Below are 115343 nucleotides of genomic sequence, written 5' to 3'. Positions count from 1 at the left end.
TCCGCCCGAGACTCTATGAACCCGAGCCCGATAAGATGACGGCTCCTCTTGGGGATCTCTTCTCCGCTACTGAGATCAATTTCATTGCTGGTACAGTAGAAAAGATCGACGTTGCTGGTAGCCAAGTTGCGATCATAGATGGCAACGGTCGAAGTGTCCTACAATCCTATGACAGACTCGTGCTTGCTGCTGGCAGTCGCGGTTTTCAGCCACCAATCCCCGGGCTTGAGGAATACGGCTTTGCCTCCAACCATCTTGAAGAAGCTGTAATACTGGATCAGCATCTGCACAGGCTTGCTGATCATCCGGCAAGCCCCGCACGAGACACAATTGTGGTAGGCGGAGCGGGTTTCACAGGATTGGAAGTCGCTACCGAACTCGAAACGCGGCTGCGTGGTATTCTGGGTTCGAAGGCTCGTCCGCGCATCATCATTGTGGACAGGAATCCGCATGTCGCTCCGGCAATGGGAGAAAATCCACGTCCATATATTGAGCAGCGTCTCAAAGAACTTGGTATAGAGACCCGATTAAACACGGGAATTGCAAAACTCGACGAGAATTCAGTAACGCTTGATAACGGAGAACGGATCGAGACGGCGACAGTTATCTGGTCGGGAGGCATGCGCGCCTCTCCCCTCACAAGTCAGCTCGACGCAGAAAGAGACCAGCTCGGACGTATCATAGTGGAACCGGACCTTCGCGTACCTGGTCACGCTCAGATTTTCGCGACTGGAGATACCGCAAAAGCGGCAACGGACAATGAGGGAAATTTCTCGCTGATGTCCTGTCAGCATGCACGACGACTTGGCGCATTTGCAGGCCATAATGCAGCCGCAGAACTTTTAGGCGAGCCGACCTTGGCGTATAATCAGCCCGCATATGTTGTTTGCCTTGATCTCGGCGCTGACGCTGCAATTTTTACACGCGGATGGTCTGGCAAAGTCGAAATCACCGGCACTGACGCGAAGAAGGTGAAACAAGAGATTAATACGGTCTGGATTTATCCACCAGCTCCGGACCGGACCACAGCATATGAGAATGTTCATATAGCACGGACCGTCGATTTCTAGTCCTTTCAATCAACTTGGTCAGTTATAAACTCAAACTTATATGAAACTGGTCGTGCGTGAGAAACGCACGACCAGCCTGAGACTTATTCAACCGCTTGGGGAAACTCTGCTTCATAGTCGGCGCATCCGGTTTCTTTGCCGGTTTCGTCGTCCATGGTTTCAGCTGTAGCTTCCTCCGCGATCCGAAGGGGGACAGGGAGCCATCCGCTAACGGAAGCAAGGCGCTCTGCGATCAAGACCGCTTCGCCTTTTAGCGGCTCGGACAGCAAGTTCCGTTTGGGAGCAAAGCCATAGCGCTTCATTAACGCCACGAGCAGTCGCTTTGCTGCCCCTTTATCACGCCGCTTCTGCAAGATTTCTTCTAGAACGGTGTCGTTTTGATCCACCACACGCCAGAGCCAGAATTTCTCTCCAGCGATTTTGACGACCACTTTGTCCAAATACCAAATATCGCCGGGGCGCGCCTGACACCGCCACACGTTGCGTGCGATCTGAGGTCCGAACTTGGCGATCCAGCGACGAACTGTCTCGCATGACACGTCGGTTGCACGCCCAACCAGCATTTCCTCAATTTCACGCAGACTAAGGTTGAACCGCAGATAAAACCACACCGCATGAGCAACAATCTGCGGCGGCAAACGGGGACCCTTAAAGCTTATATCTGATGACTGCATCGCCAAAATTTACGCCCAACCCGTCAGGCAGGCAACTGCAGCCCAGTTAACGTGACAACACAGATTTGCGCAGCATAACCTTATTTGTTGCAAAACGGGATCGCAAAGGCGTTTTCCGCTTTACTTTTTTGGCTATCCAGAATCGGCTTTTTAGGTGCGGGCGGGAGGGGAGCACGAGGGGAGGGGCCGAAGGGGCTCCCTTCGACCGGGCCCTGATTTAAGGGACCGGCTTTCGGAATTATTCGCGAAAGGTGTGGGAAAATGGTCTTCGCGAAAGCACCTATTTCGGCCTGATCATAAACGCTGGCAATGTCGCCTCAGCGGGAAGATCGGTGTCAATCGGAACGGAATATTCACCCCCTTTACTTGTCCAATATTGACCCCCCGATTACGGATTAGCACTTGGCCTGCCCGACGCTGGCCGGGGTTGCAAAGGGTAGGCCAAGTGCGGGTGATTAGCTGTTTCGGCTTTAGCTTTGAGAGCGGTTTTTAAAGCGCCATGAATCGTTGCCTGTCTCTACGATTTCGCAATGGTGCGTCAGGCGATCTAAAAGTGCAGTTGTCATTTTGCATCGCCAAAGACGGTCGGCCACTCGCCGAACGCCAGATTGGTCGTAACGATAATCGAGGTTCGCTCGTAGAGCTTGCTTATAAGATGGAACAGCAACTGCCCGCCTGCCTGAGCGAATGGCAAGTACCCCAGCTCGTCGAGAATAACAAAGTCGAGACGGTTGAGATATTCTGCGGTCCTGCCTTGCTTCCCGTTGCGTGTTTCAGTTTCAAGTCGATTGACCAGATCAACCACATTGAAGAAACGGCCACGTGTGCCATTGCGAATGAGTGCGCGCGCAATGGCAATAGCCAGATGGCTTTTTCCTGTTCCCGTGCCACCAACCAGAACGACATTTCTTTGATCGCTAACAAAAATGCCTGTGGCCAACTCGCGAACCAAACCTTCGTTGATTGGGGTGCCGGTAAAGTCGAAGTCCTCAATGTCCTTAGCAAGAGGTAATTTGGCTATGCTGAGCTGGTATCGAATGGAACGTGCTTGCTTTTCTGCAATTTCCGACTGCAACAACTCACCCACAATACGTGGCGGTTCGTGCTGCCGTTTTATTCCATTCCCATCACCTCATCATAAGCGCTGCGCATACCATAGAGCTTCAGCGTTCCCATGAGTTCAAGTACCTGCGTGCGTTCCATCAGCTTGCCCTCCTAAGACTGTCATAGCGTGAACAGTCGGCGATTGGTTCATGCATCAATCGAAGTGCGTCGGGGAGTTGGAGTGTGGGAGTTGGAGCCGGGTCTCGACTGCGTGCGAGAATGTTGATGATAACTGCCGCAGAATACACGTTATGATCAAGCGCTTCCTGACATGCAGCATCGACATTAGCCAATCCGTCGGAAGGTACGCATGCGAGGATGGTGACCATCTGCCGATCACCATCGTGAGCGCTCTGCAAACGTTTGCGGATTTTCTCCATTGCGGCTGGCAAAACCCAATCGCGGAAAGGTGCGCCATTGCGTAGAGCGCCAGGTTTTCGAGCAAGAACAGGCACATAATGCCATGGGTCGTAGATCGTTTCACCTCGATGAAAGCTACGCGTATGCTCTGCGACCTTCACACCATCCTGCCGTATGACGATCCGATCTGCATAGGCATGAACTTCTACAGGACGACCAACTGCAGTTGAAAGAACCGAGTATTTATTGTTGTCAAAACGGACGGTGCAGGTTTTTGATATCGACGCTGGAACACAGTGAAAGCCGTCGAAGGGGCCAATATATGGTACAAGACTTTTGCGTTCTTCCTCAAATACCTGCCAGATCATGCGCTGGGTTTGTTCAGGATGGCGGTGTGCTTTTGCATAAGCGATACATTTATCGAGGAGCCAGACATTGAGTTCCTCCAAACTTTTGACCCGTAAACGCGGTGTAAAGCGCTCTCGAACCAAGCCAACCTGGTTCTCAACCTGTCCCTTCTCCCAACCTGATGCCGGAGTACAGGCAACAGGCTGAATAAGGTAATGACTGCACATTTGCTGGAACCGACGATTATACTGCCGCTCTTTCCCAACAAAAATGGCATCAACAGCCGTTTTCATATTGTCGTATATACCGCGCGTACAAGCGCCACGGAAAACACAAAAGCCTTATCATGTGCATCGAACACCATTTCCTGGCTTTCGCGCATGTAAGCCCGCGCAAACATCATCCGGCTATGACACAATCGAACGTGCGCAACCTTGATTGTCGTCGTCACACCATTGAGCCGAATAATCTCATGGCTCCAATCGAACTGATAAGCTTCGCCTGGCGCGTAATAGAGCGGAACGTAGGCGTCACTCGCCACTAATCCGCGCTTCTTAGACCAGGATTTGGCATAGCGGCGGACGGTGTCATAGCTGCCTTCATAGCCCAGCGACCGAACTTCTTCATAAATGCGGATAAGCGTCAACCGCTCACGAGATGCCTTACCTTCGTTGGAAACAAGAAAACGTTCAACGTCTCCTTTCCAAGGCTCCATCCTCGGAAAGGGCTGATGTTCACGTTTGTAACAAAACTCCGTCGCATCAGATCGCAGTATTTTGCGAACCGTATTACGAGAAACATGAAGCTCTCTGGTGATCTTCTTTACCGACCAGCCTTGAACATGGAAGGCGCGCCGGACACGAGCAATCGTATCCACTCTTTTCAACTCCCTACTCCATCCGCTGACTAAAGTCAGATCCTCGGATGAAATCTAGCGGGGGTCAAAATTGAATAAGTATTCGCCCGCTAGTGGGGTCAATATTCCACGCCGAAACACAGATTACGCAAAAGCGATTGCATGATCGCGCCTGAAAGCGCGAGGCCTGCACCGCAAAATGCTGCTACCAATGCACGGCTCAGACGGTAATCCCAGATCACCGTCTCATGAATGCGATTAATCTCGACAGAACTCCATCCCAGGCGATTGGTTATCGCTGCAAAGGTTGTCGATAAAGGGATCGGCAAGTCGCCAATACCGACGCTGATACCCACCACGAATCCGATTGCGATAAGCGACGCCAGCAGCATTATGCTGAAAGCACCCCAGTGCCTTAAAGACTGGCCAGAAACACTCACTTGAGAATACCGAGCGCTTTTAACTGTTCGGCGAGCTGCTCTGCACCGTAAATCGTACGGATGGTCGGGTTCATGGCTTGACCATCCATGACGGCGATGGCCTTGTTCTTGACCGCTGGCATCTGGCTCACCGCAGGGTCTGTATTAAGAAACTGAATCTTGGCTTCAGGCTTGTCGAGCTCCCAACGATTACGGTCGAGATTCGCAACAACAATCACATCAGGGTTCGCGGCGATAATGCTTTCCCAACCAAGCGTCGGCCATTCGGCTTCTGCCTTGATAGCATTCTCGCCGCCCAGAACGTCAGCGATGAAGCTCGATGCGCCATTTCCGCCGCCCAAATAAGCGTCTGCGGATGGCGATGGGCTGGAGAACCAGAATAGGTAAGAAAGTTTCTTACCGCTTGCAGGAACGCTTGCGCGCAAAGCTGCCTCGCGTGCCTTGAAATCAGAAATGAGCGCCTGACCACGATCTGAAACATCGAAAATCTGTGAGAGTTCGTCGATTTCCTTATACAGAAGCTCCATGTTCCATAGTTTGTCGCGGCTGCCATACTCATCCTTGACTTGCTCTGTACTCAGACACGTGCTTGGCGAAAGATAGGTTGGAACACCGACCTTATCGAAATCGTCGCGCTTTGCGACCTTGCTATTTGGTCCGATCAGGCTTGGAAGGGCCGCCGCTACAAAATCCGGGTTCTCTGCAAGGATGGATTCAAATGTCGGGAATTCAACAGTCAGAAGTTTCACCTTGGAATTGGCAGCCTCGAGCTGCGGTAAAACCTTGCTTGGCCAGAACGCGGTTCCCGCCATTTTGTCTTCAAGGCCCAGCAGCAACAATATTTCGGCGCTGTTTTGACCAAGGCCGATAGCGCGTTCAGGCGCCTTTTGGAATGTAACTTTCGCTCCGCAATTATCCAGTGTCAGGGGGTACTGCGTGGCAGCTTCCGCTGGGTTGTTTTGAAGAGCGAACAAGGCGACAAAACTCGTAGCGGCCAGAAGGGTTTTCATTGCGGTCACTGATAATATCCCGAATTGCGAGTGGCGGTTTGCCGTTAGCCGTGTGAAACTGGCTTCTCTATAATCCGAATGATAATTTTGAAACAAGAGTTAATTAGTCTTGTTTATCCCTTGATTGACGAAGCAGGGCACCAAGAGACAACAGATTTTGTGCTTGCGGCGAAAGAAGGTCAAAAGGGATGGATAGCGCTCGTACTTTATAAAAACGGGAAGTGTTGTTGCCACCTCGAGAGAAGTTTTTGACTGGCAATGAAACAGACTGTCGAAAAAATGCTTCGCGTTTTCGGCAGGTTGAACTGACCTATTAATCTGTCCGTAGTTACCCAAAACACCCTGGCCAATATTTAACATGACGGTTACTTATGAAGTGAATAAGAAAGAGCACTCATATAACGGATCTCAAATAAGCCGAACTATCGCAAATTTCCATATAACAGTCATCAATCGATGCGAACACCAGTGGTAGGATCAAACAGATGCATCCGTTCGAATGAGATACCCAGTTCGACGACATCGCCCACTGCTAGCGACATCTCGCTGTCAATCACAGCCATCAATTTCTCGGATCCAACCTCAAACCCAACATGGGATTGTGCACCGGTTGGCTCGATCAAACGCACTTTCGCCGGAATGCCGCCATCACGCTTGACTTCCAGATGTTCAGGACGCAGACCTAGCACAACTTTGCCGCTTCTATCAGTGTCGCTGTCGGGCATTTCCAGTTTCGAACCGCTTGCCAGACGAATAGCGGCACCTGATGAACTATGCTCGACCGTCGCTTCAAGAAAGTTCATGGCTGGCGAACCGATGAAGCCCGCGACGAAGATATTGGCGGGTTTTGTGTAAAGTTCCATTGGCGTGCCTTGTTGCTCGATCCGCCCCTTGTTAAGCACCACCACTCTATCGGCCAGTGTCATCGCCTCAATCTGATCATGCGTGACATAGATCGACGTGATTTTTACCTTCTGATGCAGTTCCTTGATCTCTGCTCGCATCAAGACGCGCAATTTAGCATCCAGATTGGAAAGCGGCTCATCAAACAGAAAGACAGAAGGCTTTCGCACAATGGCGCGCCCCATTGCAACGCGCTGGCGCTGGCCTCCCGATAACTGGTGCGGTTTGCGGTCCAATAGGGCCGTCAGATCGAGCATCCGAGCTGCTTCCCCGACCCGATCCCGTATTTCCGCTTTCGAGCGGCCCGCAAGTTGAAGGTTGAACGCAATGTTGTCAAAGACAGACATATGCGGATAAAGCGCATAATTCTGGAAAACCATGGCAACATCGCGCTCACTAGGATTAGCACGGTTCACATTCCTGTCGCCAATATGCAGATCACCGGATGTGATTTGTTCAAGACCGGCGATCATGCGCAGTAAAGTCGACTTACCGCATCCCGAAGGTCCGACAAGCGCAACAAATTCAGCATCCGCAATCGTAAGATCGATGCTTGGAATGACTTCTACATTGCCATAGGATTTTTGAATTGAACGAAGTTCGACCGAGGCCATGAAGTCACCCTTTCTGCCGATTGGCCGGCGAAGACTGCCGATCCGCGACGAGAACTGCAAGATCGGGTCGATCCGTCGTCAACTGACCGATTGGCTTGCTCAACCAATGTTCTAGCTCAGTTTCTGTGTTTGGCACCCAACATCCAAGCCTTGGCGTCCCTACCTCCGCAACACACTGATCCAATATAATCTCCAGCAAGGTCTTCTCGAAGGCCAGCACCGTTGCAACATCGTTGCCGCGCTTGAGCACTTTTTCAAATCCACCGAAAAACTCCGCCGAGCGCCGGTCAATCGACATCAGCAACTGCTGGTCTGGAAATTTCATACGGACATCTTCCAGCACTTCCGGCACGAAGCAGGTGAGGAAGACACGATCCAGCATATTACGCTCTTGAGCAAGCGTGATGATCTTTTCGGGCATACCCGGATAGGGCCTTCCCCGCTCATCGATCTTGATCTCCAGCTCGAGCTCCAGCTTGGTGGGAGCGAAGATATCCAGCACAGCCGCTAGAGTGGGTATGGTTTGACCGCGGCTGTCGTTCAAGAGGACTTTTCCAAGCGCCTCTGCGCTTTGCGCTTGAACCGGTCCTCTGCCATTGGTGGTGCGATCAAGCAATGGGTCATGGATCACAACCGGCACACCATCGGAACTCAAATGTACGTCGAGTTCCACTGCATCGACATCCAAAGCAAGCAGGTTTTGAAAGCCCGCGATACTATTTTCCGCCCACAGATTACGCCCACCGCGATGACCAATGATCTTCACCATTTTTGTATTCTCCAATTGTTCATTATTTGCCACTGTCGACGAGACCCTTCACGAACCATCGCTGCATGATGAGGATCACCAGCACGGGCGGAAGCATGGTCCAAAGCGAGGCGTTCATGAGAAGGTGCCATGTCGGAAGACCATCCGACTGCGGCATGACCTGTTTCAAACCGACAACGGCGGTAGCCATATTGGGGTCTGTCGTCATCAACAACGGCCACAGATACTGGTTCCAGCCCATCAGAAAGAGAATGATCGACAATGCCACGATGTTCGACCGGGAAAGTGGAAGCAGAATGCGGAAGAAGAATTGCATCGGTTTGGCGCCGTCAATCCGCGCTGCTTCGCACAGATCGTCAGGAATTGTCAGAAAGAACTGCCTGAACAAAAATGTCGCCGTTGCTGAAGCGATGATAGGCAGGATAAGTCCAGGATAGGTGTTCACCATGTTCCAGTTCAGCTCGACCGAAATGCCGAGCCAAGCAAAGATGATATTCAGCGGCAGCGCCATATTGGCTGCTGATTCATAGGTTGGGACAATTCGCACCTCAATCGGCAGCATCATCGATATGAATATCAGCCAGAAGGCGGTCATTCGGAACGGAAAGCGGAAATAGGTGACTGCAAAGGCGGCAAGTACCGACAAAGCCAGTTTTCCGACAGTAATTCCGAGCGCGACGATAAACGTGTTCACCAAAAGCTGCCCGAAACTGATCGTTGTCAGAACTTCCAGCGAATTGAACAAAAACTGATCGCCCGGCAGCCAACTCATCGGGACTTTCAACACATCCTGCTGGCTCAACGAACCCGTGACCATCACGAAATAAAGTGGTAGGCAAACCAACACGATCCCGATTATGAGAACGGCATGGCAAACCACATCCAATATCGGTGTGCGTTCGTTCATGATTTACACCGCATAATTGACGCGCCGTTCGACCAGGCGAAACTGCGCGAATGTGAGGGCGAGAGCGAGGATCATCAAAATGACCGACTGCGCAGCAGAAGAGCCCATGTCCAGATTGACGAAGCCATCCTGATAGACCTTATAGACAAGGATCGAAGTCGCCCCTGCCGGTCCGCCTCGTGTGGTCGCATCGATAATCGCAAATGTGTCGAACAAGCCGTAGACGAAGTTGATGACAATCAGGAAGAACAGCGTAGGCGCGATCATCGGCAAGGAAATGCGCTGGAACCGTCGAATGGGTCCCGCGCCATCGATGGCGGCAGATTCCAGGATCGAACGCGGTACGGCCAACAGGGCGGCGACGATAAAAATGTAATTGTAGCAAATGTGTTTCCACGATGCTGCAAGAATGATGAGGATCATCGCATCGGTAGTGTTCTTCGTCGGGTCCCAACCGATACCCAGCATGTGCAGTATTTGCGCGATGGGTCCGACACGGGTGTTGAACAGAAATGCCAGCATTATGCCCGCAACTGCAGGAGCGATAGCATAAGGAAGCAGCAGGATCGTACGATAAGCGCCACGAGCACGAATGACATGGTTGGTCGCGAAAGCAAACAGCAACGCAACCGAAAGCGTGATTGCATTCTGCGCCAGCGTGAACCAGAGCGTCATTTTGGCCGACATCCAGTAGGACGGGCTGGCGAGCAATGCCGCAAAGTTCGAGAAACCAACCCATTGCACTGAACCGCCAAACGGATCATTGAGCTGAAACGCCTGGATTAGCGCCCTGAATGACGGAATGAAGAAGAAGAACAGCAAGACGAGCATTTGTGGCGCCAGTAATAGGACTGGCGTTTTCCATTCTCGAAAATGCGCGCGTTTCAGGCCGCTTTCCTGCCGCTCCCCCAAAGAGGAGGGCAGATGGAAAGCTCCTCCATCTTGTGCTTTCATTGCCTTATTTTCCTGCGCTTAGCTTTTCAAAGCGGCGAAGCACTTCATTGCCGCGCATGACAGCGGAATCTAACGCTTCCTGTGCCGGCTTCTGCCCCAATGACGCTGCCATCACTTCTTCCATAATGAAGATATTGGCCTGATTGGAGTTACCGAAGCGAAAGCCCAGAGAATTATCGGAGTTTGGCTTACGCATAAGCTGTTCAATCGCAATGGCGCGGGTGGGATGCTGTTCGAAATAGCCTTCGCTTTTCAGCGCTTCATAGGCCGTCGTCGTAACGGGAACATAGCCGGTGTTTTTGCTCCACCACACCTGAGTTTCCGGCTTTGCTAGAAAATCGAAGAAAGCGGCAGCACCTTTATATTCATCATCAGAATGACCCTTCATTGCCCATAGAGCGCCACCACCGATGACGCTGTTATGTGCTGTTCTGTCCTTTTCATGGGGAAGAAAAGTCGCATTCCACGGGAATTTTGCTGAAGCCTCCACTGCTGCATGAGACGCAGTCGATGCAATAATCGTCGAACAGGTGCCTGAGGTGAACAACTGAACCGGCTGAATTCCCTGACCCGCGATTTCCATGACACCGCTCGAAACAAGGTCATGCATGCGCTTCACTTGACGGGTCAGAGACTTGTTGAAGACAAACTCGGTATCGATGCCGTCGATGCCATTGCGCTTTGTGCCATAGGGGTAGTCGTTCACGGCAGCGTAGTTTTCTAGAAAGCTCCACTCATAGTCACCCGGCAAAACCATGGCACACTTCGAAATGCCCTTGTCATGGATCGCGTGCAACTGTTGTGTCAGCTCATCCCAGTTATCAGCTGGCTTTTCAAAGCCTGTGGCCTTAAAATGATCCTGATTGTACCAGAGGATTGGTGTTGACGAGTTGAATGGCAGAGCCTGCAACTTGCCCTTGTCGCTATAGTAAGCGGCAACCGGTGCAATCACCGTACTCCAGTCGATAGTGTAGCCTTCCTTGGCCATCAGGTCGGCGACGGGTATTACTGCCGATGAATTCAGCATGGTCAAAAATGCGCGCTCATTGGTTTGCACAATGACCGGCGCGCGCTTCGCGCGATAGGCTGCAATCATCGCATTGATAAGCTCTTCGTATTTGCCCTTATTGACCGGGACAATTTCATACTCATCCTGAGAATCATTGAACTTCTTCGAAAGTTCATTCACGCGCTCATTGAGCACGCCTCCCATCGCATGCCAGAATTCGATCTGCGTTTTTGCCTCAGCCGTTATGCTGGACAGCATTGAACAGCCCAACATTAAGGAAGCCACTAAAAGACGCTTCATCGTATCCTCCCATCTCGATCAAGTGCTTTTAGATTGAGCATACGCTCTGATAAGCGTTTGTCCAGCCCATAATTGAAGCGTCAAAATGATTACCCATATGGCCCTTTAATAAGCTTATAATTGCGCTGGGCGCGCAAGGCGATATTGCTCTTCCAAACGCGCCGTGTTTATCATACGCTCACATATCAATCATTTTCTCATGAGTCGCTCGATGGTTATCACCCCAATGAACCCTGCCTCGCTAGCATTCGATCTGGTCATTTTTGACTGTGACGGGGTGCTGGTCGACAGTGAGATCATCAGCTGCGGCGCAGTGGCCGATGTGCTGAGCAGGCACGGCGTACCGACGGACCTCAACTATGCCTTGCGGACTTTCCTGGGACGCCCGGCGTCGGCAGTGACCGATGCCTTCACGGAACAAACAAACAAGCCACTCCCCGACACATTTGTTTCAAGCTGGCGAGAGTATCTTTTTACGCGCTTTGAACAGGAACTGGTTGCCGTTGATGGAATTCGTTCGGCGATTGAAGCTATACCACTGCCCCGCTGCGTCGCCTCATCTAGCGATGAGGAACGACTTCAGATATCATTGGGGCGAACAGGTCTACTGCCACTTTTCGAAGGCAATATCTTCAGTACAACGATGGTTAAACACGGCAAGCCTGCTCCTGACCTCTTTCTTTATGCGGCCAGACAGATGGATGTGTCGGCCCCACGATGCGTCGTTGTCGAAGACAGCCCCAGCGGCGTGAAGGCTGCCAAGGCAGCGGGGATGACGGCTGTCGGATTTACCGGTGGGAGCCACTATTCGGTGCTGGACAATACTGAAACATTGCTTAATGCCGGTGCGGATCACATTTTGAAGCGTGCTGCCGACCTGCCTTCCCTACTGAGAGAAATTTCCGCCGATGGCCGATAACGACAAGCCCAGACTGGACGATGCCGCAAGAGCGGGTTGGCTTTATTATATTGCCGGCAAGACACAGGACGAGATCGCACAGATGCTGGGCGTTTCACGCCCGACGGCACAGAGATTTGTATCGCAATGCCGGTCTGAAGGGCTGATCACGTTTCGGATGAACCATCCAATAGCAAATTGCATGGAACTTGCAGGCAGGATGTCGGAGAAATTCGATCTAGCTTATTGCGACGTTGTTCCCTCGGAAGGGACTTGGCCGGAAGGCTCAATGACCGTCCCCGAAGCCGCTGCCGTTTTCATAGAGCGGCAGTTACGGTCCAGAACTGCCATTGTGATGGCGCTTGGCACCGGCCGCACTATGCGCGCCACGGTCCAGCGCGTTTCTCCACTCAACGGCTCGGTCCATCGACTGGTGTCACTGGTGGGGCATATTGGCATTGACGGATCGGCGAGCCCGTTCGACGCCTTGATCAAGCTTTCGGAAACAGTCAGCGCACAGCATTATCCGCTTCTTTTGCCGCTCTACCTATCTTCGGTGGAAGAAAGGGACGCGTTGCTGGCGATTGAGCCGGTGAGGCGCGTCCATCAACTCGCATCGACTGCCGATCTCTGGGTGACGGGGATCAGCGATCTGGCGGCGGATTCGCCACTTGCAAAGGAAGGGTTTCTGAGCCGCGATGAGCTTTTTGAACTTAACAGGCTCGGAGGCGTTGGCGAAATTTGCGGCTGGGCATTTGATATCGATGGGAAAATCGTCGAAGGTGCCACGAATTTGCGTATCACCAGCGTTGCGCCGCAGATCAATGTGAGCAGACAACGTATTTGCGTGGCTTCAGGTGAAAGGAAAGTGCAACCATTGTTGTCTGCGCTCCGCGGCAACGTAATCAACGGACTCATTACCGATGAAAACACCGCGATGAGTTTGCTGGCCCGATAATCCAACACCTTAATAAAAGCCTCGTTTGCATCGGTTCGACATATTCCTGTCGTCGGCGCTCTCACATTGTTTAGGGTTCTGGCGCGCCGGGACGTGTACGTTAGAGCTGGTTCCAAAAAACGGTTGGTAAGTTCAATCCACGCCATCATCTCTCCATCCAAATGCTCGCCAGCAATATGAACGACGGCTTCCCCCAACTAATCGCTACTATTCTCTGCGGTGCAGGATTGTTTCTATCCATGCCACATTGACGGTCTGCTGCACAGATCATAGAAGGCCTGTCGTAGCAATGCGTAAACAAGCTTGATACGAATTTGACTGGCAATCAAAGCCGCGATTGCCTGCTTAGTACCTTCATGCCGGTCGCTCGGGTGCTGTGGGTGAAAATCCGAAAAGGGGCGTCCAGTAGGGTTGTGTCACTATACAAGTTGGAAGAGATATCGGATTTAGACCTTTCGTTTACTTGACTGAATTAACGGTTAGAGCGGAATTTATTTCCGATGGAGTCAAGGTTGCTACCGAAGTGGGATATGCTGCACGACAATCCCCTGTTGTTATTCAGGGGGTTGTCGGATTTGGCAGATGTTTGGTATTGATTACTTGTAAGCGGAAACCACGATCTCTATCAGCGTATCACCACCCAGATCGGCAACGCCAACAGTTGCACGGGTTGGCAGCAGAGAAGGATCAATCCATTCCTTCCAGACCTTATCCATTTCAGGCTTCTTGTTGAGATCCGTTACGAAGATGGTTGCTGCCAGAAGCTTGGTCTTGTCCGTGCCTGCCTGCGCCAGATAGCTGTCGAGCTTGGCGAGGATTTCGCTAGTCTGACCGGCCATATCCAGGCTTTCGTCATCACAGGTGGTTCCACCGACATAGACAATGCCATTGTGTTCGACGACGCGATGCATAATCGGCGTCTGAATGAAACGCTCAGCCATAGTTTAGTCCTTTCAGATGGTTGGGGAGTTATCCGGTTGTTCGCCGGTGACGGCGAAAACAGCATCGGGGGTTTGAGGCAGTGCTGCGATTTCGCAGAGCGGTACCGGTTTCACCGGAGTGCGCAGACGATAGAAACCGACCGTTTGAGGTGCACGGTTTTGCACCTCGGCCAATATTTCCGTGACGGTGGAACTGCACATGCGACCCTGACAGGGACCCATGCCGCAGCGGAACATGGTTTTAAGCTGGTTGGGGCCGACAATATTGCAGGCCGCCGCGTCGCGGATTGCGCCTGCGGTCACTTCCTCGCAACGGCAGACAATCGTTTCCCGATCCATTGGCGCGCGAAATGCCTGTGCAGGCAGATAAAGCGCATCGATAAAGGCGCGACCGCGTTCGACGCGACGCGCTTGTGTATGCAGCTTAGCGATTTTCGAATTCAACGTTGAGGCCAATGCCGGAAAGATATCCTGACAGGCTGCGAGTGCTGCGATGCGCCCGCTCTGCTCGGCAACCAATGCACCGCCGATGCCGCTGCCGTCACCAGCAATGTAGATGGTCGGAATAGACGAACGCCCGCTGCCGTCGAGTTGCGGTTGAAAGCATTTCTGGCCGTCGTTCCAGACCAGAGCGCAGCCGGAAGCATTGGCGAGATTGTTATTGGGGATCACACCGTGATGCAGGAATACGCTATCGACCGCGAGCCTGTTTGTTTTGCCCTTTGCCGAAAAGCAGATCGCTTCCGCTTCGTCTTTTCCTTCAATGGCGATATCGGTGACACCGGAATAAACTGGTACCGACTTGCGTACCTTTAAGAGAAGCGAAAGCCCCTTCAAGGCATAGGGCGAGAAAAGGAACGAAAACAGGCTTGGCGCGGCTTTCATGTAATTTGCGCTGGGAGTCGTATCGAGCAATGCAGCAACCTTGCCGCCCGCCTGCAACAGCTGCGCGGCGAACATGTAGAGCAGCGGGCCGGTTCCCGCCAGAACCACATTTCCGTTGGGCAGGAGGCCGGAAGCCTTCAACGCAATCTGTGCTGCGCCGATGGTCATAACACCCGGCAATGTCCAGCCCCTGACAGGCATCGGGCGCTCCATCGCACCGGTCGCGAAGATCACGCGGCGCGCTGAAATAATCCCGCTCTTGCCGCTTACCGATACGCGCAGATCAACGCCGTTGTTGTCGCCATCCTGTGGTTCCACACTCCAGACAAGGACCTGCGGCACATAGGTGGCATTGCTGGCGATAAACGCTTTCAGGACATCTTTGCCCCGCCAGTAGTCGGTGCCGAGAAACGGCCTGCGGGCAGTCGTATTGTGTTCGATGCCACGGTAAATCTGGCCGCCGGCGGCAGGGTTCTCATCGAACAGAACCACATTAGCGCCAGCGGCGCTTGCCTCTGCGGCTGCCGACATGCCTGCTGGTCCCGCGCCGATAATGGCGAGGTCATAAAACGCGTTGAGCGCATGAATACTGGAAACTCTCTTGAGCATTGTCGTCATGGTTCCACCCGACGCGCACCGGTCTGGGAAGAAATGATCATTCCATTGGCCACAAGCGTCATGCAAGCCTGGCGGTTCTGAACACCATCAATGGTGACCAGACATTCAAAGCAGATGCCCATCAGGCAATAGGGCGCTCGCGGTTGATCACCAACGACGCTGTTTCTGAGCCGGTTGATACCCTCTCCAAGCAGCGCTGCGGCGACAGTTACATTGGCAGATACCGTCAAGGTACGCGCATCGAATGTGATCGTTACGGTTTCCTCTGGTGTCTCAGTTTTAAGAAACATTTTAGGAGACATGAAACCTCCGGCCGGAGAATGCATCACCAGCAAGTTGTTTGGCATCGGCTGCTATTTCCTGCGCCAGGATCAGGGCATGGTTGGCTGCAAGCGTGACGCCGGAATGGCACATGACGGCGTAAGCCCCCGGGTGGCTTTCGGACTGTTCGTAAATCGGCAGGCCGTCCGGTGTCTTGATCCGAAACCCGGTCCAACTGCGAATGACATTGACCTCGGCCAGATGTGGGAATGTCCGCACTGCTCTGTTGGCCAGAACCGCGTTGATATCCTGATTGGTGGCGATCCGATCCGTGTGAGTTTCCTGACTGTCGCCGATCATAACGCCGCCTTCATCCGCTTGCCGCAGCGTGGCCGCTGTATAGGGGAAGAAGGGCGCGCATTTCTCCGTTACAAGAATTTGGCCTTTGCTACGCACAACTGGCGTAGCAAGACCGACACTCTTGGCAAGCTCTGCATTGCCGTTGCCCGCTGCCAGAATGACGCGCTCGGTGAAGACTTCACCCCATGCGCCACTCAGGAGAAAGCCGCCGTTTTGCGGAGTGATGGACGAGACTTCACAATGCGGTTCATAGGAAGCGCCGAGTTTGATTATGCCTGTATGCAAGGCGCGAAACAGGCGCAGTGAATTCACGTCGCCGTCCATCGGCGAATAGATCGAGCCGATCACATCCCGACCGATGGAGGGGACCATTTTGGCCGTTTCCTGATGGTTGAGCACGACATGTTCGGGGGCGTCATTGCCAAGCTCCCGCGCTACTGTCGCGACGTCTTCGGCAAACATTTGAAGCTCGCGCTTGTCGAGGCAAAAGGTGAAAGCGCCTGTCTGTTTCAACGCGACATCAAGGCCGGCGACATCCCGCAATTCATCTGCGAAAGCGGGCCACAGGCGCGCCGATTGCATTGTCCAACGGGCATAGTGTGGTGCGCCTACGCCTTTGCCCTGTACCCAAATGAGCGCGAAATTGGCACGGGATGCGCGCAGGGACAGATCTTCCCCATCGAGAAGCATTGGACGCAGACCGGATCGGGCGAGACCCCAGGCGATGGCAGAGCCAACCAGTCCCGCTCCGATAATGACTATGTTTTGGTCCGGCAATCTGCGCATTCGTAAATTCAATCTGTTGTCACAGCGTCGTCAGTGGTGGGCCAGACGAGGGGCTGGCCCGATTGTGTTGGTTCAGTTTTGCGGGCTTACGTCCACTTTGAACCACTTCTCGGAAAGCTTTTTCACCGTGCCGTCGGCAATTGCTGCCTGAATGGCTGTATCGAAGCGACTCTTCAGGGCGGTATCTTCCTTGCGCAGACCGACGCCGATCATGCCGAAGACTTTGCCGGAAAACAGCGGCCCGGCCAGCTTCGCGCCCTTCATGTCGTCCTTTTCCAGCGCAGCTGCAAGAACCGTCGCATTGGCGACAACCGCATCCACACGTCCGCTGGTCAGGTCGAAATTGTGCTCTTCGGCGGTCTTGTACTCACGGACATCCGCGCCATCCTTGAAATATTGTTCCATGAAGGCCGAAGCGGTTGTGGAACCCTGAACGCCGACGGTCTTGCCGTTGATTTTCCTGGCGATTGCTTCGAGAGCCGGCTTGGCTGCATCGGAATCGACATTCAGCGGCTTGCCGCCTTCCGGCATATCGGCGAGGTCGCTGTCTTCCATGACTGCGAAGGAATTGATGGCCGCCGCATAAGGCGACGAAAACGCGATCACTTCCTCACGCTTCGGTGTGATGCTCATGCCCGCCATGATGGCGTCATACTTGCCCGCGGTCAGCGATGGAATGATGCCGTCCCAGTTCTGGGCGGTAATTTCGCATTTCGCTTTCAGGCGCTCGCAAAGGTTTTTGGCAAGATCAATCTCGAAGCCTTCCAGCACGCCGTTCGGGCCGGAAAAATTCCACGGCGCATAAGCACCCTCGGTCGCGATGCGCACGATATCTTCGGCCTGCGCGGTCGGTGCGACGGCGAGAACGCCGAGGACGGAAAGGACGAATTTCAGTTTCATATGTTCACCTCTGTTAAAAACCGATCGATCGGTTCATGCGTTTTGTTTGGAAATGAATTGCCGGAACCGTTCGCTTTTGGGGTTGCCAAAAACCTCGTCGGGCGTGCCTTCTTCTTCAATCAGGCCCTGACGCAGAAACACGACACGGCTGGACACATCCCGGGCGAAGCCCATCTCGTGGGTCACAACCAGCATGGTGCGTCCCTCTGCCGCCAGATCGCGCATGACCTTCAGCACCTCTGCCACCAGCTCTGGATCCAGTGCGGAGGTTGGTTCATCAAACAGCATGATCTTCGGACGCATTGCCAACGCGCGGGCAATCGCCGCGCGTTGCTGCTGCCCGCCGGAAAGATGTGCGGGATAGAAGTTGCGCTTATCGGCAATGCCGACACGCTCCAGCAGTGCTTCAGCCTCGGCAATGCTCTCCGATCGGTTTCGCTTCTGTACATGGACAGGCGCTTCGATCAGATTTTCGAGGATAGTCAGGTGCGACCACAGATTGAACGACTGAAATACCATCGTCGCCTGACCGCGCAGCCGCTGAACCTGTTTCACATCGGCTGGACGAGGCGCGCGTCCGGGCTGTTGGTCGAGCTTGTATGCCTCGCCGTGAATAGCTACGCTACCAGCATCCGGTACTTCCAGCATATTGATGCAGCGCAGCAGTGTGGATTTGCCGGAACCTGACGCGCCCAGAATGGAGATGACTTCACCCTGGTGGGCCTGCAATGAAACGGAATGCAGAACCTTGTGCGCGCCATAGCATTTTTCGAGGTTCTTGATCTCGACCGCAGGCGTTTCGAAACTTTGCATTATGAGTTTCCTCCGGCGGCATGCACGATGACAGGCTGACGCTGGGCCGCCGACAGGCGGTATTCCAGCAGTTTGAAGATTCTGGTGACCACGAAATTCAAGAGGAGATAGATCGCGCCCGCGCAGATAAAGACTTCGACAGGGCGGTAGGTGGCAGAAATCAGCTTGGCCGCCAGCCCTGTTACTTCCATCATGGTGATGGTTGATGCCAGCGCCGTGGACTTCACCATCAAGATAACTTCATTCGAATAGGCGGGCAGCATCTGCCGCAGGGCCTGTGGGGCCAGAATACGACGGACGAGGGTGAAGCCGCTCATGCCATAAGCACGCGCTGCTTCGATCTGCCCAGTCGCGACCGACAGAACGCCGCCTCGTATGATTTCGGCGCTATAGGCAGCCGTATTGAGTGCAAGGGCCAAGACCGCGCACCAATAGGGTTCGCGTAGAAACGGCCAGAGAAAGCTCCTGCGCAGTTCGGGAAACTGGCTGAGACCGTAATAGATGATGTAGAGTTGGACCAGCAGCGGGGTGCCGCGCAGCACGAAGATGTAACCTCGCGCAATGAGGTCCAGTATCAGATTACCCGACAGACGCATCGTGGCCAGTATCGTCGCCAGCACGGCGCCACTGATAACTGATAGCGCCATTAGCTGCAGCGTCAGCGGAATACCGCGACAAAGCTCAACGAAACTGTCGAACATGAACGGGAGGTCGAGAAAGTTCATACCGCCCTCCGGATGCCGCGCATGGCGCGTTTTTCGGCCGTCTTGAACAACAGGCCCGATACGAATGTGATGACAAGGTAAAGCAGCCCGGCGGTCAGAAAGAATGTAAACGGTTTGCGGGTCGATCCGGCGCCAATTTGGGCTTGACGCATCAGTTCAACCAGTCCAACGACAGAAATCAGTGCGGATTCCTTCAAGACGAGTTGCCAGACATTGCCGATGCCCGGAATGGCAAAACGTGCTGCCTGCGGAACCATGATACGGCGGAACAGTAGGTGCGTTGGCATGCCATAGGCCTTGGCGGCCTCGATCTCGCCTTTAGGGAGTGCAAGTACGGCACCGCGATAGACTTCGGCTTGATACGCGCCCGAAACCACGCCAATGGCCAGCGCACCGGTTATGAAAATTGGCGCACTTACGAAACCGTGCCCGCCGAACAATGCTCCAATTTGGCTCAACACAGCGCTACTGCCGAAATAGAATAGGTAAATGACGAGAAGATCGGGGATGCCGCGAAGCACCGTCGAATATCCGTCAGCCGCAATTCTCAGAATACGCTGGGATGAAAATGAAGAGGCAGCGGCAACAATGCCAAACACCGCGCCTGCTGCGAAACCGCAGAAAGCTACTGCAAGTGTCATGCCGGTAGCCCGGAGCATATCGTAGCCCCAGCCGTCTTCGGCAAAACCCATCAAATCCAGATATGCGCTGACCGCACCCAACTGCTTTGTTCCCTTTTTTTGTCCGGTGCATCGTCACGCCGGTACGTTTATGGGAGTGGTTTGACAGCGGGACTTAATACAGTCAAATTCGAAATGAAGCCCAGAGCATAACCAAATATTATGGTGAAACATGAACCTGCGTCAGGTCGAAGCGTTCCGCACTGTCATGCTGACGGGTAAAATGACGGCTGCAGCGGAACTGATGGCGATCACCCAACCTGCCGTAAGCCGCCTGATCCGCGACTTTGAAATCGACACGAAACTCAAACTGTTCAACCGGCGTGGGAACCAGTTGACGCCAACGCAGGCGGCCATGACGCTGTTGCAGGAAGTCGAGCGGGCCTATGTCGGGCTCAATCGCATCAGGAGTTTCGCCGATGAGATCAGCCGTCAGAATGCGGGCATGTTGCGTATTGCTGCCATGCCTGCGCTTGCAAATGGGATCATGCCGCGCTTCCTCGCCCGATTTCTCAGGGAGCGTCCCAATATCCACGCTTCTTTGAACGGCATTTCATCCGCTCTGGTTGTGGAGGCCGTCGCATCGGGTCAGGTCGATCTTGGTTTTGCCGACGGTCCGCTCGACAGACCCGGTTTCGATATCGAAACGAGGGCGATACCGGCCGTCGTTGCAGTTCCATTGGGACATCGTCTTGCAGATTATTCGGAAGTTTCCCCGGAGGATCTCGCTAATGAACGCATGATCACGCTGGAGCCGGGTTCGCTGTTTGCCATGCGTGTAGAGGTTGCGCTTGCACGCATCACACGGTCGGCCACCATCGAGACCCGCCTTTCGCACACAGCGCTGACACTCGTCGCTGAAGGTGTCGGCATAACAATCATTGATCCGTCCTCAGCAACGGATTTTCGCGGACGTGGAGTGGCGATCCGACCTTTTACGACCTTTGTCGATGCTGGCTTTCTGGTCATCCGCCGGAGTAACGGTCCTGACAACAGCCTGGCTCAACGTTTTATAGATGAGTTCTGGGCCTATCATGAGACGTTGCTGGCGGATGAATGAGGGGCACGCGCGGCCGCTGTATCAGCGCAGAGGAGGCTTGTACCCTTCCAACAGCGTGCATGCGTTGAATTTGGCAGAACAAACTGAGATTGCGCGGGTGTGCCAGCCGCACGAGACGGCGGGCAAGATCAGGGCGATCAATCGTGGTATTGAAGAAGAACCTCAGCGCCGACACGACACTGTTCATCGTCGGCACCGGGACGACCTCGCTTTGCTGCCATATCTGGAAGCGGCGCAAATCATCCACGGACTTGGTATAGGGAGGCCTCCCGAGAAAACTGGCAAGTCGTGCGATATCGCGCAGATAGTTGCGTTGGGTCTCGTGCCCGAAGTGGCGCAGGTTCATGTCGTCGATCAGGCGTTGACGAAGTGGGCTGATCGCGGGCGAATTCGGTTGGTTGTGCATGGTCAGGCTCCTTGTTGAAAAAGCCCGTCATTTTCTGCTTGCTCCGAGCGGCACTCAATGCAGTGCGCGATGGTCGCTCTGTGCCTTCTACCTCAGTAGCACGCGCCTTCCCGCAAAGCGGGTTCGTTCCGGCCTCGTTCAGGTCATTCAAAAATTAAGTGCGAATGGACGGGGCGTCCAGCCAGATTCGAGGGTGCCGCCCACGCGCGTTTCAGTCGCACTGCCCATGAAAATACTGAGAGGCTAATACTTGAACATCGTGTATCTATGGGAGCTTACGATGCGTAAGGCCATCGTTTTGGGCGGATACGGGCTCATCGGCAGAGCGTGCATGCGGGCTTTGGCGAATGCCGGATTTGAAGTTGTCGGTGTAGGACGGTCAAGTCGTGCGGCGCTTGCCGCTGATGCAAACGCGACATGGTTGATCCGTGATATACCAACCATCTCGGTCGACGAATGGCGAGTGCTGCTGGGCAATGTCGATGTCGTAGTAAACGCTGCCGGAGCACTGCAAGACGGCGCGCGAGACGGTCTCGCAGCCATCCACGTCACGACAGTAGCCCGTCTGGTTGAGGCAACGAAGGACATTCCCTTACGGATTGTCCAGATTTCGGCGGCTGGCGTTGGAGCTGAAGCATCAACGGAGTTCTTTCGGTCAAAAGCGCGCGGCGATGAAATACTGGCGAGGAGCGGACGAGATTGCGTGATCCTGCGTCCAACGCTTGTTTTGTCGCCAGATGCCTATGGCGGCACAGCGCTTTTACGTGGCGTTGCTGGTTTACCGTTAATTTTGCCGCGTGTTTTGCCTCATGCTCAGGTGCAGACTGTTCATATCGATGATGTAACAGAGGCAGTAGTGGCAGCGGCGAGGAGAAAGCTGCCATCCGGGCTTATTGCCGATCTCACCGAGCCCGAGGTTCGAGGCTTTTCCGAAATGGTCGACCACTTCAGGCAATGGCAGGGATTCTCGCCTCCGTGGTTGCGCCCAAAAGTGCCCGCAGTGGTGCTGAAATCAGTGGGTAAGGGCGCTGATCTGCTCGGCTGGCTGGGGGTGGCGCTCACCGATGCGCAGCACTGCGTTACAGGCGCTTGCCGATGGGATACGAGGCGATCCGAGCGCTTGGCTTGAGGCGGGCGGTCAACCTTGTCGTTCGCTAGTTTCGACACTGAGAAGTCTGCCGTCCACGCGACAGGAACGGCTTTTCGCCCGGATGTACTTCATGCTGCCACTGGCCATCGCCACGCTTGCACTGTTTTGGTGCGTGTCGGGCCTATTCGCTTTAATATCTCCGTTGCGTGCTGTGGCAGTTCTCGAAGGACATAACGTCCCGGCATGGGTGGCAAGCATCACAGTGTATGGCGGCGCATTTGCAGATATCGGATTGGGCCTGGGAATCCTTTGGCGTTCGGCAACGCGCATGGCGACAGTCGGAATGATAGTGCTTTCGGCTTGCTATCTCTTCGGTGGTCTGGTGGTTGCGCCAGATCTGTGGCTTGATCCTCTTGGACCGATGGTCAAAGTGGTTCCAGCTATTGTTTTGGCAGCTATCGTTGCGATGATGCTGGAGGCGCGATGACCTATGATATTTTGCGCTTTCTGCATGTGATCGGTGCAACGGTCCTGCTTGGCACCGGCGCGGGTATCGCGTTTTTCATGGTCATCTCCAATCGCTCAGGAGATCCGCGGTTGATTGCCCATGTCGGTGGCATCGTCGTGTTGGCTGATACGGTTTTCACTGCAACCGCCGCCATTGTTCAGCCCATTACCGGCTACTTGCTTGCACGTGAAGCAGGGTGGCCTGTCGTATCCGGTTGGGTTGGACTGTCGTTGGCGCTCTACATCATTGTTGGTGCATTCTGGCTGCCGGTTGTCTGGATGCAGATCCGGTTGCGGAATATGGCGCGTTTGGCTGCTCGCGAGGGAAAAGCACTGCCGGCGGCCTATCATCGTCTCTATCGCTGGTGGTTTGCTTTTGGTTTTCCGGCATTTGCGGCAGTATTGGCCATCATATGGCTGATGTTGACTAAGCCTTCAATTTAAAGATCGGCAATCCCGATTGAAGATGCAACGGGCTCTGCCATCTCGCCAGTCATCAAGGTCTGCGCCAATCCGGAAACCTGTCGCAAGCTTGCAGGAGACATGGACGTCGACGCTGGCAGATTGCCTGCCTACGATCGCGGCAAGGATGTAAGAGTGGCGGCTGAACCTCTCTCAACGCGCCTAATTGTGGATTGAATGTCATGAGACTTGGCACAGGCCATAGAAACATCACACTCAATCTGCATGGTTTGCTACAAAAGCCTGCGGGCTGGACCGACCTGCTGCGCTCTTAGATGCCATCGTGTTCCTGATCGTGGGGCTGTGTTATGAAGACATTCGACGCCATATTCATCGGCGCAGGCCAGGCGGGGCCATTTCTTGCTGCTCGCATGGCAGCTCAGGGTCGCAAGGTCGCACTTATTGAACGAAAATACCTCGGCGGCACTTGCGTCAATGCCGGATGCATGCCGACCAAGACGCTGGTCGCAAGCGCTAGAGCCGCGCATGTCGCCAGCCGAGCAGCGGAATTCGGTGTGACAATCGTCGGGCCCGTCGGCATTGATATGAAAACCGTTCAGGCAAGAGCCGAGAAAGTCATATTGAACGCGCGCAACAATCTCAAAACGTGGTTCGACGGACTCGATAGGTTGACTGTCATACAAGGACAGGCAAGGTTCGAAAACGCAACTACGGTATGCGTCAATGGCGAGAGGATGACAGCGCCCGAGATATTCCTCAATGTCGGAGCACGCCCCGTCATCCCCGATTATCCGGGCATTGATAAAGTGCCCTATCTGACTAGCACGTCGATCATCGAGCTTGATAGGCTACCATATCATCTAGTGGTCATTGGCGGTAGTTATATAGGGCTTGAATTTGCGCAGATGTATCGCCGATTTGGCGCCCAAGTCACCATTATCGAGCGCGGTCCCCGCCTTGCCCCGCGCGAGGATGATGACGTGTCTGAAGCTATCGCAAATGTTCTCCAAAACGAGGGCATCACTGTGTACACGAATACCAACATCGTTTCATTTGCCAACAAAGGGTTGGAAATTGAAGTGACCACGGATCATGACGTGGTTCTTGGCAGTGACGTCCTGATCGCGACTGGAAGAAAGCCCAATACCGATGATCTTGGCCTGGACACCACAGGCGTGGAGATGGACAAACGCGGCTTCATCGTTACAGATGATAAGCTGTCGACCAACGTCGATGGTATCTGGGCACTGGGCGACTGCAACGGGCGGGGAGCATTCACACACACTTCCTATAATGATTTCGAAATCGTGGCGGCAAACCTGTTGGATGGAGCGGAAAGAAAGGTGAGCGACCGCATTCCCGCCTATGCGCTCTATATTGACCCACCGCTCGGCCGGGTCGGCATGACCGAGCGAGATGCACGGGCATCCGGCAAAGACATTCTGGTTTCCGTGCGACCAATGAGTCGGGTCGGTCGCGCAATCGAACGTGCTGAAACGCAAGGTTTCATGAAACTTGTTGCTGATGCCGCGACGGGCCAGATACTTGGCGCGTCAATTCTGGGTATCGAGGGTGACGAAGCTATTCATGGTATCATCGACGCCATGAACGCACGCGTTTCCTATAGAGACTTAAAATGGGCTGTGCCCGTACATCCAACTGTTTCGGAACTGATCCCGACATTAATCGACGGTCTCAAATAGGATGGAACACGAAGCCGTTCCCGCATTTACTTGAGGTCATTTCCACTGAACAGCAGGATATTGAACGCCAGGAAGCTATGGTGTCGGATGCGAAAGCGAGAGGCTATTACATTGCCGGTGTTTACCGTGAGAAAGCATCGGGCGCGCGCTCTGACCGTCCTGAGTTGCTGCGCATGATTTCCGATCTGCAGTCAGGCGAGGTGGTTATTGCAGAGAAGATCGACCGCATAAGCCGCCTGCCGCTCACGGAGGCCGAGAAGTTGGTGCAGTCTATCAAAGACAGAGGCGCTCGTCTGGCCATCCCTTGCGTGGTGGATTTAACCGAGCTGGCGGCTGTATCCGATGGCATTGCCAAGGTGGTGCTGGAGGGGACGCAGGAAATGCTGCTGCGGCTCGCTCTCCAGATGGCGCGTGACGATTACGAAACACGACGTGAGCGCCAGGAGCAGGGGATCGAGATCGCCAAGAAAAAGGTGTCTACAAGGGGCGAAAACCTGATACCGCAAGACATGAGCTAATTCGCAGCCTGCGTTCCTCGGGCAAAAGTATCGCCGAAACCGCGCGGCTCGCGAAATGCAGTGTCAGTCTGGTCAAGCTTGTGACTGGCAATCAGGCGGTTGTGCTGGCAGATAATGATGGCCGCTTGTCAACGTTCTTTGGCTGAAGCAGATCGTCTGCTTCTTGCCCCGATTCGGCGATGGAGAGGAGCAGGTTGGCGGCTCATTTCCCTTTGAGGCGATCAGGATGTGCTTTTATCGGGCTTCGCCCATTTTCTCCAAATGAACCCTACATATTTTTTCTATTTCAGCGATAAGCGCGTTCGTCTGTCTCAAAAGCCAGCGTAAAGCTTCCTCGGTTATATCAAAATGCGGAGAATAGCGTGCCTTTACGTAAGCTTCATTGACGATATTGAACCACGCCTTGTAGCGCTGTTGATCCTGCGGCCATGCCTTGGCCAGTTCATTGCGTTGTCCTTCCGAGAGCCGACGCAAGAATTTCAAGTTGTGCGAAGACGGCGAGTAATTTGTTGTTACCAATAGGAAGGCGGAATAAGCCTGTTCTATCGCTTGATGAAGGATGAATGTTGCTTCTTTAATGTCACCTTCCTCCAGAAGGTACCCCGCAGTTTTTGCAAAACTCTTGCATGCGGTAGCCGATCATCAAAATACTCTCTCGCAATACGATAGGCGTCTTCCGGATTGAGAATACCGGATTGGGCGAGGGGCTCGGGATCAAGTTCGTAAAGTACAATGCCTTCTTTTCGGATGTCGGTGAAGAAATATCGCCCTTCCTTAATTCTTGTGTTCACCTCACGTAGCGAATGGACGATGAAGTTTACCGGTGTCTGCACATCACGCAGGCGCATAAGCCGGTCTTCGGTTTTTCGCCAGAAATCAAAGTCCGCCAGCTTACGATTGTTGACGATAATCAGCAGGTCAAAATCGGAACGGTAGCCTTTGCCGGTATACGGTTCATCCACCTGTGTGCCGCGCGCATACGATCCGAACAAAATGGTCTTGACGATACGACCGCGCTTCTTGAACTCAGCCGAGCCTTCCTTGAGCGCATCCTCGAATTCTTCGAAGATAACTTCCAGCACGCGCTGCAACTCACGCTGCTTTACGTGAGGCAAGTGATCAATACGGTCTTTCATCAGCACGGACGCACCTGTCGGTCAAAAGTAAGGCAAACTATTTCGAGTGTCGGCTTAAATTGCAAAATTCAACGACGTCGATCAAGAAAGCCTTTGCAAAATCTGTGAGATTTTATTCCTATGCCGTTCTGCCGACGAGATAGGAGTTTTCTCCATCGATCCTACAGCGCTTATTTTCCTTTGTCGTTGCGCTCCTCGAAATATCTTGAATTTCATCTAAACCTTATATCCGATTGTTGCCACAACTATTTGATTCTGTTACAAGAGAGTGCATTCTCAAACAACACATGCCAGGGACGACGATACAGCGATTGCTGTTAAAAAGCCGTCATGCGGTCTCCACAACGTCCGGCTCTATTCATTGAACCCTCCGCCGGGCGCAGGAGGAATGCTTGTGTTGCAAATTTCGAATGTGAGAGCCGCCCGAGAACTTTTGCAGCAGGATGCTATCCGTTATGGCGCTGAAGACAGTCTGATTGTGGATGCCACGAGGCGAATCTATGCAGACACAGCCCCCACAGCTGCCGCGCTTTTTGCACTCGACGCCTGGTTCGAAGACGATCAGCGAAATTTTCAGTTCTGGACGCGGATTTTTCAGCGCCTGATGAATTGAAACTCACTGTAACGGGTTTGCCGACCGATCAAGGGCGTAGCCCCGACCCTGCACAGTTCTGATCAGGTTTGGACCATACCGCGCCAATGCGCGCCGGATATGTCCGATATGAATGTCGACCGTTCGGGGCTCGACGATAGCTCCTTGACCCCATACAGCGTCGATAAGGTCCTGCCTGCTCCATACAATTTCGGGCTTTTGCATGAGTGCTTCAAGTAAACGGAACTGCAACGGTGTGAGATCGACGCGATGGCCGTTGCGAAACACCCTGAACTGCATGGGGTTCAGCAACAGGTCGCAATAGGTCAAAACAACCCTCGTGGCATCCGTAGTAGCGAAATTGCCTCGGTACCTTTGGAGAAATCCCAGCAAAACAAGTGGATCGAACGGAGGTTCCATGACCAGATCCAATCGTTCATTGATCTGTAGTCCAGTATCAATATCATCCCTTGCCAGCAGAACCAACGCGAGACCTGGAAGCTTCCTCCTGAGGTGAACGAACTCGCAAAGGTCAGCATCGCCACTATCCAATATCAACGCGCTTGGGCTCTGTTCGGCACCTATCTCGGAAGTCGTCAATGCTTTTAGCTCTGATAAGAGATCAGCATCGAACCCTTCAACCGAGAGCAGATGACGAAGCATCAAAAACAATTGCGCGTCAGATGTCTTTATAAGAACCTTCGACATAACATTCATTGTCCTGTTGAAGTAGTATTAGGGTGAAACGTATTCTCCCCCGTTTACATCGATCGTTGCGCCATTGATGAAGCCGGCGTTTTCCGACGCTAGGAATGCGATCACTGTTGCTACGTCGTCAGGGCTTCCCAACCGACCGACCGGAATACGCGAAAGGGCATCACGATTTGAATCGGAATCAATCGGGCCAGTCATTTCGGTTACGATATGTCCCGGCGCAACAATATTGGCTGTAACTCCGGTCCCGCCAAGCGTAGACACGAGAGAACGAAGACAACCCGATAGCGCAGTTTTTGATGCGGTATAAGCGCTGCCAGCGAGCCTGGGTAACGTCCTGCCAGCAATAGAGCCAACTAAAACAATTCTCCCGAAACGCCATTTAATCAAATCCGGTAAAACGCGTTGGCAACAAAGGACAGGTCCGATCAAATTCGTTGAAAGGACTGCGTTCCATTCCTCGATCGACGTCTCGACAAACGCTGCAGCTTTGCCATCCTTGGCTTTGGGCGATACGCCAGCATTACAGATCAGCGTGTCTGGCGGACCCCAATAGCTTCGCACCTCATCGAAAAAGCCGACAATTGCTGTCGCCTCATTTATGTCTACACTTCGATAAAAGATGGCATCTTCCCCGAATTGCGAAATGAGCATTTCGCCAGCCGCCGAGACTCGCTGAGGTGTCTGCCCGAAAAACGCTACTTTGTAGCCTTCGCTAACCAATCGTCTAACCGTTGACAGCCCAATGCCTGAGCTGCCCCCGGTTACGACTGCTATACGCTCCCGCGCTCCAACCGTCATGCTGCCTGATCCATTGCCGCAAAAAGAGAAAGCGGAGGATGAGCGTCGTGATCGGTAATAACTTCGATGAGCGAGGGTTTACCGCTTTCAATACTCAGACGTAGCTGCTCCGATAAGTCAGCAGCATTATCGACGGTGGCAGATCGACATCCGCACGCTGAAGCGACCGCCGCGTGATCGACCGGTGCAAAATGGCACGCCGTTGTATAGCGGCCGAATTTTACGGTTTCCGCATCTTTCTGGAAGCCTAGCACGCCATTATTCAAGAGGACGACGGTGACGGGTAACTGCATACGCATCATCGTTTCCAGTTCCGCCCAGCTATGCGCAAATCCACCGTCTCCCACAATGGCAACCACCGGCTTGTCAGGACGAGCGGCCTTTGCCCCCATCGCAAGTGGTAGACCCCATCCAAGGCCAGCGAGCCCGCGCGGCGTAATGAATCTCGTGCCCGCCTTGCGACAGCGCAACTGACCGACAACCCACATGGACGAATAGCTCGCATCCGCCACAACTGTCACGTCGTGGTCGAGCCAGGGCTGCAATTCCTGCATAACGCGCTCAGGCCGCATGGCCCCTGATCGGTCATCAAGAACTGGTCGGCGAGCTTCATCATATTCCGCCCAGAAACCGGCAATTCTTTCTTCATAATTGAGGCGAGGCATACTGCGCCGAAGGAAGTCTCGTTTAGACAATGTTTCGCACAAGGCCGTGAGCGTTTCGCGTGCATCGCCGTGCAAACGCAATGCCTCGTAATTGCGACCGATCTCTCCGGGATCAATGTCAATGTGAATGACTTTAGCCGAAGAAGGAATCTGCTGCCAATTGTCAGTTCCGTTCTGATTGGTGCGTGTTCCGGCAAGGATAACCAGATCTGCTTCATTCATGAGGTGACGACTGTAGAAGCCTAGCGAACGAGGGCCAGTCAGAGACCCTAGAACGCCAGCAGATAGAGGATGGAATTCGTCAACCACCCCTTTGCCCATATTCGTCGTGAATACAGGAAGGGAGGCTATCTCCTGAAGACGAGCCAATGCTGCCGCTGCACCACCGGCATGAATACCGCCGCCAGCCAGCACAACCGGGGTTCGGGCTTCAGCAATAGTATCCGCTGCGGTCTGAATGAGGTCGTCGGATGGACGAAACCGGTCAAGCGGCCAGTAGCCAAGACAAGCAGTTCTCAGCTTATGAATCTTCGGAGCCGGGCAACGCAGCAAATCCGCTGGCAACAAAAGCGCAACCGGTCCCGCTCGCCCACTTGCCGCGGCGGTAAAAGCCGCATCAATGTAGTCATCGACGCGCTCGGCTACATTTAGTCGACGGACCCATTTTGTACAGGATTGGAAGAGGGCGATTTGGTCAATATCCTGAAAGGCGTTCTTGTCTGTTTGGTTTCGCTCGACATCCTGTACAAGCGCGACCACTGGAATACTCGCCTTTAAAGCTTCGGCTAGTGGCGGAACAAGCAGCGTCGCTGCGGGACCGTTCTGCGCCGCGACGACACTCACCTTGCCAGAAACCCGGGCATATCCGTCCGCCATCGCTCCGCCCATATTCTCCTGACGATAGGCGATCTGGCGAATGCCGTGGGCTTCGGCTGCAAGAATAACAGCGGAGGGCAAACTTTGTGCGAAGATCACCTCCACACCATGGCGGACAAGTGCTTGTGCGATACGATCGGCAACGCTGTCTGTAATTGCGGCCTGTTTCATGGATGGTCCTCCCGTACGGGGTTTTGTGCAAGGAAATCATCAAAAAGCGCGGCAATGAGGTCGATTTCTTTTTCGCCCATCGGGGTGGATAGGCTGGCCGCGGCTCCAAAGGGCAACAGAACACCATTCCGGGCGAAATACCGTGTGAGCTCTCGCATGCGCAAGGTCTGATCAGGCGACATGATTGAAGCGCGATAATCAGTCGGCGCTTCACGTTTGGAATGAATGCGGAAGAGGGAAGCGGCTCCCGTGATCGAATAGGGAGCCTGCCGCGACTGAGCGATCTGCGAGAGACGCGAACGCAAGGCATCTCCTAGTTCTTCAAGCCGTGCGAAGGCATCGGGTGGCAACGCATTCATAGCAGCAAAACCTGCAGCCATGGAGACCGGGTTAGCGGAGAATGTCCCACCTTGCGGAACTGGTAGCTTACCGTCCCGCTTTTCGAAGACCGACATGACTTCTGCGCGCCCGCCGATGGCTCCAATTGGAAAGCCACCACCGATGATCTTGCCGGTTGCTATCAGATCGGGATTAAGACCGTAACGGTCCGCAGCCCCCCTATAACCTTGCCGGATATTCAACACCTCGTCGGCGATCAGTAGAATGCCATGCTCTTGCGTGAAGGTTGTCAGTGCCTCGATAAATCCCTGGCTTGGCGCAAATAGCCCGGCGCGGCTAGGCATCGGATCAATCAGAATACCGGCTATCCGATGCGCGTGGCCTTCGAGTTTCGAAGCAATCTCCTCCTTGTCATTGAACTGGATCACGATCACATCGTCGCCAAGGCTGGATGGCGCACCATGGTATCCTGGTCGTGCAACGTTTCGACCGGACCCGTTAGTGGGATAGGTGCCGGTTTGCCCCGTTTCAGCCCAATCGTAACCCCCGTGATAAGCTCCCTCAAAGCGAACGATCGCAGAGCGACCTGTGAACGCTCGAGCTGCCTTGATTGCAAACATGACCGCTTCGGTCCCGCTGTTGACGAAGCGAATCTTTTCCATTGCCGGGATCCGCGAGATCAGCAACTCAGCCAGTGCGACCTCGTGTTCCGTCGGGTTGGAAAAACAGGTCCCGTTACGCAAAAGCCTCGCAACCACTTCCGCAACCGGTTCGAATCCGTGTCCGTGTATAAGCGTGGTGAAGTTGTTGTTGAGGTCCAGAAGACGGTTATCGTCCACATCAACCAGATAGGCGCCCTCACCACGTTGAATGTAAATCGGTGTTGGATCGATATCGATCGTGACGCGTGACACACCCTGCGGCAAAACCTGCAGGCCGCGGGCGTAAAGACGTGACGATTCCGTTCTCTCCACCGGATCGCCACGGTTTATTCTCGGACTAGGTATCATTGATTGGGCCTTTAAAACGCACATCAGCTAATGCTTTTGCGTTAGCTTCACAATTTTGTTGCAACAAAAATGCGAAAGGTCAAGCCCATACAACAAAAAACTATCTCGCCGAGGAGCGCGCTCGTGCCGCCTGGCGCAAACGCCGATAGCCATCCCGAATGTCGTTCTCGAATGCGGCGCGCAGGGATGCGCCATCCTTGTCCTCTAGCGATTCAATGGCTAGCTGGTGGTTTCGAACGCCGTATTTTTCTTCAGCAAACTCTGGATAGAGATCGTAAAGTGATGGGCCAACCCTAAGCCAGGCTCCTTCGATCATGGATAAAAGCCGAGGCATTCCGGCCATTCCGTACACATGAAAATGGAAATCCTTGTTATGCCGCAAAACCGTCTCGTAAGCGCGACGATCCAGTGCATCGTTTATATAATTTTGAATATCTTTAAGTTTTTCAATATCTTCATCGGTAACCGAGTTAACTGCCAGCTGTGCCGCCAGCCCCTCCAGGGCAAGCCGAATTAGTGTGATCTCGCGCAAACTGCCTTCATTTAAAACCGGTACGATTACAGTTTTTGGTCCCGAATAGACCAGTGCGCCTTCGCCGGTGAGCCGGTTGATAGCGTCCCGCGCAGGGGTGGAGCTAAATCCGAGATCTTCCGCTACGGCTCGGACCGTAAGTTTCTTGCCGGGCTTATATTCGCCTCGTATCAGGCGCTCCTTCATTTCGCGGTATGCGACGTCGCCAAGACCCGGTGCCTGCCCTTCATTGGCCTGGTCCGACAATTTTATCGCGCTCATCTAAGCCTCAATCCTTGTTGACACACCAGAATTATGATGCAACAAAATAATCATATAAAGTTTTTGCAAAGTTTTTGTCGCGTCATTTTAGGTTTTAGCAGCGCGTACTCATAGAGTCACGCGGTAGCTGGATGAGCACGTCTATGCGTCTGGAACGTCAATGATGCATTTTGCATCGAGGACCGAACGCAAAGGCACAGATACCAAAGTGGTTTCCGGAGGAGGAAAGATTGATCGGTCAGAAATTAATGCTTGCTGGCGTTCAGAAAAGATTTGGCGAAACCTGGGCTGTCCATGAAACCACGCTCGACATCCGGGCAGGCGAATTCGTTTCAATAATCGGACCGTCCGGATCAGGCAAAACGACTTTGCTCACCATGATCGCCGGCTTCGAACAGCCGACGAACGGAAGGATTATTGTAGGAGACGTAGATATAACCAGCCTGCCGCCCAACCGGCGTAACGTCGGCATGGTGTTCCAGAAATATGCGCTGTTCCCCCATCTGACGGTTCGGCAGAATATTGCGTTCCCGTTGAAAATGCGACGACTGGGTTCGAAGAAATATATCCGGTCTCGCGTCGATGAGATGCTTGAGCTGATCAGACTCAATGACTTCGCTGACCGCTATCCAAACCAGTTGTCAGGTGGACAACAGCAGCGTGTGGCCGTCGCCCGCGCGCTGGTTTTTTCTCCGCCCGTCATCTTGATGGACGAACCGCTCGGTGCCCTCGACAAGAAATTGCGAGAGGCAATGCAGTTTGAGATCAAACGCATTCAGGAGAATCTCGGAGCAACAGTAATCTACGTCACCCACGACCAGGAAGAGGCGTTGACCATGTCCGACCGCATTGTGGTAATGCACGATGGCTGCGTCCAGCAGGTTGGCACTCCCTCCGAACTCTATAACGAACCCAATAGAACCTTCGTTGCCGACTTCATCGGCTCTATCAATTTTATTCCGGCGACTTATCGCGGCAACAAAAACGGCAAGTGCATTCTGGATATCTCCGAACGTGTTGCTGTGGAACTTGATGCGCTGCTTCATCCCAAACTGGCTCACAAGTCTATCGGTTCCGAAATCAGGCTAGCCGTGAGACCGGAACATGTTGGCATCTTTCCCGACCCGAAAAAGGGGCAACTGTCCGGAACTGTTGAGGCTTCCGTCTTCATCGGTTCGAGCACAGTTGTCCTGGTAAGGCTAGACGCTTTTCCAGATATCGACCTGCGTGTCCAATTGCCTGCAACAACATCGTCACCGGTGATGCGAAAGAATAGCCGCGTCGGTGTGAACTTGGACACCCTCTCACTCCTGACTTTCGACCTTGAAACGAGGTTGGCCGCATGAGTTCGTCGTTTTCCGGTTTCGACACATTCCTTAGAGGAAGATCCGCACGCCAATACCCGCCGGTAATATCGTGGTTTCTGGTACTACCTTTATTAATTCTACTGGTCGTCGGCTTTATGTATCCGATCGGCCGACTCATCGCTCTTAGTTTTTCGGACGATGCGATAAGCTATGGACGCATCGTTGAGGGAAGTCTTTATCTTGATGTCCTGGCTTCCACGGTTGGCGTGGCGGTCGCTGTGACTGCCATTGGATGCGTGTTGGGCTTTCCTGTCGCTCTGACCATGGCAAGAGCAGGAAAACTTGCAGGGATTATAGCGGCGATTTGCGTCTTCATTCCGCTCTGGACTTCGGTTCTTGTTCGCTCCTATGCCTGGATTGTCCTATTGCAGCGGAATGGGATCGTGAACGGGTTTCTCAGCGCCGTCGGTTTAACTGAACAACCCTTCAAGCTTCTTTACACTCAAGGAGCGGTGACATTGGCGATGGCACATGTACTCATGCCTTTCGTTGTACTGCCCATCTATGCTGCGCTCAAAGCTATACCCAAGGACCTTGATCGAGCTGCTCTGAACCTAGGCGCAAATCCCTGGAAGGCTTTCTTCGTCGTCACATTTCCTTTGTGTCTTCCCGGGATCTTTGCCGGAGCTACCCTATGCTTTGTTTTGGCGCTCGGCTTTTACATAACGCCCGCTCTGGTTGGAGGGCCGGATTCCATGTTGATGGCAACGCTGATCGGTCAGGAAACTACTGTGACGCTGGATTGGCCCTTCGCTGCTGCTCTTTCAACTGTGTTGCTTGGCATGACAATTATCTTTGTCGCGTGCTTCCGACGAGTACTAGCGCTCAATAAGGGGTTCGGAAGTGTCCATTAATCAGTTCTCTACAATCGGTTCGAGACCGGAGACCGGGACTTCAAGAATGTCACTGAAAGGATGGCGCATGGGTAATATCGCCTGGAAACTGTTCGCGACCTTCTTCGTGAGTATCATCTTGTTGTTTCTCATCCTACCCACACTGATCATCGTCCCGATGTCGTTCAGCCAGACGGATTACCTGCAATTCCCGCCGCAAGGTCTGTCGTTAAGATGGTACGCTGCATATTTCGGCGACCCTGACTGGATGGCTTCAACATGGTTCAGTCTGAAAATCGCCTTGGCGACAGCCCTGACTTCTACCGTTGTGGGAACCATGGCGTCTCTCGCATTCGTTAGAGGCGAGCTACCCTTCAAAGGGGTTTTCCAGGTACTGACGATCGGCCCGATGATTGTTCCGCATATTGTTCTGGGTGTCGCCCTCTATCTGGTTTTTGCACCGCATCAATTGACCGGAACCTTTTCGGGATTTCTGGTCAGTCACACAGTCCTGTCAGTTCCATTCGTGATGATTACCGTAGTAGCGGCTCTACAGCGCTTCGACCCAGCATTGGAGCTTGCGGCCCTGAATTGCGGAGCAGGACGTGGCAGAGCGTTCTTCCACATCACGTTGCCGATGATCGCCCCAAGTATCGGCGCCGGATTTGTCTTCGCCTTTCTGGCCTCTTTCGATGAGGCCACCGTGGCGTTCTTCATTTCGGATATCAACGGCAAGACGATCGGTAGAAAGATGTTTGAAGACATTGACTTTAATCTGACACCGACCATTGCAGCCGCCTCCACTGTGGTCGTCCTGGTGTCGATGTGCCTCATCGCATTGTCGTTCGCGCTTACACGCAGCAAACAAAACTGAAAAACGGGGAAACAATCATGATAATTCATAAAGTGACCGAATTCGTCTGCAGATCCATGACTGTCACGGCGATAACCCTTGCGACAAGTGCGCACGCCGGTGCGACATCGGCCAATGAGGTCGTTATCGCATCGACTGGAGGTGCTTACGATCGCGCCCTAAAAGAAGCTTGGTTCGATCCTTTTACTGAGCAGACGGGGATTCGCGTAAGAATCGTATCAGCAACCAATTCGGAAATGCGGGCGAAAGCCTCAGCAATGGTCAAGGCCGGAAACGTTTCGTGGGATCTTTATCTTGATGGAGAAATCCAGTCGGAATCCGAGGCTCATCGACTTGTAACCGAAGACCTGAGCGAGTTTTGTAAAGCATTCGCTGACCGGCCTGATTTGCCCGAGAATGCGTGTGCGCCGGGCGGTGCTTTGCTCCAGTCGACCTCAACGTTGCTCGTCTACCGGAAAGAAAAGGAAGGTCGACGGGAGCCGCGGACTTGGGCTGATATGTGGAATATATCCGAGTTTCCAGGAGGCCGGGCATTCCCGAATTTTGACGATCCCTGGCGCGTGCTGGCCGCCGCACTACTTGCTGACGGTGTGAAACGCGATGAACTTTTCCCACTCGATGTTGATCGAGCATTCAAGAAGCTGGACGAAATCCGTCCAGCCGTCTCGTTATGGTGGAAGAGCGGAGATCAAAGTGTCCAAGGGTTTCGCAACAACGAATATGCGCTCGGCCAAATCTGGCTTACCCGTGCACGTGCTCTGCAAGCTGAGGGGCTCCCAATCGGTTGGTCCTATGAAGCATCGTTCTTGGTTGGCGATCGCATTGCGCTAGTGAAGGGAGCGCCAAATCGGGAAAATGCACTCAAGCTCATAGCTTTCTGGCTCGAGAATCCGATCGCCCAGGCAAAGGCTTGCGATGTCTTGGCCTGTACACCTCCGAGTACGGAAGCGATTGCAATGATGTCCGATGAAACCAGGAGTTTCATGCCGACAGCAACACAAGTTCGAGACACCGTCGTGGTTCCAGATGCCAAATGGATCAACGAGAATGCCAGGGTGTTACTGCAAAGATGGAACATGTGGGTTCGAGGTTGAACATCGCGAAAGCATGCAAACAGACGCCGGACCGTGTAGTTCCGGCGTCGTAATTTCGTCGAAATGTGCTGAACTGGCCGCAACCGTAAAGCCCCCAGCGGTGCTGGAAACATCTCCCGAGTACATTCAACCTGTGGACCGTAACCTTAAAGGCTAGATGATCCGGTAGTCGGCGGGCCCGTGGCCAAGAACGTACGCCGTCCAATATATTCGATGGAATTATGGTATAACAAAAAATTTGATAATAATTCTCGATAATAGACTTTCAAACTTATTTTTATTGACGAATTTGCAATTTTTTATTAAGATTAATCGCAATTGCAAAAAATTTGTCGCAACATCGATCGCATCGGAGAACATTGATCGTGAATCTTAGCGTACCGATCTGCACAGAGAACCCACAGAACTACCTCATACTAAGTCACATTCTCAGTGTCGGCGGTTACATGCCAAGCCTCATGGACCTGCAAGCTTCATCGAACTTCGCAACGGAAGCAATTCCATATGCGATATTGTTTGATACAAGCGAGAACACGGAGCCCATTTTTGATGTCTGTGCTACCATCAAACAAAATCCCGCCACCAGAGATATAATTCTTGTAGCGCTGACTAAACCGTGTAATTCAATGAATTTTCTTGATTTTTTACATGCTGGATTTGACGAAATTTTCCCTCATCCATTCGTGCCCGAGCGGATTCTGTCCTTTTTACACGACCGGGAATCCATGCCACTGGAACGCAAGACACTGACGTCTGATCGTCGTGAACGTGTCTGTATTGGCGACCTAAATATCCTGCCAGACGAAAGAATCCTGAGACTTGGGAGCCTGGAAATAAGATTAACGCCCACCGAGTTTCGAATTCTGCGAGGGTTCATTGCCGCACCAGGACAGGTAATGAAGCGGGAGCAACTCATCAAGATCGGTTGGCCGGAACATCACTATGTCCAACTGCGAACGGTGGATGTACATGTCGGCAATCTGAGGCGTCAGCTATGGAAATTGACCGGAAAGAACCTTATCCGAACAGTACATACGACAGGATATGCGTTCGAATTTTCACAATAAACTTATGAGTGATAATAATGTAAATATTATAATTAATATAGATTATAATTCTTCTTAATTGCTTTGTTGCGAATAATATTTCTTCCAGCTTTCATAATGGCACCACAATGGAGGATGTGATGCCAAGGAATCCGTTTGAATCATCTCAACGTCTATCTGGAACGGGTACTCGCAATACTGCGAAGTTGATCGATATTGCAGGCTCTCATTTCGAAGCGGCTCACCTTCAAGGTGTTATGGCGCTTTACGCAGACCCGAGAGAAGGGCGCCGGGTCCAGTTACTCGGTCGCAACGACAATGTCATTGATTTCGTCCGGTGTTCCTATCTCGGGCTGGACAATCATCCACGTATCGTCGCGGGAGCCATTGAAGCAGTTCGACAAAACGGTAGTCTACATTGGTCCTGCGCGCGGACAAGGCTGAACTTCGCACAGCTTGGCGAACTAGAAGAGGCGCTTTCGCAGCTCTTCGAAGCCCGTTCTATTACCTATACGACCGTTCTGGCCGCTAACATGAGCGCACTTCCATTGGTTGCTTCTGGTCATCTGACTGGCGGTATAAAGCCAACGATGGTTTTCGATCGGTTTGCTCACGCGACCCTTGCCTACCACAAGAAAACAATGGCCGATGAAACCGCCGTTCAAACGATACCGCACAACGACTATGAAGCACTCGAGGACATCTGCAAAAAGAACCGAAACGTCGCATACATTTGCGATGGCGTGTACTCTATGGGGGGCGGCGCGCGCATCGGTGAATTGAAACAGCTGCAAGAAAAATACGACTTGTTCTTGTACATTGACGATGCACATGGAGTATCCATTGTCGGTAAGGAAGGGCAGGGTTATGCGAGATCTCAATTCGATAACCTGGGAGACCGAACCATAATCGTCACATCGTTGGGCAAGGGATTTGGAGCATCTGGCGGGTTGCTGATGCTGGGAACCGCCCATCAGGAAAGTTTGTTTCGCCGTTATGCAATTGCACACGCATTCTCGGCATCACTCAATACAGCAGCTATTGGTGCAGCGTTGGCTTCAGCTGAAATCCATCGATCTCCAGAGCTTGGGCAACGACAAGCCGCATTGCAGGACAATATCGCACTTTTTGACAGACTGATGCCCACAGCTCAATCGGGATCCACGCTGCCGATCCGCATTATCCGTATCGGCGATGAAATGACATCAATTGGGTGTGCTCAGGAGCTTCTGAAACATAATTTCTACGCCTCAGCAATTTTCTTCCCAACGGTAGCCAGGGGAGAAGCAGGATTGCGTGTCTCCCTCACCGCCAGCCATCAGGCGGATGAGATCGAGAGTTTTTGTAGCGCAGTCAAAGAGCTCCTGGTCGACAACGGCTAGCCCCAACTGCCTCGGTGCCGCGCAGAAGGGTTTCGATAGCCATCGCGTTATCAAGTCTCGTTCGCTCCGCGACGTCTCACTTGCATGACGATCAGCAGTAACTGATCGATATGTTGGTTTAGTGAGGGCGACTGCAGAGGTGCAAGCAGTTCAGCGACCGTAATGGAGAAAGGTGCTCTGTGCGTCGGAACGTGAAAAACTCAGGCTCCATGATGAAAAATCTTGCGTATAAACACCGTGCTGAAGCGTTCGTCCTCGTTTCGAACCCCGATGAGGCAGGTAAATTTCTACACACCGAATTCAGTGGACAATTTGTGTCGATCGACATTATTGGTCGTGAGAGCGTCATCGGTTTTGGCGACGGTTACGCGTTTCTGCGGCCCCTCACAAATGGCCTTCACCTTCGGCTGGAGGCCGCGAACCTTGTTACGTTCGTTGGAATTCAGTCTCTCCTCACTATCGGCCTCACCCTCAGCAAAAGGGGACCACAGGTGGGGTTTGACTGGATCTTTGAGAAGGAAGCGCGTTCAAGTGAGATGATCGACGCACTGTGAGCGGCTGTCGCTCATCGGTCACATAAAGGAAGCCCTTCCGATTTGACAGCTTTCCGATTGGCGATCCCCTATTGCTCTGCGTTGAGAGCTTCCTCGAGAGCCCGTTCTCTCTTGCTTCGACAAGAGTAATCAAAGATAGACCCTTCGAACGGATAGTCGGGACCAAAATTCATTTAACTTATAACAGACTTATAAGTTAAATTACTCTGCGCCGGTGGATCGGATCTGCTCGAATACGTTGCGTGCGAATTCAAACTGCCTCGCCGTTCCCCGGCCCATCGAATTGCGTCCAAGCGTCTCGGTGAGGATGCCACGTTGCACCAGCTGTTCGACCGTTTCGATAACGCCGCCGCGCGTCAATCCGGTAATTTTCATGATAGATGAAAGGGTTAGTGGCTCATGAGCTGATGCATCATGTACAGAACATTCAGCATTCCGATCTGTTTGATACGCGATTGCGGCGATTCATCTTCAATCGGTTTTTCCAGAATTTCCCGAAGGCCAAAAAGAGCCAGCGCCTGGTTTTGCCATCGTTCGCTTAAATTGCTTGCCATTTTTTTAACTATCGATTATTTGTATAGTAAAGGAGTTGAGGCGCAACGAGTTCTGACAACGTGCCCAACAACAATCGGAGGATAGGAGGCATGAGCAACTTTCTCTTTCGTGGTGCCATCGCAGTTTTCGGACTCGGTGCATTATATCTCGGTTCCAGTCAAAACGCTCGTTCCGATGACTGGGGTTGTAAAGTTATCTTGTGCTTATCCAATCCCGGTGGGGCCACGCAATATGCACAATGCCGTCCACCGGTGCAAAAGCTATGGCGGTGGCTTGCCAGAGGCAAGTCGTTTCCAACCTGCAGCAGCGCAGGGTTTGAGAGCTCGCGTCCTCGCTACGAACCGTATTATTGTAATGACGGTTATCGCCTTACCGTTTCTTACGCTGATCGCAGACGCGTAGTATCTTGCGTCTCCACTTCGGCGCAGGCTGTAAACAGCATCCTATGCAAACATCGCAGCGAGCAGCTTCGCAATGACGATGGCCTGTTCGTTGATGCCAAATGGCACTACGAAAAAGGCTACCGTCAGTGCATGGGCCATAAAACTGCTCGACCTCTTGTTCGCGAAAAACCTAACTACATTGATGTAACGATCGACGGTGTCGGCAAGCAGAGGGTGTGGTTCTAGTCATGCCCGTATCGTTTGTCGATCTTGCCCACAACTGCGCGCCGTCCGTTGCTACCGAAACGCTTGCCGGTATTGTCAGCCTCGAAAGCCGTTTCGAACCATTTAACATCCGCATCAATAGCGACCCTCCTTTAAAGCAACAGCCGGCCTCAAAAGCCGAGGCAATAGAAGTCGCCACTGCGTTGGCCGCCGGGCATCAGGACATTCAACTTGGTCTCGCGGGATTAGGTCTTGATAACCTCAGTAGGCTCAACCTCACGATCGCCGAAGCTTTCGATCCGTGTCTCAATCTGAAAGCGACCGCGACACTGCTTGACAGCACCTATCGTCGCGCGATCCAGGCCGGTGCTGATGAAACCGAAGCTGGGAAGATCATGCTTCAGTCATTTTACGGTGGCGGAGATATCTCTGCCGGTTCATCCGCCGAATATGACAGTCAGGTTCAACGTGAGATCGAACGGCTAAAATCAACGAGCGCGACGTTGAGTGTCGGCAACAGTCAAGATGGACAGCGCGAAGAATGGGCCGATGCTACATCAAACGCTGTCGCAGAGAATCTCGGCCGGGAGGCCACCTCCGACGCCACCGCGCCTTCCTGGGATGTCTTCAAGTCCAGGCGTCAGTCGTCGGTCCTCGTTTTCCAGAACCAGCGTGGAGGAGAATAAAATGACCTATGGTTACCGTATGCGCTCGATTGCAACGTCCGCCATTATGACGACCATAATTTTCGCAACCCTGGTCGAACCGGCCTTCGCCCAGGCCGCAGGCATCGAGTCCATCCTTCAGAACATCGTCGATCTCCTCACAGGCAATATCTTCAAGCTGATCGCGACCATCGCGGTCATACTGATCGCAGTCGCCTGGATGTTCGGTTACATGGACCTGCGTCGCGCTGGCTACTGGATCATCGGTATTGGCGTAATTGCTGGTTCTTCCGAGCTCGTCAGCACGATTGTCGGGAGTTGAGGCAATGTCGATCTCAAAGCCTGTACTTGAGGAAGATACACTGTTCATCGCCTGTACCCGACCTGCAATGTTCGCAGGTGTCACCATGGAAGCCATGGGCATGAACGTCATCGCAACGACGATTTTCTATCTCGCAGCCGGTTCTGTCGTCTATGCGCTCGTAGGTGTGGTTTTTCATTGCATCTTCCGTGCGCTCATCAGGCACGATCACAACATGTTTCGTATCGCCGTAGCCTGGGTCGAGACGCGTGGCCGGTCGCGAAACACCTCCCTGTGGGGTGGTGGCTCGATCACGCCGCTCAGACTCTCCCGCCGCTTCGACGAAAGGGATCTCGGTCTTGCCTGATACCGCAATCTTCAAGTCCCGGGAGCTCGGTCCCGAAACCTTCATTCCTTACGTGCGTCACGTCGATGAAACGACAATCGCCTTGAACTCGCGTTCGCTCATGGTGATGATTGCACTTGAAGGCGTTTCGTTCGAAACCGCAGATGTTCTGGATATCAACGCTCTGCACCGCGATATAAACACGCTGTACAGGAACATCGCCGATGAGCGGCTCGCACTATGGACCCATCTGATCCGTCGGCGTGACAAGACCTATCCCGATGGACGGTTTAAAGCGAAATTCTCCGCTCAACTCAACGAAAATTATCGCCAGCGAATGGTGAGCGAAGATCTTTTTCGCAACGATCTGTATTTGACAATCGTCTGGTCACCGCTGCGCAGCCCGGCCGAACAGGCAGCAAACGTGCTTTCGCGTCTGGTCCGTGCCCGCAACGATGATACTGAAGTCGACCAAGAGGCGGTGAAACAACTCCGCGACAAGGCGGTGGACATTACCGCAGGATTGAAACGCTTCAATCCGCAGGTGTTGTCACTGTATGATTCCAACGGCCTGCTTTTTTCAGAGCCGAGCGAGGTCTTGCACCAACTCGTCGGCGGACGAAGGGAACCGGTCCCGCTCACCGAGGGGCGCATTGCGTCCGCCATCTATTCTGACCGTGTCATTGTCGGTCGGGAGACAATCGAAATACGGCACGAGGCCGAAAGCCGCTTGGCCGGGATGCTCAGCTTCAAGGAATACCCCGCGACCACGAGGTCCAGCATGTTGGATGCTGTCCTGATTAGCCCCTTCGAGCTGATTTTGTCGCAATCCTTTTCCTTCATCTCCAAGGCCGACGCCCGCAAAATTATGGGTCGCAAACAAAACCAGATGCTCAGCAGCGGTGACAAGGCTGCTTCGCAGATCGAAGAGCTCGACGATGCCATGGACGATCTGGAATCCAACCGTTTTGTTCTCGGCGAGCATCATCTGTCACTGGCAGTGTTTGGCTCTTCAGTGAAAGAACTGGGCGATCATCTCGCCAAAGCACGCGCTGGCCTCACCAATGGCGGTGCTGTTGTCGCGCGCGAAGACCTTGGTCTCGAAGCTGCGTGGTGGGCTCAACTCCCTGGTAATTTCAGGTATCGCGCGCGTTCCGGTGCAATTACCTCACGGAATTTCGCAGCACTGTCGCCGTTCCACTCCTATCCGGCCGGCCAGAAGGACGACAACGAATGGGGGGCTGCCATCGCGCTCCTCAAAACCACATCCGGTTCGCCATACTATTTCAATTTCCATTACGGTGACCTCGGCAACGCCTTCATTTGCGGGCCCTCGGGCGCTGGCAAGACCGTGTTGCTCAATTTCATGTTGTCCCAGCTTGAAAAGCACGATCCGCACGTGGTCTTTTTCGATAAGGACCGCGGCGCCGATCTCTACATCCGTGCCGCCGGTGGCACCTATCATCCGCTTAAAAACGGAAAGCCCACCGGTTGTGCGCCACTTAAGGCACTCGACCTGACGCCAGAAAACAAGATCTTCCTCGCGGACTGGATCGGAAAGCTGGTGGGGTCGTTGTCGGGACAGGTATCTGTCACCGAACTGCGCGACATAGCCACCGCCATCGATGGGCTTGCGGATCTTCCGGTGGAACAACGTACGATCGGTGCGCTCCGGACTTTCCTCGACAATACGAACCCCGAAGGTATCGCCGCCCGGTTGCGCCGATGGGAGAGCGGAGGGCCGCTAGGCTGGGTCTTCGACAATGTCAATGAGGAAACCGGATTCGCAGAATTCGGGGTTGGTGGAAAACTGGTCGGATATGACATGACCGACTTCCTCGATAATGAGGAAATCCGCTCGCCTTTGATGGCTTATCTTTTCTATCGCGTGGAGCAACTCATCGACGGTAGGCGCATTGTCATCGTCATTGACGAGTTCTGGAAGGCTTTGCAGGATGACGCCTTCCTCGACCTTGCACAGAACAAGCTCAAGACGATCCGCAAGCAAAATGGTCTCATGCTGTTTGCGACGCAAAGTCCTCGTGACGCCATAAACTCATCGATCGCCCACACCATCATAGAGCAGTGCCCAACGCAAATTTTTCTTCCGAACGCACGCGGAAGCCATGCCGACTACGTCGATGGTTTCAAACTGACAGAACGTGAATACGAGCTGATCGCGCGCGAACTCAGCGTCGAAAGCCGCCGCTTCGTGCTCAAGCAAGGTCATAACAGCGTCGTCGCCGAATTGAACCTCCACGGCTTTGACGATGAACTCGCCATTCTTTCCGGTCGGACTGCCAATGTTGAACTTGCAGACGCAATTCGAAGTGAAGTCGGCGACGGGCTTGAAAACTGGATACCCCTTTTCCAGGAACGAAGGAGTGCAAGCTGATGATTACGAATAGAATTCAGTGCGTGGCCATTGTTGCGGCGCTGATCTTCTCAGCCGGGACTGCGAGCGGTGAAGGAATTCCTGTCATCGACAGAACATCAATCCTCAAGCACATGGAGAGTATCGCGCAACTGAAATCGCAACTCGATGCGCTCCATCAGCAGATCGAGCAGGCGCAGCAACTTTATGGTTCGCTCAACAAACTGACCGACATGGCCGATGTAGCCAGCGTTCTTAACGATCCGGTCATTCGCAAGGCGCTGCCTCCAGATTTCGCAGCCATTGAAAGCTTGTTCAAGGGCGATGGATCAGGCGTGATCGGACAGTCTGCCTCAAGGTTTCTGGAGGGCAATTCGAACTTTCGCACCGACGCCGACGATTACTACGCAAAGGAGCTATCGCGCATTCAGAACAATAATGCCGGGCAGATGAGTATCGGTCAGCAGATCTACGACGTAGCTACCAAACGCATCGACGGGATCGATGAGTTGCGAGAGAGAATATCTTCGGCCGGCGATGCCAAGGAAATCGCTGATCTCCAGGCCCGGCTTCAGGCGGAACAGGCTTTTCTCCAGACGGATGTGCTCCGAATGGAGGGGCTGCAAATGGTGCAACGCGCGCAGACACAGGTTGATGAACAGCGCAAAGCGGAAGACTGGCGCAAACGTATGGATTCGATGAAGGCTGCATTGCAATGAAACGGCTTGTTTCGATCGCTGTCCTTGTCTGCCTGACCGGGTGCTCAGAAGAGAAGGATCCAACCTTTCCCGTTGAGACGTTGATGGCGGACGAGACGCTGCTCAATCGCATCCTGGCCGAATGCCGCAATGATCCGGGCCATCTGCGCGGCACGCCAGGTTGTGTGAACGCCGAAGCGGCCGACGGAAAACGAAGGCTGCACAAGATGCGCGAAACGTTGGGGAATTGATGCGATGTATCAGGTGTTCGACTTTATCGACGGGCAGTTCAAACAACCACTGGAAACGTTCGTTTCGGATGGAACGTCGAACATCGCACAATGGATAACAGGCCCGTTGACCGTTGCCGTCACCCTATACATCGTGCTTTATGGTTATCTGGTACTGCGGGGTTCGGTTAGCGAGCCGATCCTCGAATTTGTGTTTCGGGCGATCAAGCTCGCGATTATCGTAACGCTGGTCAAGAACGCCGGCGATTACCAGACCTACGTCACGAATGTTTTCTTCAATGTACTCCCGCATGAAATTGCCGGGGCGCTCAACTCCGGCACGGCTCCAGACTCCAGCACCTTTGACAGTCTTCTGGACAAGGGACAGGCGTCCGCTACCGACATCTGGTCGCGCGCTTCCTGGCCCATCGATATCGTTACAGGCGTTGCAGGAATATTGGTCATCGCGGTGAGCTTTCTGGTTGCGGGCATTGGCTATGTCGTCTCACTTTATGCGCGTCTGGCATTGGCAATCATACTGGCGATCGGGCCAATCTTCGTTGCATTGGCACTGTTTCAGTCGACCCGGCGTTTCACTGAGGCCTGGATCGGCCAACTCGTCAATTTCGTCATTCTGCAAGTCCTCGTCGTTGCGGTGGGTTCGTTACTGATCTCGTGTATCGATTCCACCTTTACTGCCATCAACGCCTATTCCGACGTCCTCATGCGTCCGATTGCCCTTTGCGCAATCGGGATCGCCGCGCTCTACGTCTTCTATCAACTCCCCGGCATTGCATCCGCCCTCGCTTCGGGTGGCGCATCACTTGCTTACGGTTACGGCGCGGCGCGTGATGCTCATGAGGGTATGCTTGCGCGCAGCACCAGAAGTACCGGGCGCGCCCTTAAACGCACTGTTCGTCTAGTGGGCCGAACGGTTGGCCCCAGAGGTACGAACACATGACTTTATCGAAAAGAAGAGGTCTTTTCCGATGAACAGATTTTTCTGGTCCATTGCGCTAGCCGCATTGCTTGGCGGCTGCGCATCGTTGAACTATCCCTTGCCGAAGTGCGATGGCCAGACCCGCCGTCCCCTCAATCGCGCTATGTGGGAATGGGATGAAAACCGAAACCTGAAACCCCATCGCCAGGATACAAGATCATCAATGTCAGCATTGCCTTACGTTGAGCAGGGCAAAGAACCTGCGGCGTTTGCCCATCTCGATATCGCTGCATCGCATCGTTCTTGCGCGGGGTGAGGAGATGGTTACGACTGAAAGCCTCAAATCCTACTTCGAAAAAGCGCGCCGTTTTGACCAGGAGCGGATGATCCAGATAGAGCGATCGAACCGATTGGCCTGGTCTATCGCGTTGGCAGCAAGTCTGGTTGCGGTCGTCTCGATCCTTGCAGTCGCTGCGTTGACACCATTGAAAACGGTGGAGCCTTTCGTTGTTCGTGTCGACAATTCGACCGGTATCGTCGATGTGGTTTCGGCGCTGACTTCGACCGCCGGGACTTACGATGAAGCGGTGACAAAATATTTTGCCGCGAGATATGTTCGTGCCCGAGAAGGTTATGTCTGGAGTGAGGCACCGACAAATTTCAGGACGGTCGCGCTCCTCTCTACGCAAGCGGAACAGGATCGCTTTGCGAGCCACTATCGCGGTAGCAATCCGGATTCGCCGCAAGTCATCTATGGGCGTGCGGCGACGACCAAAATCAGGATCGCTTCAATCTCGCTTATAAATCAGAACGTAGCGTCCGTGCGTTATATGCGCACCGTCACTCGAGGTGACGAAGTCCGGACGACACACTGGATCGCAAGCCTGACCTATGCCTACGCCAATGCACCCATGTCCTCCACGGATCGTCTTGTGAACCCGCTTGGCTTTGCGGTTAGCGAATATCGTTCGGATCCGGAGGCGATCAATTGATAAGACAGACAGTCCTTTTATCTGCACTGTTTTCAGGAGCCGCCTTTCCGGGGCATGCACTCGAGATTCCGCACAGTGCCTCGCAGGATAGCCGCGTCCGCTTCGTCAATTATCAGCCCTTCAACATCACCAGGATCGTTGGTTCGTTACGATCCTCTGTTCAGGTTGAGTTTGCTGCAGACGAAGAGATCGCCCATGTCGCGCTTGGCAACAGTGTCGCCTGGGAAGTTGCACCAGCCGGCAATATTCTGTTTCTAAAGCCGCGCGAAAAACAGCCGGTCACCAATATTTCCGTAGTAACGACCAGACGTGATGGTTCCACGCGCAGCTACCAGATGGAATTGACCGCGCGTGACGGGACCGTGGAGGTTGGTCAGAACACCTATTTCTATTTGAAATTCCGGTATCCCGCAGATGAAGCAAACGCGCGACGACAGCAAGCTGCAGCACGCGCACGCGCTGCACAGGCGGAGGAAGCTGACGATGTGCTGGCCCTCCATGAAGCCTATGGGCCTCGTAACTGGCGTTATTCGGCGCAGGGGTCCCAGTCGCTCGAACCGCAAAGCGTCTACGATAACGGCAAGATCACGACTTTCGCTTTCGTGGGCAACCAGGAAATGCCGGCAATCTATATCGAAAACCCGGATGGCTCAGAAAGCCTGGTGTCGAAATCCGTCGACGGCAATCTAGTCATGGTTCACGCGATCAGCAGTAAGTTCATCCTGCGCCGCGGCAGGGACGTTTTGTGTGTCTTCAACGAAGCCTACAGTCGCGTCGGCATCAATCCGGATACCAAAACCACGTCACCCTCCGTAGAACGTGTCGTGAGATCCGAGACCGCGGAACAATGAAGGGGAAAAACATGGCAGACGAAGAAGAAGCCCGTATCCCCGGAGAGCGCGCCGAGACGATCACCGATCAGCGCATCGACAGCAATCCGGCTGTCAAACGCGGCGCAATTGCACTCGCAGTAGTGGCGTTTATCGGCTTTGCCATATGGTCTACTTCCGGAAACGACAACAAGAATCAACGCACCGACCCTGAGCGTGTGATCATTCGCCAAACCAACGCTTTTGAGCCAGCAAAGGAGAAGGCGGAGCCAGTTTCGCCTGTGCCTGTGCCAAAGACGGTGCTTCCAATACCCGCATTGGAGCCTGTTCCGGAAATGGAAGACAAGCTGCTCGATTCCGCGCGTCGGGCACCTGTTCTGGCCTATAGCCGGGAGCAGGGTAAGTCACCAGTACGGCGAGCCGTGACGATCCGGCACAATCGATAGATGGCAACTTCTTGCCGCTCGATAGCAACGCGATGAGCCAGGGTCAGGTGAGCAACGACGAGCAACGGTTCGATAGTCTATTGCGACCGACACGTCTTGAAGGCGCACGCGCGGGAACGCTTGGCAATCGGAATTTCATCGTCGCGATGGGAAACTCAATTCCTTGCGTACTCGAAACCGCACTCGCTTCCGATCAACCAGGTTTCACGAGTTGCATCATTAACAGGGACGTCCTCTCCGACAATGGCAGGGTGGTATTGATGGAGAAGGGGACGCAGGTCGTTGGAGAGTTCCGCGGAGGGCTTCAGCGCGGCCAGAAACGATTGCTCGTTTTGTGGAATAGAGCGAAGACGCCCGAAGGCGTGATCATCACGCTGGCATCTCCCGCGACCGACGCGCTTGGACGCTCTGGTTTCGATGGCCATGTCGACAGGCATTGGTGGGAACGCTTCGGCAGTGCGCTGCTTTTGTCGATTGTGGGCGACGCAACCGGCTATGCCAGCAACCGTTTGCAAAATAGCGGTGTCGAAGCGCAAAACACCATGAGCGCCGGTCAGCACGCAGCGGCAATCGCAGTCGAGAAATCGATCGATATTCCCCCAACGCTAAACAAGCACCAGGGCGAGATCGTCTCCATCTTCGTGGCCCGTGATCTCGATTTTTCGGATGTTTATCGCCTTCGCGTTGCCGAACCGAAAAACCGCATCTTCGATCGGGCTGTTTTGGGTGATTTCAAGCCGGAATCGAAAGTGGTGACGAAGTAAAGGAAGTAATGGATGGACAGCACGAATGCGGCAGTCGTTCGCGAACTGTTGTCACCAATTGCAATCTTTCTCCAGGACAGGTCGCTTTATGAAGTGATCATCAATAAGCCTGGGCAGGTACTGACAGAAGGACCCGATGGATGGTGCTCTCATGATGCGCCGGGTCTGACCTTCGAAAAGCTCATGCGTCTTGCAAGGGCCGTTGCTACATTCTCGAACCAGTCTATCGATGAAAAGCGGCCAATTCTTTCGGCGACGCTTCCAGACGATGAACGCATTCAAATCGTCATACCGCCTGCGACCACGAATGCCACGGTCAGTATCACGATCCGCAAACCTTCATCTGTTGATTTCGCACTTGAGGATTTGGAAGATAACGGGTTCTTTTCCGAAGCGAGAAGCACAAGCGCAGCCTGTTCAGGACCAGAAACCAAACTGGCGGAGTTATATCGCAACGGCGAGTATAAGTTGTTTCTGCAGCACGCTGTCATTGCTCGTAAGAATGTCGTAATCTCCGGCGCTACAGGTTCTGCCAAAACAACCCTTGCAAAGGCCCTGATCAAACACATCCCCCATCACGAACGAGTGATTTCGATCGAGGACACACCAGAGCTGGTTATTCCTCAACCCAATCATGTCCGTCTGTTCTATTCGAGGGGCGGGCAGGGGCTATCCGGGGTCGGCCCCCGCGAGCTTCTGGAATCCTGTCTTCGCATGCGACCGGACCGTATTCTTTTGCAGGAACTGAGGGATGGTACTGCATTTTATTATATCCGAAACGTGAACTCGGGACATCCCGGCTCGATCACCACCGTTCATGCCGGATCGACACAACTCGCATTCGAGCAACTCGCCACCCTCGTCAAAGAATCGGAGGCAGGACGTGCTCTTGAGCGCGTCGAAGTGCTTTCGTCACTTAAGATTGCAATTGATATCGTGGTTCAATGCAGGCGAATTGACGGTTCTTTCAGGGCTACGGAGATTTACTTTCGCGACGAGTTGGAAAGCTAATCCTGAAATTCATGGGTGTCGTCTTTCTTGCTCCAGCCAAGGATGCAAGCACTTTGCCTCGCAAAAGGCAGCTCCAGCACAAAATCGGCGCAGAGTATCGTGCAAACTTCAATCTCGGTTTGACTTTAATCTAATGCGCTGGCCACGATCAGCGCTCAATCACCGATTGCCCAAGGAAGTCCAGAAATGCGGCAATGCTTCGCGGAAGGTTTCGTCCCTGCATGGTTACGATTTGCAGCACACTGGCTTTCATGGTCTCGTCAACAACAGGAATGGCAACAATGTTTTCCGGAAGGGTATTGTCCTTACTACCGGCTGAGCTGGAAAACATAATCGTTTCCGCGGCGAAGGCGAATACCTTCAGGGTTGCCATCGAGTTGGTGGAAAAAACGGGATCCATTGCTAGTCCCTTGGTAGCCAGAGCGGTGTCGATGAGCTGGCGCTGGGTTCGGCCTTTGTCAGGCATGGCCATCGGTTCTGTTGACAGATCCGCAAGTGTAACCTGTTTCCGCCGGGCCAGCGGATGGGAGCGTGGGATCAGGGCGTACATTGGCCTTCTGGCGATACGCTCGATTTTCACCCCGGCAGGTGCGGAGTAGCTGTAGGTAATGCCGATATCAGCATTGCCTTCATTGACGCGTTCGCAAATTTCGGACGAGTTTCCCACCCACACGTGAAAAAGAACGCCTGGAAACCGTGTGCGAAAATCAGCAATGATACGAGCAAGGCGTCGACCGCGAATCCTTCGTAAGTTGCGACACGCACAAGCCCACGCTGCGGTCCGCGCATTTCCCGCACATCAGCCAAAGCGCGTTCGGTATCCAATGCAATGCGCCTGACATGCTTGACCAGCAGTTCACCTGCAGGACTCAATACCATCCCGCGCGGCCTGCGCTCGAACAGTTCCACGGCGAGCTCGGCTTCCAGTCGCGATATCTGCCGGCTGATCGCTGAACCCGAAACGTTCAACTGTGCGGAGGCCTCCGTAATCGAGCCAGTTCGGGCCACCTCCAGAAAATAGCGCAAGGCAATGTGTTGCAAGAGAGTCTTTCTGCTTTGCCAAAAAAGCAACGATATGAACGAATTTATGAAATTGTGGCATGTCTTTGCGCTTGTTATCAAGCCTGAACTGAGGAATGGGAGCCCTGTCGCCCCGATATTTCGCTCTCAGGGAGGTTTATATGTCTGTTTTCACCAGTGAGGCGGTTGCCGATGCAACGGCCATTCGTCAACTATTGCACAGCAATCCAGAGCTCAAGTATGAGGAACATGCGACGAGCGATCTTGTCGCCGAATTCCTGAAACACCGCGGCTACGAGGTCAAAACCGGTCTCGCCGAGACGGGCGTTCTTGCCGTCCTCGATACAGGACGTCCCGGTTCTTCAATCGGCTTTCGCGCCGATATGGACGCATTGCCTATCCAGGAAGAAACCGGTTTGACATACGCTTCGAAGACCCCCGGCAAAATGCATGCGTGCGGCCACGACGGACATACCGCTTCGCTGTTGTTGGCGGCAGACAAACTGGCCCGGCATCACGAGCATCTTTCTGGGCGAATTACACTGTTATTCCAGCCTGCAGAAGAAGGTGGTCTCGGCGCCGCACGAATGATCGAAGACGGTGCACTGGATCGGATCGAGACCATTTATGGTTATCATAACCGGCCCGGTTATCCATTGGGGCGGGTCTTTGCGAAGGCCGGACCTGCCATGGGCGGCAGTTCGCTTTACGAGGTCACTATAACGGGTAAGGGTGGTCATGCGTCCCGCCCGGACCTTGCTATCGATCCAGTATTTATTGGAGCAGGAGTTATTCAATCGCTGCAAAGTGTCATTGCTCGACGTGTGTCACCGCTGGACTCAGGTGTCGTTACCGTCACCCAGTTCCATGGCGGCAACAGCCACAATGTCATTCCAGGCCAGGCAACAATGATGATCAACACGCGCGATGGTTCACCTGAAGCCGCAGCAACAATTGACAGGGAACTCCGCCGGGTTGTTACACAGACTTGCGAGGCCTATGGTGCAAGCGTCAGACTAGAACAGACGATGCGGATCCCGCCTGTTGTCAATGACAGCGACGAGACGGACTTTACAATAAAGGTTGCTGTCGAGACCGTCGGCGCTGAAAACGCCGGTTTCATGCACCAACTGCCCACGATGGGTGCGGAAGACTTTGCGTTCTATCTCGAAAGGATTCCCGGTTGCTTCTTCTTTGTCGGTAATGGCGAAGATAGCGCCTATCTCCATCATCCGCATTACAACTATCGCGACGAGATATTGCCGGTCGCAGCGGGCATGTTCGTTGCAATAGCTGAACAGCGCCTCAAGAAGAATCCTTGAAAAGCCGGCTTCAGGTCGCGGTTTAACCCCTCTGCTTGAAGCCATTCATCATGATGCCGACCCTGGGCTGTCGGGAGGAACCGCGTCACAAGAGCGGATCGGACAGTACAGGGCCTGGAAGGGAAGAATTAGTATGCAACGTTTTTTCAATGCGATCGAACGGGCTGGCAATAAACTGCCGCATCCCGTCATCCTTTTCGCATCTCTTTGTGTTGTCGTCGCGCTTTTATCATGGGTTCTGGCAACCTACGGCGTATCAGGAGTAAATCCGAAAACCGGAGCGAGCGTCACCGTCAAAAGCCTTGTGTCGGGCGAGGGGCTGGTTTTTGCTCTGACCACCGTGGCCAAAAATTTTGTGATGTTTCCACCTCTCGGTGTCGTGCTGGTTATCATGCTTGCTATCGGTGTAGCGGACAAGACAGGTCTTATTGCTGCACTGATGCAGGTCAGCGTGATGAAGGCACCCCGCTATCTGACTACATTCGTTATTTTTCTCGTCGGCATGTGCAGCCACGTTGCATCTGATGCGGCTTATATTATCCTCATCCCGCTTTCAGCGATGATTTTCCAGGCAATGGGCCGGAATCCTCTGGTAGGAGCAGTGACAGGATATGTAGCTGTTGGAGCCGGCTATGATGCGAGCCTGCTGATCACACCGGCAGACGTTATACTCTCAGGCATTACAACAAGCGCTGCACACACTGTCGATGCAAACGCATACGTATCGCCTATCGACAACTACTATTTCATTGCCTCCTCAGCGATCGTACTTTCAATTGTTGGCGCATTCATTATCGAGCGAATTGTCGAACCCATGGCTGGCACATATCGTGGTAGCGTGGTTCTCGATGTTCATCCTGTCAGTGAACTGGAACTGAAAGGGTTGAAGCGCGTTGGTTGGGCAACGCTGGCACTCATAGTCATTATAGTCGCAGCCGTAGTGCCTGCCGGATCGCCGCTTCGCAATGAAAATGGTGGACTGGTACCTTCACCATTTCTGGAAAGCGCGGTGGCCATTTTTGCCATATTCTTCCTCTTCCTCGGGTGGATCTATGGCCGGACTGTCGGCAAAATCAAAACTTCGCAAGATGGCATAAACTTTATGGCAGAAGCAGTGAAGGAGCTTGCACCGACATTGGTTCTGTTCTTTGCCATTTCGCAGTTCCTTGCCTGGTTCAAGTGGACAAACCTGGGTGAGTGGATCGCCGTAGGCGGCTCTCACATGCTTGATGCCAGCGGATTTGGCGGTATCCCGCTTCTGGTATCGTTTGTCGTACTGGCTACCGTCATGAACCTGTTTATCACATCGGGGTCTGCACAATGGTCCTTGATGGCACCAATTTTCGTGCCCATGATGATGCTGGTTGGTTTCGAACCGGCACTGATTCAGGCAGCTTTCCGCATTGCTGACTCCTCCACCAATATCGTGACACCGATGAGCCCTTATTTCGCGGTCTGCCTCGCATTCCTGCAGCGGTATCAAAAGGATGCGGGTATCGGAACACTTGCGTCAATGACAATTCCCGTCGCACTCGGCTTTCTTGTCTCGTGGTTGTTGTTCCTGATCCTCTGGATGGAACTCGATCTGCCGATCGCACCGGGCGTGGGATTGTTTATCCAGTAGCAAGTAGCCGGGCGCCCCGCGGTGCAGCCGGCAAAAAACATCGGCATCAGAGCTCCCTGGCAATATTGTCAGGGGGCCGATTGGCAAATCCAGCCACTTTTGGATACAAGCGGGATTTCAGGCTCGTGCGAAATTAGGCAGCCAGCCTTTCTGGTGCGGTGTGGACAATACATGAGCAGTTTGGCTCCAGAGAATCCATCGTTATATTTTCAGCTTTCCATTGATGGGCAAGACTATCGCTCGCGCAATGCTTCGCGTGCTCGGTTAAAAGGTTTAATCAGGTAGTCCATCACAGTTTTGCTGCCCGTGTGGATATCAACGGTAGCTACCATGCCCGGGACGATTGGAAAACGTTCGCCACTTTTGTTGAAAAGTGCATCGGTCTCTGTCTTGATGAAAACCCGATAGTAGAATTCCTCCGGCTTGACTTCGTCCTGAATCGTATCGGGTGAAATACTCACCACTTTTCCTTTCAAGCTGCCATATATCGCATAGTCATAGGCTGTTACCTTGACCGTTGCGGGTTGGTCGGGATGGATATAGGCAATGTCACGCGGAGAAATGCGAGCCTCGATAAGAAGCTGTTCATCCAGTGGAACGATAATCATCAGCTTGCCATTGGGAGGAACCACGCCGCCTATGGTCGAAACCTCGATGTTCTTTACGATCCCACGGACAGGCGAACGTAAAGTCAGTCGCGCAAGCGAGTCGGCTCTGCCTCGGATCACTGAAGAAAGCGATTCCACATCCGCGTTCGCCTTCGCGAGTTCCTCGCGCGCCTTGACGATATAGTCGGATTGGATTTCCGTTTCCTTGAGCTGAAGCTCGACAAGCTGCCGCTTCAGCCGGATGACTTCGACATTGCTGGCAGCACCCATCTTGGTCAGCGACTGGCTTATGGCCAGTTCGTCCTGGGCAAGTTTTTTCGACTCCGCAAGCCAGTCCAGAGAGTCCTTCAGGCTACGCTTGCGTGCTTCATATAGCTTGGTTTCTGATGCCTTCAGAGAAGGAAAGGCATCCAGTTCCTCAGGAAATTCCAGATCGCTCCCGTTGACCTCCGCTGTCAGACGAGCGGAGCTGGCCAGCGCGGCCCGGTATTTCGCCGAGCTTTCCTGAACCGTCGCTTCAGTAACGGTTGGATCGAGCTGAGCCAGTACCTGGCCCGGTTCGACGACATCGTCCTGACGAACATACAATTTGGCAAGAACTCCGCCCTCCAGAGACTGGATCACCTGTTCCTGAGAGGTCGGCACCACCTTGCCGGATCCGGTAGATACCTCGTCAAGCAAAGCTAGATAAGCCCAGATCAGCAGCACCACGAAGAACGCGAACACAAGCCGGACGAAACGCTTCGAGCGTTTCAGACGCGCGCTATCGGCACTTCCGGTCACCCAGTCCCCGAAATCTTCACCAAGTGTCGCCATGTTGCTTTTCTCCGACTGGAGCGCATCCCGAAAAAGATGAAACGGTTTTCGGACAAAATGCGCTGTTCAAAACAAAAAATCGGGCGTTTCTGATGATTCAGGAAAAGTAGTGAACACCTAGGCTTGTTTTGGAGCTTCGACCTTGCTTACGCCAAGCAAGGTCTGCAATCCGCGTTCTTTGGTATCATTGAGTGTGATCTGTCCGTTTTCGACAACAACAAGTCGTTCAACCAGTTCGAGGACCCTCGTGCGATGCGTCGCAATGACCACTGTACGCCCGACGCTCCACTTCGCGAACTGCTGAATGAAAAGACGTTCGGTTGCTTCATCCATTGTTGATGTTGGTTCATCGAGCAGAACAACCGAAGGATCACGGATCAGCAGGCGCGCGAGCAATATAGCTTGTTTCTGCCCACCTGAAAGACCGCTTCCACCTTCCTGAACAAAATGCTCAAGACCTCCCGGCAGTTTGCGGATAAAACTGTCCGCTCCCACCATGCCAAGTACGCGCTGAATCTCGTCATCCGACGCATCCGGCGCGCCCATGGTGATATTGTCACGCAGAGAGCCAAAGAACAGACGTGAGTTTTGTGTCAGAAGACCGATGTCGCGCCGTACGTCCGCCGGGTCAATCTGAGGCAATGACAGATCGTCCAACAGAACCTCTCCGTCACTGGCGTCGAGAAGCCCTGCAAGAGCAAGCAGCAAGGTGGATTTGCCTGCCCCATTGCGCCCAAGAACAGCAATCCGTTCACCGTGTTCAATTCGGAAATCGCGTATCAGTAGCGCAGGAGGTGACTTTTCATCGCCGTAGCGGAAAAGCGCATTCTTCAGGAGATATGAGCCTTGGATATGGGGGCAATGAATCCGGGTTTCGCTATCGGGATGGTCGACCGGCATCTGCATGAGGCGGTCGAGTCCCTGCTTTGCGATCCTCGCATGCTGCAAACGCCCGGCAATCTGGGTAAACTGCGCCATAGGCGCCAGCATCCGCGAACCGAGGATGGAGGCGCCGACGAGCGCGCCTGTGGTGATGTCACCACTGATGACCATTGGCGCGCCGACGAAAACCGTCAGCGCGTAAACACCAGTCTGCACGTTCTGTGTCCATACGCTCAGTCCGTTTGTCACCGAACGAAGCCTGATCTGCGCCTCGCCCGTAACGGCGTTGAAATGGTTCCACTGCTGCTGGAAGCGATCCTCTGCCTGCAGGCTTTTGATGTCCTCTATGCCTTGCACCGTTTCAACCAGCATGGCGTTTCGCAATGATGACTCGCGCATAGCCTCGTTGGCGTGCTGGCGAAGACGCCGTTGCAGAAAAATTCCCGGTAGGATCAGAGCAACGATCGCGGCGAGGGGAATAAAGACAAGCGGACCTGCCAGCCACCAGAACAGAACGAGAAACAGAACGAAAAATGGAAGATCGGCAATTGCCGCAACAGTCGTCGAGGTCAACAATTCGCGCACTTGTTCAACATCGCGCAACTGGGCGATGAAAGAGCCTGTCGACGTTGGCCGGGCACGATTGCGCACCCTCAGAGCGTGGCCGAACACCACATCCGACATCTGCAGATCTGTGCGCTTGCCAAGCATATCGATGATGCCCATCCGTGAACGGCGCATCATGAAATCGAAACAGATCGCCAGCATGACACCGCTGAACAGCACATAGAGCGTATTGAAAGACTGCGCCGGGATAACGCGATCATAGACCTGCATCGAGAAGATAATACCGGTTAGCCCAAGCACATTGGCGATAAGGGAGGCGACCATCACATGACTATAGGAGCCAAGATCCTTGAAGATGATCCGCCTTAGCCAATTCTCCTCAAAGGGCTTGATGTAGGCATCGACCCGCGCATCAGGAACTGTCCTTGCAGGGCGAGCCAGCAGAACATGTTGAGTCTGCGCCACGAGATCATCGAGGGGAAAGGCATGTTCCAGTCCCTGTTCGCCACTCAGCCAGACACCCGCCTCTCGGTCTTTTGAAATCTTGTGAACGACCGCCAGTTGCCCATCAGTCAGTTCGAGAATGAAAGGTACATGCCAGGTCGAAAGACTGATATTCCGGGGATCAACCAGCTTGACACCCAGACCCATGCGACGTGCCACCGCGTGAAGCTTCATTTCATCACTGGCCTTGCGGTCCATTGAGGCGGCGGCCAGCTGCATCCCCTGAACAGAAAGCGGAAGACGGTAATATTTTGCAACGAGGCGCAAAGCTTCCAACCAGAGGTCCTCGTGGAACTTCTCCTTCTCCCTATCTTCTGCAATTTCAAGGTTCAAGACCGTTTCGGGAGGAATTTCGCCATGTTTCATTGATTGACCGGGCCTCCTCGCACCATCGCTGGATTGATGCCGAATTCGCGGCGTATTTTGCCGGAGTTGTAAAGGCAGCTCAGGTTGAGGCGTCGCAGATCGTGGACCGTATTTGCGATCTGGAAGCGGGCTTCATGTAGTTCCTGCTCCGCATTCAGCAGATCCAGAAGCGTTCGCGTTCCAAGTTCCAGGTACTGCTCGCGATAAAGGTCGCGCGTTTTGACCATCATGTTTGAACGCGATTCCAGCGATCCCATCAACCGACCCAAGGTACCGATCTGGCTTCGCGCCTCCATAAGATTTCGTTCAATGTCGTAGCGAGCCGTACTGATAGCTGCTTCTGCCGATTGGAGCGCATAGGCGGCAGCTCTTTTACGCGCCGCCGTCTGGCCGCCATTGTAAAGGGTGGACGAAACATTCAGACCTACGGAATATTCCGGCTGATGATCGTTGCTTCTCGTATCGTCTCGCGAAGCATTGAGATCGTAGCCGGTCATCGCCTCAAGGGATACCGTCGGAAGACCTTCAGCCCGGCTGGCTGCCAGTTGAGCCCTGGCTTCCTCCTTCTCCGCCTTCGCCTGAAGCATTGCCGGTACTTCCTCCCAGTCGGGAACTGCAGCCTGACAAGCCTGGCCAAGCCAGCGGGGTTCGTCTGGGGTTGGATTCGGAGAACCGCCGCCAATCAGTGCGGCGAGAGCGACCCGCCAGCGGTTCAGTTCGGATTGGAATTGCAATTGGGTAGACAGCGCCGATTCCACACGTGCATCGGCCTGTACCTTGTCGGACATGGTACTGGCTCCCTTGTCGGTGCGTTGATTGACGAGACCGGCAATGCGTTTCACCCCATCGACCTGTTCTTGCGCCAGCGCCGTAAGCCTTTTGTAACGCTGCAACTCGACCACGGCGTTGGCCGTGTCGCGCGACAAGTCATCGATGGCGAGAATAAGGCGGGCGCTGCTGATATCCCTGACAGCCCGTTCTATGTCGACAGAACTGGAAACCTTACCGAAATCATAGAGCATCTGCGATGCAGAAATGTTAAAGTTTGGCCGCCAACCCTCACGATTGGTGCTCTGATAACCGGAGGCCACTCCCGCTTTGAGTTTGGGATAATAACCTGCCTGCGCAGCCCGAATGCGTTCATCGGCCTGATAGATACGGCCTGTCGCCTCATCGACTGCGGGATGCCAGCCGACAGCCCGCCGAACAGCCGCTTCCATGGTCAAGGACCCTGTCGAGGTTTGCACCCTTGGAGGAGAGGTCAGGGCCTGATTGCCCCCATCAACACCAGGACCCGGAGGAACGGAACCTGCTGTTGACAGGGGCCGGGGAGCCTCGGTTTTCATGGCCATCCGGCCAGATATAATATCCTTTTGGCCCTTATCCATTGCAGCCATCTGGCATGCAGCCAGAAGGCATAATGCAGGCATTATGGTCGTCAGATAAACTGGAATCCGGATTTTGCGCATTTAGTATCCGTCATGGCCGGTCGGAGCCTGGGAACTATCGGGGATCCTGCCGCCGACCAACCGGCGGCAGGCAAGTTCAATCAAACCATATGAGCCGTGTGGAGCTGGTCCTCCTGTGTCAGCGGATCTGGCGTCAAATAACCCAATGGATCATTTACTGTGCTGCTATCATCAACTGTGATGGGGTCAGCATTGGTGCTGTTTGCCGTCACATCAGCCGAGCCGGCCGGGCCCGTTTCGCTATTGCTGGAGGGCAGGATGATTTCACCACTGCCGTCATCAAGAAGGAGCGCTTCCGATAGGTTGTGCTGCGCCGGATGGGACGAGGAATCGCTGGCATCCGACTCCGCGAGACTGTTAAGCGCAACTACATCGCCCGATGGGTCCATCGAGAAACTCTCCGCCGATACCGGGTCCCCCGCCACATTTGCAAACGCTACTGCAGAACCGTCATGAAGCTGGACAACCAGCTCGGCTGTCGTTTCATAACCGCTCGGAAGAACGATCTTGTAGGTGAAGCTGTCCGTCGCTTCACGATCGGCATAAGCCAGTGTGTCCAGCGGCTCATACTTGTATGTACCGTTGCTGTAGACCGTCAGGTCGCCATGCAGTCCATGAATGACGGTGCCCGCAGCGGTCGCGTCGACAAAAGTACCGCCGTCCGAAACCACTACCCTCGAGCCTTCCGGTACAATACCGTCGTTGGCGACCAGGCTTCCGTCGATCGACGGATCGCCAGTGATTACGTGCTGATCCAGATGGGTGACGTTCACATCCGTGGTAATAGAGACTATTGACGCGGCACCCCCGAGCGTTGTCTGAACCCTATAGGTGCCGGCATCCAGACCAAGGCTGGCGAGATCGATCGTCGCGACCGGCCCCAGCACGCCAGCCAGGATGGAGAATGCGACCTCACTATTGGGGACATCTTGCCAGACACCCCCAACCAATTCCTGGATCGCTAGCGTGCCGTTTGACACCAGCGCCAGAGTAGCCGAGACCGTGACATTGCCGCTCACAGCCATATTTGCATCGATGGTGAATGGGTTGCTATTCGCTGTGCTTCCGAACAACACGCCGGTCAGAGACTGCGACTGATCGAAGTACGCCGCATCCGTCGGATTGATCCATGTTATGTCGATGTCCGCCGCATCATTGGTAGCCGCAACGCTGTAGGTTGCATCCGCTGCGGGATCGGTCTCGCTCCAGACCAGCCCCTGTCCCTCACTGTCAATACGGACATAGAGGGTGGCCTGGGTATCCGTGTTCGCCACCGAATCATGAAGGGTGTATGTGAACTGGTCCACCTTGCCGATCGCGGTACCGTCCGCATTCGGCGTGTAGGTGTAGCTGCCATCCTGATGGATGACGAGTTGACCGTACTGCCCGATGATCGTGGTGCCGACTGGGCCGGCCGCCACCGGAAAATCGGTGCCGTTGAAGTTCACGCTGGTGACGATATGTCCGGCGGCGGCAGCGCCGCCGTCATTGTCGAGCACATTGCCGGAGGCTTCGCCGGTTACGATGCTGGTGTTGATATAATCGTGATCCAGACCACTCACCGTCATAGTGGTCAGGACCGACAGTCCAACACCATTATAGACCATGAAGGCACGATACTGCCCCGCATCCATATCCGGGATCACAACGCCATTGGCGCCGCCATCGAGGAGCCCGATATTGAGGATTGAGCCACCTGCGGAAGAGCCGTCGACACTGGTCCACTGGCCCGTCAATGCGTTCCATTTCTGGACAACAACCTGATAATCGCCCAGCACACCGACATCGGCAAGGCCGCCGAAGGCGAAGGTAAGGTCCTGCGTATGTCCGTCAGCGATCGTAAAATCGACGGATGGAACACCGAGGACCGTCGCCTGGAGATCGATAAGCCCCAGACCGATACCGATGCCCAGTAGATAGGTCGTAGATCCATTATCGACTGCAGTTTCAGTCGGTACGATGTCGACACTGGCATTGACGAGATCATCTGACGCGACTGGTGTTGTGGTGTTTGGTGTCCATGCACCCGTGCCCGAACCCGTGTTGCCGGCCGGATCCGTGACCACTGCGGTTACATCACCACTTGGCTGGGCCAGGACGGGCGTCGCCGTCCACTCACCGGTTGTGCCGTCAGCGGTCACCTCCGATGTCGTGCCATCTGGCCATGTCACGGTCACGGTGGAACCCGGCTCGGTCGTGCCGGAGGCGGTCGGGATGTTGTCACCTTCCGGATCGGTTATGGCGACATTCGTCGTGGGAGGGGTCACATCGACCGTGTAGGTCTGCGTGTCGGTGACAGGGGCGGCACCATTGCCGGCCGCATCCGTGAACACGGCTTCTGCCGTCACCGTTGGTGTCGTCGCACCGGCAAGCGCACTGCCGGGAACCGAAGCCGTCCAGGTGCCGTCACCATTGCTGACAGCGGCATAGGGCACACCGTCGACAAGGATATTGACCGTCGTGGTTGCCGCGTCGGCCGGCGGGTTGGCAATCGTCACCGTCACCGGCACATTGCCTGCCGCCTCTGTTGCATTGACCACACCGTCACCGGCGATCGGGCCAACCGTTACTGTCGTGGCACTGGTGTCCGGCGGCGTCGTGTCCGTCGACGTCCATGTGCCCGTGCCTGAACCCGTGTTGCCGGCTGGATCCGTGACCGCTGCAGTCACATCACCATCAGGCTGTTCACCAGGTGCCGTCGCCGTCCACTCACCGGTTGTGCCGTCAGCGGTCACCTCCGATGTCGTGCCATCTGGCCATGTCACGGTCACGGTGGAACCCGGCTCGGTCGTGCCGGAGGCGGTCGGGATGTTGTCACCTTCCGGATCGGTTATGGCGACATTCGTCGTGGAGGGGTCACATCGACCGTGTAGGTCTGCGTGTCGGTGACAGGGCGGCACCATTGCCGGCCGCATCCGTGAACACGGCTTCTGCCGTCACCGTTGGTGTCGTCGCACCGGCAAGCGCACTGCCGGGAACCGAAGCCGTCCAGGTGCCGTCACCATTGCTGACAGCGGCATAGGGCACACCGTCGACAAGGATATTGACCGTCGTGGTTGCCGCGTCGGCCGGCGGGTTGGCAATCGTCACCGTCACCGGCACATTGCCTGCCGCCTCTGTTGCATTGACCACACCGTCACCGGCGATCGGGCCAACCGTTACTGTCGTGGCACTGGTGTCCGGCGGCGTCGTGTCCGTCGACGTCCATGTGCCTGTGCCTGAACCCGTGTTGCCGGCTGGATCCGTGACCGCTGCAGTCACATCACCATCAGGCTGTTCACCAGGTGCCGTCGCCGTCCACTCACCGGTTGTGCCGTCAGCGGTCACCTCCGATGTCGTGCCATCTGGCCATGTCACGGTCACGGTGGAACCCGGCTCGGTCGTGCCGGAGGCGGTCGGGATGTTGTCACCTTCCGGATCGGTTATGGCGACATTCGTCGTGGGAGGGGTCACATCGACCGTGTAGGTCTGCGTGTCGGTGACAGGGGCGGCACCATTGCCGGCCGCATCCGTGAACACGGCTTCTGCCGTCACCGTTGGTGTCGTCGCACCGGCAAGCGCACTGCCGGGAACCGAAGCCGTCCAGGTGCCGTCACCATTGCTGACAGCGGCATAGGGCACACCGTCGACAAGGATATTGACCGTCGTGGTTGCCGCGTCGGCCGGCGGGTTGGCAATCGTCACCGTCACCGGCACATTGCCTGCCGCCTCTGTTGCATTGACCACACCGTCACCGGCGATCGGGCCAACCGTTACTGTCGTGGCACTGGTGTCCGGCGGCGTCGTGTCCGTCGACGTCCATGTGCCCGTGCCCGAACCCGTGTTGCCGGCTGGATCCGTGACCGCTGCAGTCACATCACCATCAGGCTGTTCACCAGGTGCCGTCGCCGTCCACTCACCGGTTGTGCCGTCAGCGGTCACCTCCGATGTCGTGCCATCTGGCCATGTCACGGTCACGGTGGAACCCGGCTCGGTCGTGCCGGAGGCGGTCGGGATGTTGTCACCTTCCGGATCGGTTATGGCGACATTCGTCGTGGGAGGGTCACATCGACCGTGTAGGTCTGCGTGTCGGTGACAGGGCGGCACCATTGCCGGCCGCATCCGTGAACACGGCTTCTGCCGTCACCGTTGGTGTCGTCGCACCGGCAAGCGCACTGCCGGGAACCGAAGCCGTCCAGGTGCCGTCACCATTGCTGACAGCGGCATAGGGCACACCGTCGACAAAGCGATATTGACCGTCGTGGTTGCCGCGTCGGCCGGCGGGTTGGCAATCGTCACCGTCACCGGCACATTGCCTGCCGCCTCTGTTGCATTGACCACACCGTCACCGGCGATCGGGCCAACCGTTACTGTCGTGGCACTGGTGTCCGGCGGCGTCGTGTCCGTCGACGTCCATGTGCCTGTGCCCGAACCCGTGTTGCCGGCCGGATCCGTGACCGCTGCAGTCACATCACCATCAGGCTGTTCACCAGGTGCCGTCGCCGTCCACTCACCGGTTGTGCCGTCAGCGGTCACCTCCGATGTCGTGCCATCTGGCCATGTCACGGTCACGGTGGAACCCGGCTCGGTCGTGCCGGAGGCGGTCGGGATGTTGTCACCTTCCGGATCGGTTATGGCGACATTCGTCGTGGGAGGGGTCACATCGACCGTGTAGGTCTGCGTGTCGGTGACAGGGGCGGCACCATTGCCGGCCGCATCCGTGAACACGGCTTCTGCCGTCACCGTTGGTGTCGTCGCACCGGCAAGCGCACTGCCGGGAACCGAAGCCGTCCAGGTGCCGTCACCATTGCTGACAGCGGCATAGGGCACACCGTCGACAAGGATATTGACCGTCGTGGTTGCCGCGTCGGCCGGCGGGTTGGCAATCGTCACCGTCACCGGCACATTGCCTGCCGCCTCTGTTGCATTGACCACACCGTCACCGGCGATCGGGCCAACCGTTACTGTCGTGGCACTGGTGTCCGGCGGCGTCGTGTCCGTCGACGTCCATGTGCCCGTGCCCGAACCCGTGTTGCCGGCTGGATCCGTGACCGCTGCAGTCACATCACCATCAGGCTGTTCACCAGGTGCCGTCGCCGTCCACTCACCGGTTGTGCCGTCAGCGGTCACCTCCGATGTCGTGCCATCTGGCCATGTCACGGTCACGGTGGAACCCGGCTCGGTCGTGCCGGAGGCGGTCGGGATGTTGTCACCTTCCGGATCGGTTATGGCGACATTCGTCGTGGGAGGGGTCACATCGACCGTGTAGGTCTGCGTGTCGGTGACAGGGCGGCACCATTGCCGGCCGCATCCGTGAACACGGCTTCTGCCGTCACCGTTGGTGTCGTCGCACCGGCAAGCGCACTGCCGGGAACCGAAGCCGTCCAGGTGCCGTCACCATTGCTGACAGCGGCATAGGGCACACCGTCGACAAGGATATTGACCGTCGTGGTTGCCGCGTCGGCCGGCGGGTTGGCAATCGTCACCGTCACCGGCACATTGCCTGCCGCCTCTGTTGCATTGACCACACCGTCACCGGCGATCGGGCCAACCGTTACTGTCGTGGCACTGGTGTCCGGCGGCGTCGTGTCCGTCGACGTCCATGTGCCTGTGCCCGAACCCGTGTTGCCGGCTGGATCCGTGACCGCTGCAGTCACATCACCATCAGGCTGTTCACCAGGTGCCGTCGCCGTCCACTCACCGGTTGTGCCGTCAGCGGTCACCTCCGATGTCGTGCCATCTGGCCATGTCACGGTCACGGTGGAACCCGGCTCGGTCGTGCCGGAGGCGGTCGGGATGTTGTCACCTTCCGGATCGGTTATGGCGACATTCGTCGTGGGAGGGGTCACATCGACCGTGTAGGTCTGCGTGTCGGTGACAGGGGCGGCACCATTGCCGGCCGCATCCGTGAACACGGCTTCTGCCGTCACCGTTGGTGTCGTCGCACCGGCAAGCGCACTGCCGGGAACCGAAGCCGTCCAGGTGCCGTCACCATTGCTGACAGCGGCATAGGGCACACCGTCGACAAGGATATTGACCGTCGTGGTTGCCGCGTCGGCCGGCGGGTTGGCAATCGTCACCGTCACCGGCACATTGCCTGCCGCCTCTGTTGCATTGACCACACCGTCACCGGCGATCGGGCCAACCGTTACTGTCGTGGCACTGGTGTCCGGCGGCGTCGTGTCCGTCGACGTCCATGTGCCCGTGCCCGAACCCGTGTTGCCGGCTGGATCCGTGACCGCTGCAGTCACATCACCATCAGGCTGTTCACCAGGTGCCGTCGCCGTCCACTCACCGGTTGTGCCGTCAGCGGTCACCTCTGACGTGGTGCCATCTGGCCATGTCACGGTCACGGTGGAACCCGGCTCGGTCGTGCCGGAGGCGGTCGGGATGTTGTCACCTTCCGGATCGGTTATGGCGACATTCGTCGTGGGAGGGGTCACATCGACCGTGACTGGCCCCACTGAGGTGACAGGTCCAATGTTTCCGGATGCGTCTATCTGACGGACCAGAATATCCCCATCAGCATATATTCCCTGCTCAAGTTCGAAGCTGCTGCCACTGCCCTTATGCCAGGTGATGCCACCATCAGTGCTGTATTCCCAGCTGGCGCCGGCCTCAAGACCATCAACCACAACCGTGCCGTCACCAGTAATCCCGTCATCAGCAACACCGGTATCATTTTCAAGCGCCGCGAAAAGCGCGGCCGGCGGGTCGCGGTCTACTCCTGGGCCATCGTCATCATCATCGTCACCCGAACCGGATGCCGCAGCTATAATTCCTGCGCCGGCACCAAGGCCAAGCAATCCCAACAGTATGGGACTGACACCGCCACTCGTTCCGCCCACAAGCTGATCGACTGATTGAATCTCAGCAAAATTGAAATCTGCCAGCCCCTCACTGTGATTACCAACCCACAGCTTTCCGTCATCATCCTCGAGGACAAGATCGTTATCATCACCGTTGGGATAGTGAGCGTAGAAGTGAACTATTCGGATTGTTTCACCATTGTGAAGATGAATGACGAGGTCCTCGCCAACCTTCCGGTAGTCAGCTATCGAGCGTGGATTCAAAGACAGCTTAACAACGCTTGGCGCTGATAGCACTATGTTATTACCGGCAACTGTACTGGACGATCCAGTGACCTTATCCGTGACAACAAACATGACAAGCCCCTCTTTGGCGAAACGACCAGCAAAAAGGACAAGATTCGGAATTAACGAAGCAACAAATCATCGATCAGATGAACTGTCGTATATTGGGTAAAGGGGCTACCTATTTCTCTTTAGAGAGACCCTGGTTGTCCAAACTACATTTGTGCCATATTGCCTGTTCTTCGTTTTTCCGATCGCAGTTCTTTCGTGCCAGACCTACGCCTTAAGAAGAATGGATGTTTTAGATATTTTCTATGCAGATATCGACTTGCTTGTATAAAATTGACTTCCATCACGAACTACGTGCTTTGGCCGGTAGGCGACTTTGTGCCTTGCGCCGGAACGAAGCCGGACTTGTGCCAACAAGACGACTAAAAAAACGGGTGAGATGCACCTGGTCAGCAAACCCGCATTCTTGTGCGATCTCGACAACAGGAAGTCGGGTTTCTTCAAGCAATATCCGGGCCCGTTCGATTCTTCGCAAAATAATATACTGATGAAGCGTGATATTTGCTGATCGCTTAAATAAGCGGGCGAACTGGGCCGACCCCAGTCCGGCCATCGTCGATAAATCGTGTGCAGTAAGGCGGCGATGAAGGTTTTGATCTATATAAGCAAGCGTTTGATGCAGAACATTGGGGGTAAGCCGCTTTCGCCAACGTGCTCCGCCGGACATCGTTTTGAATACTTCACAATCAGCCTCGCTGTGAGCACCCTGACGAAGTATTCCAGTTCAATTCTGGCAAATGTACCTCCTCTTTCCACGATCTCTTTTATCGAAAGCATTGTCTGCGATAAAAATGAGTCCGAAACGGAGAAGCGAAAGCTGAGGCTTAACAGATTTTCACTTACTCTTAGAAACTCTTTCTCTATATTTTTGAATAATTGTTCGGAGATATAGACATTAATGATCTCGGCACTGGATTCCACCTGTGCTTCGAAGGGTGTATTCGGCGGTATAAAGAAAATTGTACCGGGTGCCAGATCGAGCGGTGCTAATGAGGCTCCAATAGAGCATGTACCGCGTACGTGTCCGCCAATGGTCATTCCGACCAACAAAGAAGGTACTGCCGAGAACTTCGCTTTGAACGGGCGAATGCGAGATGTATAGACATATACATTCTGTGAGTCCAACTTGGGGCTGTTAATTAATATTTCTACTCCTCTATATAATTTACTTCATGAGTTGCTACGAAATCGTGACTTATGCGGTTCATTCGTCCTCCTCTCGCAAATTATATATATAAATAATGAAAACTAATGAATAAGATAATTTGATAAGATGAATGCCGCCTCTTACATTGTGCGGAATCGCAGTCTAAAATAAGAATAGGGCACGGTCATATTGCTGACCAGAAGCCGAACAAAAGAATCTAGGCAAAGAACATGACAGGAGTAGCAATGACCAACTTTGTGGGTTGCAGGTGATCCCGATTGCCGAGGACAAAATTCAAGAGTGGAGTTTCTCGTTTTTCGCTTGAACAATACCTTTCACGCGTTATCGAGCGCCTACAGAGATCCTGCCGGTCCAGAAATTCATACTGGAGAAGCAGATTGCTTGATGGCGATTTTCCAGTTGTCATCTACGAGAAGAGCAGAGTCGATGTGGTATCGACAAAAAGGGGGGCGGTTACGTAACGGTCGGGGATGGATGACGGTTCAAAGAGATTACCGATTTTCCCATCGTCTGCAGCCGAGAGGGAGCTCGAGATGAGTTCTGATATTCAAGCTGCCCTGTCCTCCACGAGACGGTCTCGTCCCTGTTGCTTGGCTTTATAGAGATTTCCATCAGCGCGGACGATTGCAGAACTGAAAGGCTCACCTTGTTCGAGAATTGTTAACCCGAAACTTGCGGTCAGATGGAGATGTGCAGATATATGGGGCCATTTTCGTGACGCGAACTCCAGCCGCAACGCCTCAATTAACGTGACCGCGATATGTAAAGAGGTTCCAGGTAACAGAACTGCAAATTCTTCACCACCCAAACGAGCTACGCAGCTTCCTCGTCCCGCCATTTTTTGTAACAGCTGGGCGAAATCAGCTATAATCATATCGCCAGCATGATGGCCAAATCGATCATTCACCGCTTTAAAGTGATCAATATCCGCCAGGACGATTGTCGTTGGTTCGCGCCCTCCCTGGTCTAGGTGACGCGAACTTATAAATTCCTGCATTCCTCTTCGGTTCCGAACCTGGGTGAGCGCGTCGGTGTGAGCCATTTCACGATAATGATGGATTGCATCTACGCCTGCTGCGACGACAATCGCAAAGGTCATCATGACACCGCCAAAAAGTCCCGTATACTGAATCATCGTCCCGGCGAACGAATTACTCAACGAACCAACCGCGCGGTCGACGTCGTCCGATAGCAAGTAAAAAGCACATTGAAGCAGGACTAAAGAAGCAATGATAATGAATGTTGCTATAAATATTCTGTCAGAAGCCGTCTTATTCAGCGATCTTACGCGCCAGAGAGAAATTAATATCAGCGATGCAGTGCCTGCCAGTATCGACAATGTCTCAAGCCGCACGCTTTGGTAGAGTATGAGTGCTAGAGCGGCTGTGAAGAGAAATAAGCCTGCAACGAACCAATCCAGAACTGGCCTGTTTCCAGATTTAAAGCGTTCTGTAAATGCTCGACAACAAATGACCACACCAACCAGAATCAGTGTGTCTTCCCACATCGGTTTAATTGCCGAGAATGAAGCAGTCCGCACAAGCATGAAAGCATAGCCGACCGCAAGCAGGCAAAGGCCGGTGCCCCAGCGGGTGGTCGGAACACCGAACCGACCAGCAAAAATCAGACCAGAACCGCAAAAAAAATCAATAATGGAACGGACCATTCCAGTGCGGAATTGATCATGGGATGCGGCCTTCCTAACATGCAGTTAGATGGTATCGACGTCAAATGATGAGGATGTTCCAACGGGCTGCATCATTGTGCGTCACACCATTGGTGTCCTGATCAATTGTAAGTAAAGCCGGTTCCGGATTTTCTCTCCTTTTATTCGAAGGAACCGGTTAAGGAGCAGTTTCCATCACTCCGTTTCGCAAGACCTCGCAGATCGAACCTCTTCGCAGACGGATTGAAAGTTTTTTTTACTGGCAGTAAGATGGCTTCTTGTCTCCGACCATGCTGCAGCCACGCTTGATTTCATCCCTGATCATGTCACACGAATTGCTTGCATTACACGGCGGGTGCGTTGCGGGTGAGATCTCCTTGCATTGATTGACAAGAACATTTGCTGCCTTCGCGCCGATCTCCTGTCTACATTCTGTCGAGGAATCGGTGTCAGCCTCGTCGGCCATTTTTTTCAGCCAGCCTAGCTGTTGGTTAAGGAGGTCAGCCCTTTGGCGTGTTAGAAGTTCCTTGCAATCTGCTTCTGAAACCATGATCGCATAATTTACTTGCTGATATCGGCACTCACTATCGCGATACTTGATCCAGTTGCGCTGGCTCTCCTTGAGCTGCATTTGATTTGAGGCAGGCAGAGAGTTGACTACCTGGCTATAGAGATTATTCAGTCTGCGATCTGCCGCTTTCAGGTCGGCGGATGCGGCCGACGAATACATTATTGCGAGGATAAGGAAACCCGCTGTCGTTAATCGTTTCATGTTCCTGTCCCAACTTTTGCTGTCAAACATCCTCAGAACTGTCCAGATGATGCCAATTACCGTTGCCATAACTACTTGGTCGTGTAGCCACCATTGACCAGAATGGTCTGGCCGGTCATCCACCAGCCTTCGGAGACCAGAAGGCGTATCCAGGGAACTATGTCCCCAATATCTGTCAGTCCTGTTTTGGAGAAACTCGACAATGCAGCTGCTGTCTTGTGATAGGCAACCGCGTCGGCGCCTTCAGCAGGATAGAAGAACGGTGTATCCATCGGGCCAGGTCCGATAGCGGTCACTGAAATACCGCGTTCTCCGAACTCCTTTGAAGCTGCACGCGTGAAATGTTCGACCGGAGCTTTTGTGCCTGCATAGCTGGAGTAGAATGGCGTGTAGGCGCCAAGCAGAGAAGTAACAAGCGTACAGATTTTGCCATTGTCATTGATTTGCCTGCCGGCTTCCTTGATGAAGAAAAAAGCGGCTTTGGCGTTCACTGCAGACATCTCATCATACTCGGCCTCCGAAATCTCAGCCATTGGCTTCTTCAAAACCTTGCCGACGGTGTTGATGGCGATATCCGGCTTGCCGATTGCTGCAACGGTGTCGGCAAACAACGTCTCGGTTGCACCTGCTGTGACGAGATTTGCCTGAAAGGCGACTGCTTGGGCACCCAATGCCTTCACTGCGGCTACCGTAGCGTCCGCGTCGGCCTTACTCGTCGCGCTGTTGTAGTGAATCGCAATTGCCCTGGCGCCGTGTTTGGCGAGATCCCTCGCAATGAGTCCGCCAAGATTTTTCGCGCCGCCAGCTATAAGAACGGTTTTACCTTTGATGGAATGATCAACCATTAACGCGACTCCTTCTTTTTTATCTGCAGGCAACCCGGAGGCTGTTTCCGGCTACGCTATCTTGAATAAATCGGGAGACCGCTGTCAGTTAAAAGAGGGCGGACTGACAGCGGTCTGTCACGATTGCTGATGTTGAATACGTTCGGGCGTCAATATCAGCCATCGCTGACTATTTTACCATTTCATACGAAAGCCGACTGTCCCCTTGACCGAATAGCTGTCGCCGAAGTTGTTGAGACTGGTGTTGACAAGACCCTCGCCATAGATCGAATACTTGTCATCATCCCAGTTATAGGTCCCGCCGATACCCAGACCGCCCCAAACGCGATCGTTGCGGCTGGCAAAGCTCGCACCCTGGACATCAACTCTCGTTCCTTCGAGGAACTCATAATAGAGATTGGCGATGCCGTAGACGTGGGTCCGGTCAAGCAAGCCCTTGTCATTTTGCCATGAGTTTTCATGATCAAGTGTAAGGCCGAGACGGCCCTGCAAGCTCTCGCCGCGATCAATGCTGACACGAGAACCGAAAAAGTCGGTAAATGCGTCAAAATCCACGTTCGAATAGACCAGCTGAGCCTGTGGGGTAAGCGACCATGCCGGGTCAATGGCAATCCGCTTGCCACCCTCCAGCGAGAGGGTATAGCCGAAGCCGTCATTGCCATCGGTCAGGTTTGTATTGGCAAGCAGGGAGTTCAGATCGCTCGTGTACCACGTCACCTGTCCCTGACCGTCGAGATAGAAGCCGTTTTCGCCATACCAAGTCAGTGTACCGCCAAAACCGTAACCGTCCGTACGGATCTCCCCATCGCCGTAAACAGAATCTATGTCGGTTTTGCCATGGGCGTAATGGATTGTTACTCCACCTATCAGCTTTCCGCGTTCCGTTTCAGTCAACAGTCCATCAATACCGGCTTGAAGTTTGAAGATGTTCTGGTCGTAATCGGTGCCAGAGGTCGAGAAACGCGGTTCGATGTTAGTATGGGCGCCTTCGATGCGGCCCCATACACCGTTGCCTTCAATTGCAACGCCAGTTTCTTCGGGAGCGGCATAAAGCATTCCGACCGGGTCAGCGCCCTGCGCAACAACCTTGTTACCATTACCGGCCCAAAAGCGATTGCCAACGCGCTGTTGCAAGGTAGGCACGCCATTCAGGCCAAGCAATGCTTGCGGGTAGGCTTCATAAGTAGGCACGCCAGCCTGATAAAGTGGAGCCGTCGGCGTTGTTGACGGATTTGATGGATCTGTCAATTGGGAACGCAAATACCAGTTGCCATCAGTCGGGGTTGAAGTGCCACCCTGATAGAGTTGATAGGCGTAAGCGCCTGCAACCACTGCCTGCTTGCCACCTACCGTGTAATCGCCAATGAGCGAAAACGATCCATTGGACGCGCCGTTCACTTCAATGATTCGGATACCTTCGTTGGTCTTCGCACCGGTTCCACCGACATTGTTGACGCCAACATTTGTCGTGCCCGATGTATCACCATTGACGATGATCATATCTGTCTTGGAGCTGTCGTCGCCGAGCGCAACATCGAACAGCATCTGTCCGCCATTGCCGTTGTAGTTGCCACCGACCATCACAACATCGCCGACGGCATCATCGACCGTGGTGATGGTTCCGGCATTGGTTACATCGCCGCTAAACGAGTAAACTCCGGCTCCGTCGCCGGTACCGACAAAAGTGGAGGTCGAAGCAATCGTCATATTGCCGTCGAAGTCGAGCGACGCCATGCCGTCGAGTGTAGAACCGTTATTCAGGAACACACCGGTCGTTCCTTCATCCGGTTCGCCGACATGCCATGCTCCGTCATCGATCGACAAATTGGCCCTGTCCAGTTTAACGACTTCCCAATTGGCAATCTTGCCGCCATTCGTGGTCGCGGTCACGCCCTCGAGCGTAAGTGTATCGATCATGCCGTCGGCAACAGAGGTGTCATCGCCGCCGTCCAGCACCTGCGAACCATCATAGGTCGAGGCACTCACAGTTGCGGTATCGGAACCATCCTGGCCGTAGAAGCCGCCAGCGAGCTTGCCGCCTGTCCAGTTGAATGTGTCATTGCCTTCATGGTTGGCGATACCGTCGTTGCTCTGAGGGTCGTCCCTGTCATCGCCATAAATATTACCGGTATAGCTTCCACCAGCCAGATTAAAGGTGTCATTGCCGAGACCGAGGATCGCGTCGCCGGTTACAGTGCCAGCGCTGTTGACTGTGACATTGCCGCCGACCGTATCTGATGCAACCGGATTACCCGCAACACCTCCATCACGAATGGCAATCCCGGATGATGCGTTCAGGGCTGCCGAAGCCGCAATGTCGATTGTTGCGCCTTTCGCTGCAATTGTCTGGATGCCCGAACCGGCCCCACCACTAATTTTGCCAACGACGTTGACGAATGATACGCCCGCACCCCTGTTCCAGGCTAGGATACCGGTTTTACCCGCAATGGAGCCTGCCGTCTGTTTTACACTCAGATCGGTGGCGCTGCTGCTGTTCCGTGCATAGACCCCGTAGTCACCGGAAGCAGTCACGTCGCCGGACAACGTAACTGCAGTCGAACCCGTTCCCGCATTGTCTGCGAAAACACCATAGGTACCACCTTTGACCGATCCGGACGTTTGCTGGATGATCAAGTCCTTCGCTGTGCTGGCGTTAAAGGCATAAAGGCCGGCTCGTACGGTTGCCGTTACGTTTCCGGAACTGACGATCGTCGTTGTTCCGGTACCGCGGTTATTGGCGTACATGCCAAACCAGTTGCCGGAGACCGATCCTCTCGTCTGGATAAGGCTAATATCCGTCGCTGACACATCATTGTAGGCGTAAACACCGTAGGTGTCGTTATTGGTCGCGCCGGTCTGGGTCTGGTTTACAATTCCGGCTGTCGTGATCGTCACGGCGCCGGTACCCCAGTTATCGGCGCGAATGCCATGCGTGTAACCGGTTATGGTGCTATCCGCATCCTGTGCAATGGTAATGTTCGTTGCGCTGGATGAGTTTAGCGCCCATACACCATTGTCGCCTGCTCCATTCACTTCACTGGCGACACCGATTACAGTCGCGCCGACGCCACCATGGACCGTATGAATTCCGTTGTCCGCGCCAGAGATCGTCCCGCCAGTCTGACTGACGATCAGGTCTGCCGCGTTAACGTCGTTGCTTGCGTAGATAGCGTCACCGGATGTCCCCGTCACCGTGCCTGATGATAGGACTGTAGTGGAGCCGGTACCGTAATTGGTGACGTATATACCTTCGGTTCCAGTAATCCGGCCATTCGAGGTGATGGCAACCGATCCGGTTCCATCGTTGATCGCTAAAATGCCTTGACCACCAGAGGACGTGATAGATGAAGCATTTCCATCAGTCAGGGTTATCCCGCCGATTGCGTCGACCCTGATCGCTTCTCCAACAGTTGATACACCGAATCCTGGCTGCGTGATAACTGTTGCCTGTGTAGGGGAAGAAATACTCACCGGAGCATCGCTACCGGTGCTCGAGGCGGCACCCGAACAGCTCCAGGTATCAGAACCCGACGGAACGCAGTTGCCTGCCAATGATGGCGATGACCAGCCGAACATTGATGCAAATGCTGCCGCGGACAGCACTGAAACGCCGGTAAGTGACTGAATAAATCCTGTTTCACAAGGCGCTATGCCACCAGCGATACCCTTATACTTGCCGACACGACCTCCACGAAGCCAGGTCGCTTCATACTGATCGTTATTCCCGCTTTTTTGTCGCCCTGATTTCAACGATGTCCCCTTCCACATCTAACTTGCTTCCCGGCGCAGGCAATTTGCGCCGACATAATATATCCGGCGTTGATGGCCGTCGATTTCTGGAAACCTATGAATAAATCACTTCCATACCCGGATACTGTTCTTGAAACTTTTGAAAGTGCCGTGCCCGTATCCAGAACAAAATAGAGAGTATTTGAAGTGCTCAATGCAAACTCATCACCGTCCATGAGATACTTATAATCGATATGTCTAACAGCGTGTCCTCATAAGGCAATTGCAGAAACTGGCACAAACTGTCACTTCCTGTCATTGCGGCGCCATTTCTAGTTCTGGCATGAGCAACTGCTTGCCGGCTGCTTCCGGAGCCGGGCAATTCAGGGTCTCGAGCAGGTGGACTTTGGTCTGTTTACATCCCCCCGAGACTTTCGTCGGAGTCAGCTGTCAGTTTATCCCGCTTGGAACTACGCAAACCTGGAATATGGATTAAAAACCTGTAAGCTCTGGGCCAAGGAAGTCTGACAAAACGTGTCTTGAACGTGCATCCGGAGTAAAGACGTGGCAATTCGGAAAAATGCGGTTCGGGCTGATCAGTCCAGCAACGTTTGTTATTCCGCTGTGGATATGGGACCAGCCCCTATTCCTCCGTGGATGGGCAGTGAGAGGCAAAAGGTTGATCCGTGAGCGTCGCTGGCTGTCAGTGTCACGTCGCCCCCGCTCTGCCGGGCGATCTCGCGAGAAATGTAGAGGCCCAGGCCAAAGCCCGTTGTGTTTTGGCCGGATGATCTGAAGTACTTCATGAATATAAGCTCGCGGTCATCCGATGCGACTCCTTTACCCTGGTCAGTCACAGTAACAAGCGCCACGCCGTTGTCAGTCGACAGCTGCACTTTCACGGAGGATTTCACGTCCGAGTATATCAGGGCATTTTGAATTAGGTTGTGCAGCACGATCTCTATAAGAGTACGGTCACCTTTAACTGGTGCCTCCTCACCGCGAACAAAATCAATTCGATCCGCGGCGACGTCATCAAGCCCCATCCGGGCTGTGCGTATAATCTCGTTAAGGTCGAATACGTCCGCCTGTCCGGATTGAGGTTGTCCGGCATTAATCCGATTGCCAGCCAGCACGTTCTCGACCAAAAGCGCCATCCGTTTAACAGTCCGACTTATTTTGGCAATGCGCAACTTTATACTGTCTGTGCCATCGGCCAATGAAATGAGCAAATTGTCAGCAGCAGCTGCGATTACACCTAACGGACCCCGGAACTCGTGTGATACGAAAGCTACAAAGTCCTGTTGTTGTGCGAGAGCATCGTTAACGGAATCAAGGGATTGCTTTAGCTTCAACTCAAGCAGTCGGCGGCGCTTCACCTCAGCTTTCAGCGACGCATTACTCTCCGCAAGCTCTGCCGTCCTCTCGCGAACCTTGATCGTGAGTTCGCGTTCAGCCGCCTGCGAGATGGCCAGAATGCGATCCTGTTCTTCTCGTTGACGACGTTCGGTACGCTGCCCGGCCACACGGCCAGAAAGCACAATCAGCGCAAGGCCAAAGGCTGCAACGACTCCGGCGGCCACGAGATGTTGCCGCTGCATGGTGCCCAAATGATCAAGGGACGCCAGAGTAAGCAACTGGTACTGCGCGTTGCCCAGCGGTTGGCGCCGTACCAGATAGGGGTGGCCGTCGATCATCCACTGGTCGCCCCCTTCCACGTCCGCAATCTGGTGCACGGCCACCGCCTCTCCCGGACCCTCGTCGCTGTTCGAAGGTTGCAGGGTTTCCGGCGGCAGAACCGCCGCTACATTGCGTAGCATGAACGTCGCAGAAGACGCCGTCGTTACTCGTCCCTGGCGGTTCACGATCAATGCGATGTGTCGACCTGTCAGATAGTGTGCCATCACCGGTGCGTCAAACCGCACCGTTACCGAGCCCAATGCCTGGTCGTCAGCGTCCTCAATCCGGCTGGTCACAAAATACGATGGCATCTGGTTCAAGCGAGCTATACCAAACAATTGCCCGCTACCGTCGCGTAATGCATCAACCAGGTATGCCCGGCCGGTATAAATCTGGCCAACTATGTTAAAGGAATCCGCCCATTGGCTGGATGTCAGCGTGTCGTGGGACAAGTTGTTCATATAGATACGGGCATACCGGAGATCGTCGGATAGCCGCGTCATGAAATCGCCAACTAAGCGAACGAGCGGGTCGCTTGTAAGTTTAGCTGCCCGCTCCTCACGCGTTAGTTCCGGGAAGCCCGGTGGATCAACGCGATAGCGAGAGGCAAGTTCAATTACCCGGTTCTGCTTCGCAACCATGTTGGCGACGCTGTTCATCTCCGTGAACAGCCGGTCAACAACGCGCGCAGTTGTCTGTGCCTCATACTCGGCACTCGCAGCCAAATTCCTGGTCTCGGCTGCAACTGCAAGGTGGGAAATCCACCAGCCAAGGCAAGCCACTATAGCCAGCCACGTTACAGATACACCCAATGTCATAGGCGATAATATTTGACGCAGCGGTGGCCTGATCTTGACCTTTTCCCGTGTCAAACAGCTTTTAGACATAAGCGGCGATACCGTTCGGATTTCTAGTTGTCACTTTCAGCCGGATTATCGGGATTGTCGACCTCACATCCGACCCCATGGCAACCGACGTAATTCCCTTGTGTATCAAAGTTTGGATTGCCGTCTTTGTCGAACTGAGGCCTGGTATCGATCTGTCGTTCCTCGCGGCGGCGACGCTCCCTTTTGCGCTCACGGTCGCGCTGTTCTTGAGCATAAATGCGATCTTGAGCGCGTTGTTCATCCTCATCGTGGCGTGCGCTCTGTTCCATCATGCAGTTTGCGAATGCATCGGTTCCGGGCCTGAAACCGAAGGAGGTACAGGTGTCCTGGTATACTTCATCTGCGGTAACGCATCCGGCAATCGCCAAGGGTACAAACGCAAGCAGTAAATGTCTGGGTTTCAGGCCTGTCATTTAGTTCTCCCATTGGAAAGTGGTAAAAGTATAAATTGATACAACGCATACGAATTTTTTAATGCTGGAGTGCCAGTATCGGGAATTATTAAAAACTTATAGTGATATGAAGTCTGTCCACGAACATGAACATTCATCTTGGGTCTCGTAATATTGGCAGAAGGGCGGGCTGCACGATTTTTACTAATCTGGACTATCAACCAGACAGCCAACTCCATGGCAGCCGATGTAGTTGCCGTGGGTGTCGTAGTTTGGTTCCCCGTTTCTGTCAAACTGGGGCGTCGTATCGATCTCACCGGAGTTATCGGGTCGGTCAACATCGCATCCAATGCCGTGACAGCCATTATAGTCGTCCGTATCACGGTGGTTACTCGTCGTGTGATGGTGTTTCTTCGGATGATCCGTCAACATTCCTTCAACAATCGCTCCCAGTACCGCGCCCGCTACGACCCCGCCGACATCATGGCCTCGGTGATCGTACTGGCGTGCTCCCGGATCAAACCCGTCGCCACGACCGTGATGATAGCCACCGACATCTGCAAACACACCCGAACACCCTTGAGCGACCCATATATAGCGGCTTTTCGGGTTGTATCCCCACGTGCGGTTTAATATGCAAGAGGTGCTCGATGTCTGATGAATGAGTTGGGGTCTGGACAAGGGGCCAGCATAGCATTCATCATATTTATAGTCTCTGGATCGGCACTCAACTGTCGTTTGAGCGTGTGCTTCGAAGACGACGGGCGGTGTGAACGTCGCACCAGTCAAAACCATTGCAGCTATTGTCCATCTAGACATCATTAACCTCCAGATACGGGGAAATTTCTGAGCAACAGGCTCCCGGCTTCTCATTCCATCGGAAGAACACAATAATTGATATACTGATATCCTATCAATAGACTGTTTTGTAAAATGATGAAAATTAATATTAATGTAAATAATATTAGCTATTACTGATATAATTTATATCGACCGTCTCCGGCTATTAAGCAAACAGGACGGTGAACTGATTCTTGCTCGGACCATTTTGAACCGTGGGGATCGTATAGAAATGCTATCGGCGCCCTCAATCAGCACGAGGCCTGTGCCTGAGCCGATCCAGGATTGAGTTTGGGAACGAAGCATTATGTAGAACAAAACGCTTGTTATAATTGCTTTTTGGTAAACACCTCGACTCGCAGTTGGATCGAAGGACAAGGTGACAAATGTCGATGAAGAGAAATTGCTGTGAGGCTAAATCCGGTCAGGATGTTATTGTTTCAACTGATTTCGTCGAGGAACGCCTGAGGAATGATTTCTGGCGGGAGGCTTCCCGACCGTTTTATGAGACGACACCGATCCCTGGAAGCGAAAGTGATCGACTGGAGGGGGCGATAAGGTCTCGCGAGATAGCGGGGTTCACTTTTGCGTCTGTTATATTCAACTCCCAGCGATATAATCGTGATCGACGCATAATTGCGTGGAGTGGCCTTGATCAATTCCTTGTTGCGGTTGTAAAGGGAGGAGAAATCCGGGGCAACGTCGCGAACAACAGCCTGACGGCAAGAGTCGGGGATATCTGTATCCTTGATCTAACACAAGTTCTTCAGAGCGACGTGAGCGCGGGCGGCACTCTGTCAACACTTATACCGCGTGGAATTCTGGCAAAGGCGACGGGGCACGCAAATCTGCATGGTGCAGTACTGCAGGCACATCTTCCGATGACGCAGTTGATCACTGCTTACCTCGAGGGGCTGAATGGCCTGAGCGAACATCTATCGAATGACGAAATTGCCGCGGTCCAGGAATCGTTGGTTACGATTCTGGCCTCTGGATTACGAGGTTTGCGTACAGTTGAAGATGAAGAACTCCGCCCTTTAAGTATTGCCTTACGTCAGCGGGTTCTGGATTTTGTCGATCGGAATCTCAATAATCCAGAACTTAGTCTGGACTTGATTATTCGTCGTTTTAATGTCTCACGTGCGCATCTCTATCGTGCGTTTGCGGAAGACGGTGGCATTGCGGGCGTGATCAGAGACCGCCGACTCGACGCAGCTTTTCTTGAGATCACGCAAACAGACATGATTCCGCGATCGATTGCCAAAATCGCATTTGAACACGGATTTTCGAGCATTAGCCATTTCTCGCGTAGTTTCCGTGAACGTTTCGGTTTGATGCCCGGTGAAGCGCGGCGCGAGCGGTTGTCTGAACCGCTTGTTCCGGAACTTCGAGCACATTTGTTGAGATTCGGGAGTGGCGTTGAAAGAACAAGCTGGATGAGACCGCCGGGCCATAAAAGTGAGACATCTGGATAATGCACCGAAGACGTCATTCCTATACGACGGGGATTGGCAAGATTTCGCGTTCAGCGAGCAAGATTTAGCCGCTCGTCCTCGCGGACCTGTATGCCAGAAAGTTGCCGATCCCGGTAACGTCATGAATACTTGAGATTGACAATGTCAGATATCTTACGAAATCGCCCCAATTTCGACGAGAGACGTGGAAAAGACGAAGCCGCCAGTATCCCTCTTGTATATCTGGTCGATGATGATGACGACTTCCGCGAGGAAATGGTCTTTGGTTTAGCCAGTCTGGGCTTGAACACTCACGGGTTCGAATCCGCTGCAGCTCTTTATCGAGCATATGCAGCCAAGCCGGCAGACATCGTTATTCTCGACGTCGGATTGAAGGGGGAAAACGGGCTATCCGCGGCCGCGCATTTGAGAGCATCCCAATCAGTCGGAATTATTATGGTGACAGCTCGCGGTTCTGTTGATGATCGTATTAATGGCCTTGAATCAGGTGCAGATGCATATTTAGTCAAACCAGTGGATCTTCGGGAACTCGCGGCCACTGTAATGGCGGTCTATAACCGTCTGGAGAAACCAGTCATTGTTTCGTCATGTCCGTCTCCAGAGTGGGCACTCGTGGAAAGCGGCTGGGTCATTACCGACGGCCGCGGGCATCGTCTCCGGCTAACAACATCCGAACAACGAATCTTGAGCCGTTTGCTGATTGAGCGCGGTGCAATAGTTGAGCGTCATGATCTGGTCGGTGCGCTCGGAGAAGATGTTTATGAGTTCAACTATGCTCACCTGGATACCATCGTGAGTCGCCTCAGACGGCGGGCCAAAAAAGCCGGGATCGTGCTCCCTTTGCATGCAATTCGCGGGAAGGGCTTTACCTTCGCCGAATGAAAATCGGCGTTACAGCTCGCTGGATAACTTCGACGCCTCAGGCGAGCCGAAAGACCAAACCACCATCAATCACAGGTTTGCTCGGTTCGATGCCCGAAAATGTGCGGTGGCGGGTTCGGGGCTGGCCGAAGCCATATCCATTCTCGCGGTAGAGCGGCATCCTTCCCAATCACTTTAGACGAGAATTCAAACCGAATTCGTTTCGCTTCTTCTTTTGCGCCGAAGACGCGGCACCCATCCCTTCAATCATCCGGTTTTGAACTCACAAAGCCGACGCGTCGTTGTTCCGTAGGAAAGGCTTTTACGCGCAGCTATGTGGCGAAACGGTCTCTTGCATTAGACGAAAACAACCGAGGCTAACGGCAGCTTGGCGAATAACGTGGTGAATTGTCATTTGCTGGATCTGACGAACCGGTTGACTGCGGCGGCCGTGTCCATTTCCTTGCGTCGAAAATAAATAGCGCGACCGCAGCGGATCGGGCGGTGCCCCTGTACAATAATGATCTGTTCATCCTTGCGCATTGACTGAGTAACCTCATGCGGCATTATAAGCGGTCGACGTTGGAGATTGATGCTTTCAGACTTTCGAGAAAGTTGGCTCTTGTCCCATCCTGTGGCGCGTGATCTGTTCTTCACTTCTACCGTCATCTCCCCGCATTGCGCCGACACATTCCGCGCGGTATCGAGCGCCTTGATCGCAGCGTAGCTCACGAATGCGCATCCATCGATCCATGAAACTGCACCATCTTTGCCAAAATGGCGTTCCAACTGGCCAACGGACTGGTACATCAGCATCAAGCTGATCCCGTATTTGCGTCCCCGATCACGTGCCTCTTCCATTATGCGCATGTAGCCAAGCAGATCGACTTCATCGAGCATGAACAAAACGCGTCGCCGGAATGCGCCGTCCGCCTCGATCATTGCATTGATTAAAGAGCCGATGATTACTCTTCCGATTGCCGGGTAGGAGCGAAGGATCGATGCGGGGATATTGAGAAATACGTCTTTTTCGCCTTCAGCTATCTGTGCTGGTTTAAAACTGTCTCCGCAGACAAGGGACGCGTAATTTGCGAGGGATAGCCACTGGGTATCCTTCGATGCGGTAGAGTACACGCCTGAAAATGTCTGCTCAGTCATGTTGACGAAAACACCAAGCGTCTCGCGAATAAACGTCGAGGCGGAATTTTCCTGAACGTCACGCAGCATGGCAAGCACCGATGTCTCCGGTTCGGAAACGATTTGACGCAGGCTGTGTAGATTGCGCCGTCCGGAAAATTCTGGCGATAGCATTACATGCGCCAGGAGTCCTGTCAGCAAATTGTGTGCCTGGCTCTGGAAAAAAGACCCCGTTGAACTTTCAAGGCGAGCGCTTTCCGACAGCAGCATATGTGCGATGCTGACGATGTCTTCTTCTTTTTTCTGTGAAGTTTCAATTCCGTCAAGAACATTGAAACCGTTGACCGGGTTGGTGGGGTCGAGCACCAAAACCTCCCGCCCGAGCCTTTTGCGGCGATGCGCGATTACCATCGATGCAACCTCGATGATGGGTCCAGGCAAATGATCGGACCACTATAGACAAGTGCAGTTGGTATGACATTACTGGTCGTTTTAAATCCGCCTGATCCCGCAAAAAACAGCATATGGGTTGAATCAAAATTCTGATTGTAAGTCAGGAGTGGAGCTTTTCCACCGCGTCCCCAGGTAGACGGATCGACTGGATTGAACGGCAATGCATGGATAGGTTCCTTGTCGACGCGATAGCGCTCGCCAACAACGATTTCGCCGTCAGCAGGAAAGAGCTGTGCCGCCGCCGACATCGGTAACCAATCTGCATCTCCGAAGATTCCGCAGCGGGCGCGCTTTACCGTTTCGGGCACAACGCTTGAGATGCGCACAGACACTGCTGAAACAATGAAACCAATTGCGGCGCAAACTACGCTTACCATATCAAGGAAAGATAATGCCTGATCCCATTGTAGAGCTCCGCTTTCAACGAAGGGCGAGAGGCGGTTGATCTCGCGCAGTGTGTAGATACCCACAACAGGCAGAAAGCAAATCAGGCTGACCATGGCGACCGGTCGGCGCCGGTGCAGTGGTAAAACGTAAACCGTCATCAGTGCAACAAGCGGCCCCAATAGAAGCACTGGTGCAGGCGCAGCACGCATAAACCAGTATTGGAGCTTTCCTGACAGGCCTGCGGCCAGTTCGGTCCAAAACCAATCCGCTACGTAAAAGGTAAAGCCGTAAAGAACGACTGGCACCAAAGCGAAAAGCAGACCTGGGAGTGGTATCGATCTGCCCATCAATTACGGTCTCCAGGAAACGGGTTGAGATATTCTCGTGACACTTCGGTCCGGAAGGCAATCTCGCCAATATCGCGCAAACGACGGTACTCGGGCGTTCCGGGTGAGAGTTTTGCCATTTCCAGCAGTCCTCCTAATAGGAATGCCCGGTCGACACTCGACAAGCCTGCCCGCACGACAATTGCCCCCAGCAGGCGTTTGCTCCGCGGATCTGTCTTCCGATCAATTTTCTTGCTGGACATTCGCCGTTGCTCCGGTGTTGCCAGTAGGCTCTTCAAGGGACAAAAAAGCCTTACCGTAAACGTTGCTCTTGTAGGTCTTGCAAGAAGACGCGTCGTTCGTTCAAACATCCTTTCCGTCTGGACCACGGGGTTCACCTGACCAGCCGTCGTGCGGGCCGTTTCATACGGTGAGCTAATTTTAGTGTTCATAGTTTTTTATGTTCATGCGGCAGTCTTCAATTTCGCGTCTAATATTCTATCCGGAAAATCACTGCGCATTTTGTGGGCCTCTCTGTTCGAGGCGGTAGAGATTGTAAATTTGACTGATTTAAAAAAGATAGTTAAATATGTTTTCATATTCAAGCCCCTGGATGAAACGGTGCAACTCGTGAAGGGGGACGGAGAAGTGCCGAGTCAGCTGCCCGGGTAATCATGGGCTTTTACACGTATTGACTGACGGTCAGGAGAACATTGTGGCAATCATGTTCGTGCGGGCGCAGATGATCAGCAGGGGAGCAGGACGCAACATCATCTCGGCTGCCGCCTATCGGCACCGCACCCGGATGAGAGACGAACAGACCGGAACCTTGTTTAACTATCGCGGCGGCGACGATGATTTGGTCCATGAAGAACTGGCGTTGCCGGAAGATATTCCAGCGTGGCTGAGGTCAGCAATCGAAGGCAAGACTGTCGCTGCGGCAAGCGAGACACTGTGGAATGCGGTTGACGCATTTGAGACGCGTGTGAACGCACAGTTTGCCCGTGAACTGATTATAGCTCTGCCGGAGGAACTGACGCTTAAGGAAAACATCGCCCTGGTGCGTGAGTTCGTGAGAGACCAGCTGACCGCAAGGGGCATGATCGCCGACTGGGTTTATCACGACAGGGACGGCAATCCGCATGTACATGTGCTGACAACGCTCAGGCCCCTGACAGCGCAAGGGTTCGGCCTCAAGGTCATGCCTGTCCCCGGCGATGACGGAAAGCCACTGCGTGTGGCGGCAGGGGACCAGCCGAAGGGCAGGATCGTCTACACAGTCTGGGCGGGTAACAGGGATATGATGAAGGCGTGGAAGATCGCCTGGGCGCAAACAGCCAGCCGGTATCTGGCGCTCGCTGGCCGTGACATCCGCCTTGACGGTCGTTCCCATGCCGAACAGGGACTTGAGGGGATTGCCCAGCGGCATCTGGGACCCGGAAAGTCGGCGATGATGCGCAAGGGCGCCGAGATGTATTTTGCACCCGCCGACCTGGCACGCCGGCAGAAAATGACCGCCCGGCTGCTTGCCGATCCGGGGCCTCTCCTCAGGCAGCTTGGCAATGAACGCTCCACCTTTGACGAGAAGGATATCGCAAGGGTCATACACCGCTACGTCGATGATCCGGCAGACTTTGCCAATATCCGTGCACGACTGATGGCCTCTCCCGATCTGGTGCTCCTGAACCCGCAGCAGGCCGGCCCGATGACTGGCCGGATGACTGGCCCGATGACTGGTCGTGTGAATGGCCGGGTGACTGGCGAGACAAGGGAACCGGCAATCTTCACCACCAGCCAGATCCTGCGCACCGAACATGACATGATGCGTTCAGCCGATACCCTGTCGGGGAGGAAGGGGTTCGGGATTTCGGACGCAGGACGCGCAGGCGCAGTGCGTTTCGTCGAAGGGGACAATCCGCTGAAGCCGTTCAGGCTGGATCTTGAGCAGATTGAAGCCATTCGGCATGTGACGGGCGACAGCGGTATCGCTGCTGTCGTCGGTCTTGCCGGTACGGGCAAGTCGACATTGCTTGCAGCTGCGCGCCTTGCCTGGGAGAGCGGGCATCACCGTGTCCTTGGCGCGGCACTTTCCGGCAAGGCTGCCGAGGGGCTGGAGGAGAGTTCCGGTATCAGGTCGCGAACGCTTGCCGCGTGGGAGCATGCCTGGAATAATAGGCGCGACCAGCTGATGCGCGGTGACGTCCTCGTCATTGACGAGGCAGGCATGGTCTCCTCGTTGCAAATGGCACGTGTGCTGGATGCCGCAGAAAAGGCTGGCGCAAAGGTTGTTCTGGTCGGCGATGCCATGCAGCTTCAGCCGATCGGGGCCGGTGCGGCTTTCCGGGCAATAGCGGAACGGATCGGTTCTGCCGAACTTGCCGGTGTGCGTCGCCAACAGGACCAATGGGCCCGCGATGCCTCAAGTCGCCTCGCTCGCGGGGACACCGCGGGCGGACTGGAGATCTACGCCAGACGCGGGCATCTGGTCGAGGTGGAAACCCGGGATGAACTGGTCAGCCGTCTGGTCAGGGACTGGGCCGATGCGCGGCGGAAACTGATCATGCCATCACAGCCGGGACGGGGCGTGCGGCCAGGGACGGGGATCGCAGCGCTAAACGGTGGCGGCCGGCTACGGGGTGATGCGTTGCTGGTGCTGGCGCACACCAACAGGGATGTCCACAGGCTGAATGAAGCCTTGCGCAAGGTGATGCGGGAGGAGGGAGCGCTCGGTGCCGCGCGCAGCTTCCGGACAGAGCGGGGCATGCGGGAGTTTGCGGCAGGCGACCGGATTATCTTCCTCGAGAACGCCCGTTTCCTTGTACCGCGTGCAAGAGGGAACAGTCCGCAATATGTCAGGAACGGCATGTTCGGCACGGTGGTCTCGACCGGCAACGCGCTCCGCGCTCCGCTGCTTTCTGTCCGGCTCGACAGCGGCAGCGAGATTGTTCTGAGCGAGGACAGCTACCGCAACATCGATCACGGCTATGCGGTGACAATCCACAAGTCGCAGGGCGCGACTGTCGACCGGACCTTTGTGCTTGCCAGCGGCATGATGGACAGGCACCTGACCTATGTGTCCATGACCCGTCATCGTCACAGGGCTGATCTTTATGCTGCGCGCGAGGACTTCAGGCCCGGGCCCGAACGCGAGGACAGATCCCGTATTGACCATGCGAAGGGGATCACCGGCGAACTGGTCGAAACCGGGGTGACAAAATTCCGGCCCGGGGATGAGGATACGAATGATACGCCCTATGCCGATGTGAAGGTTGAGGGCGGGAGGGTCCATCGCCTCTGGGGTGTCAGTCTGCCGGCAGCCCTGTCGGCGGCGGGAGCTTCAAAAGGGGATACGGTCACGCTTCGCAAGGATGGCGTCGAGACCGTGAAGGTAAAAATTGCAGTCCCTGATGCACAGGAGAGCAAAAGGCGCTTTGAGGAACGCACGGTTGAACGCAATGTCTGGACGGCCAGGCTGCATGAAACCACAGATGTCCGCCGCAAAAGCATTGAAGGGGAAAGCCACACACCGGAATTGTTCCGGCAACTGGCCAGGCGCCTCGGGCGTTCGGGCGCCAAAACCACGACGCTGGATTTTGCTGGCGAGGCTGGCTACCAGGCACATGTCCGGGACTTTGCCCGCAGGCGTGGCATTGAAACACTTGCCGGGATTGTCGCTGGCACAGGGGCAGGAGCAAGACGCCAGCTGGCGTGGCTGGCACAAAAGCGCCAGCAGGTGGCAAATCTCCGGGAGAGGGCAGGTGCGGCGCTCGGTTTGGCAATCGATCGGGAACGCAGGATGTCTTATCATGAGAGGCAATCCGGAAGATTCCCCATACAGAATCCGACAGCTCCGATATCCGTGGATCGAAATTCTCCGGGTTCGTCCCGGACCCGGCCGACTGACAATATCGGGCAGGGTTCGAAAGCCTGCAACATACCGCCGCTGCTTGCCGCCGTGACAGAGTTTACAACCCCGGTTGACGTGGAGGCGCGCGCGAGGGCATCCGCGGCAGCCCACTACCGCCATAACCGAACAGCACTTGCCAAAACGGCCTCTCATCTCTGGCGTGAACCCGCCAGTGCCGTCGATACGATCGAGGCACTGATCCGGAAAGGCATTGCCGGTGATCGGATTGCGGCAGCCATTGCCAATGATCCTGCGGCCTATGGCGCCCTGCGCGGCTCCGGTCGGCTGAGGGACAGGCTTCTGGCCGTTGGCCGCGAGCGAATGACAGCACTGGAAGCCGTGCCGGATGTGCAGGCAAGTGTCCGCTCGCTGGGATCGGGCTGGGCCTCAGCCCTGAAGGCTGCAACAACAGCAGTCGCCGCAGAGCGTCAGCAGATGGCAACCGCCATTCCAGGATTGTCAGAAGAGGCCGGCGAAGAGCTCCGTCGCATCACAACTGCGATGCAAAAGAAGACCGCACGGCTTGATGCCCTCGTCAGTTCGCTCGAACCGCATATTCGTCGGGAGTTTATCAGCGTCAGCCGCGCCCTTGATCTCAGGTTCGGGCGCAACGCAATCCTGCGCGGCGACAGTGACAACGTCAGTCGCGTGCCTCCCGCACAACGTTCCGTCTTCGAGGCGCTTCAGGACAAGTTGAAGATTTTGCAGCAAACAGTTTCGGCCGCCAGGGCCCAGGAAATTGCAGCGATACGTCAGAGCCAGAAACTCGACCGCGGACAAGACCTCCGGCACTAACCTGTTTGCGAAGTCCAGAGCCGATCCATTTCGTGCCGTTTGCCCCGGCTGTTGCAACATATGAACTGTGTCGACGGGATCGGGTTCTGCATGAGGTAAAATTCGACCGTGTGACAAATCTCTTCACTTTGATCTATCTTGACATTCAACCTATTGGAAGGTAGGTACTGAGTATGAGCAATTTGTCCACCACTTCCGATGATATTCTCGCTTGCGCCAAAACCTTGATCATGTCGGGTGGGTATAATGGATTCAGCTACGCGGATATCGCCAGCGTCGTAGGCATTCGCAAGGCCAGTATCCATCATCACTTCCCGAGCAAGGTCGATCTGGTAAAGGCACTAATCGTGCGGCATCGTGAAGATACAGAAGCAGGTTTTGCCAATCTCGAGAGCAAAGTCGATGATCCGCTAGAGCAACTGCAGGCTTATACTCAATACTGGAGTGCGTGTATCACAGACGGGAGTGCGCCATTCTGTGTAGGGGCGCTTCTGGCAAGCGAAATTCCTGTATTGCCACAGGAACTTGCTTCTGAGATTCAAAACTATTTCAGATCGTTATCGAGATGGTTGACATCAGTCCTCACACGCGGCGCAAGACAGGGCCGCATTCGCTTGATCGACTCCCCTGACATCGAGGCAGAAGCCTTTGCTGCTACCGTTCACGGAGGGATGTTGTCAGCGAGGGCCCACAGCGATCCGAAGATGTTTTCGCTTATAGTTGAACCAATGCTTCGCAGACTGGCTGCGGCACAGTGATTTCGATCAAAGCCTGATCATGCTCGGTAGTCAGGCTATCAATTGGCAGGGAGGTGAATGCGGCGACCCCGTTATCCAGCTTGCAGCCATCATCGCATTGATATTTCGAAACATGCCGGGCGCAGGCAATGCCTGGAATGAATATCGAAATGTTGCGTGCCTGTTTCTGGAATGTCGCTGTCACGACGGTGCTTCTCGTCGGCCAGTTGTCGGAACGCCGAGCGAATTTTGGGAAGGATGACAGTGGTGAATGTGGATGGATGCAATCAGTATGGCTGGAATGGTTAATCGACCATCCTAATCAATGAACGGGTTTTACCCTTAAACCTATCTACTAGTAGGTTGTTATCTTTACAGGAGCTTTGGTTATGTTTGGAATTTCCCCGCTAGGCTGGGTGCACACGATCGGCAGTTTGCCTGCCATTCCCCTGGCCATCTACATGTTCGTCCGCTACGGGCGAATTTTGCCCCGGTCAAAATCCGGCGGCCTTTATTTTGTCTCGATGCTTATAGGTGCTGGCACAACATTTCTCGTTGCACGCCAGCAGGTCAGCTATGTTATCGGTGCTGCGACGATGGTTCTGCTGATTGCCGGCTATGCAATCGGTTACAGTTCAGTCTTCGGTCGTGCGACCCGCTATCTGGAAACAGTCTTTCTAAGCTTGACTGCCTTCCTGCTAATGGTGCCAGCGGTAAGCGAGGTATTGCGGCGCGTACCAGATGGTCATCCATTTGTGACCGATCTCAAATCCCCGTTGTTGCTGGGCGCGCAGGGCAGTCTTTTGATCATCCTCATCACAGGACTGACAACTCAGCTTATCTATCTGAAAAAACAAAACAATCGGTGATCGCGTGGATGGCATGTTTCTCCTATCCACGGAATGAGGTTCAAAGACCACGCGGAATAATGAGCTCTGTCGGTATCATTTCGGGCGGGTTGTTCGTTTGAACGGACTCGTCCAGAAGTTCAAAGGCGCGTTCGATCATTGCCTGAACATTTTGCCGGACCATCACAACCGGGAAGTGGAGAACTTCGATGAAGGGGTCCCAGTCGAAACATCCGATGGAGCACTCCCGGACCTCGTCAACCGGCAGCGTCTTGAGAAAACTGACGACGCCCTCAAAAGGGCTCGTCGAGTTGACGAACAGTGCCTCTGGCAATCCATTCAATTTTTTATAAATATCGCGGATGGTTCTCGCGGCGGCATCGGGACCATAACCATTCGTGATTATGGCGTCGGAGTGAACGGGGAAGTTCAGCGCAGCCAGTTCATCCTTATACCCGCGCACACGTGCGCGGGTGTTGTGGTCACTATCCACGCCACCGATGAAGTAGAAGCTGTTTTCCGTTCGATGAGACCTGCGGCTGGCAATCTGATGCGTCAGTACGCGGGCACCGTCATAGTTGTCACTGATTACGGATGCGCCATGCTTTCCGGGAAGATCCACGTTTATATGTTTCAGATGAGCCTTTTCGCAGAGTTCGGCGACACTGTCCGGATCGGTTGCGCCCGCGATCAACAAGGCGTCGACATTGTGGGCAATCAATGTTTCCACGGTGCTGCGTTCCTGCTGCGGGTCGCGTAATGTGCTGGCTACAACGGGGATAAGATTCCGTGAGCGCGCCACCGTCTCAAACGATGCGGCCATGGAGCTGAAGTATCGGTTGTCCAGCATAGGCAAGATCATGCCGATCATGCCGGAATTGGATATGCGCAACCCGCGTGCCTGAAGGTTGGTGGTATAACCGAGTTCGCTTGCTATTACTCGAATTCGGTCGGCTGTTGCTTTGGTAATTCTTCGATTTTCCCATGAACCATTCATAACCGAAGCAACGGTCGACGCGGATACACCAGCGCGCTCCGATATATCGTAAATGGTTACTTTCCGGGGGGTGCTCATCAGGCCTGCTTTGCGTCTGGGTCGGGTCCCGATCTTAGCGGTGCGATAGCGTTTGCTGCAAGTAGGGGAAGGCGTAATCCAATCTATTCCTCTGTCATTTTCCTCTTGACCAGATGCAGGATGTTGAGCGATGGTTATGTTGCACTATCGATGGTGCAACATGATTGTATGCCGAGAGGAGCGGTGCACACATGCCGAAGCCAGGAACGGCTTCCCATCATGCGTCACAAGCCCCGTCAGCATTGCTCGATTTGATTGGTGCGCCGCAAAGCAATGCGGCGCCAAAATGCCGGAACTCCAGGGAACTGGAGGTCGCTATAGGGAGAACATATGGGGTGGAGTAGCGATATAAAGTTTGTCTGCAAGATTGTGTAAAATACAAAATTGAAAACCCAATGGGAGTGAGACATGAAAAATATGTTTGGTAAGGCAGCCTTTGCTGCGGTGGTGCTATCGTCGTTCGCTGGCAATGCTCAGGCGGAAGTGAAGGACGCAGTGGTCGGCTTTTTAATGCCAGACCAGGCATCGACGCGCTATGAGGAGCGCGATTATCCGGGCTTCGCTGCCGAGATGAAGAAAATCTGTGAAAGCTGCAAGGTGCTTTATCTCAATGCCGATGGTGATGCGAGCAAGCAGCAGCAGCAGTTCAACTCGGTCATATCGCAAGGTGCAAAAGTGATAGTGCTCGACGCGGTCGATACGGCAGCGGCAGCCTCGCTGGTCAAGCTCGCCCAGTCGCAGGATATCAAGGTCATTGCCTATGACCGTCCGATCCCGGATGCGACGTCTGATTTCTACGTGTCGTTCGACAATGAAGCCATCGGCAAGTCGATTGCGGAATCGCTGGTAAAGCACCTGAAGGACAAGGGTGTCGCGGGTGACAAGGGCGGCGTTCTGCAGATCAACGGTTCGCCAACCGATGCCGCTGCCGGTCTCATCAAGAACGGTATTCACGCCGGTCTAAAGGACAGCGGTTACAAGACGCTCGCCGAATATGACACGCCTGAATGGGCGCCGAGCAAGGCTCAGCAGTGGGCTAGTGGCCAGATCACCCGCTTCAATGACCAGATCGTCGGCGTTGTCGCTGCCAATGACGGCACTGCAGGCGGTGCGATCGCAGCCATGAAGGCGGCAGGCATCGATCCGCTACCACCGGTTACCGGCAACGATGCGACGATTGCAGCACTTCAGCTGATCATTTCGGGCGATCAGTACAACACGATCAACAAGCCATCTGAAATTGTTGCCGCAGAAGCCGCGCGCGTCGCGGGTCAGCTTCTGAACGGTGAAACTCCGAAGGCCGAAGCCACGCTTTATAACACTCCGTCGAAGCTTTTCGTTCCAGTGGTGGTGACCGCCGAAAACCTCAAGGCTGAAATTATCGACAAGAACATCGTTTCCGCAGAAACGCTTTGCGTCGACCGTTATGCTGACGGCTGCAAGAAGCTTGGCATCACCAACTGACCAACGACGCGCCCGGCCGGTTATCCGGTCGGGCAGTTTGATGTGCAATGGCATATCCTGCAATATGCCAGGGAAAGTGAGATCATGTCCCAAGATCACGAAGCCGCTGCGTCGTCGCGGCAGCCAGTGCTGCGTCTAAGCGGCATATCCAAGAATTTCGGTGCCGTTTCAGCGCTGACAGATATCGATCTGGAAGTCTTTCCGGGCGAAGTTGTCGCTCTTGTCGGTGATAACGGAGCAGGAAAGTCCACCCTGATCAAGACACTGGCAGGTGTCCATCAACCGACATCCGGCAGTATCGAATTTAATGGTGAGAAGGTTGTGCTTTCGTCGCCGGGCGTTGCGCTCGATCTCGGCATTGCGACAGTCTTTCAGGATCTGGCTCTGTGCGAGAATCTCGACGTGGTCGCCAATATTTTCCTTGGCCGCGAAATGAGCCCCTATCGGCTTGATGAAGTGTCCATGGAGATCAAGGCGTGGAAGCTTCTGAACGAGCTTTCCGCCCGCATCCCGAGTGTACGCGAGCCGGTCGCCTCCCTTTCTGGTGGCCAGCGCCAGACGGTTGCGATCTCGCGCTCGCTGTTGCTTGATCCCAAGCTCATTATGCTCGACGAACCGACGGCAGCACTTGGCGTTGCGCAGACTGCTGAGGTTCTCGATCTTATCGAGCGCGTCCGTGACCGTGGGCTCGGTGTCTTGATGATCAGCCACAATATGGAAGACGTTCGTGCTGTCGCGGACCGCATCGTCGTGCTGCGGCTTGGCCGAAACAATGGTGTTTTTTACCCGGATTCCTCAAACGAGGAGCTGGTCGCAGCCATCACCGGCGCAAGCAGCAATTCCGTTTCCCGCCGTGCCGAACGGCGTCAGGCGCAGCATGAAACCGGTCAGGCCCATGATCGGGGAGAAGCATAATGAACCAGGCAACCGGAAATACCCCTCTCGATCGCCAGGACACCCGCGTGCGCCATGATGAAGGCGTTTCGGGCGCGCTGCGCAATTTCTTCGACCGTGTCCGGTCGGGCGATCTTGGATCGCTGCCGGTCATCATCGGTCTCGTCATCATCTGGACCGTTTTCCAGACGTTGAACCCGGTTTTTCTGTCGAGCAACAATCTTGTAAACCTGCTGTTCGACTGTTCGACTATCGGCGTGATTTCGCTGGGTATCGTCTGCATTTTGATGCTGGGTGAAATCGACCTTTCGGTCGGTTCGGTTAGCGGACTTGCGTCAGCCATTGTCGGCGTGCTTTGGGTCAATCATGGCTGGCCTGTTGGCGTTGCAATGCTGGCGGCGCTGTGCACCGGCGCGTTGATCGGCCTGCTTTACGCGTTCCTCTATAATCGCTTCAGCATGCCAAGCTTTGTTTCCACACTGGCCGGTCTGTTGGCGGCGCTTGGCCTTCAGCTTTATCTGCTCGGCAATACCGGCTCGATCAACCTGCCTTATGGTTCCTGGCTCGTGAGTTTCGGCCAGCTTCTGGTTATGCCGCGTCCGCTGTCCTATGCGTTGGTGCTGATTGCCGGACTTGCGATCTTCTTCACCGGGTTCCGCTCTGCGCAGCGCCGCCGTGAAGCCGGTCTGTCAGCGCCGTCGTCGGTCGGGATAGCGCTCAAGGCCATCGTCATCACAGTCATAGTCGGCGGTGCTGTGTTTTATCTCAACCAGTCGCGTGGTGTGCCATGGATGTTCGGCCTGTTCGTGGCGCTGGTCATCGCGATGAATTACGCACTCACACGTACCCAGTGGGGGCGCGCGATGCAGGCAGTCGGCGGCAACCGCGAAGCCGCACGCCGTGCTGGTATCAATGTGAAATTTATCTATATGTCGGCTTTCATGACCTGTTCGGTTCTGGCTGCAGCAGGCGGCATTCTGGCCGCAGCTCGCCTTGCTTCTTCCAGCCAGCAGGCAGGCACTGGCGACGTCAACTTGAACGCGATTGCAGCAGCGGTCATCGGCGGCACTAGCCTCTTTGGCGGACGTGGTAGCGCCTGGTCGGCTCTACTTGGCATTATCGTCATCCAGTCGATTGCCAGCGGTTTGACGCTGCTCGATCTGTCATCGTCGCTTCGCTACATGATTACTGGCGCTGTGCTCGCCATCGCCGTGATTGTCGACTCCCTCGCCCGCCGCTCGCGCCAGTCGCACGGTCGCGCCTAAAACTTTAAGGACTGAAAAATGGCTCAGGATCTCAATGGAAAAGTCGGCGCCGTTACCGGTGCTGCCTCTGGCATCGGCTTCGAATGTGCAAAGCACATGTTAGAAGCGGGAATGACGGTGTTTCTCGTCGACCGTGACGAGAAGGCGCTTAATGCAAAATGCGCCGAGCTTGGCGATAAAGCCAGACCGCTGGTCATTGATCTGCTCAATCCGGCATCAGTCGCCACCATGATGCCGCAAATACTCGACCAAGCGGGCAAACTCGACGTATTTCACGCCAATGCGGGTGCCTATATTGGCGGACCTCTTTGGGAAGGTGACCCGGATGCATGGGACCGCATGCTGAACCTCAACATCAACGCGGCTTTCCGCACCATTCATGCGGTTCTGCCACATATGATGGAACGAAAGACCGGGGATATCATCATGACAAGCTCTGTCGCAGGTGTCGTGCCGGTCATCTGGGAGCCAATCTATACCGCATCCAAACATGCCGTTCAGGCTTTCGTTCATACGGTTCGCCGTCAGGTTGCGCCGCACGGTATCCGCGTTGGTGGCGTTCTGCCTGGTCCGGTGGTTACCGCACTTATTAGCGACTGGCCGAAGGCAAAGCTGGATGAAGCGCTGGCTAATGGCAGTCTGATGGAACCGAAGGAAGTCGCGGAATCGGTGATGTTCATGCTGACCCGCCCGCGCAACATTACCATTCGCGATCTGGTCATTCTTCCACAAAGCCTCGATCTGTAAATGGGAGCGACCATGACCAGCTATTATCTGGGCGTCGATGTCGGCACCGGCAGCGCTCGCGCCGGTCTTTTCGACGCTAGCGGTACCATGCTTGCTTCGGCCAAGCGCGATATCACCATCTGGCGTGAGGCGGGCAGCATTGTTGAGCAGTCGAGCGTCAATATCTGGCAGGCTGTTTGCGAAAGCGTGCGCGAAGCCGTCAAGACTGCCGATATTGATCCGACGGACATTGCCGGTATCGGCTATGACGCGACATGTTCGCTGGTTGTGCTGGGCGAGGGTGGCAAGTCGCTTGCAGTCGGTCCGTCCAACGATCCAGCGCGCGATATTATTGTGTGGATGGATCATCGCGCTGTTGGCCAGGCAGAACGCATTAATGCGACCAAAGCCAAGGTTCTCGACTACGTTGGCAGCACCATTTCCCCCGAGATGGAAACGCCGAAGCTGTTGTGGCTCAAGGAAAACAAGCCGGAAACCTTCGCTGCTGCATGGCAGTTTTTCGATCTTACCGATTTTCTCACATGGAAATCTTGCGGCAGCCTTGCCCGTTCGGCCTGCACGGTCACCTGCAAATGGACCTATCTCAGTCACGAAAGGCGCTGGGATGAAACCTTTTTCCGTGAAGTGGGCCTTGGCGAACTGGCGGACGAAAATTTTGCCCGCATCGGCACGGACGTTCGACCCGGTGGCGAGAGTCTTGGCGGCTTGAGCGAACAGGCCGCGGCAGAACTCGGTCTTATGCCGGGCACAGCTATTGCCGCTGGCCTGATCGACGCTCATGCGGGCGGGATCGGTACGGTCGGAGCACGCGGTCAGGAGGGCCGGATATTGTCGCGCATGGCCTATGTGTTTGGCACGTCGGCCTGCACCATGACGACCACCGAACAGCCGGTTTTCGTGGATGGTGTATGGGGTCCTTATTATTCGGCGATGGTTCCGGGCCTGTGGCTTAACGAGGGAGGACAATCGGCAGCGGGTGCCGCTATCGATCATCTGATCCACATGCATCCTTTCGCGAAGGAAGCGGAGAAGCAGGCAACCGCCCAAGGCAAGGGACTGGTCGACATTCTTGCTGCAGAAGTCGATGCGAGGGGAGGCCCTGAAGAGGCAGCTGCCATCATTGGCGACATTCATGTCGTGCCGGAGTTCCTCGGTAATCGTGCACCGTTCGCGGACCCTGATGCGCGCGCAATCATTGCCGGGCTAGATCTCGATGCTGGGATCGACAGCCTTACTGCACTTTATTTGGCCGGGCTGTGCGGCCTTGGCTATGGTGCGCGGCAGATCGTGGAGGCCCAGAAAGTAAAGGGTATCGCGACCGATACTATCGTCGTCTCGGGTGGGGCTGCACGGTCGCACCTGGTGCGACAGGTGCTTGCCGACACGACCGGTCTTGTCATCGCCGCCTCGACTTCGCCCGAACCTGTTCTGCTCGGCTCTGCCATGCTGGGTGCGGTCGCGTCGGGGGCTTACCCTGATCTTGCATCGGCCATGGACGCCATGTCGGAACTTGGAGAAGTTAACAGGCCGGATGCCGGGCTGGCCAGGTGGCACGACCAGCGTTTCGAGGCTTTCACACTTTTGCAGGCAACCGCTCGCAAGATCCGCGTGGTTCAACTGAGCTAGATTGTTCCCGGCACGTAGGCAGTTCCGGTTGCATGATCTGCGGTCGGGTCTGACAGCCCGGACGACAGCGAACATTGAAGACTGTACACGCAGAAATGGATGCTTCTTCACGTTCAGGGCTTCGACAGCAGGCTGCCTGTCTTGCGGGGCTGCTTATGCAACTCAGGTCGCTTCTCAATGATCTTGGCTATGCCAGGCGCATTGCCAAGGGACTGAACAATCTTCTTGAGATACGAAAGCGTTTCAAGGATGACTCGCTGCGAAGCCTCTTGGCGATGTTTGACGAGGATACTGCGCTGGTGGCCATCCAAGGCAGGACGGAAATGCCGATTTCAGTTCGAGCCATGGCTGGATTTCAACCATCGCCAATTTCCCAGACTGCAGCACCGGCAATCATTCCAGCACCGGCGGCCGAAAGAAGCAGCCGTTCGCCTGACTGAAAAGGCTGCGATTTCGATGCCAGTGATAGCGATAGCGGGATATTCGCCGCCGACGAGTTGCCGAACAAAGCAATCGATCTGGCGGTAATGGAGGCAGGCAGGTGCAACTGGTCGCAGACCGTGTCGGTGATCCGCGCATTGGCCTGATGGGGAAAGAACCTGTTCACATCGGTGGCACTAAGCGCTGCACGTTCAAGCGCGTCGGTTGCGCAACGCGACATCATACGAACGGCCTGCGTAAAGACGGCCTTGCCGTCTCGCATGGTCATTCTTGTCTCGGCAGCGGGAATGGAAATCAGCCCGTAATTTCCGCCATCGGACATGAGCGCCGATCCACGCAGTCCAGCATGTGGATCGTTCGATGGTGCAAGCAGGACTGAACCAGCGGCATCGGCAAAGAGAATTGCTGTGTTGCGCTCCTCCATACTGATCCGGCGGCTCAATATATTGGCTGCCACGACCAGAACCGGCTTGCGGAAGTTTTTGACAAAGCCGTCTGCCAGAACAAGCGCATAAAGGAACCCGGAGCAAGCGCCTGCAAGATCGATCCCGCCGCAGTTTTCCAGCCCCAGCTTGTGAGCGAGAAGCGGCGCGGAAGGTGGCAGGAGATGATCGGGCGTTGATGTCGCGAGAATGACAAGCGCCACCGAATTGTGCGGAACACCGGCATCCTGGAGAGCCATTTGTCCCGCCTTCATCGCCATGTCCGTAAGAGTTTCATCCGGTGCCGCCCAACGCCGTTCGCGAATGCCGGTGCGCCTTTCGATCCAGCCAGTATCCAGTCCGAGACGCTGCTCCAGTTCATCATTTGCAACTCGGCGGTCTGGCACGTAATGGCCGAAACCCGCCATACGGCTCGAAATACTCATCGCGCTGCCGTCTCGATCATATCAGCCGCCGCATGAATCGCGTCATAGGCAAGGTCCAGATCAAGTGGCGTTACGCAATAGGGGGGCATCAGATAGATCACGTTGCCGAGCGGACGCAGAAGCACACCCTGTTTGTGGAAGAAGGATTTCAATTGCGGCCCAGCATCGGAGAGGTAGCCGGTTTTTTCGACCGCGAGATCAAGGGCGGCAATGGTTCCTTGCTGGCGAACATTGGTGAAACGAGGATCATCCTGAAAACGCGATAGCCTTTCCGAGTGCGATTGCCCCAATGTCCTGATGCGATCCGCGACGGGTTCCGTTTGCCAGACTTCTATATTTGCACGTGCTGCCGCGCAGGCAATCGGATTGGCCGTGTAGGAACTGGAATGAAAGAATGTGTGGCTGCGATCTTTCGAAAAATGCGCATCGAAGATTTCAGCCGTGCTGAGCGTTGCGGCCAGCGGAAGAGCGCCGCCGGTAATGCCTTTGGAAAGGCACAGAATATCCGGCGCGGTGGATGCCTGTTCGCAGGCGAACATGGTGCCCGTGCGTCCCCATCCTGTCATCACTTCATCGGCGATCAGCAGTGTTCCGTATTGTTGCGTGATCCGCCGGAACTCGGCGAGCAGGCGAGGAGGATAGATTTTCATTCCGCCTGCACCCAGAACAAGCGGTTCCAAGAGCAGAGCGGCAACCTTGCCACTCCGGCAGAAGTGCTCCAGCGCATCGAGTGCTTCCTGCTCCCGCCCCACCGATGGAAACGGAATGGTGTCGACCTGAAACAGCAGGGGGGCATAGGCGGAGTTGAACACACCGCGCGCACCGGTGGACATGGTGCCAATCGTATCGCCGTGATAGCTATGCTCCAACACTGCGATGCGTGAACGCGGTTTGTTTCTATTGTGATAGAAGCCGAGCGCCATCTTGATAGCGACTTCGACTGCTGTGGAACCGCTGTCGGAATAGAACACATGGGCGAGGCCTTGCGGGGTGAGTTTGACCAGTTCTTGCGCCAGCTTTTCTGCCGGTTCGTGAGTGAATTCGGCAAAGATGATCTGATCGAACTGGTCCAATGCGTCCCGGATCGCCGCCATGATCTTTGGGTGACGGTGCCCATGTGTAATCACCCACCATGACGATATGGCATCGAGCACCGAACGACCGGTTTCATCCTGCAAATAGGCACCGTCAGTTTTGACGATCCTGCGGAAAACCGGTTCTGTGGCGTGCTGGGTGAAGGGATGCCAGACAGGAGACGAACGTCCGTTCATTCGGAATCCTCGTAAAAAGCGCTCATACTGAAATGCTCGCGAAACGCATGGCGGAGCGTGTCCGGGTCAAGTTTCGCAAGGTGGGGCAGTCGCCCCAGTCTGCGAACGCCGCTCAGTTCCGGGATGATCTGCTCGGTATCCGGTTGAGGATCGCCGATGAAGGCAATACCGAGCACGGGAATATTGCGCCGGTTCAATGCTTCAAGCGAAAGCAGTGTATGATTGATGGTTCCGAGGCTGGTTCTTGCACAAAGGATGATCGGCTTTTGCCAGCGTGCAAAGACATCAATGAATGTCGTGCGGCGTGTCAACGGTACATGCAATCCGCCTGCGCCTTCGATTACGAGAGGCGCGTGGACCGATGGAACATCCAAGGCGTCCGCATCAATTTCCACTCCGTCGATCTGTGCTGCAAGATGCGGCGAAGCGGGCGTATTCAAGCGCCAGCACTCCGGGATGATGTTCTGGCGTGAGAGCCCGGTAAGCTGGACAACCGTTTCGCTATCGGTTGTTTCTTCCAGTCCCGACTGAACCGGCTTCCAGTAATAAGCACTGAACGCATCTGCGAGAGCTGCGGAAAAGACGGTCTTGCCGATACCCGTATCGGTGCCGGTAACGATCAAAGTGCAGTTCATATCAATTCCTCCGCCATGATCGTGGCAAGGTATTCGAACATGCGCGTTATCGTGGGTTCATCGACATTGAGCGTGATGGTGATGCGCAGGCGCGCCGTGCCCACAGCCACTGTTGGCGGGCGTATGGCGCGTATGTCGAAGCCCTTGGCTTGCATGCGATGTGCGATACGCAAGGTGCGGTCGGCATCGCTAATGACGAGCGGCAATATCTGAGTTCCGCTGCCGGCTTTGCCAAAGTGATCGGCGAATTGCGCATTGGCGAATGCGATAAGCCGGTGCAATTCACGCCGACGATATTGTTCGGCGATCATGGTTTTCAGCGCAATCCGTGTTGCGGATACTTGCAAGGGCGAAGGCGCAGTCGAATAGATGAATGGCCGTGCGCGATTGACGAGAAAATCGCGAAGGACCGGATGTGCTCCAACCAGCCCGCCGGAGCTGGCCATTGCCTTGCCGCAGGTATGCAGCGTGATAATGTTCTGTCGGCCTTCCAGTCCGGTAGCAAAACCGCGTCCATCTGGCCCGTGCACGCCCGTCGCGTGGGCTTCGTCGATGAAAAGAAAAGCGCCGTGGTGGTCTGCTATCTCGATGAGATCGGAAAGCGGCGCGATGTCACCATCCATAGAATAGAGGCTTTCCACCACAATCCACGGGGTGCCGCGTCCGCCCTTTTTGCGCCATGTGCAGATTGCTCTATCGAATGCATCCGCATTGTTATGCGGGATGGAAACGGTTTCGGCCTTTCCGGCCCGCATGCCTTCACGTGCGCTGGCATGGATCAGTTCGTCATAGGCAATCAGATCGCCGCGTAACGGCAAAGTCGAGAGAACTGCTAGATTTGCCGTATAACCGTTATTGAAATACAGCATTGAAGGTGCACGAAAACAGAAAGCAGCTTCAGCCTCCAGAAGTTCGTGTTCCGGGTGATTGCCGCGCAACAGCCGGGAGCCGCCAGCCCCGGTGGCAAGGCCGTTTTCCAGCTCGGCAATCAATGCATTACGGATCGACGGCGATGCGGCAAGACCCAGATAGTCATTCGAGCTGAAATCCGCACCTCTGTTATCGGCAAGTGCGCGCAGATGCTGCCGCCGCTGTAAGTTTTTCAACTTCGCAGCGTAACGGGCCAACGGGTTGGTGCTCATGCATGGGCATCCAGTGCATCGGCGGTCAGGCCAAGCCGTCGCATGAGGCTTGTGTCGCGATCTTCGCCCGGATTGGCGGCGGTCAGCAGCATGTCGCCAATAAAGATCGAATTTGCGCCTGCGAAAAAGCAGAGTGCCTGCATTTCATCGCTCATCGAACTGCGCCCCGCTGTCAGCCGGACATGCGATTGCGGCATCATCAGGCGGGCAAGGGCGATGATGCGGACAAAGGCGATAGGATCGACGGGCGATGCTTTCTCCAGCCGTGAACCGGGCATCGGGATCAGCATATTGATTGGCACGCTTTCCGGTGGGATGGGCAAATTTGCCAGCGTCACCAGCATATCGATGCGATCGTCTTCGGTTTCTCCAAGGCCGAGAATGCCGCCGCTGCAAACCTTGATCCCTGCTTCCCGGACATGGGTGAGCGTTTCCAGTCGATCGTCGAAACTGCGCGTCGTGATGACCTGCGGATAAAACCGCTCCGACGTATCGATATTGTGGTTGTAATAATCGAGCCCAGCCTCCGCAAAGGTCTGCGCCTGATCCGGGCTCAACATGCCCAGTGTCATGCAGGTTTCCAGACCAAGCGCTTTCACCTGTTTGACCATCTCGACAATCGCGGGCTCATCCCGCGTCTTCGGGCTGCGCCAGGCCGCACCCATGCAATAGCGGGTTGCGCCGCTATCCTTTGCCTTTTTCGCTTCCTCGAGGACTGTATCCAGACTCATCAATCTGGAAGCTTTGAGACCCGAAGCGTGATGTGCCGACTGGCTGCAGTAGCCACAATCTTCCGGGCAGCCGCCCGTCTTGATGTTGAGCAGTTTGCTGAGCTGAACGCGGTTCGGTTCGAAATTGGCACGATGAACGCTCTGTGCCTCCAAAAGGAGATCGTTGAACGGAAGTTCATATAGCAGACGCGCGCTTGCGGGCGTCCATGCATCCTGTTCCGATTTGGACGCCGTTTTCTCAGCGCCTTCCGGGTTCGATTGCACCGTATTGAGCATGCTTTCTCCATTTTATCTATAAAAATAGAAAGAATCTATGAAGTATAGATTATCTGCATGTGTATCGGTGACTCAAGCTAAAATATTATAGATAATTATGGATAGCGCATAATGATGCACTGCGTTGTAACTGTGCCAGAACGCAAAACGCCGCGATCATTGGATCGCGGCGCTATGAAATCAGCGGGTTGGAGAAGTCTGCAAAAGCCTGTTGCGGCACAGCCGGTTATCCGTCTGAAGGCGCAAGCTGCGTTTCAAGGTGCTCATCACGGAGGCGATGACGCCCCAAAGGCAGCATGATCGGTCGACCGGAAGTTGGATCGGTCATGATACGGCTTTTGAGATGAAATACCTCACGAACATTTTGTTCTGTCAGCACGTCGTCCGGCGTTCCGGTTGCGTATAGTCGTCCGTTAGCCATTGCGACCAGAAAATCCGCATAGCGGGCGGCAAGATTGAGATCGTGCAAAACCATGACGACTGTGGTTCCGCGCTTCTGGTTGAGATCTGTGAGCAGATCCAGAACTTCAATCTGGTGACTGATGTCGAGAAAGGTTGTCGGTTCATCCAGCAGGAGAATATCGGTCTGCTGCGCCAGTGCCATCGCAATCCATACGCGCTGGCGCTGGCCACCTGAAAGTTCATCCACTGGCCTGTCGGCCAGTTCGGTCGTCTTGGTTGCTTCAAGTGCCGTTGCGATTGCTTCGTCATCTGCCCGCGTCCATTGCGAGAATACGCCGTGATAGGGGTTTCGACCTCGACTGATCAGATCGGCAACCAGTATGCCCTCCGGCGCTGTCGGCGATTGGGGCAGCAGGCCGAGCGTTTGTGCCAGTTGCCGGGAGGGAAGCGTGTGGATCGACTTGCCGTCAAGCAGTACTTCCCCGTGTCGTGGTGCCAGAAGTCGCGACATAGTGCGCAGCAAGGTAGATTTCCCGCAGGCATTCGCTCCAACGATTGCTGTTACCTTGCCGGAAGGCACCTCAAGATCGAGACTATCCAGCACAAGCCTGTCACCATAGCCAGTGGTCAGCTCACGCGCGATGAGGGTGTGATCGGTCATAGGGATGCCCCGCTGCGGTTGGCGCGTATGATGAGGTAGATGAGATAAGGAGCGCCCAGAACTCCGGTGACGACGCCAACCGGATAGCGGCCGGGGAGCAGGAATTGTCCGCAATAATCGCCGGCGAGGACTAGTATGGCTCCGATCAGGGCAGACGGGACGAGCAGGGAACCGTTATTACCGATGATGCGTGCCGCAATGGGGCCGGACAGAAAGGCGACGAAAGCAATGGGGCCGGAAACGGCCGTGGCAAAAGCTATCATGCCGACGGCGGCAATGATTATGACAATCCGGGTTCGCCCGACATTGGTTCCCAATGCTGCGGCGCTGTCGTCGCCCAGCCGCAATGCTTCGAGATCGCGCGACCGGCTCAAAAGCAAACTGCCGAAAACGACCAGCGCGACCAGAAGAGGAAACATCTGGTCCAGCCTTGCGCCGTTGACACTGCCGGTAAGCCAGCGCATGGCTTCCTGCAGGCTCCAGGCGGGCGCGTTTGAAAGAATATAGGCAATGACACTTTCGAGCATCGCCGAAACACCGATGCCAACGAGGATAAGACGGGTTCCGGCGACCCCGTTCCTGAAGGAAAGACCATAGACGGCAAGTGCTACGACGAGCCCGGCCACAACGGCAAAGATTGAAACAACGGGGCCGCTTAGCGAGAGCACAACGATTGCAAAAACAGCCGCAGCACTTGCCCCGGAACTGATTCCGATAATGTCAGGGCTTGCGAGCGAATTGCGCAGCATAAGCTGGAATGCGACACCGCCGAGGCCGAAGCTCAGCCCTGAAAGCACGGACAGGACGGCGCGCGGCAGGCGCAACTTCCCGACCGTGAAACTTGCTCCCTGAACGTTTTCGCCCAGGAGTACCCGGACGACATCTTTTGGCGGCGTGAACGATTGGCCCAGCATCAAAGTGAGGAGGAAGAGGGCGACGAGAATGACCAGAAGAAGACCGATGACAAGATTGCGCTTGCGGGTGCGACTGCGACGGTTCCAGGCGATAAGATCGGCGGTGGAATGCAGCATGATCACAACTCGCGAACCCGTTGGCGCCTGACAATCCAGATGAAGAACGGCGCACCGATCAGGGCGGTGACGATCCCGACATCGAGTTCGGCAGGGCGGGCAACGAGGCGTCCGGCAATATCGGCAGCAAGCAGCAGGCAGGCTCCGCTGAGGGCCGAGAATGGCAATAGCCAGCGGTGATCGACCCCGATCAGGAGACGGCATACATGCGGCACCACCAAGCCCACGAATCCGATGGGGCCGCAGATGGCGGTGGTTGCACCACACAGCAGAATTGCGCCGAGCGCCGCAACAGCACGTGCAATGGCGACCTTTTCTCCGAGCCCGGCGGCAAGTTCATCGCCGAGTGCCAGGGAGTTCAGTTTGCGCGCCGATAGAAGGCTGACAATGAAACCGACACCGAGAAATGGCAGCACATAAGCGAGCCGGTCGAAAGTCGCACCTCCAACGCCGCCGATCTGCCAGGCGCGAATGCCGCCGGCAATATCGTTGCGGGGCAGCACGATGGCGATAACCAGTGAGGAAAATGCTACCGACGTGGCTGCACCGGCCAGCGCGAGCTTGAGCGGTGTCGCGCCACCACGGCCAAGCGATCCGACCATATAGACGAAGACGGCGGCGCAACCGGCACCGAATATGGCTGCCCAGATATAAGCTGGTGCGGAAACGATGTTGAACCACGCAACGCCGATGACGACGGCAAGCGATGCACCCATATTGACGCCCAGAATGCCGGGGTCTGCCAGCGGATTGCGGGTAATGCCCTGCATAATGGCACCTGCCAGCCCGAGCGCTGCTCCGGCGAGAAGCGCGAGCAAGGTGCGCGGAATGCGCATGGCGACGGCGGCCTGTCCGACGGTGTCCATATGACCACGCAGCGCCGCAACAATGTCAGGCCATGGCACTTCACGCGCGCCGAGCGACACGGACAGAACACAAAGGGTCGCGAGGAGAAAAACGACCGCGCCGAGCCAGCCGGTCTTCGCTCTGTTGGACCGATAGATGGTGATTGGCTGGCTTGAACGCCGGATGCGGGCGACGATCATTTTGCTTTATCGGCTGCGCCGGCAAGAAGGGCGACATAGTCCTTCAACACCCAGGAAATGGAAAGTGGTGTGGGATTGGCCGCTGTCCCGAGAGGGTTTCTGCCCAGCATGACCACTGCATTGTTTTCGACCACTGGCATGCTGGCGAGAAGTGGATTGCGCTTCAAGGCATCCAGCAATTCCTGACTGCCATAGGTTACGACGATGTCCACGTCATCGAACATGTCGACACGCTCGGCGCTGATGGAGCCGGAGAACTGGCCCGGTTTGGAGGCGTCGACCACACTTTTGGGCGAGTTCAGGCCAAGGTCCGTGAAGAATCTCACCCGCGTGTCGTTAGTAGTGTAGAAATTGACCGTGCTCAGGTCCGTCGTATCGAGATGCGTGACGAACATAGCCGACTTGTCTTTGAGATGCGGATACTGGCTGACCGTCTCGGCAATCTCGCCTTCGATCTTTGCAATCAGCGCTTCACCTTCTTCCGCCATGCCCATGCCGACGCTGTTGAGACGGATCATGTCGCGCCAGTCGGTGGACCAGGGCGCTTCGGGATAGGCAACGACAGGGGCGATCTGGCTGAGTGTATCGTAGTCGGACTGGCTCAGGCCGGAATAGGATGCGAGGATGACGTCGGGCTGCGTTTCCGCCACCGCCTCGAAATCGATCCCGTCCCCTTCATCGAAAAGCACAGGCGTATCGGCGCCGAGTTCCTTCAACTTTGCGGCTACCCATGGCAAGAGACCATCATTGTCGTCATCGCCGAAATTGGCTCGCGCAAACCCAACCGGAACCACGCCGAGTGCAAGGGGAACCTCATGGTTTGCCCAGGCAACGGTGACTATCCGTTCCGGCTTTTTTTCTATCGTTGTCGTTCCAAAAGCATGTTTTATAACAATCGGATAGGTTGTTTTTTCACCAGCTAGAACCGCTTGCGGCGCAATCATCGCCAGGCAGCACAGGGCAGCGAAAACGAGAGAGCGAATGGACCAAGTCATCCGGTGCATTCTCCTTGTGTATAAAGTGGCCTTTCACTCTCAAGTTAAACTCACCGCGTCAAGGCCGAAGCTCACACCTTGATAAAGGTGTTGCGAATTAACCGTGATTTCCTACAAAAAAGCAGTTTTCTACAATACTGGACAAAGGTTCTCAAGTTAGTGGCGATCCGGGGACCATTTCAGTTTCTTGATTGCTTCGATGATCGGGCTCATCCGGTCGTTGATCGTAAGGCTGTCGATGTCTCCACGATTTGAAACCGTCGCTAAAAGCGATCGCCGCAAACTGCTTATCGGACCTGACCATGGACATTGAAAAGACCGCTGAGATGAAGAAAACCACCCGGGTTCGCTACCGCAGGGCAATTCTTCTGGGGTGCACGGCGCTTGTCGTATCCATGCCGGATCTGACTTTGGCGCAGCAGGCGACAACAACGGAAGAGCCGACAGTGCTCAAGACCATTACGGTTGATGGGTCTGGTGGACGCGACGACGATTCCAGGTCGATTGTCGCGACGAGAACCACCGGCGGCGGCAAGATGGCGACGGACATCATGGATACGGCAGCCTCCGTATCGGTGATCACCGCCAAGGAAATACAGGAGCGCAACGCCCAGACCGTCGAGCAGGTGCTGCAATATACTGCAGGTGTTTCCACCAATTTTTACGGGTCGGATGACCGGTTTGACTTTTTCCAGATCCGCGGTTTCGATGCCAACACCTATCGCGACGGGCTGTCCCTTGGCCGTCCCTTTGGCGGTATACGCGAGGAACCCTATGCATTTGAACGGATTGAAGTTCTGAAAGGCGCGAGTTCCACGGCTTTCGGCGTCTCCGATCCAGGTGGTATGGTCAATTACGTGACGAAGCGGCCGAAGCGCGAACGCTTTGGCGAAGCCTATGTCACGGGCGGTTCGTTCAACCACAAGGAAGTCGGCTTCGATTTCGGTGATAATCTGACCGGCGACGAAACGCTGTCCTATCGCCTCACCGGCAAGTTCAAGGATTCCGACGCCGAATATGATTATTCGCGCGACGACGAAAAGTTCATCATGGGCGGGCTGACGTGGCGCCCGAGCGATGCGACCAATTTGACGGTGATCTTCGATCATTTTCACCGCTATGGCGTGCCCGGAAGCGGCGGCCATCCGGTCGGCACCGATTTCAACCGAAGCCGCTTTTTCGGAGAGCCGGATTTCAACTATCGCGGCACTGACAGAAATACTGTCAGCGCCATGTTCGATCATGATTTTGGCAATGGTTTGAGCATGAGCGCCAACGGGCGTTACAGCAAGCAGGACACCGATTTCGGCTATGCCTATATTTCGGCCACACCGACCGATGGCTCCACGATTGCCAAGCGCGACTTCTTCGGCAATGAAGCCTCAGCCGAGAATTTCGTGGGTGATGTGAACCTGAAATATGAGACGAGTTTTGACCGGTTCGAAAGCCGGACGATGGCGGGCGTCGAATACAATAACTATTCGGCCACCAACAAGACACTCTGGGGCCCGGCACCGGGCATCGACTGGACCAATCCGGTCTTTACCGGTGCTCCGGTCAATCTGCCTCTTATCGGCAGCACATCTACCAGGCAGAAAACCAAGGCGATTTATTTCCAGCAGGATCTGACATTCGCGGAAAAGCTGATTGCCAGTGTGGGCCTGCGCAATGATTGGCTCGACCTGTCGCAGACGAACAATCTCAGCAACAAGACGACAGATGGTGATCTGAGCGAGTTCACCAGCCGCTTCGGCCTCACCTATCGGGTGACTGATGAATGGGCGGTTTATACGAGCTATACTGAATCGGTCGCCCCCCCGGCCATCGGCGTCGATCCTGAGCGGGGTGAACAGATCGAAGTCGGCGTGAAATACCAGCCGACCGCATTTCCGGCCCTGTTCACCGCTTCTGTTTACGACCTGACCAAGAACAATATTTCAGTCAACGATCCCATTACGCTTCAGCCATCCACGATTGGCGAGGTTCGCGTTCGCGGTATTGATCTGGAAGCCAAGGCCGAACTGACGAACAATCTCAACCTGATCGCGGCCTATTCCTATATGGACCCGGAGATCGTCGAGAACGGCACGGGCGGCAATGAGGGCAACCGTCCGCAGTTTGTTTCCAGGCACCTCGCTTCGCTTTGGGCAAACTACAAGATCGAGGGCAGCGGTCGCCGCGGTGACATGACAATCGGTGTCGGCGGTCGTTATATCGGTTCATATTACTTCACGCCGGCCAATACGTCGGGCACCAGCGGCAATGTGGTGTTTGATGCGGCATTCACCTACGAGTTCCTGGACAACTCGGCGCTTCAGGTCAATGTCAGCAATCTGTTCGATAAAAAATACGTCGCCTATGGCGGTTTCGGAGCGGATTTCTACAATCCCGGTCGCGAGATCACGGCAACGCTTCGCCGCACATGGTAGGATGAGCCGCTCCGCCGGAAACAGGAGGCGGAGCACGTAATCCGAAATTGGTCAGCGGTTTGACTGGAAACGTCGCCATGCGGCTGGCGTTTCACCCACCACCTGACGAAAAGCCTTGGTCAGGTGTGCCTGATCGGTGAAACCGAGCTGTGCTGCGATGCCGGCGACGGTCAGGTCGCTATCAGCAAGCAGTCGTTGTGCCAGATCGATGCGCTTCGCCATTTGCCATTGTAGCGGGGTCTTTCCGGTTGTCTGCTTGAAGACATTGGCGAACCAGCTTTCCGACAGGCCCACCGCTGCCGCCATTTCGGCGACACTCAACCGACGATCACCACAGCTGTCGAACCGTGCGTTCAGCTTGTTCATCTGCGCCATAGTGAGGCGGCCATATCCCTGCTTGTTGTCCTCACCCGGTAAATCGAGAAGCCCGGTCAGAATGCTGCCGATGAGGTTTTCCGCATAAAGCGCGTGTTTCATCGGACTGGCTGTTTCATCCACGATCAGGCGGGCAAGCGTTTCTATGGCGCCAAGGTCCTGAATTTCTACCGGACTGCGCATGGCGGCCACGGCCATGGAAGTGCCGAGTGTCGGGCTTAGATATCTGAGCAGCCGATCCTTGTGAAAATGCAGGTTCAGGTGCGAAAACCGGTGGAGCGAAACTGTATTCGTCCACATTGGTACGCCGGCGGGTATATAGATTGCACGCGTCATCGGGCGGTGATGCTGGGTAAGGACGCCGCTATCGTTCGATATGCGAATATTGGACGATACATCCTGGAAAAAGATCATGATACGGGGATCATGCGACAGGAAATAGCCATTGGCCCCCGTCTGGCTTTCAGCCTCCCAGTAGACACTGACCAGCCCGTCCAGCACGCGCCATTGAACCGGCGCAACCACCCGGATGCCTTCGGCTTGCCAGATCATCGAATGCCAGAAGCCCAAAACGTTCCGATCCGTATGTGACAGCGTTTCATTGAAATTCCGGCTTCATTGCCAGGAATGTTTCGTAAGAAATGCGTCGGGATATCGTCGCATTAATATGACTAAAATTATCACCTTTGAGCGTTAAGACAAGACAATTCTGTAAAATGCAGGGGGGCACGCATTGTGCCCCGTTTCACTCGAGGTCTTCCTGCTCAAAATGCCGGGTAACGTGAATATCGGTTGTTTCCAGACGCCCAGGGCCCAGATTGATGAACTTGTGTGGTATGTTTGCCGGACCGAAGACAACCTGTCCCTCCGTCACCTCGATCTGTTCATCGCCAACAATGAACAGGGCATTTCCCTGACGGACGATGAAAATCTCGTCATAAGGGTGCCGGTGCAGTTTGGGACCATGCCCTACAATATCGGTCGAGAAGAATATGATCGACGCATCGGTATCAAATCTCTTGCCTTCGACGCGCCCAGACCAGGCATCATCACGTCTCGCCCATTCTTCTCTTTTCAAGACAACGGCTTGTTTCGTCAAAACGGTTCTCCCGGCTTTTCAAGGCACTGGAATTTCGACCCTGCTGTTGGCATTTCCCGATCGGGAACGGAAGGTCAAATTCTAACGAGACCTGAGCGCTTCAACAACCCCATCAGGACCAGGGGCAAAAGCGTGGTGATGAGAATGGCGATGAATGCCATGGCCATGCCGAGGCCGACCGAGCCTTGCTCGAACTGACGCCAGATGAAGATCGAGATGGTTTGCATTCCAACCGGAGCCACCAATATCGATGCGACGAGTTCACGTGTGGCCACTGCAAAAACAAGTAACATCGCCGTTATCAGGCTGGGGGCGATCAGCGGTAGCATGACGCGCCGGAAAGCGGTGAAGCTGTTTGCGCCGCAAACACGTGCCGCAGCTTCCAGATTGTCGCCGATCTGGTGGAAGGCAGCCGATGCATAGCGGATCGGCTGCGGTAGAAGAATGCAACAATAAGCAAGCAGAAGGATCAGCGGCGTATTGTAGGGCGAGATGGGTAGCGAGGGCTGGTTCCATGCCAGAATGAGGCCGACCGCGACGACAACGCCGGGCAAGGCATTTGGCAGGACGGTCAGTATGTCGAGCCAGAAGCGCCCGCGAAAGCGCATCTTCACCACGGCATAAGCGGCAATCGCGCCAAGCAGTCCCGTGAGGAGAGCGCTTGCAACGCCGAGCGACAGGCTGTTGATCAGCGCGCGCATGCCGCCTGCGCTGTTTTCGGCAATTGCAGCAAAATTGTCGAAGCTGAGGTTCGATGGCGTCAACCCGCCAGACACGGTTTTGGACAGAGCGGTCGCCAGAATGGCCAGCAGGGGAATACCGGTCGCCGCAAAGGCGATGACAGCGAACAGAACCACGACGGGAATTGTGAAGGCTCCAAGTGGGCGCTTGTCCTTTGCCTGTGGTTTGCCGCCAGTCGTCACATAGGAACGACGCATCAATATCCAGCGTTGGACCAGAAAAGCGGCGAGCGACAGGCAGACAAGCGCCAGCGAAAAGACGGCAGCACCCGCAAGGTCGATGGGCCAGTCGGAGATGCGGAGATCAATTTCCGTTACCAGAACTTCAAAGCCGGAACGGCGTCCAAGGGCTGCGGGCGTACCATATTCCTCGATGGCTGCCGCGAAAACGAGCAGAAGGCTTGCCGCGAGGCCAGGCGTCGCCAGCGGCAGGGTAATACGGAAGAAGGAGCGCCATGGGGAAGCCCCGAATACGCGTCCGACATCTGAATAGCGAGCGCCAACTGCTTCAATCGTGCGCGACACCGCAAAATAGACAAGCGGAAACGTGTTCAGCGCCATGACAAAGCTCATGCCGGCGACCGAGAACAGGAAGGGAGCCAGATTGCATCCGACAAGCTGTTCGAGATAGCCGCGTGGCTGCAAGGTCATGATCCAGCCGAGCGTTGCAATATAGGGCGGGATCATGAAGGGCACGAGCATCAGCACATCCCACAGCACGGCGAACGGCACTTTGTAGAGTGCCCGGAAAACCGCTAGCGGCACGGCAATGAATGCGGAAAGAGCTACCACGGAAAGACCGAGCAGAACGGTATTGCCGCTCATGCGCAAAAGCTTCGGGTCTTCAAACAGGTTCGAGAGATGCAGGAAAGGCTCGGCCAGCGAGCCTCTCCCCAGTTGTGGAAAGATTGCCTGAAGGACGATGAAGACAAACGGCACTGCGACGATGAATGTGAGCCCGGCGACTGCAACGAACCCGAGCGGATTGCCAGCCGCCGCACTGCCTGTCTTCATCTCTGTCTGTCCCTCAGATATTAGTTGCTGGCTGCGAAAGCGGCGCCGAATTCCTTCAGCGTTTCGTTGCGCTTGCCATAGACTTCCCTGGCGTCGATCGGCAGGATTTTCAGATCGCCGATCAACGGGCGATTGGCCGGAATGTCGGTGCGCGACGGCATCAGATAGGTGTCGGCAACCATTTTCTGACCTTCGTCGGACAGCATATAATCGATGAACTGCTTGGCCTCGTCCTGGTTCTTCGACCATTTGAGGATCATGGCGGGGCGTGGCGCAATCACGGTGCCGGATGTCGGGAAAATAACGTCGATGGATTCGCCCTTGGCCTTGCCCGCGAGCGAGATGTAATCGACGGCACCGAACACGGCGGCCTTGGCACCCTGAAGAACCGGGTTCAACGCTTCTGCATTGGCACCGGCGACAGTTGCGCCATTTTCGTGCAGGTTCCGGAACAGATCCCAACCCTGCTGCGCCTGAAGGGCGGCAACGAGTTCGAAGGTCGCGCCCGACTGTGCCGGGTCCGGCAGATTGACGAGGTCCTTGTATTCAGGCTTGGCGAGATCCGCCCATTCGGCGGGCTTGGGCGTCTTGCTGGCAGGGTTCCACGCGATGCCGAGCGCGGAGACGCCTTGCGCAACCGCCGTTTCATTCTTGAGGAAATCCGGCACTTTTTCGGCGTTCGGGCTGGTGTAGGCGACAAGCCAGTCACGCTTGGCAAAATCGGTTGCCGTATCCCACGAGGCCGAGATCAGAACGTCGACAACCGGATTGGCGGCTTCCGCTTCGATGCGGGCCATGACCTTGCCGGTCGTTGCCTGAAAGACATTGACTTTCGCACCGGTCTTGGCGGTGAAGCCTGTCGCAAGCTTTTCGATCAGGCTGCCCGGGCCGGCCGAATAAACCGTGATGTCTGCATAGGCTGCCGTGCTGGCCAGCAAAGCGGTGACAAGCGCAAGCCCCGCGCCGAGAATGGATTTCTTCATGTTTGCCTCCTGAGATATTGCCTGATGAAATGGTCTTATTTTGAGAACCAGCGCAGTTGGCTGGCATCGATTGAGATGCCGACAGGAACGCCGGGTGAAAGGCGGATGCTGTCGAGATATGTCAGTTCGTGGCCGTCCTGCTGCGAGCCGATGCGCACTGTGGTCAGATGACCGTCGCCGCGAAACTGTGAGCGCAGGACCGTTGCTGGAATCGCTGCTTCGCTTGCGGGCACGCTGCGAACCGAACGCGACGGCAACAAGACGTGTGTTGCCTGCTCAGCGGTGGACCCATGGGCGATGTGGATTTCGGTGAACGCAATCCTGTAGGCGTTGTCACGCTGCTCCACCGGGACGACACAGCCGAGCCTCAGAAAATCTGCGACTTCCGGTGTCATCGGTTCTGCGACAAGTGCTTCGGGTGCAGCCAACTGTTCGATCACACCGGCGCGCATGACGGCTACCTGATCGGCAAGCGAGAAAGCTTCGCTCTGGTCATGGGTGACATAGATCGCGGTCAGGCCGAGATTGGCGACAAGCTGCCCGATCTCGGTGACCATGTTTTCGCGCAGTTCGCGGTCAAGATTGGAAAGCGGCTCGTCGAACAGTACCAGTCCCGGCTCGGCAACGATGGCGCGGGCAATGGCGACACGCTGCTGCTGGCCGCCTGACATATCGCTGATCGCGCGCTCGCCGAAGCCCGACAGGCCGACGCGATCGAGTGCCGAGACAACGCGCTTTTCGCGCTCCGCACGGCCGAGGCCACGCATTTCGAGCGGAAAGGACACGTTGCCGAAAACGGTCATATGCGGCCAGAGCGCATAATCCTGAAACACCATGCCGAGATGGCGCTTCTCAGGCGGAATGAACGACCCTGTCGAGGCATCTGCAACGGTGACGTCGTTGATTGTGATTGAACCCTTCGTTGGGGCGAGAAGGCCAGCCACGAGACGGAGCAGCGTTGTCTTGCCGCAACCGGATGGCCCGAGCAAAGCGAGCGTCTGTCCCTTCGGCAGTGAAAGATCGATATTCTTTAATATAGTGGCAGGGCCATAGGCCAGATTCAGCCCATCGGCCCGAACGGCGATATCCGCTTTAATATTCGAGGAATGCAACATTTTCCCACAATCCAAATAGATTAGGAGCTTCTATTCCGATTGCATGACAGTGGCATGACGCTGGGGAAGCCTGCGTCCTTCAGGGTTCGGAACCAATTGTCATCACATCGGTTTGTCCCTTCATGCGATAAAGGAAGGGAAGACGATGAGATTTGGAAAACTTGCTCTTGGTCTGACGGGATTGGCGGTGGGATATGCGCTGACGCGGGTAAGTTCGCCACAGATTCCAAAGGGTATCGTGCCGGTAAAACCCTTCGATCTCACGCGTTATATCGGCAAGTGGTACGAGATCGGGCGGCTTGAAAACCGCTTCGAGCGCGGTTTGACGCGGACGACGGCGGAATATTCACTGAACCCCGATCAAACTGTCAAAGTGGTCAATCGCGGCTTCGATCCATGGAAAGCGCGTTGGACACAAGCCACAGGAACCGCCAGTTTTGTGCGATCCGCCGACGAAGGTGCGTTGAAAGTTTCATTCTTCGGACCCTTCTACGGGGGCTATAATATCGTGGATATCGATGAAGACGATTACCAGTGGTCGATCATTGTCGGTTCGACGCGGAGCTATTTCTGGATACTTTCGCGCGAGCCCGAGGCAAGCGGAGATCTAAAGGCGCTAGCAGTCGCACAGGCACTGCTGTTGGGGATCAATCCAGATACTATTTTGTGGGTTCCGCAATAAGCGCGAAAACCCTGCATCAAAAGGCCCGCCGAAGCGGGCCTTTTGGTTCTGATCTATGCCCCGTATGGCACCCAGATGTTTTTCACCTGAATGGCACGGCGCAGATAATCCCGGCCCTGTCCTTCGGTTTTGTTGAACCAGTTCGGCAAGCGGCCATTGCTGACCCACGTGGCCTTGAGATTGCCTGCTGACGCCTTTTCGGCCATTGCGCTGCCTTCGCGTGAACCAAAATACCACAGCGCTGCAACGTCATC

100 protein-coding genes and 8 pseudogenes (2 of these 108 only partly in view) are annotated in these 115343 nt (G+C 54.7%); 46 read left to right on the top strand and 62 right to left on the bottom strand.

Translation table 11 applies throughout. The annotated features are described in order from the left end of the window. Positions 1 to 1070, top strand: the 3' portion of a protein-coding gene (locus LJ361_RS09950) for an NAD(P)/FAD-dependent oxidoreductase (RefSeq protein ID WP_264813438.1). It extends 142 nt beyond the left edge of the window; only the last 1070 of its 1212 coding nucleotides appear in the window; the start codon falls outside the window, past its left edge; it ends in the stop codon at positions 1068 to 1070. An 83-nt stretch (positions 1071 to 1153) separates the two neighbouring features. On the opposite strand, the gene LJ361_RS09945 is transcribed toward LJ361_RS09950, so the two are convergent. From LJ361_RS09945 to LJ361_RS09900, 10 genes and pseudogenes are all read right to left on the bottom strand, one after another. Then, complete coding sequence (locus LJ361_RS09945; protein WP_264813591.1) at positions 1154 to 1744, bottom strand: IS6 family transposase; 591 nt, start codon at positions 1742 to 1744, stop codon at positions 1154 to 1156. Positions 1745 to 2214: 470 nt separating this feature from the next. Continuing rightward, positions 2215 to 2947: pseudogene (gene istB, locus LJ361_RS09940) on the bottom strand (IS21-like element helper ATPase IstB). Continuing rightward, positions 2947 to 4442, bottom strand: a pseudogene (gene istA / locus LJ361_RS09935) (IS21 family transposase). Before istA ends, istB begins: the two co-directional pseudogenes overlap by 1 nt. Before the next feature lie 113 nt (positions 4443 to 4555). Continuing rightward, positions 4556 to 4804, bottom strand: a pseudogene (locus LJ361_RS09930) (iron chelate uptake ABC transporter family permease subunit); the annotation flags it as partial. A gap of 44 nt (positions 4805 to 4848) precedes the next feature. Further along, positions 4849 to 5871 (bottom strand): ABC transporter substrate-binding protein, encoded by a 1023-nt coding sequence (locus LJ361_RS09925; RefSeq protein WP_036586968.1) that lies wholly within the window; start codon positions 5869 to 5871, stop codon positions 4849 to 4851. 440 nt (positions 5872 to 6311) lie between these two features. Further along, positions 6312 to 7379 carry an ABC transporter ATP-binding protein gene (locus tag LJ361_RS09920; protein WP_063620580.1) on the bottom strand — a complete coding sequence of 356 codons (1068 nt, stop codon included), beginning with the start codon at positions 7377 to 7379 and terminating at the stop codon, positions 6312 to 6314. A 4-nt stretch (positions 7380 to 7383) separates the two neighbouring features. Next, the gene (locus tag LJ361_RS09915; protein WP_036586970.1) at positions 7384 to 8148 is read right to left on the bottom strand and encodes a glycerophosphodiester phosphodiesterase family protein; all 765 of its coding nucleotides are present in this window, start codon (positions 8146 to 8148) and stop codon (positions 7384 to 7386) included. Between the two features lie 22 nt (positions 8149 to 8170). Then, a complete protein-coding gene (ugpE, locus tag LJ361_RS09910) occupies positions 8171 to 9055 on the bottom strand; it encodes a sn-glycerol-3-phosphate ABC transporter permease UgpE (protein ID WP_036586972.1) in 885 nt (294 codons plus the stop codon). A 3-nt stretch (positions 9056 to 9058) separates the two neighbouring features. Then, complete coding sequence (locus LJ361_RS09905) at positions 9059 to 10009, bottom strand: ABC transporter permease subunit (protein WP_043062508.1); 951 nt, start codon at positions 10007 to 10009, stop codon at positions 9059 to 9061. Between the two features lie 4 nt (positions 10010 to 10013). Continuing rightward, positions 10014 to 11318, bottom strand: coding sequence for an extracellular solute-binding protein (locus LJ361_RS09900; RefSeq protein ID WP_043062507.1), 1305 nt, complete (start codon positions 11316 to 11318; stop codon positions 10014 to 10016). 211 nt (positions 11319 to 11529) lie between these two features. On the opposite strand from LJ361_RS09900, the gene LJ361_RS09895 reads away from it, so the two are divergent. Both LJ361_RS09895 and LJ361_RS09890 read left to right on the top strand, forming a co-directional pair. Further along, positions 11530 to 12237 (top strand): HAD family hydrolase, encoded by a 708-nt coding sequence (locus tag LJ361_RS09895; RefSeq protein ID WP_235916876.1) that lies wholly within the window; start codon positions 11530 to 11532, stop codon positions 12235 to 12237. Beyond that, a complete protein-coding gene (locus LJ361_RS09890; RefSeq protein WP_036586973.1) occupies positions 12227 to 13174 on the top strand; it encodes a sugar-binding transcriptional regulator in 948 nt (315 codons plus the stop codon). The genes LJ361_RS09895 and LJ361_RS09890 overlap by 11 nt, the downstream gene beginning before the upstream one ends. A gap of 596 nt (positions 13175 to 13770) precedes the next feature. Here the strand turns inward: LJ361_RS09890 and LJ361_RS09885 are convergent. The 8 genes from LJ361_RS09885 to LJ361_RS09850 all read right to left on the bottom strand — a co-directional run bounded on the left by LJ361_RS09885 (position 13771) and on the right by LJ361_RS09850 (position 20155). Further along, positions 13771 to 14115 carry a RidA family protein gene (locus LJ361_RS09885; RefSeq protein ID WP_006468219.1) on the bottom strand — a complete coding sequence of 115 codons (345 nt, stop codon included), beginning with the start codon at positions 14113 to 14115 and terminating at the stop codon, positions 13771 to 13773. A 12-nt stretch (positions 14116 to 14127) separates the two neighbouring features. After that, positions 14128 to 15618, bottom strand: coding sequence for an NAD(P)/FAD-dependent oxidoreductase (locus LJ361_RS09880; RefSeq protein ID WP_151607182.1), 1491 nt, complete (start codon positions 15616 to 15618; stop codon positions 14128 to 14130). Continuing rightward, positions 15615 to 15908 (bottom strand): (2Fe-2S)-binding protein, encoded by a 294-nt coding sequence (locus LJ361_RS09875; RefSeq protein WP_151607433.1) that lies wholly within the window; start codon positions 15906 to 15908, stop codon positions 15615 to 15617. Before LJ361_RS09875 ends, LJ361_RS09880 begins: the two co-directional genes overlap by 4 nt. 1 nt (position 15909) lies before the next feature. Further along, positions 15910 to 17025 carry an NAD(P)/FAD-dependent oxidoreductase gene (locus tag LJ361_RS09870; RefSeq protein ID WP_036586999.1) on the bottom strand — a complete coding sequence of 372 codons (1116 nt, stop codon included), beginning with the start codon at positions 17023 to 17025 and terminating at the stop codon, positions 15910 to 15912. Positions 17026 to 17097: 72 nt separating this feature from the next. Further along, on the bottom strand, positions 17098 to 17925 hold the full coding sequence (locus LJ361_RS09865) for a lysine/arginine/ornithine ABC transporter substrate-binding protein (protein WP_209418694.1): 828 nt from the start codon (positions 17923 to 17925) through the stop codon (positions 17098 to 17100). Positions 17926 to 17958: 33 nt separating this feature from the next. Then, on the bottom strand, positions 17959 to 18738 hold the full coding sequence (locus tag LJ361_RS09860) for an ABC transporter ATP-binding protein (RefSeq protein WP_021585401.1): 780 nt from the start codon (positions 18736 to 18738) through the stop codon (positions 17959 to 17961). Then, on the bottom strand, positions 18738 to 19463 hold the full coding sequence (locus tag LJ361_RS09855; protein ID WP_006468224.1) for an ABC transporter permease: 726 nt from the start codon (positions 19461 to 19463) through the stop codon (positions 18738 to 18740). Before LJ361_RS09855 ends, LJ361_RS09860 begins: the two co-directional genes overlap by 1 nt. Next, a complete protein-coding gene (locus tag LJ361_RS09850; protein WP_036587203.1) occupies positions 19460 to 20155 on the bottom strand; it encodes an ABC transporter permease in 696 nt (231 codons plus the stop codon). Before LJ361_RS09850 ends, LJ361_RS09855 begins: the two co-directional genes overlap by 4 nt. A 160-nt stretch (positions 20156 to 20315) precedes the next feature. On the opposite strand from LJ361_RS09850, the gene LJ361_RS09845 reads away from it, so the two are divergent. Next, complete coding sequence (locus LJ361_RS09845; RefSeq protein WP_071630288.1) at positions 20316 to 21203, top strand: LysR substrate-binding domain-containing protein; 888 nt, start codon at positions 20316 to 20318, stop codon at positions 21201 to 21203. Here the strand turns inward: LJ361_RS09845 and LJ361_RS09840 are convergent. Continuing rightward, positions 21154 to 21549, bottom strand: coding sequence for a phage integrase N-terminal SAM-like domain-containing protein (locus LJ361_RS09840; RefSeq protein WP_235817416.1), 396 nt, complete (start codon positions 21547 to 21549; stop codon positions 21154 to 21156). The genes LJ361_RS09845 and LJ361_RS09840 overlap by 50 nt on opposite strands. A gap of 340 nt (positions 21550 to 21889) precedes the next feature. On the opposite strand from LJ361_RS09840, the gene LJ361_RS09835 reads away from it, so the two are divergent. The 6 genes and pseudogenes from LJ361_RS09835 (at position 21890) to LJ361_RS09815 (ending at position 25996) form a co-directional block, all read left to right on the top strand. Next, the gene (locus LJ361_RS09835; RefSeq protein WP_264813436.1) at positions 21890 to 22738 is read left to right on the top strand and encodes an NAD-dependent epimerase/dehydratase family protein; all 849 of its coding nucleotides are present in this window, start codon (positions 21890 to 21892) and stop codon (positions 22736 to 22738) included. Continuing rightward, positions 22674 to 23186 (top strand): DoxX-like family protein, encoded by a 513-nt coding sequence (locus tag LJ361_RS09830; RefSeq protein WP_264813435.1) that lies wholly within the window; start codon positions 22674 to 22676, stop codon positions 23184 to 23186. The genes LJ361_RS09835 and LJ361_RS09830 overlap by 65 nt, the downstream gene beginning before the upstream one ends. Then, a complete protein-coding gene (locus LJ361_RS09825; RefSeq protein WP_063620553.1) occupies positions 23183 to 23650 on the top strand; it encodes a DUF2269 family protein in 468 nt (155 codons plus the stop codon). The genes LJ361_RS09830 and LJ361_RS09825 overlap by 4 nt, the downstream gene beginning before the upstream one ends. Positions 23651 to 23659: 9 nt before the next feature. After that, entirely contained in the window at positions 23660 to 23845 is a 186-nt protein-coding gene (locus tag LJ361_RS23585) for a UxaA family hydrolase (protein WP_196758093.1), read from the top strand. A gap of 131 nt (positions 23846 to 23976) precedes the next feature. Further along, a complete protein-coding gene (locus LJ361_RS09820; protein WP_209418693.1) occupies positions 23977 to 25332 on the top strand; it encodes an FAD-containing oxidoreductase in 1356 nt (451 codons plus the stop codon). Positions 25333 to 25356: 24 nt separating this feature from the next. After that, positions 25357 to 25996, top strand: a pseudogene (locus LJ361_RS09815) (recombinase family protein). Between the two features lie 88 nt (positions 25997 to 26084). Here LJ361_RS09815 and LJ361_RS09810 read toward each other — a convergent pair. After that, a pseudogene (locus LJ361_RS09810) lies at positions 26085 to 26986 on the bottom strand (nucleotidyltransferase and HEPN domain-containing protein). Between the two features lie 388 nt (positions 26987 to 27374). Between LJ361_RS09810 and LJ361_RS09805 the strand changes: the two are divergent. Further along, a complete protein-coding gene (locus LJ361_RS09805; protein ID WP_006472023.1) occupies positions 27375 to 27599 on the top strand; it encodes a hypothetical protein in 225 nt (74 codons plus the stop codon). A gap of 3 nt (positions 27600 to 27602) precedes the next feature. Here LJ361_RS09805 and LJ361_RS09800 read toward each other — a convergent pair whose 3' ends face one another. From LJ361_RS09800 to LJ361_RS09780, 5 genes are all read right to left on the bottom strand, one after another. Then, entirely contained in the window at positions 27603 to 28286 is a 684-nt protein-coding gene (locus LJ361_RS09800; RefSeq protein WP_264813432.1) for a winged-helix domain-containing protein, read from the bottom strand. 27 nt (positions 28287 to 28313) lie between these two features. Then, positions 28314 to 29093, bottom strand: a complete 780-nt coding sequence (locus LJ361_RS09795) for an SDR family NAD(P)-dependent oxidoreductase (protein WP_209418690.1) — start codon at positions 29091 to 29093, stop codon at positions 28314 to 28316. Beyond that, positions 29090 to 30805, bottom strand: coding sequence for an acetolactate synthase catalytic subunit (locus LJ361_RS09790; RefSeq protein ID WP_209418689.1), 1716 nt, complete (start codon positions 30803 to 30805; stop codon positions 29090 to 29092). The genes LJ361_RS09795 and LJ361_RS09790 overlap by 4 nt, the downstream gene beginning before the upstream one ends. Then, complete coding sequence (locus tag LJ361_RS09785; RefSeq protein ID WP_413775046.1) at positions 30802 to 32154, bottom strand: aspartate aminotransferase family protein; 1353 nt, start codon at positions 32152 to 32154, stop codon at positions 30802 to 30804. The genes LJ361_RS09790 and LJ361_RS09785 overlap by 4 nt, the downstream gene beginning before the upstream one ends. 100 nt (positions 32155 to 32254) lie before the next feature. Then, a complete protein-coding gene (locus LJ361_RS09780) occupies positions 32255 to 32947 on the bottom strand; it encodes a GntR family transcriptional regulator (RefSeq protein WP_209418687.1) in 693 nt (230 codons plus the stop codon). Between the two features lie 230 nt (positions 32948 to 33177). Here LJ361_RS09780 and LJ361_RS09775 point away from each other — a divergent pair, with 230 nt between their 5' ends. From LJ361_RS09775 to LJ361_RS09745, 7 genes are all read left to right on the top strand, one after another. Beyond that, positions 33178 to 34293 (top strand): ABC transporter ATP-binding protein, encoded by a 1116-nt coding sequence (locus tag LJ361_RS09775; protein ID WP_209418686.1) that lies wholly within the window; start codon positions 33178 to 33180, stop codon positions 34291 to 34293. Next, entirely contained in the window at positions 34290 to 35168 is an 879-nt protein-coding gene (locus tag LJ361_RS09770; RefSeq protein WP_029928351.1) for an ABC transporter permease, read from the top strand. The genes LJ361_RS09775 and LJ361_RS09770 overlap by 4 nt, the downstream gene beginning before the upstream one ends. A gap of 67 nt (positions 35169 to 35235) precedes the next feature. Further along, positions 35236 to 36021: an ABC transporter permease gene (locus LJ361_RS09765; protein ID WP_209418685.1), complete on the top strand. Its 786-nt coding sequence runs from the start codon at positions 35236 to 35238 to the stop codon at positions 36019 to 36021. Between the two features lie 56 nt (positions 36022 to 36077). Beyond that, positions 36078 to 37115 carry an ABC transporter substrate-binding protein gene (locus LJ361_RS09760; RefSeq protein ID WP_209419086.1) on the top strand — a complete coding sequence of 346 codons (1038 nt, stop codon included), beginning with the start codon at positions 36078 to 36080 and terminating at the stop codon, positions 37113 to 37115. A gap of 365 nt (positions 37116 to 37480) precedes the next feature. Next, a complete protein-coding gene (locus LJ361_RS09755; protein ID WP_264813428.1) occupies positions 37481 to 38182 on the top strand; it encodes a response regulator transcription factor in 702 nt (233 codons plus the stop codon). A 119-nt stretch (positions 38183 to 38301) separates the two neighbouring features. Then, entirely contained in the window at positions 38302 to 39543 is a 1242-nt protein-coding gene (locus tag LJ361_RS09750) for an aminotransferase class I/II-fold pyridoxal phosphate-dependent enzyme (protein WP_209418684.1), read from the top strand. 209 nt (positions 39544 to 39752) lie between these two features. After that, entirely contained in the window at positions 39753 to 40097 is a 345-nt protein-coding gene (locus LJ361_RS09745) for a hypothetical protein (RefSeq protein ID WP_209418683.1), read from the top strand. 201 nt (positions 40098 to 40298) lie between these two features. Here LJ361_RS09745 and LJ361_RS09740 read toward each other — a convergent pair. Continuing rightward, positions 40299 to 40651: pseudogene (locus LJ361_RS09740) on the bottom strand (transcriptional regulator). A 90-nt stretch (positions 40652 to 40741) separates the two neighbouring features. Between LJ361_RS09740 and LJ361_RS09735 the strand changes: the two are divergent. The 13 genes and pseudogenes from LJ361_RS09735 (at position 40742) to virB11 (ending at position 50857) form a co-directional block, all read left to right on the top strand. Next, positions 40742 to 41281 carry a hypothetical protein gene (locus tag LJ361_RS09735; protein WP_209418682.1) on the top strand — a complete coding sequence of 180 codons (540 nt, stop codon included), beginning with the start codon at positions 40742 to 40744 and terminating at the stop codon, positions 41279 to 41281. Positions 41282 to 41283: 2 nt separating this feature from the next. Then, positions 41284 to 41946: a lytic transglycosylase domain-containing protein gene (locus LJ361_RS09730; protein WP_209419082.1), complete on the top strand. Its 663-nt coding sequence runs from the start codon at positions 41284 to 41286 to the stop codon at positions 41944 to 41946. 1 nt (position 41947) lies between these two features. Next, positions 41948 to 42247 carry a TrbC/VirB2 family protein gene (locus LJ361_RS09725; protein ID WP_006472033.1) on the top strand — a complete coding sequence of 100 codons (300 nt, stop codon included), beginning with the start codon at positions 41948 to 41950 and terminating at the stop codon, positions 42245 to 42247. 4 nt (positions 42248 to 42251) lie between these two features. Next, a complete protein-coding gene (locus LJ361_RS09720) occupies positions 42252 to 42593 on the top strand; it encodes a type IV secretion system protein VirB3 (protein ID WP_043062282.1) in 342 nt (113 codons plus the stop codon). Then, complete coding sequence (locus LJ361_RS09715; protein ID WP_209418681.1) at positions 42586 to 44967, top strand: VirB4 family type IV secretion/conjugal transfer ATPase; 2382 nt, start codon at positions 42586 to 42588, stop codon at positions 44965 to 44967. The genes LJ361_RS09720 and LJ361_RS09715 overlap by 8 nt, the downstream gene beginning before the upstream one ends. Beyond that, entirely contained in the window at positions 44967 to 45665 is a 699-nt protein-coding gene (gene virB5, locus LJ361_RS09710; RefSeq protein WP_105529384.1) for a P-type DNA transfer protein VirB5, read from the top strand. Before LJ361_RS09715 ends, virB5 begins: the two co-directional genes overlap by 1 nt. Continuing rightward, the gene (locus LJ361_RS09705; protein ID WP_105529383.1) at positions 45662 to 45895 is read left to right on the top strand and encodes an EexN family lipoprotein; all 234 of its coding nucleotides are present in this window, start codon (positions 45662 to 45664) and stop codon (positions 45893 to 45895) included. The genes virB5 and LJ361_RS09705 overlap by 4 nt, the downstream gene beginning before the upstream one ends. A gap of 4 nt (positions 45896 to 45899) precedes the next feature. Then, on the top strand, positions 45900 to 46835 hold the full coding sequence (locus tag LJ361_RS09700) for a type IV secretion system protein (protein ID WP_006468252.1): 936 nt from the start codon (positions 45900 to 45902) through the stop codon (positions 46833 to 46835). 28 nt (positions 46836 to 46863) lie between these two features. After that, the gene (locus LJ361_RS09695) at positions 46864 to 47130 is read left to right on the top strand and encodes a hypothetical protein (protein WP_006468253.1); all 267 of its coding nucleotides are present in this window, start codon (positions 46864 to 46866) and stop codon (positions 47128 to 47130) included. A gap of 4 nt (positions 47131 to 47134) precedes the next feature. Continuing rightward, complete coding sequence (locus LJ361_RS09690; protein ID WP_105529382.1) at positions 47135 to 47806, top strand: virB8 family protein; 672 nt, start codon at positions 47135 to 47137, stop codon at positions 47804 to 47806. After that, complete coding sequence (virB9, locus tag LJ361_RS09685; protein ID WP_210271837.1) at positions 47803 to 48657, top strand: P-type conjugative transfer protein VirB9; 855 nt, start codon at positions 47803 to 47805, stop codon at positions 48655 to 48657. The genes LJ361_RS09690 and virB9 overlap by 4 nt, the downstream gene beginning before the upstream one ends. A gap of 11 nt (positions 48658 to 48668) precedes the next feature. Continuing rightward, positions 48669 to 49846: pseudogene (virB10, locus tag LJ361_RS09680) on the top strand (type IV secretion system protein VirB10). Between the two features lie 12 nt (positions 49847 to 49858). Continuing rightward, complete coding sequence (gene virB11 / locus LJ361_RS09675) at positions 49859 to 50857, top strand: P-type DNA transfer ATPase VirB11 (RefSeq protein ID WP_209418680.1); 999 nt, start codon at positions 49859 to 49861, stop codon at positions 50855 to 50857. Between the two features lie 148 nt (positions 50858 to 51005). Here the strand turns inward: virB11 and LJ361_RS09670 are convergent, their stop codons facing one another. Together LJ361_RS09670 and LJ361_RS09665 are read right to left on the bottom strand one after the other, a co-directional pair. After that, on the bottom strand, positions 51006 to 51530 hold the full coding sequence (locus LJ361_RS09670) for a LysR substrate-binding domain-containing protein (RefSeq protein WP_264813421.1): 525 nt from the start codon (positions 51528 to 51530) through the stop codon (positions 51006 to 51008). Further along, a complete protein-coding gene (locus LJ361_RS09665) occupies positions 51434 to 51898 on the bottom strand; it encodes a LysR family transcriptional regulator (protein ID WP_264813420.1) in 465 nt (154 codons plus the stop codon). Before LJ361_RS09665 ends, LJ361_RS09670 begins: the two co-directional genes overlap by 97 nt. 140 nt (positions 51899 to 52038) lie before the next feature. Here LJ361_RS09665 and LJ361_RS09660 point away from each other — a divergent pair, with 140 nt between their 5' ends. Both LJ361_RS09660 and LJ361_RS09655 read left to right on the top strand, forming a co-directional pair. Further along, on the top strand, positions 52039 to 53199 hold the full coding sequence (locus LJ361_RS09660; protein WP_010660264.1) for a M20 metallopeptidase family protein: 1161 nt from the start codon (positions 52039 to 52041) through the stop codon (positions 53197 to 53199). A gap of 133 nt (positions 53200 to 53332) precedes the next feature. Next, the gene (locus LJ361_RS09655) at positions 53333 to 54823 is read left to right on the top strand and encodes an AbgT family transporter (protein WP_105529378.1); all 1491 of its coding nucleotides are present in this window, start codon (positions 53333 to 53335) and stop codon (positions 54821 to 54823) included. Positions 54824 to 55056: 233 nt separating this feature from the next. Here the strand turns inward: LJ361_RS09655 and LJ361_RS09650 are convergent, their stop codons facing one another. From LJ361_RS09650 to LJ361_RS09575, 16 genes are all read right to left on the bottom strand, one after another. After that, positions 55057 to 56247 carry an HlyD family efflux transporter periplasmic adaptor subunit gene (locus LJ361_RS09650; protein WP_105529377.1) on the bottom strand — a complete coding sequence of 397 codons (1191 nt, stop codon included), beginning with the start codon at positions 56245 to 56247 and terminating at the stop codon, positions 55057 to 55059. 117 nt (positions 56248 to 56364) lie between these two features. Next, on the bottom strand, positions 56365 to 58566 hold the full coding sequence (locus LJ361_RS09645; protein WP_105529376.1) for a type I secretion system permease/ATPase: 2202 nt from the start codon (positions 58564 to 58566) through the stop codon (positions 56365 to 56367). After that, complete coding sequence (locus LJ361_RS09640; protein ID WP_105529375.1) at positions 58563 to 59786, bottom strand: TolC family outer membrane protein; 1224 nt, start codon at positions 59784 to 59786, stop codon at positions 58563 to 58565. The genes LJ361_RS09645 and LJ361_RS09640 overlap by 4 nt, the downstream gene beginning before the upstream one ends. Before the next feature lie 329 nt (positions 59787 to 60115). After that, complete coding sequence (locus LJ361_RS09635; protein ID WP_264813419.1) at positions 60116 to 62938, bottom strand: beta strand repeat-containing protein; 2823 nt, start codon at positions 62936 to 62938, stop codon at positions 60116 to 60118. Next, positions 62892 to 64124 (bottom strand): hypothetical protein, encoded by a 1233-nt coding sequence (locus LJ361_RS09630; RefSeq protein ID WP_264813418.1) that lies wholly within the window; start codon positions 64122 to 64124, stop codon positions 62892 to 62894. The genes LJ361_RS09635 and LJ361_RS09630 overlap by 47 nt, the downstream gene beginning before the upstream one ends. Before the next feature lie 33 nt (positions 64125 to 64157). Next, entirely contained in the window at positions 64158 to 65270 is a 1113-nt protein-coding gene (locus LJ361_RS09625) for a hypothetical protein (RefSeq protein ID WP_264813417.1), read from the bottom strand. Further along, positions 65267 to 67180: a BapA/Bap/LapF family prefix-like domain-containing protein gene (locus LJ361_RS09620; protein WP_264813416.1), complete on the bottom strand. Its 1914-nt coding sequence runs from the start codon at positions 67178 to 67180 to the stop codon at positions 65267 to 65269. Before LJ361_RS09620 ends, LJ361_RS09625 begins: the two co-directional genes overlap by 4 nt. 280 nt (positions 67181 to 67460) lie before the next feature. Next, positions 67461 to 67730 (bottom strand): helix-turn-helix domain-containing protein, encoded by a 270-nt coding sequence (locus LJ361_RS09615; RefSeq protein ID WP_264813590.1) that lies wholly within the window; start codon positions 67728 to 67730, stop codon positions 67461 to 67463. A gap of 44 nt (positions 67731 to 67774) precedes the next feature. Beyond that, a complete protein-coding gene (locus LJ361_RS09610) occupies positions 67775 to 68215 on the bottom strand; it encodes an AraC family ligand binding domain-containing protein (RefSeq protein ID WP_264813616.1) in 441 nt (146 codons plus the stop codon). Between the two features lie 677 nt (positions 68216 to 68892). Beyond that, entirely contained in the window at positions 68893 to 70011 is a 1119-nt protein-coding gene (locus tag LJ361_RS09605) for a GGDEF domain-containing protein (RefSeq protein ID WP_264813414.1), read from the bottom strand. 256 nt (positions 70012 to 70267) lie between these two features. Further along, positions 70268 to 70783 carry a lysozyme inhibitor LprI family protein gene (locus LJ361_RS09600; protein ID WP_226622652.1) on the bottom strand — a complete coding sequence of 172 codons (516 nt, stop codon included), beginning with the start codon at positions 70781 to 70783 and terminating at the stop codon, positions 70268 to 70270. Between the two features lie 71 nt (positions 70784 to 70854). After that, positions 70855 to 71628, bottom strand: coding sequence for an SDR family oxidoreductase (locus LJ361_RS09595; protein WP_105529371.1), 774 nt, complete (start codon positions 71626 to 71628; stop codon positions 70855 to 70857). A 174-nt stretch (positions 71629 to 71802) separates the two neighbouring features. Further along, positions 71803 to 75204 (bottom strand): autotransporter outer membrane beta-barrel domain-containing protein, encoded by a 3402-nt coding sequence (locus LJ361_RS09590; protein ID WP_413775054.1) that lies wholly within the window; start codon positions 75202 to 75204, stop codon positions 71803 to 71805. Positions 75205 to 75971: 767 nt separating this feature from the next. Then, complete coding sequence (locus LJ361_RS09585; protein ID WP_264813411.1) at positions 75972 to 77762, bottom strand: sensor histidine kinase; 1791 nt, start codon at positions 77760 to 77762, stop codon at positions 75972 to 75974. 185 nt (positions 77763 to 77947) lie between these two features. Further along, on the bottom strand, positions 77948 to 78337 hold the full coding sequence (locus tag LJ361_RS09580; protein ID WP_105529369.1) for a hypothetical protein: 390 nt from the start codon (positions 78335 to 78337) through the stop codon (positions 77948 to 77950). 183 nt (positions 78338 to 78520) lie between these two features. Continuing rightward, positions 78521 to 79111, bottom strand: coding sequence for a DUF3011 domain-containing protein (locus LJ361_RS09575; RefSeq protein ID WP_264813409.1), 591 nt, complete (start codon positions 79109 to 79111; stop codon positions 78521 to 78523). Positions 79112 to 79542: 431 nt separating this feature from the next. Between LJ361_RS09575 and LJ361_RS09570 the strand changes: the two genes are divergently transcribed. After that, positions 79543 to 80631 (top strand): helix-turn-helix domain-containing protein, encoded by a 1089-nt coding sequence (locus LJ361_RS09570; protein ID WP_105529367.1) that lies wholly within the window; start codon positions 79543 to 79545, stop codon positions 80629 to 80631. A gap of 141 nt (positions 80632 to 80772) precedes the next feature. After that, the gene (locus LJ361_RS09565; RefSeq protein WP_105529366.1) at positions 80773 to 81513 is read left to right on the top strand and encodes a response regulator transcription factor; all 741 of its coding nucleotides are present in this window, start codon (positions 80773 to 80775) and stop codon (positions 81511 to 81513) included. Between the two features lie 390 nt (positions 81514 to 81903). Here LJ361_RS09565 and traG read toward each other — a convergent pair. Continuing rightward, positions 81904 to 83816 (bottom strand): annotated as a pseudogene (gene traG, locus LJ361_RS09560) (Ti-type conjugative transfer system protein TraG). Beyond that, the gene (locus LJ361_RS09555) at positions 83816 to 84058 is read right to left on the bottom strand and encodes a conjugal transfer protein TraD (RefSeq protein WP_105529364.1); all 243 of its coding nucleotides are present in this window, start codon (positions 84056 to 84058) and stop codon (positions 83816 to 83818) included. Before LJ361_RS09555 ends, traG begins: the two are co-directional and overlap by 1 nt. A gap of 452 nt (positions 84059 to 84510) precedes the next feature. Here LJ361_RS09555 and traA point away from each other — a divergent pair, with 452 nt between their 5' ends. The 4 genes from traA to LJ361_RS09535 all read left to right on the top strand — a co-directional run bounded on the left by traA (position 84511) and on the right by LJ361_RS09535 (position 90103). Next, positions 84511 to 88497 (top strand): Ti-type conjugative transfer relaxase TraA, encoded by a 3987-nt coding sequence (gene traA / locus LJ361_RS09550; protein ID WP_264813408.1) that lies wholly within the window; start codon positions 84511 to 84513, stop codon positions 88495 to 88497. A 173-nt stretch (positions 88498 to 88670) separates the two neighbouring features. After that, the gene (locus LJ361_RS09545) at positions 88671 to 89255 is read left to right on the top strand and encodes a TetR/AcrR family transcriptional regulator (protein WP_029928293.1); all 585 of its coding nucleotides are present in this window, start codon (positions 88671 to 88673) and stop codon (positions 89253 to 89255) included. Between the two features lie 137 nt (positions 89256 to 89392). Further along, the gene (locus LJ361_RS09540) at positions 89393 to 89563 is read left to right on the top strand and encodes a hypothetical protein (RefSeq protein WP_264813407.1); all 171 of its coding nucleotides are present in this window, start codon (positions 89393 to 89395) and stop codon (positions 89561 to 89563) included. A 60-nt stretch (positions 89564 to 89623) separates the two neighbouring features. Then, positions 89624 to 90103, top strand: a complete 480-nt coding sequence (locus tag LJ361_RS09535; RefSeq protein ID WP_166942853.1) for a hypothetical protein — start codon at positions 89624 to 89626, stop codon at positions 90101 to 90103. Positions 90104 to 90143: 40 nt separating this feature from the next. Here LJ361_RS09535 and LJ361_RS09530 read toward each other — a convergent pair whose 3' ends face one another. Next, the gene (locus LJ361_RS09530) at positions 90144 to 91079 is read right to left on the bottom strand and encodes a LacI family DNA-binding transcriptional regulator (RefSeq protein ID WP_246683451.1); all 936 of its coding nucleotides are present in this window, start codon (positions 91077 to 91079) and stop codon (positions 90144 to 90146) included. A 495-nt stretch (positions 91080 to 91574) separates the two neighbouring features. On the opposite strand from LJ361_RS09530, the gene LJ361_RS09525 reads away from it, so the two are divergent. The 5 genes from LJ361_RS09525 (at position 91575) to LJ361_RS09505 (ending at position 97153) form a co-directional block, all read left to right on the top strand. Next, the gene (locus tag LJ361_RS09525) at positions 91575 to 92621 is read left to right on the top strand and encodes a sugar ABC transporter substrate-binding protein (protein ID WP_235817422.1); all 1047 of its coding nucleotides are present in this window, start codon (positions 91575 to 91577) and stop codon (positions 92619 to 92621) included. Positions 92622 to 92705: 84 nt separating this feature from the next. After that, positions 92706 to 93536, top strand: coding sequence for an ATP-binding cassette domain-containing protein (locus tag LJ361_RS09520; RefSeq protein ID WP_029928283.1), 831 nt, complete (start codon positions 92706 to 92708; stop codon positions 93534 to 93536). Next, a complete protein-coding gene (locus tag LJ361_RS09515) occupies positions 93536 to 94780 on the top strand; it encodes a sugar ABC transporter permease (RefSeq protein ID WP_010660774.1) in 1245 nt (414 codons plus the stop codon). The genes LJ361_RS09520 and LJ361_RS09515 overlap by 1 nt, the downstream gene beginning before the upstream one ends. A gap of 18 nt (positions 94781 to 94798) precedes the next feature. Further along, positions 94799 to 95527: an SDR family oxidoreductase gene (locus LJ361_RS09510; RefSeq protein WP_029928279.1), complete on the top strand. Its 729-nt coding sequence runs from the start codon at positions 94799 to 94801 to the stop codon at positions 95525 to 95527. 12 nt (positions 95528 to 95539) lie between these two features. After that, the gene (locus LJ361_RS09505) at positions 95540 to 97153 is read left to right on the top strand and encodes an FGGY-family carbohydrate kinase (protein WP_209418674.1); all 1614 of its coding nucleotides are present in this window, start codon (positions 95540 to 95542) and stop codon (positions 97151 to 97153) included. A gap of 355 nt (positions 97154 to 97508) precedes the next feature. On the opposite strand, the gene LJ361_RS09500 is transcribed toward LJ361_RS09505, so the two are convergent. The 9 genes from LJ361_RS09500 to LJ361_RS09460 all read right to left on the bottom strand — a co-directional run bounded on the left by LJ361_RS09500 (position 97509) and on the right by LJ361_RS09460 (position 106652). Continuing rightward, positions 97509 to 98462, bottom strand: a complete 954-nt coding sequence (locus LJ361_RS09500) for a beta-ketoacyl-ACP synthase III (RefSeq protein WP_209418673.1) — start codon at positions 98460 to 98462, stop codon at positions 97509 to 97511. Then, on the bottom strand, positions 98459 to 99733 hold the full coding sequence (locus LJ361_RS09495) for an adenosylmethionine--8-amino-7-oxononanoate transaminase (RefSeq protein WP_182505907.1): 1275 nt from the start codon (positions 99731 to 99733) through the stop codon (positions 98459 to 98461). The genes LJ361_RS09500 and LJ361_RS09495 overlap by 4 nt, the downstream gene beginning before the upstream one ends. Further along, complete coding sequence (bioD, locus tag LJ361_RS09490) at positions 99730 to 100368, bottom strand: dethiobiotin synthase (protein ID WP_209418672.1); 639 nt, start codon at positions 100366 to 100368, stop codon at positions 99730 to 99732. The genes LJ361_RS09495 and bioD overlap by 4 nt, the downstream gene beginning before the upstream one ends. Then, a complete protein-coding gene (locus LJ361_RS09485; RefSeq protein WP_151612703.1) occupies positions 100365 to 101510 on the bottom strand; it encodes an 8-amino-7-oxononanoate synthase in 1146 nt (381 codons plus the stop codon). The genes bioD and LJ361_RS09485 overlap by 4 nt, the downstream gene beginning before the upstream one ends. Then, positions 101507 to 102517 (bottom strand): biotin synthase BioB, encoded by a 1011-nt coding sequence (gene bioB, locus LJ361_RS09480; protein WP_151612705.1) that lies wholly within the window; start codon positions 102515 to 102517, stop codon positions 101507 to 101509. The genes LJ361_RS09485 and bioB overlap by 4 nt, the downstream gene beginning before the upstream one ends. 226 nt (positions 102518 to 102743) lie before the next feature. Continuing rightward, the gene (locus LJ361_RS09475; protein WP_209418671.1) at positions 102744 to 103580 is read right to left on the bottom strand and encodes an ABC transporter ATP-binding protein; all 837 of its coding nucleotides are present in this window, start codon (positions 103578 to 103580) and stop codon (positions 102744 to 102746) included. Then, the gene (locus tag LJ361_RS09470) at positions 103577 to 104611 is read right to left on the bottom strand and encodes a FecCD family ABC transporter permease (RefSeq protein WP_010660783.1); all 1035 of its coding nucleotides are present in this window, start codon (positions 104609 to 104611) and stop codon (positions 103577 to 103579) included. The genes LJ361_RS09475 and LJ361_RS09470 overlap by 4 nt, the downstream gene beginning before the upstream one ends. 2 nt (positions 104612 to 104613) lie before the next feature. Beyond that, positions 104614 to 105657 carry a FecCD family ABC transporter permease gene (locus tag LJ361_RS09465; protein ID WP_209418670.1) on the bottom strand — a complete coding sequence of 348 codons (1044 nt, stop codon included), beginning with the start codon at positions 105655 to 105657 and terminating at the stop codon, positions 104614 to 104616. Beyond that, positions 105654 to 106652, bottom strand: coding sequence for an iron-siderophore ABC transporter substrate-binding protein (locus LJ361_RS09460; RefSeq protein ID WP_036582508.1), 999 nt, complete (start codon positions 106650 to 106652; stop codon positions 105654 to 105656). The genes LJ361_RS09465 and LJ361_RS09460 overlap by 4 nt, the downstream gene beginning before the upstream one ends. Before the next feature lie 302 nt (positions 106653 to 106954). Here LJ361_RS09460 and LJ361_RS09455 point away from each other — a divergent pair, with 302 nt between their 5' ends. Then, positions 106955 to 109081, top strand: a complete 2127-nt coding sequence (locus tag LJ361_RS09455; RefSeq protein ID WP_264813399.1) for a TonB-dependent siderophore receptor — start codon at positions 106955 to 106957, stop codon at positions 109079 to 109081. A gap of 51 nt (positions 109082 to 109132) precedes the next feature. On the opposite strand, the gene LJ361_RS09450 is transcribed toward LJ361_RS09455, so the two are convergent. The 5 genes from LJ361_RS09450 to LJ361_RS09430 all read right to left on the bottom strand — a co-directional run bounded on the left by LJ361_RS09450 (position 109133) and on the right by LJ361_RS09430 (position 114407). Next, a complete protein-coding gene (locus tag LJ361_RS09450; protein WP_010660787.1) occupies positions 109133 to 110026 on the bottom strand; it encodes a helix-turn-helix domain-containing protein in 894 nt (297 codons plus the stop codon). A 175-nt stretch (positions 110027 to 110201) separates the two neighbouring features. Beyond that, positions 110202 to 110555, bottom strand: a complete 354-nt coding sequence (locus LJ361_RS09445; RefSeq protein ID WP_010660788.1) for a cupin domain-containing protein — start codon at positions 110553 to 110555, stop codon at positions 110202 to 110204. Between the two features lie 74 nt (positions 110556 to 110629). Further along, on the bottom strand, positions 110630 to 112309 hold the full coding sequence (locus LJ361_RS09440; protein WP_209418668.1) for an ABC transporter permease: 1680 nt from the start codon (positions 112307 to 112309) through the stop codon (positions 110630 to 110632). 20 nt (positions 112310 to 112329) lie between these two features. Next, a complete protein-coding gene (locus LJ361_RS09435; RefSeq protein ID WP_043061831.1) occupies positions 112330 to 113292 on the bottom strand; it encodes an ABC transporter substrate-binding protein in 963 nt (320 codons plus the stop codon). A 35-nt stretch (positions 113293 to 113327) separates the two neighbouring features. Then, the gene (locus tag LJ361_RS09430; RefSeq protein ID WP_010660791.1) at positions 113328 to 114407 is read right to left on the bottom strand and encodes an ABC transporter ATP-binding protein; all 1080 of its coding nucleotides are present in this window, start codon (positions 114405 to 114407) and stop codon (positions 113328 to 113330) included. Positions 114408 to 114552: 145 nt separating this feature from the next. Here LJ361_RS09430 and LJ361_RS09425 point away from each other — a divergent pair, with 145 nt between their 5' ends. Then, positions 114553 to 115089: a lipocalin family protein gene (locus tag LJ361_RS09425; RefSeq protein ID WP_209418667.1), complete on the top strand. Its 537-nt coding sequence runs from the start codon at positions 114553 to 114555 to the stop codon at positions 115087 to 115089. A gap of 53 nt (positions 115090 to 115142) precedes the next feature. Here LJ361_RS09425 and LJ361_RS09420 read toward each other — a convergent pair whose 3' ends face one another. Next, on the bottom strand, positions 115143 to 115343 hold the 3' portion of the coding sequence (locus LJ361_RS09420) for an aldehyde dehydrogenase family protein (RefSeq protein ID WP_209418666.1). 2196 nt of this gene lie beyond the right edge of the window; the window shows 201 of its 2397 coding nt (coding positions 2197–2397); its start codon lies off the right edge, out of view; it ends in the stop codon at positions 115143 to 115145.

The sequence above is a fragment of the Brucella sp. JSBI001 genome, from assembly GCF_026014005.1.
GTDB classification, from domain to species: domain Bacteria; phylum Pseudomonadota; class Alphaproteobacteria; order Rhizobiales; family Rhizobiaceae; genus Brucella; species Brucella anthropi.
Note: the sequence above shows the minus strand (reverse complement) of the source record. Positions and strands in the feature narration are given on the sequence as shown.

What these genes read in the sequence shown, in the direction of transcription:
- LJ361_RS09575 (WP_264813409.1), bottom strand. Translation starts at nt 79,111, where the DNA reads ATGGTTTTGACTGGTGCGACGTTCACACCGCCCGTCGTCTTCGAAGCA.
- LJ361_RS09645 (WP_105529376.1), bottom strand. Translation starts at nt 58,566, where the DNA reads ATGAAACATGGCGAAATTCCTCCCGAAACGGTCTTGAACCTTGAAATT.
- bioB (WP_151612705.1), bottom strand. Translation starts at nt 102,517, where the DNA reads ATGCTCAATACGGTGCAATCGAACCCGGAAGGCGCTGAGAAAACGGCG.
- LJ361_RS09875 (WP_151607433.1), bottom strand. Translation starts at nt 15,908, where the DNA reads ATGTTTCTTAAAACTGAGACACCAGAGGAAACCGTAACGATCACATTC.
- LJ361_RS09890 (WP_036586973.1), top strand. Translation starts at nt 12,227, where the DNA reads ATGGCCGATAACGACAAGCCCAGACTGGACGATGCCGCAAGAGCGGGT.
- LJ361_RS09885 (WP_006468219.1), bottom strand. Translation starts at nt 14,115, where the DNA reads ATGGCTGAGCGTTTCATTCAGACGCCGATTATGCATCGCGTCGTCGAA.
- LJ361_RS09835 (WP_264813436.1), top strand. Translation starts at nt 21,890, where the DNA reads ATGCGTAAGGCCATCGTTTTGGGCGGATACGGGCTCATCGGCAGAGCG.
- LJ361_RS09660 (WP_010660264.1), top strand. Translation starts at nt 52,039, where the DNA reads ATGTCTGTTTTCACCAGTGAGGCGGTTGCCGATGCAACGGCCATTCGT.
- LJ361_RS09745 (WP_209418683.1), top strand. Translation starts at nt 39,753, where the DNA reads ATGATGAAAAATCTTGCGTATAAACACCGTGCTGAAGCGTTCGTCCTC.
- LJ361_RS09555 (WP_105529364.1), bottom strand. Translation starts at nt 84,058, where the DNA reads ATGTCCAGCAAGAAAATTGATCGGAAGACAGATCCGCGGAGCAAACGC.
- LJ361_RS09900 (WP_043062507.1), bottom strand. Translation starts at nt 11,318, where the DNA reads ATGAAGCGTCTTTTAGTGGCTTCCTTAATGTTGGGCTGTTCAATGCTG.
- LJ361_RS09605 (WP_264813414.1), bottom strand. Translation starts at nt 70,011, where the DNA reads ATGGTCCGTTCCATTATTGATTTTTTTTGCGGTTCTGGTCTGATTTTT.
- LJ361_RS09690 (WP_105529382.1), top strand. Translation starts at nt 47,135, where the DNA reads ATGGTTACGACTGAAAGCCTCAAATCCTACTTCGAAAAAGCGCGCCGT.
- bioD (WP_209418672.1), bottom strand. Translation starts at nt 100,368, where the DNA reads ATGAACTGCACTTTGATCGTTACCGGCACCGATACGGGTATCGGCAAG.
- LJ361_RS09880 (WP_151607182.1), bottom strand. Translation starts at nt 15,618, where the DNA reads ATGACGACAATGCTCAAGAGAGTTTCCAGTATTCATGCGCTCAACGCG.
- LJ361_RS09820 (WP_209418693.1), top strand. Translation starts at nt 23,977, where the DNA reads ATGAAGACATTCGACGCCATATTCATCGGCGCAGGCCAGGCGGGGCCA.
- LJ361_RS09425 (WP_209418667.1), top strand. Translation starts at nt 114,553, where the DNA reads ATGAGATTTGGAAAACTTGCTCTTGGTCTGACGGGATTGGCGGTGGGA.
- LJ361_RS09705 (WP_105529383.1), top strand. Translation starts at nt 45,662, where the DNA reads ATGAAACGGCTTGTTTCGATCGCTGTCCTTGTCTGCCTGACCGGGTGC.
- LJ361_RS09520 (WP_029928283.1), top strand. Translation starts at nt 92,706, where the DNA reads ATGTCCCAAGATCACGAAGCCGCTGCGTCGTCGCGGCAGCCAGTGCTG.
- LJ361_RS09760 (WP_209419086.1), top strand. Translation starts at nt 36,078, where the DNA reads ATGACTGTCACGGCGATAACCCTTGCGACAAGTGCGCACGCCGGTGCG.
- LJ361_RS09915 (WP_036586970.1), bottom strand. Translation starts at nt 8,148, where the DNA reads ATGGTGAAGATCATTGGTCATCGCGGTGGGCGTAATCTGTGGGCGGAA.
- LJ361_RS09855 (WP_006468224.1), bottom strand. Translation starts at nt 19,463, where the DNA reads ATGAACTTTCTCGACCTCCCGTTCATGTTCGACAGTTTCGTTGAGCTT.
- LJ361_RS09725 (WP_006472033.1), top strand. Translation starts at nt 41,948, where the DNA reads ATGACCTATGGTTACCGTATGCGCTCGATTGCAACGTCCGCCATTATG.
- LJ361_RS09640 (WP_105529375.1), bottom strand. Translation starts at nt 59,786, where the DNA reads ATGGAAGCGGCTGTTCGGCGGGCTGTCGGCTGGCATCCCGCAGTCGAT.
- LJ361_RS09825 (WP_063620553.1), top strand. Translation starts at nt 23,183, where the DNA reads ATGACCTATGATATTTTGCGCTTTCTGCATGTGATCGGTGCAACGGTC.
- LJ361_RS09920 (WP_063620580.1), bottom strand. Translation starts at nt 7,379, where the DNA reads ATGGCCTCGGTCGAACTTCGTTCAATTCAAAAATCCTATGGCAATGTA.
- LJ361_RS09945 (WP_264813591.1), bottom strand. Translation starts at nt 1,744, where the DNA reads ATGCAGTCATCAGATATAAGCTTTAAGGGTCCCCGTTTGCCGCCGCAG.
- LJ361_RS09495 (WP_182505907.1), bottom strand. Translation starts at nt 99,733, where the DNA reads ATGAACGGACGTTCGTCTCCTGTCTGGCATCCCTTCACCCAGCACGCC.
- LJ361_RS09535 (WP_166942853.1), top strand. Translation starts at nt 89,624, where the DNA reads ATGTTTGGAATTTCCCCGCTAGGCTGGGTGCACACGATCGGCAGTTTG.
- LJ361_RS09515 (WP_010660774.1), top strand. Translation starts at nt 93,536, where the DNA reads ATGAACCAGGCAACCGGAAATACCCCTCTCGATCGCCAGGACACCCGC.
- LJ361_RS09475 (WP_209418671.1), bottom strand. Translation starts at nt 103,580, where the DNA reads ATGACCGATCACACCCTCATCGCGCGTGAGCTGACCACTGGCTATGGT.
- LJ361_RS09845 (WP_071630288.1), top strand. Translation starts at nt 20,316, where the DNA reads ATGAACCTGCGTCAGGTCGAAGCGTTCCGCACTGTCATGCTGACGGGT.
- LJ361_RS09635 (WP_264813419.1), bottom strand. Translation starts at nt 62,938, where the DNA reads ATGGTGCCGCCCTGTCACCGACACGCAGACCTACACGGTCGATGTGAC.
- LJ361_RS09730 (WP_209419082.1), top strand. Translation starts at nt 41,284, where the DNA reads ATGCCCGTATCGTTTGTCGATCTTGCCCACAACTGCGCGCCGTCCGTT.
- LJ361_RS09800 (WP_264813432.1), bottom strand. Translation starts at nt 28,286, where the DNA reads ATGTCGAAGGTTCTTATAAAGACATCTGACGCGCAATTGTTTTTGATG.
- LJ361_RS09865 (WP_209418694.1), bottom strand. Translation starts at nt 17,925, where the DNA reads ATGAAACTGAAATTCGTCCTTTCCGTCCTCGGCGTTCTCGCCGTCGCA.
- LJ361_RS09590 (WP_413775054.1), bottom strand. Translation starts at nt 75,204, where the DNA reads ATGTTCGGCTGGTCATCGCCATCATTGGCAGGCAACTGCGTTCCGTCG.
- LJ361_RS09870 (WP_036586999.1), bottom strand. Translation starts at nt 17,025, where the DNA reads ATGCGCAGATTGCCGGACCAAAACATAGTCATTATCGGAGCGGGACTG.
- LJ361_RS09650 (WP_105529377.1), bottom strand. Translation starts at nt 56,247, where the DNA reads ATGGCGACACTTGGTGAAGATTTCGGGGACTGGGTGACCGGAAGTGCC.
- LJ361_RS09435 (WP_043061831.1), bottom strand. Translation starts at nt 113,292, where the DNA reads ATGAAGAAATCCATTCTCGGCGCGGGGCTTGCGCTTGTCACCGCTTTG.
- virB5 (WP_105529384.1), top strand. Translation starts at nt 44,967, where the DNA reads ATGATTACGAATAGAATTCAGTGCGTGGCCATTGTTGCGGCGCTGATC.
- LJ361_RS09905 (WP_043062508.1), bottom strand. Translation starts at nt 10,009, where the DNA reads ATGAAAGCACAAGATGGAGGAGCTTTCCATCTGCCCTCCTCTTTGGGG.
- LJ361_RS09440 (WP_209418668.1), bottom strand. Translation starts at nt 112,309, where the DNA reads ATGAAGACAGGCAGTGCGGCGGCTGGCAATCCGCTCGGGTTCGTTGCA.
- LJ361_RS09465 (WP_209418670.1), bottom strand. Translation starts at nt 105,657, where the DNA reads ATGATCGTCGCCCGCATCCGGCGTTCAAGCCAGCCAATCACCATCTAT.
- LJ361_RS09720 (WP_043062282.1), top strand. Translation starts at nt 42,252, where the DNA reads ATGTCGATCTCAAAGCCTGTACTTGAGGAAGATACACTGTTCATCGCC.
- LJ361_RS09695 (WP_006468253.1), top strand. Translation starts at nt 46,864, where the DNA reads ATGAACAGATTTTTCTGGTCCATTGCGCTAGCCGCATTGCTTGGCGGC.
- LJ361_RS09545 (WP_029928293.1), top strand. Translation starts at nt 88,671, where the DNA reads ATGAGCAATTTGTCCACCACTTCCGATGATATTCTCGCTTGCGCCAAA.
- LJ361_RS09785 (WP_413775046.1), bottom strand. Translation starts at nt 32,154, where the DNA reads ATGATACCTAGTCCGAGAATAAACCGTGGCGATCCGGTGGAGAGAACG.
- LJ361_RS09700 (WP_006468252.1), top strand. Translation starts at nt 45,900, where the DNA reads ATGTATCAGGTGTTCGACTTTATCGACGGGCAGTTCAAACAACCACTG.
- LJ361_RS09830 (WP_264813435.1), top strand. Translation starts at nt 22,674, where the DNA reads ATGCGCAGCACTGCGTTACAGGCGCTTGCCGATGGGATACGAGGCGAT.
- LJ361_RS09540 (WP_264813407.1), top strand. Translation starts at nt 89,393, where the DNA reads ATGAATATCGAAATGTTGCGTGCCTGTTTCTGGAATGTCGCTGTCACG.
- LJ361_RS09565 (WP_105529366.1), top strand. Translation starts at nt 80,773, where the DNA reads ATGTCAGATATCTTACGAAATCGCCCCAATTTCGACGAGAGACGTGGA.
- LJ361_RS09460 (WP_036582508.1), bottom strand. Translation starts at nt 106,652, where the DNA reads ATGACTTGGTCCATTCGCTCTCTCGTTTTCGCTGCCCTGTGCTGCCTG.
- LJ361_RS09850 (WP_036587203.1), bottom strand. Translation starts at nt 20,155, where the DNA reads ATGGGTTTTGCCGAAGACGGCTGGGGCTACGATATGCTCCGGGCTACC.
- LJ361_RS09430 (WP_010660791.1), bottom strand. Translation starts at nt 114,407, where the DNA reads ATGTTGCATTCCTCGAATATTAAAGCGGATATCGCCGTTCGGGCCGAT.
- LJ361_RS09790 (WP_209418689.1), bottom strand. Translation starts at nt 30,805, where the DNA reads ATGAAACAGGCCGCAATTACAGACAGCGTTGCCGATCGTATCGCACAA.
- LJ361_RS09510 (WP_029928279.1), top strand. Translation starts at nt 94,799, where the DNA reads ATGGCTCAGGATCTCAATGGAAAAGTCGGCGCCGTTACCGGTGCTGCC.
- LJ361_RS09630 (WP_264813418.1), bottom strand. Translation starts at nt 64,124, where the DNA reads ATGGTGCCGCCCTGTCACCGACACGCAGACCTACACGGTCGATGTGAC.
- LJ361_RS09610 (WP_264813616.1), bottom strand. Translation starts at nt 68,215, where the DNA reads ATGACCATTGGCGGACACGTACGCGGTACATGCTCTATTGGAGCCTCA.
- LJ361_RS09620 (WP_264813416.1), bottom strand. Translation starts at nt 67,180, where the DNA reads ATGTTTGTTGTCACGGATAAGGTCACTGGATCGTCCAGTACAGTTGCC.
- LJ361_RS09600 (WP_226622652.1), bottom strand. Translation starts at nt 70,783, where the DNA reads ATGAAACGATTAACGACAGCGGGTTTCCTTATCCTCGCAATAATGTAT.
- LJ361_RS09770 (WP_029928351.1), top strand. Translation starts at nt 34,290, where the DNA reads ATGAGTTCGTCGTTTTCCGGTTTCGACACATTCCTTAGAGGAAGATCC.
- LJ361_RS09750 (WP_209418684.1), top strand. Translation starts at nt 38,302, where the DNA reads ATGCCAAGGAATCCGTTTGAATCATCTCAACGTCTATCTGGAACGGGT.
- LJ361_RS09570 (WP_105529367.1), top strand. Translation starts at nt 79,543, where the DNA reads ATGTCGATGAAGAGAAATTGCTGTGAGGCTAAATCCGGTCAGGATGTT.
- LJ361_RS09525 (WP_235817422.1), top strand. Translation starts at nt 91,575, where the DNA reads ATGTTTGGTAAGGCAGCCTTTGCTGCGGTGGTGCTATCGTCGTTCGCT.
- LJ361_RS09485 (WP_151612703.1), bottom strand. Translation starts at nt 101,510, where the DNA reads ATGAGCACCAACCCGTTGGCCCGTTACGCTGCGAAGTTGAAAAACTTA.
- LJ361_RS09780 (WP_209418687.1), bottom strand. Translation starts at nt 32,947, where the DNA reads ATGAGCGCGATAAAATTGTCGGACCAGGCCAATGAAGGGCAGGCACCG.
- LJ361_RS09840 (WP_235817416.1), bottom strand. Translation starts at nt 21,549, where the DNA reads ATGAACCTGCGCCACTTCGGGCACGAGACCCAACGCAACTATCTGCGC.
- LJ361_RS09615 (WP_264813590.1), bottom strand. Translation starts at nt 67,730, where the DNA reads ATGGCCGGACTGGGGTCGGCCCAGTTCGCCCGCTTATTTAAGCGATCA.
- LJ361_RS09580 (WP_105529369.1), bottom strand. Translation starts at nt 78,337, where the DNA reads ATGACAGGCCTGAAACCCAGACATTTACTGCTTGCGTTTGTACCCTTG.
- virB11 (WP_209418680.1), top strand. Translation starts at nt 49,859, where the DNA reads ATGGACAGCACGAATGCGGCAGTCGTTCGCGAACTGTTGTCACCAATT.
- ugpE (WP_036586972.1), bottom strand. Translation starts at nt 9,055, where the DNA reads ATGAACGAACGCACACCGATATTGGATGTGGTTTGCCATGCCGTTCTC.
- LJ361_RS09765 (WP_209418685.1), top strand. Translation starts at nt 35,236, where the DNA reads ATGGGTAATATCGCCTGGAAACTGTTCGCGACCTTCTTCGTGAGTATC.
- LJ361_RS09455 (WP_264813399.1), top strand. Translation starts at nt 106,955, where the DNA reads ATGGACATTGAAAAGACCGCTGAGATGAAGAAAACCACCCGGGTTCGC.
- LJ361_RS09860 (WP_021585401.1), bottom strand. Translation starts at nt 18,738, where the DNA reads ATGCAAAGTTTCGAAACGCCTGCGGTCGAGATCAAGAACCTCGAAAAA.
- LJ361_RS09655 (WP_105529378.1), top strand. Translation starts at nt 53,333, where the DNA reads ATGCAACGTTTTTTCAATGCGATCGAACGGGCTGGCAATAAACTGCCG.
- LJ361_RS09795 (WP_209418690.1), bottom strand. Translation starts at nt 29,093, where the DNA reads ATGACGGTTGGAGCGCGGGAGCGTATAGCAGTCGTAACCGGGGGCAGC.
- LJ361_RS09595 (WP_105529371.1), bottom strand. Translation starts at nt 71,628, where the DNA reads ATGGTTGATCATTCCATCAAAGGTAAAACCGTTCTTATAGCTGGCGGC.
- LJ361_RS09470 (WP_010660783.1), bottom strand. Translation starts at nt 104,611, where the DNA reads ATGCTGCATTCCACCGCCGATCTTATCGCCTGGAACCGTCGCAGTCGC.
- LJ361_RS09895 (WP_235916876.1), top strand. Translation starts at nt 11,530, where the DNA reads ATGGTTATCACCCCAATGAACCCTGCCTCGCTAGCATTCGATCTGGTC.
- LJ361_RS09805 (WP_006472023.1), top strand. Translation starts at nt 27,375, where the DNA reads ATGCTTGTGTTGCAAATTTCGAATGTGAGAGCCGCCCGAGAACTTTTG.
- LJ361_RS09735 (WP_209418682.1), top strand. Translation starts at nt 40,742, where the DNA reads ATGAGCAACTTTCTCTTTCGTGGTGCCATCGCAGTTTTCGGACTCGGT.
- LJ361_RS09500 (WP_209418673.1), bottom strand. Translation starts at nt 98,462, where the DNA reads ATGAGTATTTCGAGCCGTATGGCGGGTTTCGGCCATTACGTGCCAGAC.
- LJ361_RS09530 (WP_246683451.1), bottom strand. Translation starts at nt 91,079, where the DNA reads ATGAATGGTTCATGGGAAAATCGAAGAATTACCAAAGCAACAGCCGAC.
- LJ361_RS09505 (WP_209418674.1), top strand. Translation starts at nt 95,540, where the DNA reads ATGACCAGCTATTATCTGGGCGTCGATGTCGGCACCGGCAGCGCTCGC.